The organism is Lawsonibacter sp. LCP25S3_E2 (assembly GCF_052117285.1).
Taxonomy (GTDB): Bacteria; Bacillota; Clostridia; order Oscillospirales; family Oscillospiraceae; genus Lawsonibacter.
This window is the reverse complement of sequence record NZ_JBQKJL010000003.1, coordinates 111308-226650: the sequence shown is the minus strand read 5'-3', so window position 1 is coordinate 226650 and position 115343 is coordinate 111308. Positions and strand designations below refer to the sequence as shown.

General features: G+C 54.4%; 107 protein-coding genes and 4 pseudogenes (1 of these 111 cut by a window edge). 32 read left to right on the top strand and 79 right to left on the bottom strand.

Going from position 1 to position 115343, the window contains the following annotated elements; translation table 11 throughout:
* Together ACTQ3R_RS04840 and ACTQ3R_RS04835 are read left to right on the top strand one after the other, a co-directional pair.
* Positions 1-310, top strand: partial view of a recombinase family protein gene (locus tag ACTQ3R_RS04840; protein ID WP_154473834.1) — the final stretch only. The gene continues 1385 nt to the left of window position 1, outside the view; only the last 310 of its 1695 coding nucleotides appear in the window; its start codon lies beyond the left edge, outside the window; its stop codon occupies positions 308-310.
* A pseudogene (locus tag ACTQ3R_RS04835) lies at positions 294-1526 on the top strand (recombinase family protein); the annotation flags it as partial. The gene ACTQ3R_RS04840 and the pseudogene ACTQ3R_RS04835, both read left to right, overlap by 17 nt.
* Positions 1527-1833: 307 nt before the next feature.
* On the opposite strand, the pseudogene ACTQ3R_RS04830 reads toward ACTQ3R_RS04835, so the two are convergent.
* Positions 1834-2322, bottom strand: a pseudogene (locus ACTQ3R_RS04830) (FRG domain-containing protein); the annotation flags it as partial.
* On the opposite strand from ACTQ3R_RS04830, the gene ACTQ3R_RS04825 reads away from it, so the two are divergent.
* From ACTQ3R_RS04825 to ACTQ3R_RS04790, 8 genes and pseudogenes are all read left to right on the top strand, one after another.
* The gene (locus ACTQ3R_RS04825) at positions 2252-2707 is read left to right on the top strand and encodes a DUF6892 domain-containing protein (protein ID WP_441778209.1); all 456 of its coding nucleotides are present in this window, start codon (positions 2252-2254) and stop codon (positions 2705-2707) included. The pseudogene ACTQ3R_RS04830 and the gene ACTQ3R_RS04825 overlap by 71 nt on opposite strands.
* An 11-nt stretch (positions 2708-2718) precedes the next feature.
* Positions 2719-5109, top strand: a complete 2391-nt coding sequence (locus ACTQ3R_RS04820) for a recombinase family protein (RefSeq protein WP_441778208.1) — start codon at positions 2719-2721, stop codon at positions 5107-5109.
* The gene (locus ACTQ3R_RS04815) at positions 5094-6620 is read left to right on the top strand and encodes a recombinase family protein (protein ID WP_441778207.1); all 1527 of its coding nucleotides are present in this window, start codon (positions 5094-5096) and stop codon (positions 6618-6620) included. Before ACTQ3R_RS04820 ends, ACTQ3R_RS04815 begins: the two co-directional genes overlap by 16 nt.
* A 212-nt stretch (positions 6621-6832) precedes the next feature.
* Positions 6833-7654: an ABC transporter ATP-binding protein gene (locus ACTQ3R_RS04810; protein WP_441778206.1), complete on the top strand. Its 822-nt coding sequence runs from the start codon at positions 6833-6835 to the stop codon at positions 7652-7654.
* Positions 7655-8656 carry an ABC transporter ATP-binding protein gene (locus tag ACTQ3R_RS04805; RefSeq protein ID WP_441778205.1) on the top strand — a complete coding sequence of 334 codons (1002 nt, stop codon included), beginning with the start codon at positions 7655-7657 and terminating at the stop codon, positions 8654-8656.
* A 37-nt stretch (positions 8657-8693) separates the two neighbouring features.
* Positions 8694-9764 (top strand): C45 family autoproteolytic acyltransferase/hydolase, encoded by a 1071-nt coding sequence (locus ACTQ3R_RS04800; RefSeq protein ID WP_441778204.1) that lies wholly within the window; start codon positions 8694-8696, stop codon positions 9762-9764.
* A gap of 17 nt (positions 9765-9781) precedes the next feature.
* Positions 9782-10894 carry a C45 family autoproteolytic acyltransferase/hydolase gene (locus tag ACTQ3R_RS04795; RefSeq protein ID WP_441778203.1) on the top strand — a complete coding sequence of 371 codons (1113 nt, stop codon included), beginning with the start codon at positions 9782-9784 and terminating at the stop codon, positions 10892-10894.
* Between the two features lie 318 nt (positions 10895-11212).
* Positions 11213-11772 (top strand): annotated as a pseudogene (locus ACTQ3R_RS04790) (flavin reductase family protein).
* Between the two features lie 71 nt (positions 11773-11843).
* On the opposite strand, the gene ACTQ3R_RS04785 reads toward ACTQ3R_RS04790, so the two are convergent.
* The 5 genes and pseudogenes from ACTQ3R_RS04785 to ACTQ3R_RS04765 all read right to left on the bottom strand — a co-directional run bounded on the left by ACTQ3R_RS04785 (position 11844) and on the right by ACTQ3R_RS04765 (position 15131).
* Positions 11844-12323: a hypothetical protein gene (locus tag ACTQ3R_RS04785; RefSeq protein WP_441778202.1), complete on the bottom strand. Its 480-nt coding sequence runs from the start codon at positions 12321-12323 to the stop codon at positions 11844-11846.
* A gap of 98 nt (positions 12324-12421) precedes the next feature.
* Positions 12422-12700: a hypothetical protein gene (locus ACTQ3R_RS04780; protein ID WP_441778201.1), complete on the bottom strand. Its 279-nt coding sequence runs from the start codon at positions 12698-12700 to the stop codon at positions 12422-12424.
* A 2-nt stretch (positions 12701-12702) separates the two neighbouring features.
* Positions 12703-13518, bottom strand: a pseudogene (locus tag ACTQ3R_RS04775) (macro domain-containing protein).
* 473 nt (positions 13519-13991) lie between these two features.
* On the bottom strand, positions 13992-14756 hold the full coding sequence (locus ACTQ3R_RS04770) for a hypothetical protein (RefSeq protein ID WP_441778200.1): 765 nt from the start codon (positions 14754-14756) through the stop codon (positions 13992-13994).
* A gap of 246 nt (positions 14757-15002) precedes the next feature.
* Complete coding sequence (locus ACTQ3R_RS04765) at positions 15003-15131, bottom strand: hypothetical protein (RefSeq protein ID WP_441778199.1); 129 nt, start codon at positions 15129-15131, stop codon at positions 15003-15005.
* Between the two features lie 69 nt (positions 15132-15200).
* Between ACTQ3R_RS04765 and ACTQ3R_RS04760 the strand changes: the two genes are divergently transcribed.
* The 3 genes from ACTQ3R_RS04760 (at position 15201) to ACTQ3R_RS04750 (ending at position 18561) form a co-directional block, all read left to right on the top strand.
* Positions 15201-16394 (top strand): helix-turn-helix transcriptional regulator, encoded by a 1194-nt coding sequence (locus ACTQ3R_RS04760; RefSeq protein WP_441778198.1) that lies wholly within the window; start codon positions 15201-15203, stop codon positions 16392-16394.
* A gap of 247 nt (positions 16395-16641) precedes the next feature.
* Positions 16642-17649, top strand: coding sequence for a leucine-rich repeat protein (locus ACTQ3R_RS04755; RefSeq protein WP_441778197.1), 1008 nt, complete (start codon positions 16642-16644; stop codon positions 17647-17649).
* Positions 17650-18561 (top strand): S-layer homology domain-containing protein, encoded by a 912-nt coding sequence (locus tag ACTQ3R_RS04750; protein ID WP_441778196.1) that lies wholly within the window; start codon positions 17650-17652, stop codon positions 18559-18561.
* A gap of 54 nt (positions 18562-18615) precedes the next feature.
* Here ACTQ3R_RS04750 and ACTQ3R_RS04745 read toward each other — a convergent pair whose 3' ends face one another.
* From ACTQ3R_RS04745 to ACTQ3R_RS04695, 11 genes are all read right to left on the bottom strand, one after another.
* Positions 18616-19617, bottom strand: coding sequence for an aldo/keto reductase (locus ACTQ3R_RS04745; RefSeq protein ID WP_441778195.1), 1002 nt, complete (start codon positions 19615-19617; stop codon positions 18616-18618).
* A gap of 311 nt (positions 19618-19928) precedes the next feature.
* Positions 19929-21638, bottom strand: coding sequence for a phosphoenolpyruvate--protein phosphotransferase (gene ptsP, locus ACTQ3R_RS04740; protein ID WP_441778194.1), 1710 nt, complete (start codon positions 21636-21638; stop codon positions 19929-19931).
* A 64-nt stretch (positions 21639-21702) separates the two neighbouring features.
* Complete coding sequence (locus ACTQ3R_RS04735; RefSeq protein ID WP_441778193.1) at positions 21703-21966, bottom strand: HPr family phosphocarrier protein; 264 nt, start codon at positions 21964-21966, stop codon at positions 21703-21705.
* Positions 21967-22013: 47 nt separating this feature from the next.
* Positions 22014-22841: a class II fructose-bisphosphate aldolase gene (locus tag ACTQ3R_RS04730; protein WP_441778192.1), complete on the bottom strand. Its 828-nt coding sequence runs from the start codon at positions 22839-22841 to the stop codon at positions 22014-22016.
* A gap of 128 nt (positions 22842-22969) precedes the next feature.
* On the bottom strand, positions 22970-23824 hold the full coding sequence (locus ACTQ3R_RS04725; protein ID WP_441778191.1) for a PTS system mannose/fructose/sorbose family transporter subunit IID: 855 nt from the start codon (positions 23822-23824) through the stop codon (positions 22970-22972).
* Positions 23802-24563 (bottom strand): PTS mannose/fructose/sorbose/N-acetylgalactosamine transporter subunit IIC, encoded by a 762-nt coding sequence (locus ACTQ3R_RS04720; protein WP_441778190.1) that lies wholly within the window; start codon positions 24561-24563, stop codon positions 23802-23804. Before ACTQ3R_RS04720 ends, ACTQ3R_RS04725 begins: the two co-directional genes overlap by 23 nt.
* Positions 24564-24641: 78 nt before the next feature.
* A complete protein-coding gene (locus tag ACTQ3R_RS04715; protein ID WP_441778189.1) occupies positions 24642-25121 on the bottom strand; it encodes a PTS system mannose/fructose/N-acetylgalactosamine-transporter subunit IIB in 480 nt (159 codons plus the stop codon).
* A gap of 38 nt (positions 25122-25159) precedes the next feature.
* Positions 25160-26191 carry a zinc-dependent alcohol dehydrogenase gene (locus ACTQ3R_RS04710; RefSeq protein ID WP_441778188.1) on the bottom strand — a complete coding sequence of 344 codons (1032 nt, stop codon included), beginning with the start codon at positions 26189-26191 and terminating at the stop codon, positions 25160-25162.
* 67 nt (positions 26192-26258) lie between these two features.
* Positions 26259-26669 carry a PTS sugar transporter subunit IIA gene (locus ACTQ3R_RS04705; RefSeq protein WP_441778187.1) on the bottom strand — a complete coding sequence of 137 codons (411 nt, stop codon included), beginning with the start codon at positions 26667-26669 and terminating at the stop codon, positions 26259-26261.
* 118 nt (positions 26670-26787) lie between these two features.
* Positions 26788-27969 carry a M20 family metallopeptidase gene (locus ACTQ3R_RS04700; protein WP_441778186.1) on the bottom strand — a complete coding sequence of 394 codons (1182 nt, stop codon included), beginning with the start codon at positions 27967-27969 and terminating at the stop codon, positions 26788-26790.
* A gap of 174 nt (positions 27970-28143) precedes the next feature.
* Positions 28144-31035 carry a sigma 54-interacting transcriptional regulator gene (locus ACTQ3R_RS04695; protein WP_441778185.1) on the bottom strand — a complete coding sequence of 964 codons (2892 nt, stop codon included), beginning with the start codon at positions 31033-31035 and terminating at the stop codon, positions 28144-28146.
* A gap of 272 nt (positions 31036-31307) precedes the next feature.
* Between ACTQ3R_RS04695 and ACTQ3R_RS04690 the strand changes: the two genes are divergently transcribed.
* The 7 genes from ACTQ3R_RS04690 to ACTQ3R_RS04660 all read left to right on the top strand — a co-directional run bounded on the left by ACTQ3R_RS04690 (position 31308) and on the right by ACTQ3R_RS04660 (position 35101).
* Positions 31308-32216: a helix-turn-helix transcriptional regulator gene (locus ACTQ3R_RS04690; RefSeq protein WP_441778184.1), complete on the top strand. Its 909-nt coding sequence runs from the start codon at positions 31308-31310 to the stop codon at positions 32214-32216.
* A gap of 1 nt (position 32217) precedes the next feature.
* On the top strand, positions 32218-32541 hold the full coding sequence (locus ACTQ3R_RS04685) for a TfoX/Sxy family protein (RefSeq protein WP_441778183.1): 324 nt from the start codon (positions 32218-32220) through the stop codon (positions 32539-32541).
* Positions 32542-32543: 2 nt separating this feature from the next.
* The gene (locus ACTQ3R_RS04680) at positions 32544-33185 is read left to right on the top strand and encodes a GyrI-like domain-containing protein (protein WP_441778182.1); all 642 of its coding nucleotides are present in this window, start codon (positions 32544-32546) and stop codon (positions 33183-33185) included.
* Positions 33186-33189: 4 nt separating this feature from the next.
* Entirely contained in the window at positions 33190-33591 is a 402-nt protein-coding gene (locus ACTQ3R_RS04675) for an SRPBCC family protein (protein ID WP_441778181.1), read from the top strand.
* A 112-nt stretch (positions 33592-33703) separates the two neighbouring features.
* Positions 33704-34063 (top strand): dihydropteridine reductase, encoded by a 360-nt coding sequence (locus ACTQ3R_RS04670; protein WP_441778180.1) that lies wholly within the window; start codon positions 33704-33706, stop codon positions 34061-34063.
* A gap of 17 nt (positions 34064-34080) precedes the next feature.
* The gene (locus ACTQ3R_RS04665; protein WP_441778179.1) at positions 34081-34680 is read left to right on the top strand and encodes a TetR/AcrR family transcriptional regulator; all 600 of its coding nucleotides are present in this window, start codon (positions 34081-34083) and stop codon (positions 34678-34680) included.
* 43 nt (positions 34681-34723) lie between these two features.
* Positions 34724-35101, top strand: coding sequence for a hypothetical protein (locus tag ACTQ3R_RS04660; RefSeq protein WP_441778178.1), 378 nt, complete (start codon positions 34724-34726; stop codon positions 35099-35101).
* A gap of 47 nt (positions 35102-35148) precedes the next feature.
* Here the strand turns inward: ACTQ3R_RS04660 and ACTQ3R_RS04655 are convergent, their stop codons facing one another.
* On the bottom strand, positions 35149-35766 hold the full coding sequence (locus ACTQ3R_RS04655; protein ID WP_441778177.1) for a CatA-like O-acetyltransferase, family 2: 618 nt from the start codon (positions 35764-35766) through the stop codon (positions 35149-35151).
* A 247-nt stretch (positions 35767-36013) separates the two neighbouring features.
* Here ACTQ3R_RS04655 and ACTQ3R_RS04650 point away from each other — a divergent pair, with 247 nt between their 5' ends.
* The 4 genes from ACTQ3R_RS04650 (at position 36014) to ACTQ3R_RS04635 (ending at position 41039) form a co-directional block, all read left to right on the top strand.
* Positions 36014-36697, top strand: coding sequence for a response regulator transcription factor (locus ACTQ3R_RS04650; RefSeq protein WP_441778176.1), 684 nt, complete (start codon positions 36014-36016; stop codon positions 36695-36697).
* A complete protein-coding gene (locus ACTQ3R_RS04645; RefSeq protein ID WP_441778175.1) occupies positions 36694-37593 on the top strand; it encodes a sensor histidine kinase in 900 nt (299 codons plus the stop codon). Before ACTQ3R_RS04650 ends, ACTQ3R_RS04645 begins: the two co-directional genes overlap by 4 nt.
* 109 nt (positions 37594-37702) lie before the next feature.
* Positions 37703-38371, top strand: coding sequence for an ABC transporter ATP-binding protein (locus ACTQ3R_RS04640; RefSeq protein WP_441778174.1), 669 nt, complete (start codon positions 37703-37705; stop codon positions 38369-38371).
* A gap of 13 nt (positions 38372-38384) precedes the next feature.
* Positions 38385-41039, top strand: a complete 2655-nt coding sequence (locus tag ACTQ3R_RS04635; RefSeq protein ID WP_441778173.1) for an ABC transporter permease — start codon at positions 38385-38387, stop codon at positions 41037-41039.
* A gap of 276 nt (positions 41040-41315) precedes the next feature.
* Here ACTQ3R_RS04635 and ACTQ3R_RS04630 read toward each other — a convergent pair whose 3' ends face one another.
* From ACTQ3R_RS04630 to ACTQ3R_RS04540, 19 genes are all read right to left on the bottom strand, one after another.
* A complete protein-coding gene (locus ACTQ3R_RS04630) occupies positions 41316-44210 on the bottom strand; it encodes an EAL domain-containing protein (protein ID WP_441778172.1) in 2895 nt (964 codons plus the stop codon).
* A gap of 91 nt (positions 44211-44301) precedes the next feature.
* Positions 44302-45270, bottom strand: coding sequence for a diguanylate cyclase (locus ACTQ3R_RS04625; RefSeq protein ID WP_441778218.1), 969 nt, complete (start codon positions 45268-45270; stop codon positions 44302-44304).
* Positions 45271-45632: 362 nt separating this feature from the next.
* Positions 45633-46904, bottom strand: coding sequence for a sensor domain-containing diguanylate cyclase (locus tag ACTQ3R_RS04620; protein ID WP_441778171.1), 1272 nt, complete (start codon positions 46902-46904; stop codon positions 45633-45635).
* Positions 46905-47169: 265 nt separating this feature from the next.
* Positions 47170-47313: an EAL domain-containing protein gene (locus ACTQ3R_RS04615; protein WP_441778217.1), complete on the bottom strand. Its 144-nt coding sequence runs from the start codon at positions 47311-47313 to the stop codon at positions 47170-47172.
* A 2-nt stretch (positions 47314-47315) separates the two neighbouring features.
* Entirely contained in the window at positions 47316-50030 is a 2715-nt protein-coding gene (locus ACTQ3R_RS04610; protein WP_441778170.1) for an EAL domain-containing protein, read from the bottom strand.
* Positions 50031-50123: 93 nt separating this feature from the next.
* Positions 50124-51467, bottom strand: a complete 1344-nt coding sequence (locus ACTQ3R_RS04605; protein WP_441778169.1) for a GGDEF domain-containing protein — start codon at positions 51465-51467, stop codon at positions 50124-50126.
* Positions 51468-51513: 46 nt separating this feature from the next.
* Positions 51514-53799 carry a bifunctional diguanylate cyclase/phosphodiesterase gene (locus tag ACTQ3R_RS04600; RefSeq protein ID WP_441778168.1) on the bottom strand — a complete coding sequence of 762 codons (2286 nt, stop codon included), beginning with the start codon at positions 53797-53799 and terminating at the stop codon, positions 51514-51516.
* A 707-nt stretch (positions 53800-54506) separates the two neighbouring features.
* The gene (locus ACTQ3R_RS04595) at positions 54507-55724 is read right to left on the bottom strand and encodes an aminopeptidase (protein WP_441778167.1); all 1218 of its coding nucleotides are present in this window, start codon (positions 55722-55724) and stop codon (positions 54507-54509) included.
* Between the two features lie 27 nt (positions 55725-55751).
* Complete coding sequence (locus ACTQ3R_RS04590; RefSeq protein ID WP_441778166.1) at positions 55752-56714, bottom strand: ABC transporter ATP-binding protein; 963 nt, start codon at positions 56712-56714, stop codon at positions 55752-55754.
* Positions 56715-56724: 10 nt separating this feature from the next.
* A complete protein-coding gene (locus ACTQ3R_RS04585; protein WP_441778165.1) occupies positions 56725-57711 on the bottom strand; it encodes an ABC transporter ATP-binding protein in 987 nt (328 codons plus the stop codon).
* A 25-nt stretch (positions 57712-57736) separates the two neighbouring features.
* On the bottom strand, positions 57737-58627 hold the full coding sequence (locus ACTQ3R_RS04580) for an ABC transporter permease (protein ID WP_441778164.1): 891 nt from the start codon (positions 58625-58627) through the stop codon (positions 57737-57739).
* A 17-nt stretch (positions 58628-58644) separates the two neighbouring features.
* Positions 58645-59568, bottom strand: coding sequence for a nickel ABC transporter permease (gene nikB / locus ACTQ3R_RS04575; RefSeq protein WP_441778163.1), 924 nt, complete (start codon positions 59566-59568; stop codon positions 58645-58647).
* Positions 59569-59582: 14 nt separating this feature from the next.
* Positions 59583-62219 carry an AAA family ATPase gene (locus tag ACTQ3R_RS04570; protein WP_441778162.1) on the bottom strand — a complete coding sequence of 879 codons (2637 nt, stop codon included), beginning with the start codon at positions 62217-62219 and terminating at the stop codon, positions 59583-59585.
* Between the two features lie 126 nt (positions 62220-62345).
* Positions 62346-63362, bottom strand: a complete 1017-nt coding sequence (locus tag ACTQ3R_RS04565; protein ID WP_340039124.1) for a PDDEXK nuclease domain-containing protein — start codon at positions 63360-63362, stop codon at positions 62346-62348.
* Entirely contained in the window at positions 63356-63823 is a 468-nt protein-coding gene (locus ACTQ3R_RS04560; RefSeq protein ID WP_209345212.1) for a low molecular weight protein-tyrosine-phosphatase, read from the bottom strand. The genes ACTQ3R_RS04565 and ACTQ3R_RS04560 overlap by 7 nt, the downstream gene beginning before the upstream one ends.
* 263 nt (positions 63824-64086) lie before the next feature.
* Positions 64087-64830: a metallophosphoesterase family protein gene (locus ACTQ3R_RS04555; protein ID WP_209345214.1), complete on the bottom strand. Its 744-nt coding sequence runs from the start codon at positions 64828-64830 to the stop codon at positions 64087-64089.
* Entirely contained in the window at positions 64827-66479 is a 1653-nt protein-coding gene (locus tag ACTQ3R_RS04550; RefSeq protein ID WP_209345216.1) for a recombinase family protein, read from the bottom strand. Before ACTQ3R_RS04550 ends, ACTQ3R_RS04555 begins: the two co-directional genes overlap by 4 nt.
* Complete coding sequence (locus ACTQ3R_RS04545) at positions 66476-67348, bottom strand: recombinase family protein (protein ID WP_209345218.1); 873 nt, start codon at positions 67346-67348, stop codon at positions 66476-66478. The genes ACTQ3R_RS04550 and ACTQ3R_RS04545 overlap by 4 nt, the downstream gene beginning before the upstream one ends.
* Entirely contained in the window at positions 67349-68215 is an 867-nt protein-coding gene (locus tag ACTQ3R_RS04540) for a recombinase zinc beta ribbon domain-containing protein (RefSeq protein ID WP_441778216.1), read from the bottom strand.
* Between the two features lie 36 nt (positions 68216-68251).
* Here ACTQ3R_RS04540 and ACTQ3R_RS04535 point away from each other — a divergent pair, with 36 nt between their 5' ends.
* The 4 genes from ACTQ3R_RS04535 to ACTQ3R_RS04520 all read left to right on the top strand — a co-directional run bounded on the left by ACTQ3R_RS04535 (position 68252) and on the right by ACTQ3R_RS04520 (position 70597).
* Entirely contained in the window at positions 68252-68797 is a 546-nt protein-coding gene (locus tag ACTQ3R_RS04535; RefSeq protein ID WP_209345247.1) for a phosphatase PAP2 family protein, read from the top strand.
* Positions 68798-68982: 185 nt separating this feature from the next.
* Entirely contained in the window at positions 68983-69375 is a 393-nt protein-coding gene (locus ACTQ3R_RS04530) for a hypothetical protein (protein WP_209345249.1), read from the top strand.
* An 80-nt stretch (positions 69376-69455) separates the two neighbouring features.
* Positions 69456-70031, top strand: a complete 576-nt coding sequence (locus ACTQ3R_RS04525) for a hypothetical protein (protein ID WP_441146688.1) — start codon at positions 69456-69458, stop codon at positions 70029-70031.
* Complete coding sequence (locus ACTQ3R_RS04520) at positions 69989-70597, top strand: metallophosphoesterase (RefSeq protein WP_441146690.1); 609 nt, start codon at positions 69989-69991, stop codon at positions 70595-70597. The genes ACTQ3R_RS04525 and ACTQ3R_RS04520 overlap by 43 nt, the downstream gene beginning before the upstream one ends.
* A gap of 9 nt (positions 70598-70606) precedes the next feature.
* Here ACTQ3R_RS04520 and ACTQ3R_RS04515 read toward each other — a convergent pair whose 3' ends face one another.
* The 3 genes from ACTQ3R_RS04515 to ACTQ3R_RS04505 form a co-directional block, all read right to left on the bottom strand.
* Positions 70607-70867: an ArsR/SmtB family transcription factor gene (locus ACTQ3R_RS04515; protein ID WP_368076372.1), complete on the bottom strand. Its 261-nt coding sequence runs from the start codon at positions 70865-70867 to the stop codon at positions 70607-70609.
* A gap of 112 nt (positions 70868-70979) precedes the next feature.
* Positions 70980-72863, bottom strand: a complete 1884-nt coding sequence (locus ACTQ3R_RS04510; protein ID WP_209345255.1) for a heavy metal translocating P-type ATPase — start codon at positions 72861-72863, stop codon at positions 70980-70982.
* Between the two features lie 96 nt (positions 72864-72959).
* Entirely contained in the window at positions 72960-73178 is a 219-nt protein-coding gene (locus ACTQ3R_RS04505) for a cation transporter (RefSeq protein WP_209345257.1), read from the bottom strand.
* Between the two features lie 168 nt (positions 73179-73346).
* Here ACTQ3R_RS04505 and ACTQ3R_RS04500 point away from each other — a divergent pair, with 168 nt between their 5' ends.
* Together ACTQ3R_RS04500 and ACTQ3R_RS04495 are read left to right on the top strand one after the other, a co-directional pair.
* Positions 73347-73712, top strand: a complete 366-nt coding sequence (locus tag ACTQ3R_RS04500) for an ArsR/SmtB family transcription factor (protein WP_209345259.1) — start codon at positions 73347-73349, stop codon at positions 73710-73712.
* Between the two features lie 25 nt (positions 73713-73737).
* Positions 73738-74751: a helix-turn-helix transcriptional regulator gene (locus ACTQ3R_RS04495; protein ID WP_209345261.1), complete on the top strand. Its 1014-nt coding sequence runs from the start codon at positions 73738-73740 to the stop codon at positions 74749-74751.
* 40 nt (positions 74752-74791) lie between these two features.
* On the opposite strand, the gene ACTQ3R_RS04490 is transcribed toward ACTQ3R_RS04495, so the two are convergent.
* From ACTQ3R_RS04490 to ACTQ3R_RS04480, 3 genes are all read right to left on the bottom strand, one after another.
* Positions 74792-76195 carry an ATP-binding protein gene (locus ACTQ3R_RS04490; protein WP_209345263.1) on the bottom strand — a complete coding sequence of 468 codons (1404 nt, stop codon included), beginning with the start codon at positions 76193-76195 and terminating at the stop codon, positions 74792-74794.
* Between the two features lie 15 nt (positions 76196-76210).
* Positions 76211-76903 carry a response regulator transcription factor gene (locus tag ACTQ3R_RS04485; RefSeq protein WP_441146694.1) on the bottom strand — a complete coding sequence of 231 codons (693 nt, stop codon included), beginning with the start codon at positions 76901-76903 and terminating at the stop codon, positions 76211-76213.
* 115 nt (positions 76904-77018) lie between these two features.
* Positions 77019-77573, bottom strand: a complete 555-nt coding sequence (locus tag ACTQ3R_RS04480) for an SLOG family protein (protein WP_209345267.1) — start codon at positions 77571-77573, stop codon at positions 77019-77021.
* A 144-nt stretch (positions 77574-77717) separates the two neighbouring features.
* Between ACTQ3R_RS04480 and ACTQ3R_RS04475 the strand changes: the two genes are divergently transcribed.
* On the top strand, positions 77718-78068 hold the full coding sequence (locus ACTQ3R_RS04475; protein WP_209345269.1) for a helix-turn-helix transcriptional regulator: 351 nt from the start codon (positions 77718-77720) through the stop codon (positions 78066-78068).
* Positions 78069-78208: 140 nt separating this feature from the next.
* Here the strand turns inward: ACTQ3R_RS04475 and ACTQ3R_RS04470 are convergent, their stop codons facing one another.
* The 21 genes from ACTQ3R_RS04470 to ACTQ3R_RS04370 form a co-directional block, all read right to left on the bottom strand.
* A complete protein-coding gene (locus ACTQ3R_RS04470) occupies positions 78209-78643 on the bottom strand; it encodes a hypothetical protein (protein WP_209345270.1) in 435 nt (144 codons plus the stop codon).
* Positions 78640-80163, bottom strand: a complete 1524-nt coding sequence (locus ACTQ3R_RS04465) for a Y-family DNA polymerase (protein WP_209345271.1) — start codon at positions 80161-80163, stop codon at positions 78640-78642. The genes ACTQ3R_RS04470 and ACTQ3R_RS04465 overlap by 4 nt, the downstream gene beginning before the upstream one ends.
* A 55-nt stretch (positions 80164-80218) precedes the next feature.
* The gene (locus ACTQ3R_RS04460; protein ID WP_302643296.1) at positions 80219-80941 is read right to left on the bottom strand and encodes an AlkZ-related protein; all 723 of its coding nucleotides are present in this window, start codon (positions 80939-80941) and stop codon (positions 80219-80221) included.
* 189 nt (positions 80942-81130) lie between these two features.
* Positions 81131-81385, bottom strand: a complete 255-nt coding sequence (locus tag ACTQ3R_RS04455) for a helix-turn-helix domain-containing protein (RefSeq protein ID WP_209345275.1) — start codon at positions 81383-81385, stop codon at positions 81131-81133.
* Positions 81386-81387: 2 nt separating this feature from the next.
* A complete protein-coding gene (locus ACTQ3R_RS04450) occupies positions 81388-83277 on the bottom strand; it encodes a type IV secretory system conjugative DNA transfer family protein (protein ID WP_209345277.1) in 1890 nt (629 codons plus the stop codon).
* A 4-nt stretch (positions 83278-83281) separates the two neighbouring features.
* A complete protein-coding gene (locus ACTQ3R_RS04445) occupies positions 83282-84205 on the bottom strand; it encodes a DUF3991 and toprim domain-containing protein (protein ID WP_209345279.1) in 924 nt (307 codons plus the stop codon).
* A 15-nt stretch (positions 84206-84220) separates the two neighbouring features.
* On the bottom strand, positions 84221-86065 hold the full coding sequence (mobP3, locus tag ACTQ3R_RS04440; RefSeq protein ID WP_209345281.1) for a MobP3 family relaxase: 1845 nt from the start codon (positions 86063-86065) through the stop codon (positions 84221-84223).
* A gap of 15 nt (positions 86066-86080) precedes the next feature.
* The gene (locus ACTQ3R_RS04435; protein ID WP_209345283.1) at positions 86081-86488 is read right to left on the bottom strand and encodes a hypothetical protein; all 408 of its coding nucleotides are present in this window, start codon (positions 86486-86488) and stop codon (positions 86081-86083) included.
* 444 nt (positions 86489-86932) lie between these two features.
* Positions 86933-87403, bottom strand: coding sequence for a hypothetical protein (locus ACTQ3R_RS04430; protein WP_209345285.1), 471 nt, complete (start codon positions 87401-87403; stop codon positions 86933-86935).
* 124 nt (positions 87404-87527) lie between these two features.
* Positions 87528-88565 carry a hypothetical protein gene (locus tag ACTQ3R_RS04425; RefSeq protein ID WP_209345287.1) on the bottom strand — a complete coding sequence of 346 codons (1038 nt, stop codon included), beginning with the start codon at positions 88563-88565 and terminating at the stop codon, positions 87528-87530.
* Positions 88555-88830 carry a DUF6103 family protein gene (locus tag ACTQ3R_RS04420; protein ID WP_209345288.1) on the bottom strand — a complete coding sequence of 92 codons (276 nt, stop codon included), beginning with the start codon at positions 88828-88830 and terminating at the stop codon, positions 88555-88557. The genes ACTQ3R_RS04425 and ACTQ3R_RS04420 overlap by 11 nt, the downstream gene beginning before the upstream one ends.
* A gap of 17 nt (positions 88831-88847) precedes the next feature.
* Positions 88848-89804 (bottom strand): hypothetical protein, encoded by a 957-nt coding sequence (locus ACTQ3R_RS04415; protein ID WP_441778161.1) that lies wholly within the window; start codon positions 89802-89804, stop codon positions 88848-88850.
* 16 nt (positions 89805-89820) lie between these two features.
* Positions 89821-90864: a DUF6329 domain-containing protein gene (locus tag ACTQ3R_RS04410; RefSeq protein WP_209345292.1), complete on the bottom strand. Its 1044-nt coding sequence runs from the start codon at positions 90862-90864 to the stop codon at positions 89821-89823.
* Positions 90865-90885: 21 nt separating this feature from the next.
* On the bottom strand, positions 90886-91953 hold the full coding sequence (locus ACTQ3R_RS04405; protein ID WP_209345294.1) for a M23 family metallopeptidase: 1068 nt from the start codon (positions 91951-91953) through the stop codon (positions 90886-90888).
* Entirely contained in the window at positions 91950-93344 is a 1395-nt protein-coding gene (locus ACTQ3R_RS04400; protein WP_209345296.1) for an ankyrin repeat domain-containing protein, read from the bottom strand. Before ACTQ3R_RS04400 ends, ACTQ3R_RS04405 begins: the two co-directional genes overlap by 4 nt.
* An 18-nt stretch (positions 93345-93362) precedes the next feature.
* Complete coding sequence (locus ACTQ3R_RS04395) at positions 93363-94151, bottom strand: phosphoadenosine phosphosulfate reductase domain-containing protein (protein ID WP_209345298.1); 789 nt, start codon at positions 94149-94151, stop codon at positions 93363-93365.
* Between the two features lie 10 nt (positions 94152-94161).
* Positions 94162-95262, bottom strand: coding sequence for an S-layer homology domain-containing protein (locus ACTQ3R_RS04390; protein WP_209345300.1), 1101 nt, complete (start codon positions 95260-95262; stop codon positions 94162-94164).
* An 89-nt stretch (positions 95263-95351) separates the two neighbouring features.
* Positions 95352-97196 carry a VirB4 family type IV secretion system protein gene (locus ACTQ3R_RS04385; RefSeq protein ID WP_209345302.1) on the bottom strand — a complete coding sequence of 615 codons (1845 nt, stop codon included), beginning with the start codon at positions 97194-97196 and terminating at the stop codon, positions 95352-95354.
* Entirely contained in the window at positions 97189-97794 is a 606-nt protein-coding gene (locus tag ACTQ3R_RS04380) for a hypothetical protein (RefSeq protein ID WP_245185207.1), read from the bottom strand. Before ACTQ3R_RS04380 ends, ACTQ3R_RS04385 begins: the two co-directional genes overlap by 8 nt.
* Complete coding sequence (locus ACTQ3R_RS04375) at positions 97769-98035, bottom strand: hypothetical protein (RefSeq protein WP_209345508.1); 267 nt, start codon at positions 98033-98035, stop codon at positions 97769-97771. Before ACTQ3R_RS04375 ends, ACTQ3R_RS04380 begins: the two co-directional genes overlap by 26 nt.
* 90 nt (positions 98036-98125) lie before the next feature.
* Complete coding sequence (locus ACTQ3R_RS04370; protein WP_209345304.1) at positions 98126-98683, bottom strand: hypothetical protein; 558 nt, start codon at positions 98681-98683, stop codon at positions 98126-98128.
* Positions 98684-98873: 190 nt separating this feature from the next.
* On the opposite strand from ACTQ3R_RS04370, the gene ACTQ3R_RS04365 reads away from it, so the two are divergent.
* Positions 98874-99428, top strand: coding sequence for a DNA-3-methyladenine glycosylase I (locus tag ACTQ3R_RS04365; protein ID WP_209345306.1), 555 nt, complete (start codon positions 98874-98876; stop codon positions 99426-99428).
* Here the strand turns inward: ACTQ3R_RS04365 and ACTQ3R_RS04360 are convergent.
* The 15 genes from ACTQ3R_RS04360 to ACTQ3R_RS04290 all read right to left on the bottom strand — a co-directional run bounded on the left by ACTQ3R_RS04360 (position 99422) and on the right by ACTQ3R_RS04290 (position 115318).
* Positions 99422-101155, bottom strand: coding sequence for a DNA cytosine methyltransferase (locus tag ACTQ3R_RS04360; RefSeq protein ID WP_209345308.1), 1734 nt, complete (start codon positions 101153-101155; stop codon positions 99422-99424). The two genes, ACTQ3R_RS04365 and ACTQ3R_RS04360, sit on opposite strands and share 7 nt — an antisense overlap.
* A gap of 2 nt (positions 101156-101157) precedes the next feature.
* Positions 101158-101826 carry a DNA cytosine methyltransferase gene (locus ACTQ3R_RS04355; protein ID WP_441778160.1) on the bottom strand — a complete coding sequence of 223 codons (669 nt, stop codon included), beginning with the start codon at positions 101824-101826 and terminating at the stop codon, positions 101158-101160.
* Positions 101823-102962 (bottom strand): DUF7768 domain-containing protein, encoded by a 1140-nt coding sequence (locus ACTQ3R_RS04350; RefSeq protein WP_235396115.1) that lies wholly within the window; start codon positions 102960-102962, stop codon positions 101823-101825. Before ACTQ3R_RS04350 ends, ACTQ3R_RS04355 begins: the two co-directional genes overlap by 4 nt.
* A gap of 15 nt (positions 102963-102977) precedes the next feature.
* Entirely contained in the window at positions 102978-103883 is a 906-nt protein-coding gene (locus ACTQ3R_RS04345) for a conjugal transfer protein TrbL family protein (protein WP_209345312.1), read from the bottom strand.
* Between the two features lie 87 nt (positions 103884-103970).
* Complete coding sequence (locus ACTQ3R_RS04340) at positions 103971-104387, bottom strand: hypothetical protein (protein WP_209345314.1); 417 nt, start codon at positions 104385-104387, stop codon at positions 103971-103973.
* Positions 104388-104396: 9 nt separating this feature from the next.
* The gene (locus ACTQ3R_RS04335) at positions 104397-104729 is read right to left on the bottom strand and encodes a DUF3852 domain-containing protein (protein WP_209345316.1); all 333 of its coding nucleotides are present in this window, start codon (positions 104727-104729) and stop codon (positions 104397-104399) included.
* Between the two features lie 80 nt (positions 104730-104809).
* Complete coding sequence (locus tag ACTQ3R_RS04330) at positions 104810-110017, bottom strand: SpaA isopeptide-forming pilin-related protein (RefSeq protein WP_235396111.1); 5208 nt, start codon at positions 110015-110017, stop codon at positions 104810-104812.
* A gap of 160 nt (positions 110018-110177) precedes the next feature.
* Positions 110178-110996: a hypothetical protein gene (locus tag ACTQ3R_RS04325; RefSeq protein ID WP_235396109.1), complete on the bottom strand. Its 819-nt coding sequence runs from the start codon at positions 110994-110996 to the stop codon at positions 110178-110180.
* A 150-nt stretch (positions 110997-111146) separates the two neighbouring features.
* Complete coding sequence (locus ACTQ3R_RS04320; protein ID WP_235396107.1) at positions 111147-111941, bottom strand: class D sortase; 795 nt, start codon at positions 111939-111941, stop codon at positions 111147-111149.
* Positions 111938-112852 carry a cell wall anchor protein gene (locus ACTQ3R_RS04315; protein WP_235396106.1) on the bottom strand — a complete coding sequence of 305 codons (915 nt, stop codon included), beginning with the start codon at positions 112850-112852 and terminating at the stop codon, positions 111938-111940. Before ACTQ3R_RS04315 ends, ACTQ3R_RS04320 begins: the two co-directional genes overlap by 4 nt.
* Positions 112853-112867: 15 nt before the next feature.
* Complete coding sequence (locus ACTQ3R_RS04310; protein ID WP_235396104.1) at positions 112868-113251, bottom strand: SpoVG family protein; 384 nt, start codon at positions 113249-113251, stop codon at positions 112868-112870.
* Positions 113252-113278: 27 nt separating this feature from the next.
* Positions 113279-113632: a hypothetical protein gene (locus tag ACTQ3R_RS04305; RefSeq protein WP_235396102.1), complete on the bottom strand. Its 354-nt coding sequence runs from the start codon at positions 113630-113632 to the stop codon at positions 113279-113281.
* Between the two features lie 12 nt (positions 113633-113644).
* Positions 113645-114148: a hypothetical protein gene (locus ACTQ3R_RS04300; RefSeq protein WP_235396100.1), complete on the bottom strand. Its 504-nt coding sequence runs from the start codon at positions 114146-114148 to the stop codon at positions 113645-113647.
* Positions 114123-114977, bottom strand: coding sequence for a DNA adenine methylase (locus ACTQ3R_RS04295; RefSeq protein WP_235396341.1), 855 nt, complete (start codon positions 114975-114977; stop codon positions 114123-114125). Before ACTQ3R_RS04295 ends, ACTQ3R_RS04300 begins: the two co-directional genes overlap by 26 nt.
* A gap of 8 nt (positions 114978-114985) precedes the next feature.
* On the bottom strand, positions 114986-115318 hold the full coding sequence (locus tag ACTQ3R_RS04290; RefSeq protein ID WP_235396098.1) for a hypothetical protein: 333 nt from the start codon (positions 115316-115318) through the stop codon (positions 114986-114988).
* Positions 115319-115343: the final 25 nt, after the last annotated feature.

Genomic DNA, 115343 nt, shown 5'->3' with positions numbered 1-115343 from the left:
AAAGTCCGAAGCAATCCCGGAACTGGAACGCAAGGTCAAAAGCTACCTGGAAAACCGCACGGATGCGAACCGCTGGCTGGCTATTATCCGCCGGTACACAGAGATTACCGAGCTGGATGAATCCATTCTCTTTGAACTGGTAGACCGCATTGAGGTTGGAGAAACCAAAAAAGTGGGCGGCCAGCGGGTTTGTGACCTCCGCGTTTACTACCGCTATGTTGGAAATGTGGACGCGGCGCTGGCAAGGGATATTGCCGCAAGCGAAAATATCCCGGAAGAAAGGAGGCTGCCACTTGAAGAAGCAATATAAGGTCGGCATCTACTGCCGCCTGAGTGTGGACGATGCTTCCAATTCCGCAAAGGCAAAGAACTATATCCCCGGCGATGAATCCACCAGCATTGAAAATCAGTATGAAATCCTCTCCAGATTTGTTATGCTGAATGGCTGGATGGAGGTCAAGACTTATCGGGACGATGGGTACAGCGGTGGAAATTTTCAGCGGCCCGGATTTTTGAAAATGCTGGAGGATGCCCGCCACGGCCTGATTAACCTGATCCTGGTCAAAGACCTGTCCCGTTTGGGGCGTGACTTTGTAGAGGTAGGCCGCTATACGGATGTGATTTTCCCGTCCCTTGGCTGCCGGTTCGTGTCTGTGCTGGACTGTCTGGACAGCGAGGGCGACAACACCGATATGCTGCACTTCCGCAGTCTGATGAACGACTACCATCTGAAAGACTTGTCGGGAAAAATCAAATCAGTGCTGTACTCCAAAAAGAAAAGCGGCCAATACCTGACCGCCTATGCTCCTTACGGATACCGCAAGAGTGATGAGGACAAACACCGGCTGGTGGTGGATGAAGAAGCCGCCGCTGTGGTGCGGGAGATCTACCGGATGCGCTATTCAGGCATGGCCTACGGCAAGATTGCGGCGGTGCTGAACAAGAAAGACATCCTTTCTCCCCGCTGGCACTGGGAACTGCACTACGGAAAAAAAGGCATCTGCAAATACTCCAAACTTTGGACCTATGCCACGGTGAAAAACATCCTGAATGACACCGTTTATCTCGGCATAGTCACACAGAACCGCACCGGCTCCCGTTCCTACAAGGACAAAACCATGATACAGAAGCCGGAAACGGAATGGATTTGCCACGAGGATGCCCATGAAGCAATCATTGACCGGAAACTGTGGGAGGCGGTTCAGGAAAAGAACCGGGTAGTCAAACAGCAGGTAGCAAACCGTGCCGACCCTCTGCCTGCCCTGTTCACCGGCAAACTGGTCTGTGCTGATTGCGGGCATCCCCTGGTAGCCACCCGCGAGACCCAGCGCAGAAAAAACGGGACATCCAAGCGGTATGTTTCCTATATCTGCTCACACTTTGCCACCACCGGACACAGCGCCTGTTCCTGGCACCGGATTTATGAAATCTCTCTGAAAACGCTGGTACTGAATGAAATCCGGGCGCACAGTCAAGCGGTGGCACAGGATGAAAACGAGGTGCTGGACAAGCTGAAACAGCAGATTCTTTATTAGGATACATATATTTTGCTGGAATGTTATCATAATTGCTCCAGATTTTAAGAAGCGGGCGTGGAATTATCAATGTAGCTACTTGGTACGCAGCCAGTTTTCCTAATTCTTTGCTTGGGTTGGTTGTCCTCATAGCAAATGCTTGTTGAGTGTGTGGCCTTAAAAATTGAGATGGTTTCTCGCGTAAATCAATTATTTTTACCTTTGCTTCATCGTCAGGTACTGCAATGATATAAATATATCCAACATCTTCGTCAAAACGCTGCTCCCGCATATCATCAACATAGGTGCGATCATAGGCAAACCACAATGCGGTTTGAATATGGTCAACTATATCTAACCACCGTGTATGTAGTCCATAATGCTGACAAAGAGCTTCTCGTTCATCATCGGTTCCCATTGGATCAAAATATGGCTTAATACAAGACAGTATATCAGACAGTTTTTGCTCTGCTATTATCGCATCGTCACCGTTTTTAGCTGAGCGATACAGACTTGGTACAAGAGGATAGTCACGCTCTTGCCCTCGATAGTACACTCTTGTATTGGTACCTTTCAATGAATAGCGGATAATTCCTGTAACAAGATTTAATGCTCTAAAGTCCGTAATATAAAAATGTTTTATGCTGTCCAACGAACCTGGAGCCAGCGCGCCCCATCGATTCTTATCTAATTCGTATCCAATGGTTTTATCTACTCTCTTACGAAGTGTTTGCCTAATGTCTGTATTATCCAAGCCGACTGAACCAGTGCTCACCTTTACCAGCTTCAACTTCAAGCTGGCGGTCATGGAAGTCCTGATGTACGAGAAAGGCTTACTGGCTCCTAAACTGGATGCCCATGAGTTTGCCAGAGAGTATAGCCGACGCAAGATTGACATTGACGCGGAAGGGTATGAACCCATCCCAGAGATTCGGAAGTGGCTGGAGAAATACCCTGTCCCGGAGCGGCTGGCCCCGGAGGTGACAGAGATCGAGATGGATGGCGGCAGCGAGATTTATACCCAGCTCTGTCCGTTCTGGGATGGCGAGGATGGAGCCTTTGATCTCAACACCATTACCGAGGCAGAACTGCGCCAGTTCCCCAATCTCAAACAGATTACCCTCATGTCCTCCAAGCCGGAACAGGTGCTGCCGGTTCTGGAACGGTGCGGTATCAAGGCAGACTTGCTGTGAGGTGCGTTGCTATGAACGAAAAACTATTTCGTCCACAATTTGACACCTTGAAACTGTCCGATAAGCTCTGGCTGATGCAGACGCTGGCGGCTCGTTATCATTTGACATTCAAGGAACTATACGCCTTTTCCCGCTGGGGACAAAGCTGCACCACCGGCCTGTTTGAAAAAGGCGGACGGGAGTTTGTCTTTGTCCCAGGCGATACTGTAACGCTTGGCTGGGAGGGCTTTGTCCACGGGATGGACAAGGCCAACCAAGAGGAACTGGCGGATATTTTTGCGGAAATCGAATATGAGGGCTCTGTGGAGGAATTTCTCCGGCAGGGCATGACCCCAGTACGCCGGGTGACCATCGGCCCCATGTTCGTAGGCAGAAAACTGGAGGAGATCGACTGGGAAAGCGTACCCATGAATGATCCACGCATCACCACCCACCCCGACTGGCTGGAAAACTTGCAGAAGTGGGCGGGCCAGAACAGCCAGAGTTTTGAGATACACGAAACTGTCCGCTTTGAACGCAATGGGGATAGCTGGCAGGCGTCGCTGTGCCATCCAATGACCTACCCGGAGTTTCAGCGGTCCCTGTTGTGGGAGCTGGCAGCCAGCCTTCCCACGCCGGATGAGTGGGCCTATCTGTGCGGCGGCGGATGCTGCACCCTGTTTCCCTGGGGGGATGGGCTGGACTACTCCATGCATCTGCACCACTTTGAAAGCGAGGAAGATCAGGGCAAGCCATACGACATGGAGCAGGCTAACTTCTTTGGCCTGTCTATTGCCTACGACCCCTATAAGCGAGAGTTGGTAGACGGGCAAACATTGACCACCTGCGGCGGTGACGGAGGCTACAATACCCACACCGCCTCTATCGAGACCCAGCAACTGATTATCGCCCGGTATCTGGAGCAGAACCCGGAGATTATTGTGGTACAGACCTACATTGACAATGGCGCAACGGGTACGAACTTCCACCGCCCCAGCTTCCAGCAGATGCTCTCCGATATTGAAGCGGATCTTATCAACTGTGTCATTGTAAAAGATTTGTCCCGGCTGGGGCGAAATGTCATAGACACCGGCTACTATATAGAGCGTTACTTTCCCGTGCAGAAAGTCCGCTTTATTGCCGTGAATGACCGCTACGATTCTTCTTCCCCGGATAATGCCCATGATGGTATCATCATCCCGCTGCGGAACATGATTAACGAAGCCTATGCGATGGATATTGCCAGAAAAATCAAAGCCCAGCAGCGGCAGGCCATGAAAGACGGCAAGTATGTTGGCGGGCGTACCCCCTATGGATATTTGAAGGCTCCTGATGACTGCCACCAGCTGATCGTTGACCCGGTGGCTGCCGAGGTAGTCAAAACCATGTTTCAATGGGCCGCCGAGGGCGCAGGATTAAATACCATCGCGGTACGCTTGAACGAGGCCGGGTATCTCTCTCCCAGCCACTACAAGAGAACCTTGGGAGAGATCACCCATGAGAATCTGGTGGGCAATGGGCATTGGCAAACCCGCACCGTTGCCAAAATTCTCCGCGCAGAGGTTTATACCGGAGATCTGGTGCAAGGGGTATCTAAAATCATCGACCACAAGCAGGTCAGAGCCAGCGCCGATGAATGGACAACGGTACGCGGCACCCATGAAGCCATCATCAGCCGGGAGCTGTTTGCCGCTGTTCAGAAAGCGTTGGACCAGGCTGCACAGCAGGCAAAAGATAGGGAGATACATTCCTGGTCTCCTAATCTTTTGAGAGGCAAAATCTTCTGCGCTCACTGCGGACGCAGCCTTCACCGACAGAAATGCGTCCGCAGAAAGTCACAGGAGGTATATGTCTACCACTGTATCAGTAACAACCGTATCAAAAAGGGCGTTTGTCCTGGTGCGTTTATCTTTGAAAAAGAGCTGCTGGACGTCCTGGCCGATATGATACAGGAGCAGCTTGATACCACGCTGGGGCAATACTCTCTTGGTCTGGAAAACCTCTCCAAAGAAGCCGAGGAGCAGAAAAACATAGAGGCTAAAATCTCCAGCCGGAAACAGGAAATCCAGCAGCTGCGAACCTATCAGCGCAGATTGTATGAGGGCCTGATCCAGAACCATCTGTCAAAAGACGAGTATTTTACCTTCAAAGAGAAGTATGAAGCCAAAATCGAGGCCATAAGCAAGGAAATTGAACAGCTGAAAGCAGGGCTTGCATTCATCGCCAAGCAGCTGGAACAGTACAAAATGCTGTCCCAGGATGCACAGCATATCAAGGAAGATCGCCAGCTGACGGCAGCTCTGATTGACCGGCTGATTGACCGTGTAGAGGTCTCAAGAGAAAAGCGGATTACGGTTCGTTTCCGCTTCCAGAGCGAATTTGAGCATTGTGAGGAGGTGCTGAGCCAGTGCAGAAATATGTGATTGCCCTTTATATCCGCCTTTCCCTGGAGGATTATAAATACGACAGTATGAGCATTGAAAACCAGCACCATGCGCTGAACGAATTTATTTCTTCCATGCCGGAGTCCACCAATGCGGAAGTCCTTGAATTTATCGACAACGGGTATAGCGGGACAAACTTTGAGCGCCCCAAAGTCCAGGAGCTGATTGAGATGGTACGGGCCAATAAGATCGACTGTATCATCGTAAAAGACTTTTCCCGATTTGGACGAAACAGCATTGAGACTGGCTATTTCATTGAGCGTGTGTTCCCGCTATTTCACACCCGGTTCATTTCCATCAATGACAATTTTGACAGCAATCAGCACAAGGGAGATACCGGCGGCATGGATGTGGCTTTCAAGTATCTAATCAGCGAGTATTACAGCCGGGATATGTCCATCAAGACCAAAAGCGCCAAGTACGCCAAAATGCAGCGCGGCGAATACCAGAGCAAAGTTTGCCCTTATGGGTATCGCAAAAGCGCCGATGGCAGAATGGAACCGAACCCGGAAACCGCTGCTGTGGTACAGCTCATTTTCCAACTTGCCGCAACCGGCATTGGAGCGGCAGCCGTTACCAGGGAACTCTTTAAGCGAGGTATCCCGACCCCCGGAGAATACAAAGCAGCTCATGGGCAGAAGTACCACGATGTCTCCCGCTCCCGTGGCCGCTGGAGCAGTTCTACGGTTCTCCGTATCCTGGAGGATGAACGCTATATCGGCTCCTATGTCATCGGGCGTCGTGCAGTCATTGAAGTAGGCGGCACACGGAGCCGCAGGAAGGACCGGGACAAATGGTTTATTATTCCCGACCATCATCCGGCAATCGTTGATAAAGAACTATTTGAAAAGGTGCAGGCTGTGCAGCGCCGATTCTCCTTGCCGACCAAGAAAACCAGAGAGTACCCACTAAAAGGCAAGGTATATTGCGGCTGCTGCGATCATGCACTCTCCCGCATCGCCCAAAAGAGACCGTTTTATATGTGCCGCCATTCTACTGCCGATGTGAACAGCCGCTGCCGCGATGTCCGGGCAGATGCTGCCGGTCTGGAAGAAGCAGTCCTCCTCACTTTGAAAAAGCAACTGGAAGTCCTGTTGCCCGTACATGAGGACGGCACCATTCACCTGGAAGCCACCGCTACCAAATGCTCCGAATATGAGAAGCAGCTGGAAGCTCTGAAGGACCAGAAGCAAGCTCTCTTTGAACGGTATCTCCTGGGGCAGATCGAGCTGGACACTTATAAATCGGAGAAAGCAGTTTATGACGCAGAAATACTGAAAGTCAAAAATGCCTATGCTACTGTCACCGCCCAGGCAAAGCTGAAGCGGGAAGAACAGGCCCGCCAAAGCAGCCGACAAGAGATTGTTCACTCGATTGCGGAAGCGGATGTGCTGACCTCGGAACTGACCGATCTGCTGATAGAAAAGGTGTATGTATTCCCCGACAACCGCATTGAGATTGTTTACAAAGTCCATGACCTCTTTGAATAATTGAAGGTACAAAAACGGAAAACCCAGGCTATCAAATCCATCTTGGTAGCTTGGGTTTTCTGCTTTTCAAAACTACGCAATCGAATTTAGACCGTGGCTTCTCTAAACGATCCAGTAAAAATAAATAATAAATTTCAAAAAGGTAGAAGCTGCCAAAAAATATATGGTATAATAAAAAATAATCATAATAGAGACAAACCATTTTCTCCAAAGTGCTCTTTACGCTACCCCAATACGCAAAGGTCTCAGGAGAAATCATCTATGGTGGGCAAAATCTGTTAACCCTTAGCAACAAGGAGATGTACGACATCCGGGGAAAAGAAATATCAATGATATTTCAAGAGCCTATGACCAGCCTGAATCCATTGTTTACCATTGGAGCCCAATTGATGGAGAGTGTGCTGCTCCACCAGGACTGCACCAAGAAGCAAGCGAAACAACAGGCTGTTGAGGCACTGCAACTTGTGAAAATTCCGGATCCTGAACAACGGATGCGGCAATATCCATTTGAGCTGTCTGGTGGTATGAGACAACGGGTGATGATTGCCATGGCCATGCTTTGTAGGCCTCATTTACTCATTGCTGACGAACCTACCACTGCCTTGGATGTCACGATTCAGGCGCAGATTTTGGATCTCATGAATGACCTAAACCGGAGATTTTCTTCTGCGTTGATTTTGATTACCCATGATCTTGGAGTCATTGCGGAAACTGTGGACCGAGTCATTGTGATGTATGCAGGGAATATGGTGGAGATGGCGTCGGTAGACGATATTTTCCATCACCCGCTTCACCCCTATACCTGTGGACTGCTAGGTTCGATTTTGACCATGGACCATAAAGGGAAAGAATTACAATCTATCCCAGGGACGGTACCAAGTTTGAATGAAATGCCCACCGGGTGCAGATTTTGCACCAGATGTGCAGAGAAGCGCACCATCTGTGAAAAGGAGTCCCCCCGCCTGGTGCAACATGGGAATTCATATGTAAAGTGTTGGAAATATACAGTGCGTTGGGATGAGGAGGTTGATTAGATGAACAAGATTGTCGCCCCCCCTCAAGCTGAGTCTGTATTATTACAGGTCCATGACCTGAAGAAGCATTTTCCTGTCAAAAGGGGTATATTTTCCAGAAAAGAAGTACAGTCAGTCAAGGCGGTTGATGGTGTTAGCTTTTCTCTGGCCACTGGCCAGACATTGGGGCTGGTGGGTGAGAGCGGTTGTGGGAAATCCACATTGGGCCGTGCAATAATCCGGCTTACAGATCCTACCTCTGGAGAAATTTTATTTAACGGAGAAGATATTACAAAACTGGATCAAAAGGAACTTCGTCGTAAAAGGCGTGAATTCCAAATTATTTTTCAGGACCCTTACTCTTCACTCAATCCCAGAATGACAGTGGGCGACATCCTGTGCGAGCCTTATCTGATTCAGAAATTAGCGACAAAGAGAGAAGGGATGGAACGGGCGGCTGAACTGCTGGAGACAGTGGGACTGAATCAGTCTATGTTGCGCCGGTATCCCCATGAATTTTCCGGCGGTCAGCGCCAGCGAATCAGTATTGCACGGGCTTTGGCAGTGGATCCACAGTTCATCATTTGTGATGAGTGTGTATCAGCACTGGATGTTTCGGTTCAAGCGCAGGTTATCAATCTAATGATGAGAATTCAACAGGAGATGAGAATTGCCTACTTGTTTATCTCTCATGATCTGCGAATTGTTAAGCATATCTCTTCCCACATCGCAGTGATGTATCTAGGGCGGATTGTAGAGTTGGGTAGTAGCGATGCGGTGGCAGGAGAACCTCTACATCCATATAGCCAGGCATTACTGTCGGCAATTCCTGCTTCTGACCCAAGTCAGAAAAAACAGAAAATATTTCTACCTGGTGATTTGCCTAGCCCCTTGCATCCCCCGGCCGGTTGCCGGTTCCATACCCGTTGCCCCCGTGCTACCGAGGTATGCAGTCAAGTGGACCCGCCCTTTGTAGATTATGGTGGCGGACATTTCTGTGCCTGTCATCACTGTGGTCAGTAACTAGGTAAAGTGATGGTAAAAGAAAGGAAGTACTGCTATGTTTATTGATTTGAAAGGTTCGCCGTATGAGATGGGCAAGACCCATGGGGAACTGATGAGAGACCAGATTATTGAAAATGTGGCGATTGTAAGAAATGTGGTGGAAAATGTCAAACACATGGAAATGTCCGCCTACATGAAACATGTCTATCGCAATATGGATTTTGTTAAAAAAGATCGCCCTGACACTGCAGAAGAGCTCCAGGGAATTGCTGATGGTGCGGGACTCCCTCTGGATGATATCTATCTGCTGAATGTGCAGCTGTTTATTCAGGCACAGTTACTCAGCGATGAGTGTATGACAATGATCGCGCGGGCACCGGCCACCCTGGATGGGAAGACTTACATGATTAAGACCCGAGATATTTTTACTCATATGCGTCACGTGGTGACCCGCCGTCACTACCCCAGTGGTGTGGAGGTGTGTGAGGTCAACCCCGTGGGAGCAGTCCTTTGGCCGGGAAATGGCTTTAACAGCTATGGATTAATGGTAGCCACAACTGGCGCCGCTACAGCAAATATGCCTGAGATGGATTTGTCGGTGGCTAACCGAGGCCATGTGACAGTGAATCCCAACTATGTGCTCCAGAGCTGTAAAAATGTGAGTGATGTTATTGATTACATTAAATATAAACATGGTCCCCGGATCTTTCGGGTGAACTTCTTTGCAGTGGACCACGAGCGTGCTGTGTGCATTGAAATGTCTGAGGACAAGTTGGTCATCTGCGAAGCGGATTCAGATGGACTGTTGTTCCGTAGCAATTATTGGCGCAGTGAGGAGTTAAGTGCATTCCGTCCCATTCGAAAGGAGAATCCCAACAATTACGGGCGGTATGAGGCGGCAGAAGCATTCTTGCGGCCGCGAGTGGGAAAGATTCGGTTCCAGGATATGCTACAGATTGCCCAACATCATGACCGAGATGGCCGGGAGGGCTCTAGCATTTGTCGCCATGGTACAGATGGTACGGCAGTATCGACGTACTCCAGCATAATTATTTTGGAAGATCGGGATATGTTCACCGCTCTACATAATCCGTGTGAAGCACTGATTCGTTGCGAATCTAAGTAAAGATAGGAGTGGAAAGTATGTATATCGAGGTAGAAGGCTCTGCTTATGATCAGGGAAAGGCGTACGGATTAAAGGCAAAGGAGCTGATCGCGAAAAATATTGAAGTCGTGAAATATATTGTCACGGATCAAAAGAATATGGATCTTGATTTTTATCGGACTTTTGTAAAAAAGAATGCCGATTTTATTGAGAAAGATCGCCCTGATACTGCGGAGGAGATGCATGGCCTGGCTGATGGATCTGGGATCCCATACGAGGATATTTTGCTGATGAATGTACAGCTCTTCCTGCATGCGGATTTACTTACCAGCGACTGTAGTGTGGTGGTGGCTCACGGCCCCGCCACTTTGGATGGGAAGACATATATGGGTAAAAACCGTGACATCAGTTATCCTATGGATCATGTGGTGATGCGGCGAAAGTACGACAGCGGTGTTATTGTCAGTGAAGTAAATCCTGCTGGAGCAGTGGTTTGGCCGGGAAGTGGGATCAACAGTGCTGGACTATCTGTAGCGACCAGTGGTGTGGTTTCACCTGTAGTAAAACAGGATCTGCGCCCTGCCGCATACTCCCATGTAACAGTCAACCCAAACTATGTGCTTCAGGCCTGCGAAACGGTAGAAGATGTCATTAAGTTCATCAAATATGAGACTTCACATGTATTTCATGTTAATTTCATCGCGGCGGACGAAAAACGCTGTGTTTGCATTGAACTGACTAAAAATGATATGGAGATTGTGGAGTCCATTGACGGCATGCTCATTCGTAGCAATCACTACCATCATCCCGCTATGCTACGATACAATCCAACGAGAAAGGAGTACCTTTCCACTTACAATCGCTATCGCCGAGCCATGTCTTATCTGTGGGGCAGGCATGGGGAAATCCGTTTCCAGGATATCCTCAGAATTATGTCCGACCATGTAGGTGATGGAGATGGTTCCCTCTGTCGGCATGGGTTACCTCATAAGGATGGTACCAAAGATGGATTTACTGCCTATGGTAGTATAGCTGTGGTGGAAGACCGTCAGCTTTGGACTGCCCTGGGATCTCCATGTCAGGCCATGGTTTATACAGGGCTGAACGGTAGCTGTGAGTCGGATCATGCCCCCATGATCAATGTGACTTGACCAGGAGTGCCTCCACCTGCTGTACGAGCATAGCTACTAAGGGATGACAGCCTATAGACGGATAAATACAGTATTCTGGGGTGGTATCCGAAGTCTGTGGGAGTATACCGCCATCTCTGTGATGGAGAGGAGTATAGTTCATGGAAAATATCTGGAACGCCTACACGAAGCAGGTGTCGTTCCGGTAGTAGTATAGACCGGGTTGAAGATGCCGTTCCTACCGCGAAGGCACTGTTAGCTAGTGGAATTGATGTCATGGAAATTACGTTCCGCCCTGCCGCCGCCCCTGCCGCCATCCGCGCATAAGGAGGCATTGCTATGCGCAAGAATTTTGGAGGCAAGCCCTGGACTTATCCCCAGCCGGTCTTTATCCTGGCGGCTTACGATGAAAACGGTACCTCCGATGCCATGAACGCGGTCTGGGGCGGCATCAGCGAGGATAAGGAGCTGAGCATGTGTATCAGCGAAGGCCATAAAACCACCGCCAACATCCTGGTCCGCAAGGCCTTCACCGTGAGCATGGCCACGGCGGAGCAGATGGCGGCCTGCGACTATGTGGGCATTGAGTCCGGCAACCAGGTGGCGGGCAAGGTGGCAAAGGCCGGATGGCACACCACTAAATCGGAGTTTGTGGATGCTCCTCTCATCGATGAGCTTCCCATGGCAGTGAAGTGCCGCCTGGTGAGCTATGACCCGGAGAGCTGCCGTCTGGTGGGCGAGATCGTCAATGTGAGCGCCGACGAGTCCGTACTGGACGAGAACGGCAAGATCGACCCGGACAAGCTGCGGCCCATTACCTTTGACCCATCCATAACGCATACCGGGTGCTGGGCGAGAAGGTGGGCAACGCCTTCCAGGACGGCGCAAAGCTGAAATAAAGACTGGGTTTTATTCCAAGCATAGATGCGGGACGGAGGTACAGACTCCGTCCCGCATCTGTTTTGACGGTTCACCGCCGCACCGTCTTCTGCCGCTTGCGGAAATCCTCCTCAATGGCGTCTTTCCAGTGTTCATCCAGAGGGACGCTGCACCGGACGGCTGCCACGGCCTGGCCCACCACCTCGTAGTTGAGGCGGGTGCCTTCGCTGTCGCAGTGGTAGTTCACCGCCCGGTCGGGGGCAATGCCAAGGTTGCCCGCCGTCTCTACCGCGTCGATGTTGGCCCCCAGGAAGAGAAACTCCCAGCCATACTTTTCCTTCTGTCGCTGGATCATCTCCTTTACTCGCCGAGCGGAGTAGCGGCGGCTGGCATTCTCCATGCCGTCGGTGGTGATAACAAAAAGAGTGTGTTCTGGCACATCCTCGGGGCGGGCGTATTTGTGGATGTTCCCGATGTGGTGAATGGCCCCGCCGATGGTGTCGCCCTCCAACCTCTGCATGGAGCCGCTACGGTCCAGGATGAACACCAGTTCCGTCAAATTTTTCTTCATAAAAAATCCCCCTATGCTGTGTTGTTTGGTTTACAAGCACAGTATAAGGGAATTTTGATTTGCACGGGTCGCCTGGTAGGCGACAAAACTTCTCACCATCAGAGCCTGCTCAGGAGCCTCCAGATAACGAGCAGGCCAAGTACAGCAATCACAGCCACAAAACGGTATTGCTTTCCTTTTACACCGTGATAGATTTCCAGGATCCAGCTGATAAATTGCAGAACTACGCTTACAAAAACAAACAGCAGTCCCAATGGCGCCCCAAATTGAAAAAAGGGATTGGGATATGCCGCTCCGGATACTATAACACCCAGCAATACAGCCAGCCCCAAAGCAGCCGATAGAATCGAAAACTTGTTTATCGTATGTTTGTTCACATTTATCCTCCCAGCAGGCTCTGGTTAAAGGCGAAGAGAGCCTCGTTGATATCAAAAATGTTATAGTTCCGGTGGGCAATAAAATACTCTACGATGATATCGAACTTGCTGGCATGAGAGAAGGCGAAACCTGCTTTCCCCAGCATCTCTCGGGCTTCCTCCAGCGGCAGTTCCAGGGCAATGGCAAAGGCCATGGCAGTGGGCTTGGAGGGCTTATAGTGGACATCCGAGCGGATCTTGGAAAACAGCTTGCGGTCGATGTTGGCCTTTTTGTAACACTGGGCATCGGTCATACCACATTCGTCGATCTTCCGCAACAGCATCTGAGAAAAGCTCTCATCCAGTTTGCTGAGGGCCTCATCCAAACCGGAGGGCGCCATAGCACAGGGGGCAGGCATGCATTCCGATTCCTCTATGGGCATGGAAACCATAGCCATCCGGCGGCGTTAGGTCTGTCGGCTGTCGGTGTGGGCATCCACATAGCGGTCATCGATGTAGGCGGCAATGTCGGCAAAGAACTTTCCGCCGATGATATAGGCGGTCCGGTCGAAGATGACCAGATACACCGTCATGTCGTGGGCCAGCAGGAAATCCCCGATGGTATCCACCGCCACCTTCAGGGCCTGATCCTTAGGATAGCCATACACCCCGGAGGAGATCAGGGGGAACGCCACGGTTGCACACTGATAGGCCAGAGCCACTTCCTGAGAGGAGCGGTAGGCAGAGACCAGCAGTTCCCGCTCCCTGTGGCTGCCGCCCCGCCAGATGGGACCCACGGTGTGGATGACAGACTTTGGGAGCATATCCCGCCCATCCATGAGGGAAAAAGCCCAACCCCACAACCCGCTGGGACACTACCAGAAGCGGGAGCTATTTCCACAAAGCCGCTGGTCAAAAAACGACCAAGACCACATGAAAGACCACAGATAAAACAATTCCATATCCGGGTGTAGCGCAGTTGGTAGCGCGCTTGCTTTGGGAACTTTTATGCAACAGAAACGAGCATATTCCAAAAGATTATCAAAAGCCCCCTCAAAACCCAAATACTGTGCATAACTGTCCAATAAAAGTTATAATTATTTATAGCTTAATAACTATTCTGCTCTCAAGTGACCACATTTGAATTTGCATAATTGTTGCAGTAAACAAGGCGTTTGATTAAAAATCAGAACAAAGGCCTTGTTTTGTACTTCAATTTCAATTTTAGCGCCTTAAAAATAAATTTAAAGGTATTCAAATTCCAAATTCAGAGGGGACCCTCCTGGCTATGGATTAGGTTTTGCGGCTAGGGCTATGCCCAGGTATCCATCGTTTCCACAACGGGCTGATCCGGAATCTGGACGGCAGCGTAGGCGGCACGCGCCCTGGCTTTGCGGACCTTTTGCTCTACCGAGGTTTCCAGGTCCAGTTCGGTGTGCTCTGTCTCCAGGGCGTCACGCTCCGGTTCTGCCTGGTCGGACACCTCCGGCTCGGGGGCAGGGACATCCAACGCGTCCTCGTTTGCTTGAAGTTCCTCGGATTGGGTGGGCAGCTCATCAAATTCACCGCTGGCTATAAATTCTCTGGTACTCTCTGCCACCCGGTCAACCCGATTTTTTTCCGCCATGGCGATCTCCAGCTTTTTGGAGAGCGGGATATGGGGGTCGTGTTCTACGGACTGTACACGGGCAAGAGAGGCATTGATCCGGCCTATCTGTAGCTGCTGCGCCTCTTCCTGAGTCTTGCAGCGGCGCAGTGCCTCCTCATAGGCTTTCTGCTCACGTTCTTGGTTTACCAGTTCCCGATAGGCCTCCGGGTCATGTTCCTGAAGATAATCCCGCTCTTTCTGGGTCAGTTTGCCTCCTACGTCCAACTTCTGGTGGATTTTGCGCAGAGTATCGTCTCCGTGATTCCCTGGAGCAGTTTCCTGCGTCTGGCGTTGAGAATCGCCCAGCCATTCCTCCAGTGTGGTACCCTTGGCATGGTATTGCCCTGTCTGCTGTTTGAGCGACCATTGGCTCTGAAGTTTCAGGTTTTTAATGTAGCTGTTCAGGTTTTGAATGGACATGAAATCCACTGTGACTGCCTCCTTTCCTGACTGCGTACCGAGCGCTCACCGGCTTTTCCAGAAATCTTCATCTATTTGTGCAAGAATAACCCCTTTATTATTGTTATCGGCATTATTTTGAAAAAATTTATAACTGGTTTTAGGAAAATAACCTAATCAGTGAAAGATACATGACACAACGGGGTATGACGGTACAGCGGCCCCTCTTGCGATGGTGTTCCCGGATGGGCGGGTAGTTTTATCTCATCTGGTCTCTCAGCTCCGGCGTTTTTTGGCCTGGAAGGTGGTCACGGTACACTCTGGCCGGGGCATAGCTGTATCCTCCTGTACATCCGTCTGTGCGGTGCCCCGGTCGATCTGCGCCGCCGCTTTACCGCATCTCATCCTTGACCCCTTGCCCTGCAATCTTCTATAATAATATCTACTGAATAAACTGCGATTGTGGAGGTATCTATGGACTACATCACCGTACGCCAGGCAGCGGAGAAGTGGAACATTTCCCTCCGTCTGGCCCAAAAATTCTGTACCGAGGGGCGCATTCCGGGTGCCCGGAAATTTGGCTCTACCTGGGCCATCCCTGCCGATGCGGACAGGCCGGGGGATTTGCGCCGAACAAAAAAGGAGCCGGCAGCCGCTCCACCGGTTCAGGCCCAGTCCTTTTCCATGATGCCCTTAATGAACACCTCGTTCATGCCGGGACAGTGCCGGGAGACGGTGGAGGCTATGGAAGATGGTCCTCAAAAGGACATGGCCTGGGCCGAATACTACTATTTCAGCGCTCAGGCGGAGCGGGCCGCCCAGGCGGCTGAGCTTTACCTCACCAGCCGGGATCTGGGCCTGCGGCTGTCTGCCTGCTGGATCTATGGCTACGCTAACCTCACCACCGGGCAGATCCGAAAGGCCCGCCATGCCCTGGAGACCGTGCAGCGTACTCTGACGGAGGGGGAGAACCTGTCTCCCAATCTCCGGGCGGCGGTGTCCTTTGTGGCCGCCGGAGCAGCCGTACTGCTCCATCTGCCTCTGCCGGAGGGCCTGCCCTCCACACGGGAGTTCCTGCCCCTGCTGCCTCCGGGTCTGCGGGCCTTTGCCCTGTATGTCCAGGCCCACTACCTCTATTTGCAGGAGGACTACGCCAAAAGTGCAGGCGTGGCGGAGGCCGCTCTCGCCATGGGGGCGGAGGCATACCCCATCCCTGCCATCTACCTCCACCTGGTGGCGGTGATGGACGATATGCGCCTTCGGCAGCTGCCCCAGGCTCAGGATCATCTGCTGGCCGCCTGGGCGCTGGCCCGGCCCGATGACCTTATTGAGGGCTTTGGAGAACACCACGGCCTCATGGGCGGGATGTTGGAGTCGGCGTTCAAGGAAAACTGGCCGGAGGACCTGCGGCGGATATTGGATGTGACCTACCGCTTCTCCTGGGGCTGGCGGCGCATCCATAATCCAGATACGGGGCATGATGTGGCGGACAACCTGACCACCACGGAATTTGCCGTGGCCATGCTCACCGCTCAGGGGTGGACCGGGCGGGAGATCGCTGCCCACATGAACATCTCCCCCAATACGGTAAAACGGCATTTAGCGGAGATCAAGAAAAAACTGGAAATCGCTAGCCGGAACGAATTGAAACAATATATGCTCCGGTAACCCCGTTTGCCGGCCTACTATGCGCGATCGCACATAGTAGAATGCAACAAAAAACGGTGGGATATGCCACAGAGTTGGTATATCCCGCCTATTTTTTTGCCAGATAGACCGTTTTAGGGCCACACCTGTTCGTAAAAATGAGCCATTTCAGGGGCCAAAAGGGAGAATGGCGGGGGCAGATTTTTTGTGGTAAAGTAATACATAAGAATAAAGCAGATGGCCGTACCCGAAAGAAGGAGGATATAACATGCGAACACGATTTTTAAGTCTGCTGTGCGTTTTGGCCCTGTGCTTCACCCTGCTGCCCGCCACGGCGGGAGCTGCGGGAGCTGGACCAGACTGGACCTATGATCCAGAGGCACAGACGCTGACCAGCGGCGATAACACCGTCACCCTGTACAATGTGACCGCCGGTGGCAGCAGCGGCACCGAACTGACCATTGGGAAGAATGGCAGCAACTCCTCAGGCCCAATGTTCAACGGCAGCACCCTGGACCTGTCCGGCACCATCACAGGCACCGACGGCACACACCAATATACCATCACCTCCATTGGGGACTCTGCCTTTTACAGATGCGAGTCCCTTACCTCCATCACCCTGCCCGAGGGCGTGACCTTCATCGGGGAATACGCCTTTTCCGGATGCGCGTCCCTCACCTCTGTGGACCTGTCCCGCTGCACAAATCTGACCTCCATTGGGGGATACGCCTTTTCCCACTGCAATGCCCTCACCTCCATCGCCCTGCCAGAGAGCGTGACCTCCATTGGGGAATGCGCCTTTCAGAATTGCAAGGAGCTCACCTCCATGAGTCTGCTGTCGAAGACTCCGCCCACTCTGGGACGCTATGCGCTGAAGTTCTTCGTTCGAGAACAGGACGGCACCTACCCGTCTTTTAACCTACCAAAGCTCACGATCCTGGTGCCGCTGGGAAGCGTGGAGGCGTACCAGGCTGCCAGCGGCTGGAGCGACTACACCGGCAAGATCCAAGCAATCCCCGGAACCGCAGCCATAGCATGTTCCCCCAGTTCCCTCACCATGACGGTGGGGGACACCCCCTCGGCCATCACGGTCACCCTTACTAACACTGACATGGTAGAGCTGACAAACCTCGCTGCCGCCCTGACCGGGAGCGGCGCAAACGCCTTTACCCTTGACACTTTATCCGTACCATCTCTGGCGGCAGGGACAAGCACCACCTTCCTCCTGCCCCCCCACGTCGGTCTGGCGGTGGGGACCTACCCGGTAACGGTCTAGGTGACGAGCGAGAACCTGACAGCTCCGGTCACGGCTTCCTTCACTCTGACGGTAACGGAGCCCTATGTGTCCCCTGAGGACAACAGCGACCCCAGCTATTCCGTTTCCCTGCCCGGCAAGGTGACCGGCGGCACGGTCACGGTGAAGAAGTCCTATGCGGAGGAGGACGAGACCTTCCGTTTCACCGTTACCCCCGATGAGGGTTACGAGCTGGCCTCCCTCGCCGTCACCGACAGCCGGGGCCGGGAGCTTGATCTGAAATATGAGGGCAGTGGCGAGTACAGCTTTAAAATGCCAGACAGACAGGTGGAGATTGAAGTTTCTTTCCGAGCGGTTGTTGTAGGGCCGGAGCCTTTGCCCTTTACGGATGTGGCTGATAATGCCTGGTATGCCGAGGCGGTGCGCTATGTCTATGAACACGGCCTGATGGCTGGCACCAGTGCCACCGCGTTCCGTCCCGACGCGACCACCAGCCGCTCCATGATCGCCGCCATCCTCTGGCGCATGGCGGGCAGCCCCGTGGTCAACTACGCTATGAACTTCTCCGATGTGCCCCAGGACCAGTGGTATTCCGAGGCTGTCCGCTGGGCTACCAGCGAGGGTATTGTGGGCGGCTACGGCAACGGTACCTTCGGCACTGACGACCCCATCACACGGGAGCAGTTTGCCGCGATGCTGTATCGCTTTGCCCAGGAGCAGGGCTATGATGTAAGCGTAGGTGAGAACACCAATATTTTGTCCTACACGGATGTGGCGGACCTGAGCGAGTATGCTATCCCCGCCATGCAGTGGGCTGTGGGGAGCGGGATTCTCACCGGCAACGCTTCCACCCTCACCCCCCAGGGCCAGGCCACCCGCGCCCAGGCGGCGGTGATGCTCATGCGGTTCTGCGAGAAATATGTGAACGGGTAAACTTAGAAAAAAGCCGGCACGCGTCAATCGCGTGCCGGCAACATATTGGACAGCTTACCATGCGTAAGCTTCGGGAGCCTGACCACCAGGGCCAGGGAAAATCCGATCCAGTTCCACTAGTACGTCATCGGGTAGCTTGATTTCGGCAGCATGAAGTGCGGATTCAAACTGCTTGGTGGTTCTGGGGCCGATGATCGGAGCGGTTACATATGGATTGCAGAGAAGCCAAGCCAAGGCCACGTCGGCTTCCGTTTCACCCAGGTCGGCGCAAAGCTTGCTGTAATCAGCTAACTGCTTCTTCTGAAATTCGGTCAGGCCGGCCGCAAACTCATCAGCGCCGCGGCTGTTGGCTTGATTTTTCAGCATGGTGCCGCTGAGATATCCGCCATGTAAGGGGCTCCAGGGCAGAAAAGCGATTCCCAAATCCTTTGCTGCAGGAAGGACTTCCAGCTCGGGCAGACGGTTAACAAGATTATATTTGTCTTGTTCACTGACCAGACCCAGGAAATGTCTCTTCTGGGCCTCATACTGAGCAGCTACCAGATGGCGGGCGGCAAAGTTGCAGGAGCCGGTATAAGTAATTTTGCCCTGATAGGTCAGGCGCTCAAAGGCGGCCCAAATTTCCTCCCAAGGAGCATGGCGCTCAATGTGGTGCATCTGATAGATGTCGATGTGATCTATCTGAAGGCGCTTCAAAGAGCCCTCGATGTGCCGCCGAATCTTGTACGCGGAGTTGCCGTCGCCGTTGGGACCTTCGCAAGGATCCTTCATGTTGCAGTAGACCTTGGTGGCCAAAATCACACGCTCCCTGCGCTGCCCGCCCTGCGCAAACCAACGCCCCAAAATTTCCTCGGTCCAGCCGGTGTGATTATTTTCGTGGGAACCATGCAGAGTTCCGTAGATGTTGGCGGTATCAACATAGTTGATGCCGGCATCCAATGCCATGTCGAGAATTCGGAAGGCATCTTTCTCTTCTGTTCTAGGACCAAAGTTCATAGTCCCCAAGCACAGACGGCTGACTTTCAAACCACTTCGGCCAAGATAGGTGTAATCCATGTTAGAACTTCCTCCTCCAAATTTTGGGTGTATTGCCTCCAAGGTGCCCTGAATGCCCTGCTTATTGGTGATTGCATCGAAAAGAAATGGAAAAAGCGATCCTGTTTCGATTGCCGAAATTTCAATTTATAGAAATGCAAAGTAATCCCATGATCAATGATAACGGTTGCTCTGCAAAGAAAACGAAGGATGTTGCACGGCAATGACACGGGACGCGGTCATTTGCCGTTTCATCAACGCCGAGGGCGGCTGTTTAAACACCTTTCCGGGGCAGTTGCATTTTAGTTCCGAACTAAGAACATATCGATTCCTCAGCCGCGGCGAATCCGCTCCCGAATTTCCTCAGGTGTGTCCAGCATAAGCACATCTGACGCCAGCTTTTCCGCCTGCGGAAGACTCAAAGAACGTATTACATCCTTGACCTGGCAAATGGAAGAAGCGCTCATTGAGAATTCATCCAGCCCCAATCCCAGCAAAACGGCTGCTGCTCCGGCATCGCCTGCCATTTCACCGCACATCCCGGTCCACTTTCCTGCAGCATGGGATGCGTCAATCACATGCTTAATCAGGCGAAGTACAGCCGGCTGAAGCGGTTCATACAAATAGGAGATTCTCTCATTCATACGGTCTACAGCTACGGTATACTGGATCAAATCATTGGTTCCAATGCTGAAAAAGTCCACATACTTAATCAGCAGATCCGCAGCTACAGCAGCTGCTGGAATTTCAACCATGATTCCAACCTCGATATGCTCATGAAACGGAACGTTCTCCGCCCGCAACTCATCCTTAGCCTGGCTCAAAACAGCATTGGCCTGCTGAATCTCTCTTACATTGGAAATCATGGGATACATAATACGGATCTTGCCGTAGTGACTGGCACGCAAAATTGCTCGAAGCTGCGTTTTGAACAACTCGGGCCGCTCGAGGCACAGCCGGATTGCTCTGCAGCCCAGAAATGGATTTTCTTCCGGAACCATTTTTAGGTAAGGCAGGTTTTTATCACCACCAATATCCAGTGTACGGATGGTGACCGGACGGGGAAACATATCCTCCACCGCAGCTTTATAAGCTTTGAACTGTTCTTCCTCTGTCGGCATGGTATCCCGGTTCATGTAAAGGAATTCACTCCTGAACAAGCCCACTCCCTCGGCACCGTTTGCCAGCGCTGCTTCTACGTCGGCCGGCGTACCAATATTTGCAAACAACTCAACCTTGCGTGCCTGATCTTTTGTTTCCGCGGGAAGATCTTTCAAAGCGTGTATCTGCTCGCGGTAGTTTTTATACTCCTGACGGGCAGCCTCATACTGTTCAATCAGCAGTTGATCCGGATTTAGAATCACTTCACCCTTGCAGCCATCTACAATAATCGTATCACCGTCAGACACCTGGCCGGAAAAATCTCTTAGTCCAACAACGGCGGGCAGCTCCAAAGAGCGTGCCATAATAGCAGTGTGTGAGGTTCTGCCCCCCATGTCAGTGACCAAAGCCAGCACATGATCACGGTCAAGCTGCGCGGTATCGGTGGGGGTCAAATCGTGTGTAACCACAACAACCGGCCGACCAATATTGGAAAGTGTCCGAATCGGAATATTCAGAACATTTTTAACGATCCTTTCTGTAACATCCCGTACATCAGCCGCTCTTTCCCGCATATACTCGTCATCAACGTGATCAAAAGCGGCCTGGAGCATCTGACCGACCTGGGAAACTGCCCACTCTGCCTTCACCTTTTCGGTACAGATCATGTTTTCGACTTCACTGATAAACGCCACATCTTCCAAAATCATCAAATGCGCGTCCATGATCCCGGCTTTCTCCAGTCCAAGGTTTTGCTCAATTTGCTGCTGCAATGCAAGCAGCTGCACTTTTGATTTCGCTATGGCATCCTTTACACGCTCTAGCTGTTCTGCAACCTCTTCATCGGAAATCGGTTCCAGTTGAAGATGAATGGCCGTTTGTTCAAATAAGTAGACCGTTCCAATGACGATTCCTGGTGACACCGCAATTCCTTTGGGCATAATAGACACCTCTATTCTACTGGGAACTGATATGACGAAGCTGTTCAACCATGTTCAAGCTCTATTACGCCGGCATTTCGGAGCTAATGATTTCTTCGATCGCCTTGGCAGCTTCGGCTTCATCTTCTCCTTCCGTGCAAATCCGTACACTGTCATCTCTCTTTGCGGCCAAGAACATAATCTGCAGAATACTGTTGGCCAAAGCCGTCTTACCGTTCAGTTCCAGAGTGATCTTACTCTTGAAGGTAGAGGCCGTTTTTGCAATGACTGCTGCCGGACGGGCATGGATACCCAACTTGTCCTTTACCACAACATTCAGTTCAGTCATGTCATGCTTCCTCCGTTCCGCTTCATGAAGTTATTGTGTTACTGAAATTACCAGCGGTCCTTCTCCCCAAACAGATCCAGGTAACGCATCAGCTCAGCCTTATAGCCCTCGATACCGAACCGCGCCACTGCGCCCAGACGGACACCATCACGCTTGAGCAGCTTGCGTACCGCATTGGTACCGGCAATTGCTAAGTCAGTACCCAGGTTGACCTTGGAAATACCATGGTGAATGGCATTTAGCAGTTTTTCCTCACCGGTCGAGGAACCGCCATGAAGCACCAGAGGCACAGAAACAGCCTCACGGATGGCATCCAGACGCTCGATGTCCAACTTGGGCACGCCGCTGTAGGGACCATGCGCAGTGCCGATGGCAACAGCCAAGCAATCAACGCCCGTTTGCTTTACAAAATCGACAGCCTCTTCAGGCAGAGTCAGATGACTCACGCCGTCCTTGGCATAGTTGTTGCCCAGACCCACATGGCCTAGCTCGGCTTCCACGGAAACGCCCACAGAGTGGGCAACCTTGACGACCTCCGCAGTAATTGCCACATTCTCCTCAAAGGGAGAGGTGGAGGCGTCAATCATAACCGAGCTGAATCCGGCGCGAATTGCCTCAACGACCTGCTTCAGGTCGTCACCGTGATCCAGGTTCAGGGCGACGGGCACTTCTGGATAGCGCTTGCAATAGAAACGAACGACATCACCAATGTACTCAAGGTCTACACCGCCGGCATCGATAATCATCGGGGCGTGCATCTCTTTGGCAGCTTCAAAGCAGGCGCGAACACTTTCCCCGTCAAATACGTTAGGAGCGGCTACGCCGTAACCATTTTTTTTTGCATCCTGCAGGATGGTAGCCATACTGATAAGCATATCTATGATCCTCCTAAAATTACAAAGCCAAAACAAATTTAACGAACATTTAGCGTGAAATGAGGTTGACATAGCGGGGCTTTAAATAGAAAGCCCCGCTATATCAAAGAGAAAAGAAGGAAAGAAATTTACAGGATCCCGAAGCCGCCCAAAACCATGCCAATCACGACCAAACCGAGCATTGCGCGGGTGTACTTGGGGCCGGCCTTCTGCAGGTAGAAGTATACACCCAGGATAGCCAGCAGAGAAAGGAAGCCGGGGAACAGGCCGTCAAAGATCAATTCCTGAACGGCAAAGGTCTGAGTGCTGGTGGTAATGACCAGGGGCGTGGTGATCTCTACGTAGCTGCCGGAAATGGCACCCATCATGAATAAGCCCAGCACGGAAGCGCCAGAAATCAGCTGCTTGACTTTGCCGCTGCCCAGCAGAGAAGCGATGGAGTTACGGCCTACACGGTAGCCCAGATGCCACAGATAGTAGCTGTTCAAAACAGTGGGGATGGTGAACAGGAACAGGGGGAGGACAGCACCCAGCCAGTTTCCCGTTTCGGCCAGAGGGATAAACAGAACCAACAGGATGGGGTCCAGAGTACACCAGTCGATGGTGTCACCGATGCCGGCCATGGGACCCATCAGGCCGGTCTTAAGACCGGTGATCATTTCGTCGGGGATGTCAGCGCCGCAAGCCCGCTGCTCCTCCATGGCAATCACAGTACCGTGGATGATGGAGCCCCAGATGGCCTGGGTGTTGAAAAATACCAGATGACGCTTCAGCGCTGCGCTCAGCTCTTCTTTAGTGGTGTACAGCTTCTCAAGGACATTACTCATGGCAGCGCAGCAGGACAAGGCCTGAAGACGTTCCATTGAGGTGGAGGCAGCTGCGAACAGCCACCAGGACAACCAGGAGCGGAAAATGTCACGTTTGGTCAGTTTAGAAGTGTTGCTCACTTCTTCCGTTGTCTTAGTTTGCAGATTCTGTTCCATTCTTAGCACCTCCCGAAAGCTGGATAAACACAACAGCAATGATCAGACCAAAGATAGCAGCACCGATAGTGGTCAGGTGAGCGTACTGCATCAGGAAGAAGCCCAGGAAGAAGAAAGGCAGCAGCTCGCGGCGGCCAATCTGACGCATGACCATGGCAAAGCCCAGAGCGGGCAGCACCTTACCGACTGCAGTCAGACCATTGGTGATAAACAAGGGCATATTTTCCAGAATAGCAGTTACCATGTCAGGACCGAAGAAGTTGATCACAGTAACAGGGATAATGCTCAGGGGCAGGTAGAGCAGAGGAGCACCAAAGGCCAAAACACGGATCATGCGGGCGTTGCCTTGCTCGGCATAGGTGTCAGCCTTATGGGTCAAAGCAGTGGTGAACATCTTAAAAGTATTGATGATCAAAGTGCCCAGCATACCGAAGGGGAACGCCACAGTGACGGCCATTTCGGAAGACAGGCCAGCAGCCAGAGCGATGGGAACAGCGATACAAGTAGCCAGAGATTTGTCTACCACCAGTACGCCGCCGAAGCCGCCCTGGATGCCCAGGTAGACGACCTGAAGGAAGGTGCCGATAATCATAGCCTGAGGTATGTTGCCCATAATGATACCGATGGGCAGCGCCAGAATCATGGGACAGCTGTTAAGTCGGATACAGAAGGAGTAGCCAATGCAGCTTCTACAATACCAGTAGAGTAGGCCAATCAACAATGCTTGCAAGAAAGTCACAATATCTCCCCCTTAATAATTATTTGGGCAGATTTTTATAAGGCCCGTCCGCCCTGCGGTCCATTCATACACAGAAAATCATTTGATAACGTCCTTCAGCTTCGTAGGGCTTTCAGCCGGAAGGGGCTGAATGTAGACATCCACACCCAACTCGGACAACTCGATCAGCGGGGGCAGATGACTTTTGCTCAGACGGCTGCTCTTATGCACCATCTCAGAATTGGAATCGGCGGGCACATTGCCAACTTGTAATTTCTCAAAGTGGAAGCCGGCCTTCCATGCTTCAAGAGCAGTGTTGGGATCCCGGAACAGGACCAGGTAGTGGCCCTCGCCGAACTGGTTTTCCTGCCAGCTTTTAGCAGCCTCTGCCAAAGAGAGCATCTTGACCTTGATGTTGCTGGGAACAGCCATCACGTAAATCTGCTTCATAAAATCATCTTTGGACAGAGGATCGTCAACACACATAATGTGATCGACCACATACTCCTTGCTCCACATAGTCATAACTTGGCCGTGAATCAATCTGTGGTCAATTCGAACCAAACTCAAAGTTGCCATATAGTTTTACCTCCTATGCTGTGCAATCAGACTCGAGCTTACGGCCACATGACCAGGGACACCCGGTAGTTGCCGGGAGTTGCAGCCAACTCAAAGGCACGCTGCGCTTCGTCCAGCGGCACACAGTGAGAAACCAGTTTTTCTACCTTTACCACGCCGTCAGACAAGAAACGGGCCGACAGCTCAAAGTCTACCAGGTTAGCACCACCAGTACCAATCAGCTCATAGCCGCCATAGTGGATGTCATTCACGTTGAGATTCAGGTCAGGAGAGGGATGGCCGGAAGCGAAGAACAGCACGCGGCCGTCGCGGCGAACCAGCTCCATGGCCTGCGCAGTGGCGGGCGTGTTGCCGACTGCAATGATGACGTTATCAACGCCGCGGCCGCGGGTGAACTGGTTGGTGCGGGCCTTAATATCCTCCTTGGTTGGGTTCATCACTTCAAAGCCCAAGCTGCGAGCGATCTCACAGCGTTGCTCGTTGACCTCGCTGACCATCACCTTACAGCCAAATGCACGGGCCACCTGAGCGTTCACCAGGCCCAGGTTTCCGGCACCGATCACAACGAGGCTCTCGCCGGGCTTCACGCTCAGCTTGCGCACGCCGTGGATGGAGGTTGCCAGAGGCTCCAGATAGCAAGCCTGTTCAAAGGGCAGGTTGGGGTCGATTTTAAACGTGCGGCGCACAGTGGCCAGAAAGTACTGGCACATGGCAAAGTTGCCGGGAACGTTGTCGCGAACCAAGTCCACGGTGTTCACACAGCTCTTGGTGTTGCCGACCTTGCACTGCTCGCAGTAGCCGCAGCCGGCATAGGCAAGAGCTACGTGGTCGCCAACCTCAAACTCCGTCACGCCGGGGCCCAGCTCAGCGATGATGCCGGACTCCTCGTGTCCGGGAGCCCAGGGAAACTCGCGCTTTCGGGCGCCGGTCCAGGTCTGCCAGTCAGTGGTGCAAATGTTGCAGTTCTGGATTTTAACCAGCACTTCGTTGGGGCCGGGACTGGGAACGTCGAATTCCATGACTTCCATCTGACGAACACCAGTCATAACTGCTGCCTTACCCTTCATCATAAAAACCTCCTAAACTGTGGCCTTGGCCACTTTGCATTTTATGTTTTGATTTTTGCATTTGGGGAGATTACTGCCGCTCCGACATGATCTTGCTCAGATCATTGATACCGGTCACACCAGCCTCGACCAAGTGCTGTCTCAATTCCTCGCCGGAATACATGCCTCTGATCTGGACCGCCTCGATCAACATAGGGATGTTGACGCCAGAAATCACCTCGACCGGGTACTTGCTGGACAAGGCGCCAGCGCAATTGGAAGGTGTGCCGCCGAACATATCTACCAACAGGAGGGAGGGATCCTCCTGCCCCTCCAACAGACTGGATACCTGGTCCATAAACTCCTCAACGGTCATTCCGGGAAGCAGAGGAACTGCATACACTTCGTCGGTGATACCGACGATCATTTTCAGGCCTTCGATCATATGTTCCCCCACTCTGCCGTGGGTCATCAGGATGATTTTTCTTTCCTTCGCTGACATCTATTTTTCTCACCTCGATGTTCTTGTTTTGGATGTTCTCGACAATATTTTTTTAAAAGACAACGACAATTTATACATAAGCAATAAGCGTGCCAACTTGTGTAGTGTAGTAAAACATTTACCCGCAAATACGCCTCGCGGCCTTGATTTCGTCCAACATGGATGGAGTCTCCAAAATTTCCACCCCGATTAAAGCCATGATCTTTGCTCCATTGATTGTAGCATCCTCCACCTCTTCGGAACCTGTCAGCTCGGTATAGGCCGGCGAATGGTGGGTGACAGAACCAGGCTTTTTGTTGACTCGCAGCAGGGGGTGGAGTGCGGGAATTACACTGCTGACCGTTCCCATATCGGTGGAAGCACTGGAAGTATCCTCTGTATATTCGGGGATATTGAGATAAGCTATCTCTCTCCGGAACAGCTCCACCAGTTTTTCATTACTTTCCAGACTGTCGCAGTTCCCTTCGAAGTGAGAAATCTTCAATTCCGTCCCGGTTGCAAGAGCAGCGCCCCTGGCACAGTTCTTGACTTTTTCCGCCAATTCATGGCAGTAGTCTGTTTTATTGGCACGGATGATCAAGGCGGCGCTGGCATGATCTGGTATCATGTTGGCGGCATCTCCTCCATCCGGAATGATGCCATGGATCCGTGCGTCCTCCCGTGTCTGCTGCCGCAGTGCATTAACACTGTTGAACAGCTGGATGACTGCATCCAGCGCATTGATTCCCATTTCAGGCGCGGAGGCTGCATGGCTGCTTTTTCCCCAAAAATCAAACTGCAGACTGGTGGAGGCCAAGGTTGTGGGCGCGGGTACTGTTACATTGCCGGGGTGGATCATCATGGCGAGATCTACGTGGTCAAATACGCCCTTCTCCAACAAAATACCTTTGCCCTGGGCTGTTTCTTCCGCGGGCGCACCAATCAGCCACACCTCGCCTGGATACTGCTCCAGGAAGGGGGCCAGACCCATTGCCGCGCCTACACCCATGGCGGCGATCAGGTTATGACCGCAGGCATGACCGATGTTTGGCAGCGCATCATATTCAGCCACCAGGCCGATCCTTGGACCATTTCCATTTTTTTTGCAGGCCACAACTGCGGTGGGGATCCCCTCTATTTCATTCCACACCTCAAAGCCTTCTGCTTTTAACATCTCACGGACCTTTGAGGCGGCAAGGTATTCCTCCATTGAGAGTTCCGGGTGTTGGTGAAGATACCGGGCCAGAGACAAAATTTTCTCCCGCCGTTCATCGATCTCTTTGATACATTTTTCTCTGCTGGATTCCAGCATCTGAATCATCGCCTTCCTTGTCGTGCTATGATGTTGTTATTTATGAGCAATTTATATGCCAAAATATGTAGTGTAGTGTCTAAAATAAACAAATTTTGCTTTACTCAAAAAAATACCGGAACATTTTTACAGAAAAATGTTCCGGTAAATGCCACATATCCAATTGTTTGATACCATTCAGCGCTAAGATGCAGTTTCACCGCGTTCCGGCAAGATGATCAGCAAGTAGCACACTTCTGATTCCAACATCCGGATCTTCAATTGGTAGGCTACTGATGTTGTGATGGAATACAACAAATTGAAATCCTCTCTTCTGTTGTTTTTCACCAGTTCTGTTGCCTCGGACAAGGGAAGGGCCTCTCCCGTTGCCAAACGTTCAAACATACAAATTATGTGCAGGTACACCCTGGTCAGTGCTGTCACTGACAGTTCCGTCTGGCAGATTCGACTTTCGATCTTCCTTAGAATATAACCGCACTGTGTGATCAGAAGGTCTGAATCTAAAGAAGGAGCAAAGGTCTGAATCCGGCTGTTGATCAGTGCGATCACCTCTTTCCGGGTAAGCTCCCGGCCAGACAATTCTGACGGCACCTGTCGGTTCGTCCAACCACGCAGGGTCAAATCGATTTCACTGAGCCCCTGGTTCGTCAGGACCTTGCTCATTTCGAGGAAAGGCACATTCTCCACTCCGGGATTCACACTTCCGATGATCAAACGCAGCCGGGGGCCCAGCCGTTTGGCGACATCAGCCACTTCCCCTATCACACCGACAGGAATCACATCCATAGTTCTGGTCAAGGGCAGGTGCTCCAGCAAAATCTCCCGCGCACGGGCTGCCGCACCGATCCCACTGTGGCACACAGTCAGCACCACATCCCGGTCTCCTTGACACAAATCTTCTCCTGGCGACTGTTTTGGAACCTCCTCGTCCAACTTCAGCATGGTTCTGCAAATAAAATCTGTGTAGTCTTTGTAGTTATCCGCCGCGATATTGGCGGCATCATCTAAATCTGCATCGCTGATCAGGACCAGTTTTCCAGCCTCCAGCACCAGAGAATTGCTGGCCCCAGGAATAATGCGGCACCGCACCCCGGTCTTTTCCTGAATATCCCGCTCCATCAACGGGAGGGAATCAATATCCCCCAGCACCAAAACGCCAGTCCCTTGGTCAGCCCGCTGGACCAGCTGGCACAAATTCTCAAAAATCGATTCCGGCGTCCATTCCAACGGCACATCAAGCGCCTGAATATGATTGGTTGAAAAAACCCGGTTTGCTACTTCCGCCATGCCGGATGCCACTCCGCGGCCATAGGCCGCCACCACGACGCCGATTCTCTTATACCGGGCCGGAGCCTGCTGCTGGGTCAAGAACATGGCCAAAAATCCAACCTCATCTTCTGGAATTTTCACAGACAACTGCCGTGAAAGTTCAGGAAGTATTTCTCTGACCACATCCATCTCCAGAGGATATTGGGTTCTGATATAGGACAGGTTGGGGTTATATACCAACTGTCCCGCTTTGAGCCGCCAAATGAATTGCTGCAAATGCATAGACAATGCAATACCCAAGCGATGGGGATAAGTTCGGTTCAAACTCCTTGAAGCAAAGTCGATCAGCTGCTTAGTCGCCTTCCAAATAGCCGGTGTCACAATATTGGGACCCCCTTGCTCGGTCCCGCCTTCCTGACCGGGAGCGGTTCTGATTACCTGATCGTAATACCGCTCCAATTCAAGGCTAATGGCATTTTCCAGGTCTCCCTGAGATTGCGATGAAGATTTGTAGCAGTCCAGGCGTTCCTCCACAAAATCATATAAATCCATTGTCGAGGTATCGCTCCGCGGCGGAAAGCTTTCCTGCTCCGCTTCATCCAAACTCAGCAGCAGTCCCTTTTTTTGTCCTTTGGATAGCACTTCCGGGTTAGGGAGTGCGAAATAGGCTTTTTGCGGCAAATCATGAATTCCAATCGTGAGCATACGGGAGCCGCCCTGATGGGCAGTACTGAGATATGCCAAATAGCTCTTGGCGCATGCCAGCTTGATATCGTTTTTCAAGCTTCCGACGTTTTCCTTGCATTCGTAGGAAATCAGCAGCTGCAAAGCTTCTTCGGACAGCCAGATGGGAATTCCAAGACGATTTGCCTCTAGCTTCAAAAAGTGCCGAACCAATTCCAGCCGTTCATTTGGCGGTCGCTCCGCCAAATTCGGCATCTGGATTACCACAGGAATCCGGCGCATGAAGGTATTCAGAAGTACCTCCGAGGGGCGCTCTGTGGTTGCGGCAATAATCATCACATTGCTCTTCCGCTCGATAGTCTCGCCCAAACGGCGATATTTATTTTTATCCAGTAGGGTAAACAATAGCTCCTGTCCTGTGGAGGCCAATCGATGGATCTCATCCAGAAAGAGTACGCCACCCTCCGCCTTTTCCACCATTCCGGGTTTATTTTCCGTAGCACCAGAAAAAGACCCCTTGGCATGTCCGAATAACTGAGAAAGCAGCAGCTGCGGGTTATCTGCATAATCAGCGCAGCTGAATAAAACAAAAGGGGGCTCCTTGGAGGAATTTCCAAACGCGCCTGTCTCTACCGCATAACGCCACATTTCCTCTGCCAGCATACTTTTGCCCACGCCGGACTCTCCGATAATCAACGTGTGCAGCCCGTTTGGAGGATAAGATACAGCTGCCTTTGCCAGTTGAATCTGTGCCTTGATGCTTCCTTCCACTCCAATAATGGATTGGAAGGCTTTTGGGGGATTCTCTTTCTTTCCCCTTGTGCCGGAAACCATAGATGGCTTCTTATTTTCCGGAATTTCAGGTGCCTGTACCGGGTATCTCAAGCGTTGCGCCCGTATCTCCTCAGCCATTCTTGGTAACAGGAACTTCACTGGTTTTTTACCTATTTTTTCCAGACTTCCGCTGCGGCACAGTTTATTTAAATCTGCAGATGCATCACTTCGTTGAATGCCCAGTGCCTTTGCAATGGTGGCTGCGTCGATCCCAGGCGATTCCCCAGGAGGTACCAAATCCCGAACATGCTCTTTTATGTATGCATAAATTCGCTCCTGCCGATTCATCATTTTCCTCCTAAGCATGCCAACACCATAGATAGACTACCAGTTCAGATGATTGCTAGTATAGCAGAACACTTCTTTTTTTTCAACCGGGCAGCCCGTCCGGCTGCCCAGCACCCACAGACAGCTGTTATGGAAAATCCTGCAAAAGTCCTCCGCAAGTGCTTTGATGATGAAATGATGGAACTTTTACTTCGATTCAGAACAAACATGACACACAGTTGTCGTGTTCCTGTGCTATAATGCAGACAGAATCAGAAAAGGCGGTGATTTCCATGAAGATGGAGCGGCTCATCGGTATTCTGTCTATCTTGCTCCAGCGGGAAAAAGTCACTGCCCCAGAGCTGGCGGAGCAGTTTGAGGTGTCCCGCCGGACCATCCAACGGGACATCGAGTCCCTGTGCCGGGCGGGCATCCCCATCGCCACCGCCCAGGGAGCGGGGGGCGGCATCTCCATCATGGAAGGCTACCGGGTGGACCGGACAGTGCTCACCCATCCGGAGATGCAGGCCATTCTGGCTGGCCTCAGGAGCCTGGACAGTGTCAGTGGCACCCGGCGCTATGCCCAGCTGATGGAGAAACTGTCTGCCGGAACGGGTGGGCTGGTACACGGCGGCGTCCACATGCTCATTGACCTCTCCTCCTGGTACAAGACCAGCTTGCCGCCGAAAATTGAGCTGATACAGGGGGCCATTGAGCAGCACCGCACCATCTGTTTCACCTATTTCTCCCCGAAGGGAGAGTCGGTGCGCACCGTGGAGCCCTGCGATCTGGTGTTCCACTGGTCTGCCTGGTATGTGTGGGGCTGGTGCCGGAGCCGCGAGGCTTTCCGCCTGTTCAAATTAAACCGCATGACGGAACTGGCTACCGGGGAACTTTTTGAGCCCCGGCCTGCGCCACTGCCCGATCTGGAACCGGAGCGGGTCTTTCCGGTAAACTATCAGGTCACCGTTCTCTTTGACCCCACCTGCCGCTGGCGGCTGGTGGAGGAGTACGGCGCGGACCGCTTCACTGAGGAACCAGACGGCAAACTCCGCTTTACCGGAGGGTTTCCAGATGCCGACAGCGTGCTCAGCTGGGTACTGACCTTCGGGGACAAGGCGGAGCTGCTAGAGCCGGAGGAGCTGCGGGAGCAGCTGCGGGAATTGATCGAAACATTGGCCTATCGTTACGGGAGGGATTAGTATGGCATCCCACAAGGACTTTGTGGACTATGTGGCTGAGCAGCTCCGGGAGGTGGGTGCCATCCGCAGCCGGAAGATGTTTGGCGAGTACGGCCTTTACTGCGACGAGGTGTTCTTTGCGGTCATCTGTGACGACCAGCTTTTTGTAAAGATCACTCCGGAAGGTGAGGAAGCATTCCCAAACCTGCCTAAGGCTCCACCCTATGAGGGGGCCAAGGCATCCTTCCTGGTGGAGGATGTGGAGGACCGGGATACTATGACCGCCCTTGCCCGTATCACCTGTCTGGCTCTTCAGGCCAAGCCCAAACAGACACGGAGGAAATGACGATGTCCTTTGACTACAAGAAAGAGTACAAGGAATTCTATTTGCCGCCCAGAACGCCGGGCATCGTCACGGTGCCCGCTATGAATTTCCTCGCTGTGCGTGGCCAAGGTGATCCCAACGAGGTGAGCGGCGCTTACAAGCAAGCCCTGGAACTGCTCTATGCCGTGGCCTTCACGATCAAAATGAGCAAGATGGGCAAGCACCAGTTGGAGGGCTACTTTGACTATGTGGTGCCGCCTCTGGAGGGCCTTTGGTGGCAAGAAGGCATCCATGGCGTGAATCATTCCCGAAAGGCGGATTTCCGGTGGATCTCCCTGATCCGCCTGCCGGAGTTTGTGACCACAGAAGCCTTTGACTGGGCCGTCCGGGAAGCCACGGAGAAAAAGCAGCGGGATTTCTCCAAGGTGGAGTTTTTTCCCTGGGAGGAGGGCCTGTGTGTCCAGTGCATGCACCTGGGCCCCTACGACAATGAACCAGCCACCGTGACCTCTATGGAGGAGTACGCCAGGGGGCAGGGCTATGAATTGGATTTCAGCCAGGGCCGGTTCCACCACGAGATCTATTTGAGCGATGTGCGCCGGTGCATGCCGGAAAAGCTGAAAACCGTCATCCGGCAGCCCGTCAAGCGGCAAGAACAGGAGTGAGACCATGGCAGTATCCAAAGTGACCGTCCACTTTCCGTGTCCGGTGGAGCAGGTGTGGCAGACCGTGACCGACCTTATGAATACCGCCTGGCGCAGTGATCTCAAACGGGTGGAGGTGCTGGACGAGGCCCACTTTGTTGAGTACACAAAAAGTGGCTATGCCACAAACTTCACCGTCACGGCCTACGAACCCCTCCGGCGCTGGGCCTTTACTATGGAGAACGGCAACATGTCCGGCTCCTGGGAAGGGATCTTTGAGACGGTGGAGGGCGGCACACGGCTCCATTGCACCGAAACTGTGGGCGCCAAGCGCTGGTGGATGCGTCCCTTTGTTCCCGGCTATCTCAAACGGCAGCAAAAATTATATCTGGAGGATTTGCGCAGAGAACTGCGGCACCGTTTCTGATCCATGTCTGAACTCATCACAAATCTCAAACCGTGTTGTTCGCTTTCGTTCTCAAATCGTTTATGATCACATTGTCAGCCGAAGCTGAACAATTCTTTGAGGAGATCGTAACATGAACACGGATAAAATTTTTGCAGAAGCCATTGCCAACGAATATGCCCCCAAGGACACCTCCAAGGTGGTCGCCCTGCGGAAGCTGGACCGCAAGGCCAAAGGTCCGGCCAATATCTTCGCCTACTCCTTCGGTGTTGGGATGACCATGGTCCTGGGTCTTGGGATGTGTCTTTCCATGCAGGTGATCGGCGGAGGCGGCGTTCTGATGACAGGGGCCGGGATCCTTCTGGGGATTCTGGGCATCGTGGGCGTGGGTTTGAACTATCCCATTTACAAAAAGCTCCTGCGGACCGGCAAGGAAAAGTATGCCTTTGAGATCATGCAGTTGGCCCGAGAGATCAGCGAATCGGCAGAGTAACACAAGGAGGGCGGCAGATGAACAAGTCCGAGAGCAAATACTTCAATACCGCCCTGCGCCTGGATGAGGCGCTGATTGCCCTGCTGGAGGAGAAGGACCTGGAGTATATCACGGTAAAAGAGATCTGTCGCCAGGCAGGTGTGAACCGCTCCACGTTTTACCTGCACTATGAGACCATTGCGGACCTGGTGGAGGAAGCCTTGGAGATGATCAACCGTCGCTTCCTCTCCTATTTTCCTCAGCGGCAGGACAGTGTTGTGAGCAATCTGGGCAGCCGGGACCGGGAAGAGCTGGTTCTGGTGACAAGGGAATATCTGGTGCCGTATCTCCGTTTCATCCGGGACAACAGGAAGGTCTACCGGGCTGCCTTCCGGAATCCGGGCAGCATGGGCGCCCACGCACGCTACCGGGAACTGAAGCAGCATATCCTGAGTCCTATCCTGGAGCGGTTTGAGATTCCAGCCGCCCACCGCCCCTACTACATCGCTTATTACATCGAGGGCATCGCTGCCATCGTCAAGGAGTGGCTGCGGCAGGACTGTGCCGACGAGGTGGAGATGATCGCCGACATCATCGAATCCTGTGTGCGCCACAGGGATGGAAGCGATGAGAAATAGGAACAGGGGTCCACGCCTGCTTCGGGCCTGGCGGGAGGATTACATGGGGCAGATCTTTCTGAGCGCCGCTTTGTCCTTGGGTGTCACAGGGTTCTTCGTTGTGTACCATGGGTACCTGGGGCTTTGCTATGCTTCGATGTGGCATGGGAGCAACGGAATTTTTTACCTCCTGCTCATGGTTATTTGGGGTACCATTCTTCTCACGGAGAAACGGAACCAAACCTGGCCCGCGTCCGAGCAAAACCGCTGCCTCCGCCGGGCATTTCTCATCAGTTCTCTACTTCTTTTGGGGATGGATGTGGCGCTGATTTGGCCCATCATCTATGGGATGATTGTGTCCATCACCCTACGGCTGCTGGGAAAGGGCGTACAGCAAGCAACAAGCCTCTCATACTGTGATTCTTTGAAAAACACAGTATGAGAGGCTTGTTGTGGTCTGCCTGCTTACCGGGCGCCATAGAAAGAATCTTAGATTTCCCGGATTTCCCGCTGCAGCCGCTCCAAAAATTCCGCCGCCGGAATGCCGTCCATCTGGGTGTGGTGGAACTGGAAGGATACCGGTAAGGTAGTGCGCAGCCACTGTTTCCGGTACTTGCCCCAGATAAGAAAGGGGTTGTTGTAGCACCCGGCATAGATGTTCACCGCGCCGTCAATCTCATACCCCGCCAGGGCAGAGGTGCCGATGACCATGTAATCTTCCCCCAGCTCAAAGCTTTTCCCGCTCTCATGGACCTGCCCGGTGAGTTTTCGGTAGTCCCGGTTAAATGGTTCCAAGTCAGGGGAAACAGGAATGTCACAGGTGGCAATGCCGCCGTCAAGGGTGGTCACCACGGTATTGATCGCCAAGCGGTCGTACTGCATGAGCTTCTTTCCCACCGGGAGCAGGTAGAAGTCCTCCATCCCGGCTGCCGCCTTTCCAATACACCAGCAAAGGAGCATATTGAATTTATAGCCCCGTTTCCGGCTCAGACGCACCAGCGGTGTCACATCCAGGGTCTTCATCAGAGTGACCATGGGCATGGGGGCCTGCATCCAAAGTTCAAAAGCCAGCGCACGGGAGGTGCTTTTTGGATCTACTTCTCTCATGTTGTTCTCCATTCTTTCTGTAAAGTCCGGTTGGGTTGGCCGCGGCAAGTGATTCATATCATACCATAGTGTCTGATGGCCGGCAACCGATTTCCGTGTTCCAAAGCCGGAACTTGTGGTATAATAGCGCAAAGCGGCTATTATACCTGGATTTTAAGTCCTTTTTCTCGCTTCTATTGGGACAACCGGAAAAGTTGACACATGATACCATACGCTAAATGAACGCAACGAACAACGAGGACCGAACATGAAACGTATTTTTCTTTTGGAGGACGACGAGACCCTGGGGCGGGGGATCGCCATGGCTCTGACCGGGCCGGAAACTTCCGTTATTTGCTGGCCCAGCCTGTCCAAGGCACGGGAAGCACTGGCGGAGGAGCGCTTTGACCTGCTGATTCTGGATGTCAATCTCCCCGACGGCAGCGGCCTGGACCTGCTGCGGCAGGTGCGCTCAGAGGGTGGCACCACTCCGGTGATTCTGCTCACCGCCAACGATTTGGAGCTGGACGAGGTGACGGGGCTGGAGGCTGGGGCGGATGACTATATTACAAAGCCCTTCTCTTTGGCGATACTCCGGGCCAGAGTGAACGCCCAGCTCCGGCGAAGTGTCCCCAAGGCCTCCCAGAGCCTGTCCGTTGGCCCCTTTGTCTTTGATTTTGAACAGATGGACTTTCGCCGGGATGGTAGGGGAGTGGAGCTGTCCAAGACAGAACAGAAGCTGCTGCGGGTATTGGTGGAGAATCGGGGGCATGCGGTGCCCCGTGCCACGCTGGTGGACCGGGTATGGACGGACGGTGCGGAATTTGTGGAGGAAAACGCCCTGTCCGTCACAGTCAAGCGGCTGCGGAGCAAGCTGGAGGCCGACCCCTCCAAACCGGAATACCTGAAAACGGTGTATGGCATCGGCTACACCTGGGCGGTGAAGCCATGACGGGATATGTGATCGCGGGAGTAGCCCTGCTGCTGGCCCTGGCTGTGGTCGCCTATGGCCGCTGGCGGACTGTCCGCACTATGAGGCGGCTGGACGAGATGCTCACCTCCGCCATGAACGGCAGTTTTTCGGAAAAGGACTTTGACGAGAGCCGTCTTTCTGCCCTGGAGAGCCGGCTGGCCCGGTATCTGGCGGCCAGCGCCCTGTCTGAGCGGAATGTGCGGGAACAAAAGGACCAGATCAGCGCCCTCATTTCCGACATCTCCCACCAGACCAAGACCCCGGTGGCCAATCTCCAGCTCTATGCCCAGCTGCTCTTGGAGCAGCCCCTCACGCCCCAGGGGAGGGAATGTGCCGCCGCCATCTCCGCCCAAGCGGAAAAGCTCCAGACCCTCATCGAGGCCCTGGTCAAGACCTCCCGTTTGGAGACGGGAATTCTGCTTCTCCACCCCCAGTCTGGAGAGATTTCCCCGGTGGTGGAGCGTGCCGCTGCCCAGTATGCCCCAAAGGCGGCGGAAAAGGGCATTGCCCTGACCCTTGGACCGCATTCAGGCTGCGCTGTCTTTGATCCCAAGTGGACGGAGGAGGCAGTGTGCAATCTGCTGGACAACGCCGTCAAATACACGCCGGCCGGCGGGAGTGTGACGGTGGAGGTGAAAAACTATGAGCTGTTTTCCGCCATCCGGATCACTGACACCGGGCCGGGTGTTTCTGAGGGGGAGCAGGCCAAAATTTTTGGCCGCTTTTACCGTGCTCCCAGTGCTTATCAGGCAGAGGGCGTGGGCATTGGCCTCTATCTTACCCGGCAGATCGCGGAAAAGCAGGGCGGCTATGTAAAGGTGGAGAGTACACCTAGAAGGGGAAGCGTGTTCTCCCTTTTTCTGCCACGCCCGTAAAGGACTTCTTTCAAAACTGTCACATTCTTGAAAGTACCAGGACAGATTTCTATGCTAAAGTCTGTATTGTCAAAAGACGGTACAGACTTTTTCTTTGGAGGAGAACAGTATGATAATTTTACAGACCCGTGATCTGAAAAAATACTACGGCTCTGGGGACACCCAGGTGAAGGCACTGGACGGCGTGGATCTGAGCATTGAGCAGGGAGAGTTTGTGGCCATTGTGGGCACCTCCGGTTCCGGCAAATCCACTCTGCTCCATATGCTGGGCGGGCTGGACCGGCCCACCTCGGGCACTGTCACTGTGGACGGCAAGGACATCTTCGCCCTGAAGGACGAGGCCCTGACCATTTTCCGCCGCCGGAAGATCGGCTTTGTGTTCCAGTCCTACAATCTGGTGCCGGTGCTCAGTGTGTGGGAAAACATTGTCCTGCCGGTGGAATTGGACGGGAGCAAGGTGGATGAGGCCTATGTTCGGGAGGTGATTGCCACTTTGGGCTTGGAGAAGAAACTTTCAAACCTGCCCAACCAGCTCTCCGGCGGACAGCAGCAGCGCGTGGCCATTGCACGGGCCCTGGCTACCAAGCCCGCCATTCTTCTGGCCGACGAGCCCACCGGCAACCTGGATAGCCGTACCAGCCAGGATGTGCTCAGCCTGATGAAGGTGACGGGACAGAAGTTTGCCCAAACTATGGTGATGATCACCCATAACGAGGAGATCGCCCAGATGGCCGACCGCATCGTCCGTATTGAGGACGGGCACCTTGTGACGCGGTAAGGGGGCGATGGATATGAACGTCTCCAACCGCGGCTGTATCCGCCGCCTGAGCCTGCGTGCTCTTTTTGCCAACCGAACCCGGAACATCGTGGCAGTGCTGGCCATCACCCTGACAGCGATGCTCTTTACCTCACTTTTTACCATTGCCCTCTCCATCAATGAGGGCATCCAGCAAAACAACTTCCGCCAGGCGGGGGGCTGGTCCCACGGCACCTTTAAGTATCTCACCGAGGAACAGTTTGAGGAACTGAAGGACGATCCTTTCATTGACCAGTGGGGCCTGCGCCGCTTTGTGGGGATGCCCAGGTCGGTCCCCTTCAACAAATCCCATGTGGAGATCAGCTACTGCGATGCCAACCGGGCCCACTGGATGTACTGCGACCCGGTGGAGGGCGGACTGCCTCAGGAGGGAACCAACGAGGCTGCTACCGACACCCATGTGCTGGCGCTGCTGGGCGTGGAGCCGGAAATCGGCGCTCAATTCACGGTCACCTTCCCGGTGGACGGACACGAGACGACCCAGACCTTTACCCTGTGCGGCTGGTGGGAGTACGACGAGGCTATCGTGGCCAATCACATCCTCATTCCCGAAAGCCGGGTGGATGCCATCCTGGCAGAAGTAGGTGTGACCCCGCCGGGCAGTGACGGCATGACAGGGGAGTGGAACCTGGATGTGATGTTAAGAAACGGTGCCCGCTCCATTGCCTCTGATCTGAAGGAGATTCTGGCCAACCACGGCTATCAGTCAGATATTCCAGGAGAAAATTATATTTCCATCGGTGTCAACTGGGGCTATACCGGGGCGCAGCTGTCCGATAAGCTGGACCCCACTGTGGCAGCCATTATCGTGGGTGTACTGGCCCTCATTTTGCTTACCGGGTATCTCATCATCTACAATGTGTTCCAGATCTCTGTGGCGGGGGACATCCGCTTCTACGGCCTGCTGAAAACCATCGGCACCACGCCCCGTCAGCTCCGGCGGATCATCCGCATCCAGGCACTGATCCTCTCCTTCATTGGTATTCCCATCGGTCTGCTGCTGGGCTGGCTGCTGGGCGGTGTGCTCACCCCTATCATTGTCGCACGGCTGGATGGGGTGACCAGTTTGGTCTCGGTGAACCCCCTTCTCTTTGTGGGCTCGGCCCTCTTTGCTCTGGGAACGGTGCTCATTTCCTGCCGCCGTCCCGGCCACCTGGCGGGCAAAGTTTCTCCGGTGGAAGCGGTGCGCTACACCGAAGGCAAGGTGCTGAAACGCAACGGAAAAAGCAGGGGCAAAGGCGTGTCCCTGCTGTCCATGGCCTGGGCCAATCTGGGCCGCAGCCGGGGCAAAACCTTTCTTACGGTACTGTCCCTGACCCTTGCCGTGGTACTACTGAACCTGACGGTAACGTTTACCAGCGGCTTTGATATGGACAAGTATGTGTCCAACTTCACCGCCAGTGACTTTATCCTGGCGGATGCGGGCCAGTTTCAGACGGGTGGGGAGGCCTTCAACAATGAGATGGGAGTGCCGGAGGAAGTGATTGCCGCCGTGGACGCCCAGGGCGGCATCACCGGCAGCGGCCGGGTGTACGGCAAGACGGCTCCGGCACTGGAATTCGTCACCGAGGAATACTACCGCTCCATGTGGGGGCGCTGGTACCCTCAAGAGGTGCTGGACAGCATGGTGGCCACCAAGGACCGCACCGAGGACGGATTGCTGGCGGACCGGGTACAGCTCTACGGCATGGAGCCCTTTGCGCTGGGTTATCTGTCGGTGCTGGAAGGGGACCTGGCAAAGCTCAACGACCCCAATGGCAATTTTGTTGCCGCTGTGTACAGTACCGATGACTATGACAATCCGGATATGAGCAGCCATTGGGCCCGACTGGGCGATACGGTGACTGTCCGCTATGTGGAAGAGACGGAGTACTATAACCCCGACACCGGCGAGGTCTATGGACCATGGGAGAACGTGCCGGAGGGGGTCAACTATGTGGACCGGGCGGTGAAGTACCGGGACGTGGAGTACACTGTGGCCGCCCTGGTGACAGTGCCGTCCGCTCTGAGTTACCGCTACTATGGAGCTGACGAGTTTGTTATGGGAGCGGAGACATTTCTCCGGGATACGGAAACCGACTGCGTCATGTACTATGCCTTCGACACCACGGAAGAGGCCAACGCCGCTATGGAGGCCTTCCTCAAGGACTACACAGAGAACGGAAATCCCCAGTTTGACTACGAGAGCAAGGCCACCTATGCCGGGGAATTTGAGAGCACCCGGAACATGTTCCTTCTGCTGGGGGGAGCTCTGAGCTTCATTGTGGGTCTGGTGGGAGTGCTGAACTTCTTCAATGCCATCCTCACTGGCATCACCGCCCGCCGCCGGGAGTTGGCGGTGCTCCAGTCCATTGGCATGACGGAGCGGCAGCTGCGGACCATGCTGGCGTTGGAGGGACTGTTCTATACGGTAGGCGCAGCACTTCTGGCCCTGGCATTGGTTGTAGTCACCGCGCCCTTTGTGGGGCCCGGCCTAAACGGGCTGATCTGGTTTTTTACCTATCACTTCACCATCTGGCCCATTGCTGTGGTGCTGCCCCTGTTCGGGGCGCTGGGCATCCTCATACCGGTCTTGAGCTGCCGCGCCGCCCAGCACTATTCCGTGGTGGAGCGCCTGCGGCAGGAATGAGACACAAAATCAAACCGATTAGCCATCCGTGAGCAGCGGCTGCCTGCAGATGGCGTGTTTCCGTCCGCACGGCTCAGACTTCGCAGCGGTAAAATTCCCAAAACAAGTTGCAGGATACGGTCAGAAAAAGCCACCAGCCAAAGGGCTGGTGGCTTCTCTTATGGTTGCCGAACAAGAGTTAGAGGTCAGCAGGACGACACGCAATACCAAAGCGAAACCCAGCGTCTGTACAGCTGCCATCACCATAGGGTTCCTAACCGATATGTTCCGTACCGATCATGTTTTAACTCTACCTATCATGTGCGTGGAGTAAGGGATCAGAAAATCACGTTCAAAATCAGCCGTGGTCAAAGGACGGCTATAATAGTACCCTTGACCGTAGTTGCAGGCAAGCTGAGCCATCATCTGTTCATTTTCCTGCGTCTCCACTCCCTCAGCCACAGTGCTGATATTCAGTTGCTTGGCCAGCTCCAGAATACACGCCATGATCTTTCGCTGTGTTCCATCTGTATCCTTGGCCACGCCCATCAAAAACAGCCGATCCAGCTTTAACTCGTCAATTTTCAGCCGCCCCAAGGTATTAAGCGAGGAGTAGCCGCTTCCGAAGTCATCCATGGAAATGCGGAATCCGGCGGCCCGCAGCTGGGTAATACAGGCGTTGACCTTATCCATCTGCTCCAAAGCCAGGCTCTCTAAGATCTCCAGGGTAATATACTTGGGGGATATGTCATATTTCCCAGTAATAGCCAAGAGCTTCTCCACATATCCCTCACTGGCGAACAGAAGTCTGGTCTGATTGACGGAGATATTCATTGGTACGATTCCCTCATCCAGCCATTGCCGCAGCTGTTTGCAAACCTGCTCTACCATATAGAGATCCAGCTGTACGCAAAAGCCGTTTTCCTCAAACAAAGGAATGAACTGATTGGGATAGATCATGCCTTTGTCCTTACTCTGCCAGCGCACCAATGCTTCGGCACCGGTCAGCAGACCCGTATTCAAATCCATTTTGGGCTGCAAATACATGCAGAATTCTTCCTGCTCCAGGGCACGCTGCATATGGCTCTCCACATAAAGCCGCATCTGTTCCGTATCGTGGAGATTTTCGTCATAGATACAGATGGACTGCTTTTTATTCTTTTTTGCCTGTGCCAATGCAGACATCATGTAGTTATGCTTGGCGGGAGCGGAGAATGGCTCGGGGGCTGCCGCAGTCAGCACACAGCCGCAATAGATTGAGACAGAATATTCCCCCAGCAGAGGGGAGGCCTCATCCTGGATTAGCTTCAGGAGGGATTGAACACGCTCGATTGCGGGCTCCTCCTGGTCTTCCCGCAAAGCAAGATAAAATATATCCGCTGACTGTCGGCAGAAAAATTCTCCTGGCTGACAAATCATGTCCAGACAATTCTTGATGCGGCACAGGAACTGGTCGGCAGTGGAAAGACCATAGGTCTCGTTGATGTACTTGAAGTTCCTGATATTCAGAGCTACCAGCATTAGGGGGATTTTTTGGCTGCATGCCTGGGTAAGCAGTGAGCGGAATTCCCCGCCGTTATATGCGCCCGTCAGATTGTCATACCGGGACAGCTGATCCAGCTGCTGCCGGGTGAGGCTTGCCTCCTGGCGGGTTTTTTTAATGCTATGATATAAGAAGTACAGGCAGATGCACAGCAGCAGAACGACAAGTGCAGACAACAGTTGATAGCGATGTACATACAACCACTCGGAGGGAGTGTAGGCCGCTTTTACAGACATGGCCTTATAGAGCATATTTTGGCTTTCTATTTCGGAGACAGAGCGAATGTAACGATTTAAGATAGCCAATAAATTGCCTGACACATGACCGGTCACGCCCATACAGTAGGATACGTTTTTGTCGCTGGACCAATCAACAGAAAGGTTTTCATAGAGCCCTTGCTTTTGGAGGTAATAGTTTATGGAATATGCATCCAGACGGCCATGGCCCATTTCGCCGGATCTCAGCTTATTAAATACAAACTGTGTGTTTGTATAAAAACGCTGGGTACTCTCAGTGTCCGAGGAGATAGTGTCAGCTGGCCCGGATACCAGCAGACTATTTCCGTCCAAATAAGGCAAGGTAAACTGGATGCCATCCACTGTGATATAAGTTGAAGTGCTGGCAGCACAGGCGATCAGGTCCACTTGTCCTTGCTGGATACGCTGAATGCCATCCTCACAGGACTGTACAATAACAGGTTCATACTGAAGCCCGGTTGCTTCTGCAAAGGCTGCAAAGTAGCGGGCGGCCATTCCATCTACTTGTCCATCCCGGACATATTGCAGCGGTGCATTTCCATCGCAGAAGGCAACCTTCAGTGTCCCTAAACTCTGAATATATTTTTTGTCCTGCTCCGATATGACAAAGCGGTTGTTGGAGTAGAAATACTCGTCATAAAGTTCCGTTTGCAAATAAGGATAGGCCCGGCTTATCTGGTACAGGGCATTGTTGAGGGGCTGGAGCAAAGACTGGTTCCCTTTATACAGCGCAAAGTAGTAGGGGGTGGGAGAGAATCGGGCAATGCTGCGGAAGTTATCCATAATTGCCATGTCAACCTGTAAAACAGCATCGGCCTTTCCCGTCTGTACGGCCTGGAGCGCCTCTGAAATGGAAGGGTACTCCTTCACTTCGTAAGTAAACCGATTCAAGTTTGCATACTGTTCCAGCTCTTCCATGCGCAGGGATAGCTGTGGAGCTGAGGCAACGATCATCCCATCCCAGGAGGAAAAGTCCTCCTCTGCCCACTGGGTGGAGTCCTCCAAAACGGTCAGAGAGGTATATGTGGTTCCATAGCTGTAGCTCGGATAAAGAAAATATTCTTCAAGCTCCGGGAGATAGTTCATGGTTCCCATCATGTCAATCTCGCCGGTCATCAGCATTTGCATCAAGGTGTTGATTTGTGTATTGGTATCCCCCGTGGCTGTTACAAACTCATAATCCCAGTTCGTATACAGACTGAGGTATTCCAAATATTCTGTCATATACCCGGCGTATTCCCCATCTTCATCCAGATAGGAAATGCCATGCTGGATAGGGAACCCCACACGCACCACAGTGTTCCCGGTTGAAGCACCCAATGCCGTTGGAATCATAGATCCCACGATGCATGCCGTTAATATTAGCCCTGCCAACTGTCTTATCCGTTTCACGATAACACAGATCCTCTCTTGAATAGCTATGTAGCTATGACGATCCTTTTGTAACAATGCAAATATGTTTTGCGATGGTATACGATCATACTTATCTTTCAACTAAATCTGCTGAGACAGGGGGCTGGCGGTTATTTTTCTTGTCGTGATACAGATCGGCATCTGCCGCCTCAATGATATCTTCCAACTTGTCGGCAGCAGAAAGTCTTGCCTTTCCAATGGAAATGCTTGTCCAGGCTTTCTCGCCTTTTCCGGCGTCTGCCATGGCCTTTTTTATTCTCTGCGTAAAGGTGTGTGCCTGCTCCTCGTTTGCAATGCCGCTGCAAAGAAGGACAAACTCATCACCCCCCATTCGGCATACTATGTCAGAAGAGCGGACCATATTGTTTAGTGTCATGGCCATTTTTTTGAGTACACGGTTTCCAGACATATGGCCGAAGGTATCGTTGATCTCTTTGAATTTGTCTACGTCAATGATAAAGAGCCAGCAAGAGGGATTTGCATCCACATAGTGCTTACAGCGTTCCTGAAAGGTGCGGTAGTTGACTAAGCCGGTCAGACCATCCCGCTCAGCCAATGTGCGCAGGTATTCCATCTTTACCATTTCTTCATTAAATTGGTTCAGAAGGGTTTTGGGATAGTACTCTCCGTCTGTCTGCTCAATGTTGGGCAGCGAGTGGTGAATGTGAATGATTTTCCATTCATCCTCTCTGCGGCGGTAGACTATAGAGAAACGGCTGTCCATATCAATGGTAGTTTCTTTATCTTCGCTTTCCCAGTAAATATAGATTTCTCCATATACCAGACAAAGGTCTTCCGACAGAAAAACCGAGTCGCACCAAAAATCCCGAAACTGAAATTGAATATTGTTACGCTCGGAAAATTCTTCGTACATAGCGGTTTGAAATTCTCGCGCAGTTTGGTAGATTTCATGCTTGCCCGTTCCGATAATTGTGCAGGTCGGATCGATAAAGTTTTGAATGGGATGACTTCCATCTTCGTTCAGATCCGCAAAATAGGTTTGCCACATCTGTTGGGTAAATAGATTAAAATCCATCATATCCACTCATAGCTCCTTTAAGCAAAATAACTGCAATGCATGTTCTTGGGCCATTACCGATGTAACTATGGCACTGATCCTTGCTTGCATGTCTGCACCGCCGCTTTGTTTGGAGGGAGCCCTACTAAGACTGCTGTATATATTCTACCATCTGTTCCCAATTTCTACAATATATTATTCTTTATTCTTCCATTTTTGAAAGAAAAATTTCATGCCAAATGGAAGCAGCAAAAGCAGACGGCATCCGCTGATACGCGGCGCGGGCAATCCCGTTGCGGAGAGAAGCTTCAGGTATAAAATAACCCTGCCTCATCCAAACAAATATCAGCCATTTGTTCCGGTTGGGCAGGGTTATTCTACACTTATGTATTAAGTTTTATGGCAAAACCGCATTTTCCGCTGTTTTTGACTTCGTATAACGCTTCATCCGCACGCTTGAACACTTCATTATACTTATCGCCCTTTTTACAGCGGCAGCCGCCAATACTAATGGTCAGGCCGCTCAGGGGATATTGATTTGACAGCACAGCCACCCGGCGGAGCACATCCTGTACCTTGTCATTCAGAACAGTGTCTGTGAGAAATTCGTCTACATAGATGATAAATTCGTCACCGCCAAATCTGCCGATGCAGTCCGTTTTCCGGAAACAAGACTGCAGCACCTCTGCAATCTGCACGAGAACCAGATCGCCGTGGTCATGGCCGTAGTTGTCATTGACCTGTTTAAAGTTGTCCACATCAACGATCAGCAGTGTGCCGCCGGATCGTTTGAGCCGCCTGCGGATTTGCTTGATCAGATAGGATTTGTTCAAAAGGCCGGTCAAAGCATCCTGGCGAATGTATCTGCTGTTGTGAAAATGCCGTATGATGAGCGTTGTTGCGATGACCATGTTCAGAACATTCAGACCAAGTCCGAGATTCATCAGGAGCATGTGTTTCGGGGAAATCAGATTCTCTCTTGGAATTGCCATGACTACGCTCCAGCCGCTGCTCAGGTTACATGCATAGAGATTGTAGTCCTCCTTAATAGACCCCGCATAATGGGAGACTTCGTTGGAGGTATCGGCCAGTACATCCGCCTGAACTGTGCCGAGGTCTATGTGCCCGATGGAATACGCCAGTGTTTGATTGGGATCATAGACCAGTAGACCGTAGCCGTCTGCCAGCTCGGAAAAGCCCATCCAGTTCTCACTGGTGAGATACACATCTATGGCAACCACATTGTGAGCGTCGGCAAGTGCAAGGGACATTGTGAATACATCCTGCCCGGTAACGGCATCCTGATACAGATCAGAAAACACAATGGTACCCGGCGCTGCCTCCACCGCATCCGTATACCAGGATTTGGACAAAAAGTCGTAGTCCTCGTCCCCCTCCCACGGGTTTGCGGCGACGATACCGCCATCCAGAACGGCATAGATGTCCAGAACATTGTTGCCAAACCGCTCGGTGATCTTCTCGCAATAAGATTTCATCCACTGCTGGATCTGCGCCTCAGGTGTGTGCAGTTCAACCATATCGTCCAGATACTTTCCGGCCAGTTCCACGGAGAAGGCATATCCCTGCATCTGCGTTTCGATTTTTTCCATCTGCGCTTGGGCCAGGTAGCCGCCATGCTTTATGGAGTTCTCCAAAATAAATCTTCTGGATTCCAGAATGAAACAGCCAAATATCACTTCTACGACCAAAAAGACCGTAACGTATAAGATAATCCCCAATCTCTTTTTCAATCCGGCGTTTGACTCCATCGATAATATCACCTCTCAGGGAATGAAATTTTGTTTGGTAGACCCTGAATTGCCCAAAAGCTCACAGCAGCGGCAGGCTTCTTTATGGCACGGCTCCTGTAAATGGAACGTGCGCTGCTTTTGGGAAAATCATTGGAAGTATTGAGTGATATCAAGTCTTCTTTAGGAAAATGTTGTAGAAATCTTTCACAGGGATGGGCATGCTGTAATAATACCCCTGGCCGTAGTTGCATCCCATAGATTGGATCAGCGCCTCGTCCTCACGGGTCTCTACGCCCTCTGTGACGGTCTCAATGCCTAGTTTCTTAGCCAGCGCAAAATCAGAAGCATCACGTCATTTTGAGAGGACTTTTGATCATCTCTTAAATCCATCAAAAACATACGGTCCAATTTGATCTGATCTATGTGCAGCTTTCCTAGGGTGTTCAGCGATGAATATCCGGAACCAAAATCATCCATTGACACCCGGAATCCAGCTTTATGGAGACGCGCGATGGTGTTGTTCAGCTCCTCGATGTTTTCAAACGCCAAGCCTTCCAGGATTTCCAGCACGATATACTGGGGCGAGATCTGATAACGGGAGGTGATTTCCAGCAGCTTATCCAAGTAGTCATCGCTGACAAACAGGGACTTTGTCTGATTGATGGAGATGGAAATAGGAGGGTTTCCCTCATCCATCCACTCTCTCAGCAGCTGACATGACTTTTCCAGCATGTAGAGGTCCAGCTGCTTACAGAACCCGTTTTGCTCAAACAGAGGAATAAATTGATTTGGAAACAGAAGTCCGCGTTCCTTTGTTTGCCAGCGGACCAGAGCTTCGGCACTTTCCACTTTACCGGTGTGCAAATTCATTTTGGGCTGGAGATAAACTTGATACTCCCCCTCTTCAAGCGCACGGTACATGTTGGCTTCGATATATTGGCGCAGCTGTTCCTGCTGGTGGATGGAATCATCATACACACAAACATTGCTGTCGCCGGATTGCTTTGCATGGGCCAACGCCACCATGAGACAATTCAGATTTGCCTGGGTGCTGGACAGATCCAGAACGGTTCCGGAGGAAATGGCGCCGCAGTAAATCGACAGCCGATAGCCGTCCAAGAGATCGTCCGCCATCGCTTTCAGCAGGGGTTCCAACCGGTTTATGCGCCGCCGGATGTCCTCAGACTGGCACTCTGAGGTGGCAAGGTAAAAGGAATCGGCGGTGGGACGGCAGAGCAATTCACCAGCTTTCAGATCATCCTGCAAAATATCCTTCATTTTGCACAGAAGCTGGTCTGCCCGGTATGTGCCGTAAGTATCATTGATATACTTAAAGTTGTGAATATTCAAGCCGATCAGGGACCATGGTTCATGATTTTTGATTTTCTGATCTGTAAGCTTGCAGAAATAATTCCGGTTATAGGCGCCTGTTAATTCATCGTGGCTGGAAAGCTGGAGCAGCTTGTTTTCATTGACCAGCGCGTTATATGCCACTTTTTTGTGATAGCCGTAGAAAGCCAGCACAATAACACAGAATAGGAAGAGCAAAGAACCCAGCACAATGGGGATTATGTTTGCCAGGACCCATTCCAGCGGGGTATATTCAATGTCATCCAAAAGATAGCTGGACAGGCGGGCTTGTGTATCCTGGTTGCTGATGGAGCTGGAAAATTGGTTTAAGAGCGAGACCATCATGTCAGCATTGGGCAGGGAATTTGTCACAGCTACAGCATAAGAGAATTCCTTCGTATCTGCCCAATCTGTCACAACATCATCATAAACCACCTTTTTGCGCATGTAATAATTCAAAGAATATTCGTCCATCCAGGTACAGCTGTCCGGGTTGGACAGGATATTTTTCAGGGCTTGCTCTGTGTTCAGGTCAAATTGCAGCACTTCTCCATCTGTGTGGTTGTGCTCTACAGAGTAAGTGCGGCTGGCACAGCTATGGAAGTAGGGAAGAGTCAGACGGATTCCTTTTTCATAAGAAAGGGCAGAATCCGTTGCGATACAGGCGACTAAATCAACCTGGTTATCCTTGATCAATTGGAGTGCGTCCTCAGGGTCATCTTCCAGCACGACTTCGTATTGCAGCCCAACGCTCTTGGCAAAATCGTTAAAATACTCTACAGAAAAGCCTGTCAGCGCACCATCTTTTATATATTGGAACGGTGCGTTTCCCTCAAAAAACAAAACGCGAAGGGTCCCCAATGACCGGATATATTCCAGCTCCTCTTTCGAGGCGCGGAAATGATCGGAATCCAGGAAGTAGCGCTCGTACAACTCCTGCTCCAGGCTCTCATATGAAAGGGACATAATCTCCAGGGCAGAATTGAGCTCAGGAAGCAGATCCTGACGGGTGGGGGCCAGCGCAAAATAATATGGTGTGGGAGAAAAATACCCGATGCTTCTCAAACCGTCCGGCATCGCAATATCTACCTGAAGTGCGGCATCTGTTTCGCCGCTATAAATGGCATTGATTACTTCATCAAAGCTATCGTAGTTTACGACCTCATAGGTAAATCCGTTGACCTTGGCATACTGGTCAAATAGCTCCATTCTGGCAGCCAATCCAGGGTAGGCGGCAATGGTAATTCCATCCCAGTTGGAAAAATTCTCCTTCATATAAGTGGAATCATCCCTGACAGCCAGAACAGTATAGGTAGATCCATAGCTGTAGCTGGGATACAGGAACAGTTCCTCCAGAGCTGCATTGCGGTTCATAGTGCCCATCATGTCGATCTCACCGTTTTGCAGCTGCTTGAGCAGGGTGGAAAGCTGGGTGTTGATGTCTCCTTCCGCCTGGACATACTCGATCTCCCAGTCGGTAAATAAGGTCAACTGGTTCAAGTAGTCCACCAGGTATCCGGCATAATTTCCGTTTTCATCAATGTAGGATATATTGCCTTGTATGGGAAAGGCCACACGCACAACGTGGTCAGACGCCGCCTGCGTCTGAACCGGAAGAAGATTGAAAATCAGCGTGATACCGACGATCCATAAAACTATGTTATTCTTTAAATGCTTCACATCATAACATCTCGCAGTCTGTCATAGTGTTCCAAAAATCTCTCTTCCCTGTCCCTCATTTCCCAGCGTTCAGGGAATCGAGCTGAAAGCTTCTCACAAAACTGTATTCTGATAGCGCGAATAACAATTTTTTCCTTTTCGTTTTGCATTGTAAAGCGCAAGGTCTGCACAGTGATAAAGCTCAGCAAAAGAGCGGCCGTCCTCAGGATAATGCGCAATACCGATAGAAGCCGTTACCTCAAAAGCAACGTCTGCCTTGTGGTACTCCTTGCGTATGCCATTGATGATTCGGGATACCAGAGAGGTAATATATTGTTCCTTCACATTGGGCATAAAAATCATGAACTCATCGCCGCCGAGCCTGCTGATGATATCGGTACTGCGGCAAAATTGTCTCAGCTTTTCCGCCAATTCGATGAGAAAATTGTCGCCTTCAATATGACCAAACACATCATTGATCTGTTTGAAGTTGTCCAGATCCAACAGCAGCACAAGTCCCGGCTCATCTGGATGACCCGTAATGTACTTACTCATTTTTTTCTCAATGGCAGCACGGTTGAAGACGTTGGTGAGACTGTCTATTTCGGACATATGCTTCAGGGTACTGACAGCATTTCTGTTGTTTTCAAGTTCGGAAACATCCCGAATGGCAAGAATCATATCGTTTTTGCTGACGTTGGGATCTAAACTAAGCAGGATATTATAGCAGCCGTCTTTTTTCAGAGCATCACTTTTGAAGTCCCATGAATACTTGGTGACACAATTCCCGCCATTATCAAACACTTTTCGTTCGATAATACATTTTCGGATCAGCTCACAGTCCTTCGGCGGGATGAACTGCCGCATAAGCTCAAGATAGCGCGTAATGTCCAATTCACGCGCGTTCCAAAATAACGGCAGGATGGCGCGCACGGGCATAACAGCGCCCTGGTCAAACTGGATCACATGCACCGCCTCAAAGGTATCTGCCAGGATCTGCAATAAATAATCAGATTTCAGATAGGTCCGTCTGCTGATTTGTTCACTGCAGATGACGTTGGTCACATCCTGAAAGGTTCCCACCAGACGAATGCCGTTTTGATAACGATTATCCCGTATACCGATGCTGCGCAGATACAGGGTATTACCCGCTGGATTTTTCCATGGATATGTAATGTCGCCACGTGCCCCCATAATAATTTCATTGACATGACGCTGCATCTCTGCAATGTGAGAAGAAAAAATATTATCCTGCCACAGGGCATAGCACATTTCCGGCGTGTCGTTGGCAGAAATGCCAAAGCATCTCCGGGCGACCGCATCGCAGTACAAGCGCGCCGGTTTGCCCTGCTCAATTTCAATGATCCAATGACCGGACACGACCTCTTTGTCCGTTTGTTCCCAGTATTCCCAATCACCTTCATGCTGCCCTAATTGTAAAAATTCATCGGAGAGCATATAACTTCCCCCTCAGCGTATTTGTCATTATAGCCGCTGCTTGCCTTCAGCAAGCCCCATTGTTCTGCAGAAACGTATCTGTAAATTCCGCGGCCGGGATCGGCCGGCTGTAATAATATCCCTGACCATAATCACAGTGCAATTCCCACATCAGATGTGCGTGATCTTCTGTTTCGATCCCCTCGGCCACGGTGGAAATATGCAGGCGCTGCGCCACTTCAATGACAATCTCCAGGATCTTGCGGCGGTTATGCTCCGTGCTCTGGTCGGCCTGAATGAGAAAAGAGCGATCCAGTTTGAGCTCGTCAATGGGAAGCTGGCTGAGCGCAGTCAGGGAAGAATACCCACTTCCGAAATCATCCATAGAAATGCGGAAGCCATAGCTGTGCAGCTGGTCAATGCGGGCAGATACCCGCTCAGGATTTTCCAGCGCCAGGCTTTCCAGAATTTCCAGCGTGATATACCGGCTGGGCACTTTATAGCGCTGGGTAATGGCGCAGATCCGCTCCACATAGTCCTCTTCATAGAGCAGCAGCTTGGTCTGGTTGACCGAGATGGGAACCGGGGAGAGGCCGGCGTCCATCCAGGCCCGGATCTGTTTGCAGGCTTGTTCTACCATGTAGTAATCCAGCTGGATGCAGAAGCCATTTTGTTCAAAGATGGGGATGAACTGGTCGGGGAAAATCATTTGTTTCCCATCCGTAATCCACCGTACCAGTGCCTCCGCTCCGCTGAGGCGCTTTTGGCGCAGGTCCATTTGGGGCTGGAGGAACATCTGAAATTCACCATGTTCAAGCGCCCACTCCATACGGTTTTCAATGTAGTTCTGCAGCATCTCTTTTTCGTGTATCTTTGTATCATAAAAAGAGATGGTGGATTGCTGGGATTGCTTTGCATAATTAAGAGCCAACATTACATGGCTCATCAGTTCCTCGTTATTGTTTTTGTCAGCACAATCTTCTGTCGTGGCACAGCCCCCATAGTAGGAGACTGGGTATGCGTGATGGACGCTTTTTCCGCAGGCTTTCAGGGCTGTGAAGATGACCTCCAGCCGCTTTCGTATCGTGTCTCGATCTGAGGTGTTCAGGCACAGGGCAAAGGTATCCGCCGTATCCCGGCAAAAGAACTCCCCCTGCTCCATATACTGCTTCAGAACCGCACAAGTGTCTTTGAGCAGCTGATTTGAGCGGTCGGAGCCAAACAGTTCATTGATATATTTAAATTTCCGTATATTGATGACCGCCACAGCATATTCTGTGGATTTTTTGCGCCTTTGGTCCAGAAGTTGGAAAAATTTATAGCGGTTATAGGCTCCGGTCAACCGGTCATGGTATGCCACCTGGCGCAGCTGCAAGTTATGACGGCGGTTAATGTAAAGTACTGCCAGCACAAACAAGATTGCTGTGACAGCAAACAGGATCCCAGTCAGATGTGCATAGCTTACAACACCCGACACCGCATCACTGACGCCCTTATCCGTGTCTACGATCACGATTTTGTCCGAACATATATCCAAGGGCATAATGCAGGCATAGGCAGGTATCCCGTTAAAATCAAATTCAAAAAACTGGGTCTCATCCGCAGACAAGGCCTGCATAAATTTATGAGACAATTCCTCGTCCAGATAGTCAGACTCGTCCAGTTGGTAGAAGCCCTGATCCTGGTGTGTCCTTGTGGAGGCCAGTATATCTCCGCTGCTGCTCAGTACGGCGACCGCTCCAACATCGCTGACGAAGCTAATGGAGGAAAGGATGTCTGCATAGGATTCTGTGCTCACAGAGCAGACCAAAGCGCCGCTGATTTGTTTGTCGGTGTAAACCGGGGTGGCATAGCTAATGGTATTGTATCCCAGATTTGAGTCGTAAAAAGCCTGGGAAGTTAGAGACTCCCCTTGTAGTGCCTGTTCAATAATGGACTGCATTTCAGTAGCCTCGTCTTCGGTTTGCAGTTCGATTACCTCGCCCTGAGAGGACAGCTGCATCCCTTTCCCAGAGAGGTTAAAGTAACACAGGCGGACAAAGCCAGCGGTCCGGCTGGCATCCCACAGGTATGCCAGCCGCTCGCCTGCCGCCTTCGCAGAGGCACTTTCCGCAATGGTATCCTCCAGCATGCAGGCCATAGCGCGCAGGGTCTGCAGGTCGGAGTTCGTTTTAAATAAAAAAGAATTCTTATACTGATGGGCCCGTTCTTCCAGCCGCCCCTGCACAGATTCTATGTACAGATCTGAGACAGAGCGAAATAAATATTGAGCGACACCTCCGATCAGCAAACAGATTGCAAGAAACACGATGAGAAGCTTGTTCAAATTTGATTGGATCTTTTGCTCATCCACCCAAAATACCTTCTTTGTTAGATGTATATGTAATTTGTTTCTCCGGACACCGCAGCATTATAGTATGTGTGGCCGTTGTCTTCAATCATTGAAATAGTAGTTTAATATATTAAAAACGGGCACTAACTTATTATACGTTTACCCACCAGAGACAAAATACAAATTACATTGTAAAAAAATGGTAAAATATGCAAATTTTGTGTATGGACTACATGCATTCATATTTCGACAGGATCCAATCAAAAATTAAGCCAGTATGCAAGAATCTGGAAGATTTTTTTAAAAAATTTTGCTTTTTTAGGTTTTATTTGCTCTGCCGCATTATTGGATGAAATTCGCCGCTGAGGGCAAACGAATCAATCGTCAAAGGAGCTGGCCTGAATTATGCAGACGGCATAAAAAAGTACCCTTAGCGGGGGGATTTTTGTCTATTGTATATTTTTGCTGCACGGAGAACCAGTCCCGCTATTGCGCGGCGGTCTATTGTCCGGTACTTCTGGCGGGATTGATGAGAAATCTCTTTATCCCGTAGAAATATAATATTGCGGAGAAACCAGGATGGAAATTAAGGGGACATACAACCAAACCATGATTTTCACCGATTGTGAAAGAAAAGGGCCGTGCATATTCTTGTCAATGATTTTTAAAGGCAGAGATGGAAAAGAGAGAAGCAGATCGCAATCAAACGGTCTGCTTCTCTTATAATCTTATATTAAAATATTTCCATGTTCCATGAGCAAATAGTTCTTATGTGATTTGGATATTCCGATACATTTCATATCTCTTGTACCGATCATAAAGTCCAAATGGATTTTGGCCTGGTTAAGTCCACAAGTCTGTGTATCCTCGTCAGGAGAGGTTTTCAGTGCAGCGCGGATCCCATTGCCCATGGCTAAGTGGCACGCAGCATTTTCGTCAAACAGAGTCGAATAGAACATTCGCTTCGATTTGCCGATTGGGTTGTCGTAGTCCACCAAAGCCACTTCTCCCAGACGGCGGGCACCTGGGTCGTTTTGAAAAATATCCTCCAAAATGGCCTGATCGTGCTGATCTTTGGCAAGGACTTCGGTGACGCACCCGTTTCGATAGATTAACTGGAACCCTGCTTTTAGCACAGTGCCGGAAACGGACAACGGCCTGGTGGATACAACGATTCCATTGGTCCTGTCTTTGTGGGGAACCGTATATAATTCCTCTGTAGGCAGGTTGGGGGAGAAGCGAACGCCATTTGGAGTGACGGAATCTCCGCCGTTCCACTGATGATGTTCGCAAAGTCCGATCGTAAGGTTGGTCCCGTTTTCGGATACAAACCACAGACGATCCAGGTCCATGCTATTTAACTTTTCCAGCCTGTGTTTCATGCGCCGAATATGTTTGTCCCAGCGTAATAACGGAGCTTGGTCACAGTAGCAGCAGGCGGCAATGCAGCGCCACAGTGCTTCGACCGGCTGGGCCTCCTCGGGATAAACTAATTTGGCCCAGGCTGCTCCGGGAACTGCCGCAATACACCAAGGGATCGTATGGTTCATAACCAGGTCTTGCTTTTCCTGAAAGGCCTGCTGGGAGGCCTGAAGCCCGGCGCTGCGTTTGTCTGCCTCAACTTTTTCCAGATTAAATGGGTTTTGAGATACCAGTCGGATGTAAGAGGCGTCCTGCCGCAAATAGTGCAGTAAATGTTCCACCTTGCACGCTGGAATCGACGTCAGCTGGTCCAGCGTTTCATAGGAATACTGGAGATATTCTAACTGCTCGTCGCTCCACAGGATTTCAACATGACTGGCTCCAGCGCGATAAGCTTCGGCAGCCAGCATGCAAGCAAATGCTGATTCAGAGGTATCTACCTGAATCACCACTGGTTTCCCTGGCCTGACAGTAGCTCCGCGGCGAACGATCAGCGTTGCGTAATTCTGTAATATCTGCTCCATGTTTAACCGATTCCCCTGTCACAAAAATTATTGAAATTCGGGGGCCTTAAGTTTACACGCCACGAAATGACCGGGTGAGACCTCGGTCAAAGTATTGTCCTGGCAATGACAAGACTCTTGGGCATAGGGACAGCGGTTGGCGAACCGGCAGCCCGGCTTTGGATTGACCGGCGAAGTAATTTCTCCGCTTAACAGGAGGCGCTCTCTGCGCTTTTTTAAACTGGGAATTGGTATAGCGGAAAGAAGGGCTTGTGTATAGGGGTGAATGGGGTTTGCGAACAGTTCTTTGGAAGGAGCCAATTCCACCATCTGCCCCAGATACATGACGGCGATGTTGTCAGATATGTGCTTTACCACAGATAGGTCATGGGTAATAAACATGTACGTCAGACCCAATTCTTCCTGCAAGTCTTGCATAAGGTTCAAAATTTGCGCCTGAATAGACACGTCCAGTGCAGATACCGGCTCGTCACAGACAATAAATTTGGGATTTACCGAAAGAGCTCGGGCAATGCCGATTCTTTGCCGCCGTCCTCCGTCTAACTCGTGGGGATATGCATTATAGAGCCGCTCAGCCAGTCCCACGGTATCCATTAACTGCGAGACCCGCTGGTCCAGTTCTTCCTTGCTTTTGGTAAGCTTGTGTATCCTGAGCGGTTCGGCAATGATTTCGCTTACGGTCATTCTGGGATTGATAGAGGCATAGGGATCCTGGAAAATGATTTGCATCTGCCGTCTCATGTCCTGCATCTGCGCTTTGCTGAATACGCTGATATCCTGCCCATCAAAGTAAATTTTTCCGCTGGTCGGCTCCAGAAGCCGCAAGACCAGTCGGCCGGTGGTGGATTTGCCGCAGCCGGATTCGCCCACCACGCCCAGGGTTTCCCCGGCCTTAATAGAAAAGCTCACGTCATCCACTGCGTGGAGCAGGCCATTTTTCACTTTAAAATATTTCTTTAAGCCATTTACTTCCAACAATTTTTCGGACATACTTACACCTCTACTGCTCGCTTACGTCTTCACACAGAAAGCATCGGACTTGGTGATCTTCCGACAGGTTCACCATCGGGGGGGCCATGGATGTGCATTTTTCACACCGCTGGCTGCACCTGGGATGAAACGCACATCCTGTGGGAAGATTGGTGGGATCTGGCATCATGCCGCTGATAGGCTTTAAGCGGTCGGTATCCACATCCAGGCTTGGAAGCGACTGGAACAAACCAATGGTATATGGGTGTTTGGGATTTTCAAAGATTTCTTGGATCGAACCATATTCCACAATTTCACCGGCGTACATAATCGCGACGGTATCGCAGACTTCCGCAACGACGCCCAGATCGTGAGTGATCAGGATCATAGATGTGTTGAGTTCTTTTTTCAGCTGGTTCATCATATCCAGCACTTGAGCCTGAATGGTCACATCCAGCGCGGTGGTGGGTTCGTCTGCGATCAGCAGCTGAGGATCACAGGCCAGAGCCATAGCAATTACGACCCGCTGCTTCATTCCTCCTGAGAACTGGTGGGGATAATCGCTGTGACGGCTTCCTGGAATTCCCACCATCTCCAGCATTTTTTTTGCTTTTTCCAGAGATTCTTTTTTGCCCAGGGCTTCGTGAATTTCAATGACCTCGGCAATCTGTTCCCCTACGGTCATAACCGGGTTCAAGGATGTCATGGGATCCTGAAAGATCATGGAAATTTGGCTGCCGCGGATCAGCCGCATCATACCGTCTGGCTTTTGCAGTAGATTTTCTCCGTTAAAATAGATCTTACCGCCCACAATTTTTCCCGGCGGATCGGGGATAAGGCGTAGGATACCAAGAGCGGTGGTCGTTTTTCCCGCGCCGGTTTCGCCTACCAGACCCATGGTCTGGCCCTTACAAAGAGAAAAGGAGACACCGTTTACCGCACGAACAATACCCTCGCCGGTTTTATATTGAATGCTGAGATCTTCAATTTGCAAAAGATTATCATGTTTACATTCCATGGTTGCCGAAAGCTCCTCTTTTCCATTATTGTTTTAATTTCGGATCCAAAGCGTCTCTTAAGCCATCGCCCAACAAGTTAAGGGAAAGTATGGTAACCATGATGAAGATTCCGGGGAAGGTGGCAACATGCCAGGCGCTTCTGAGGTATGTTCTCCCGTTTGAGAGCATTGCACCCCATTCCGGAGCGGGAGGCTGAATGCCCAGACCGATAAAGCTCAAGGAGGCGGTGGAGAGTATGGCACCCGCCACACCCAAGGTCGCCTGTACAATGACAGGGGCCAATGTGTTGGGAAGAATGTGCCGCATAATGATTCGGAAATCGTTGCCCCCGATTGCGCGTGCTGCTTCGATAAACTCCTGATCCTTTATGGTCAATACAGAGGCGCGGACAATACGGGCATAAGACGGAATGTTCGATATTCCTACGGCGATCATAAGATTGAGCAGCGAAGAGCCCAGTGCGGTTACGATGGCCATGGCCAATAGAATACTGGGGATGGCCAGAAAGATATCCATACACCGCATGATAATATTATCAAACCTACCGCCGTAATATCCTGCAAGGGCACCTAGGATGCCGCCTACAACCAGCGAAAAACACACGGAAACCAAGCCGACAGCCAGAGAGATTCTGCCTCCGTGAATGATTCTCGCAAAGATATCCCGCCCGAATTCATCGGTACCTAAGATGTGCTCCAGGCTGGGCCCCTGATTCATATTGGCCAGGTCCTGCTGAATGACCACAGTATCATAATCGGCAATAACATCCGCAAACAGGGCCAGCAGAATCAAAACTGCCAAAATTACAAAACCGACCATTGCAGCCTTGTTTTTAATCACTCTGATGCCGATATCCAGCCAAAGACTTCTTTTTTTGGCTCTGCCGGTATGTAATTCAGATGTAATACCTTGCATTTTTCTCACCTCGACGGTCACTTGTATTGTGATTTGATTCTGGGATCTACGTATGAGTATAGAATATCAATGCACAAATTGACGATGCTGAACGTAACAGCAATAAATACCACCAATCCCTGCACCATGGGAGTATCTTTCTGCTTGATGGAGTCCACCAGCAGTCTTCCGATTCCCGGCCAGGAGAAAACAGTTTCTGTCAGCACAGCTCCGCCCAAAAGATATCCAAACTGCAGGCCCACGACGGTAATAATTGGAATCAGTGCATTTTTTAAGGCGTGCTTATATACCACGTTTTTCTCAAGAACGCCTTTTGCACGGGCCGTCCGGATGTAATCTTGCCGGATGACTTCCAGCATAGACGATCTGGTCATACGGGCAATAGATCCAGCCGAGCTGGTTCCTAATGTGATAGCGGGCAAAATAAAATAGGTCCAATCACCATATCCGCCGGACGGTAAGATTCCCAGCCAAACGGAAAACAGCATGATGAGCATCAGGCCCTGCCAAAAGTTAGGCATAGATACACCGATGAGAGCAAAAACCATGCTGGTATTGTCAAAAAAAGAATATTGTTTGGTAGCAGAAATAACACCAACGGGAATACCGATTAGCACAGACAAAAGAACACCGATTCCCGCTAACTGAAGGGTGGCGGGGAAGCGTGAGAAAATCTCGTCAAATACCACCCGGTTGCTTTGATAGGAGCGTCCGAAGTCACCCTGGACCGCGTTAATGATAAAGCGAGAATACTGGACGAAAAAGCTGTCATTAAGCCCCATTTCTTCCCGCAGGTTCGCCAATGCTTCTTCTGTTGCATTTTCCCCTAAGATAATTTGTGCTGGATCTCCTGGTGTATGGATAAAAAAAGCTTGCATCGAATTGTGGATCAGACAATTCGATGCAAGCTTTTTTAGAAATGGAAAATGGATGCACGGCAAGGCAGTTTGACCTGTTATTCGGAAAGGACCTTTTCCATTTGATTTAAATAGATTTCATCAATGGGAGAGTATACACAGTCCAACAAAGCTCTTGCACGCTGAATATATACCTGTGGTGCTTGGGTGATAACCGCTGAAAGAAGGGATGGAACATCCCGGTCTTTCTGAAGCTGTATCGCGATCCAGGCGTATATTCGATTGAGGACGCCCTGCTCATAGCGGCTGCCCAACCGCTGGGAACAGGTTTCGGCAATTTCCAGATTTTTGACCGCATCAGCGTACCGCTTTCGGAGAAAACATAGCAGGCCATAATAGGCAAATGCAATACTGCGCTCCCACAAAAGCTCAATTTTGCTGAAACATTCCACGGCCTGAGTCAAATATTCCTCGGCCCGGTCCAGGTCTTGACTGTCGAGAGCTGCCTGCCCGGCGTAGGTGTAGAAGGAAGCTGCACCGCCGCCCAGGTAATAATCTTTGCAAACAGTGATGGCCTGCTCATAGCAGACAAAGGCCCCAGGATAATCCAGCGACAACCGTTTTGCCTCGCCGAGACCGGCGTAGGAGGCGGCTAAGTTATAACGGTACTGTTCCTTTTCCAGCGATTTCTCAAATAGCTCAATGGCTCGGCTGAACTGTACTTGGGCGGAGGAGAGGTCGCCGGACATGATGTCACTCATTCCGGACAGGCGCATCCAGATGGCCTGCTCCTCTGGCTTGCTATGTCCGGCTAAAAGTGTGATGGATTCCTCCACAAGTGTGCGCATGGGCTCGGGTTCATAGCGGTTCATATAGACGCAGACCTTTTGACGATTTGCTTTGATGATGTTTTTCAGAGCTTGATCGGAGTTGATTGGTTCGTTTAGCTCGACTAATCTTTGAATGTAAGATAGTCCTTGTGTATAGTCTGCACTGCGGATATAATACCGCCCCATCATGTGGCAGTAATCGGACAGATAGTCCTGCTGATCGGACACTTCAAAGGTGCCCTCGTTGGCTTTTATCAAATCTCCAATGCGCTGGAGACTGCGGATGATGCCGTTGTCGTCATATGTTTTGCTCTCTAGGTCTTTGGAGGTGACGGACCATTGGCCGTCACTGATTACGGGGTAGTATTCATGGGCGCGGTTTAGCTGGACATAAATGTATTTGATGTAATATTTCAGATACTTTTTCTGATTCTTGGCCCGTTCGAAATGATACATCAATTTATGGTAGAGGGGAAAATCCCTGCCCGTTCCGGACAGCTTTCCTTCCAAAAGGTTGGCGATCCGTTCGTGCAGGACACGCCGTTTGGTCAGAGATAATTCGCTATATACATATTCCAAAATCTTTTGGTGGGTAAATTGAAAACGAACACCAGTGTCGGAGGCCTTTTCGCAAATCAGCTGTTGATCGATCAAGGTTTCAAGAATATCGACTAGCTCGTATTCCTGTTTTTGAGAAAGCTCCGCAAGAAAAGGGAGAGAAACGCCGTCAAAAAACAAAGACAAGAGATCTAAAATATTACGGCAGTCGGATGGAAGGTGAATGGTCCTCTGGCGAATGGTGTCTCTCATATTTTGGGTGATGTCCGCCAGATCTCCGTTATACTTAAAATTATTGACGGTTTCGATGATGAAAAACGGGTTTCCCTCTGTCTCGTGGTAAAGCTGCTTGCGGAGATCGGCTGAGTCGAACCGGCGAGGCAGCAGAGAATCCGCCAGACCAACGGTATCGGCGAAACTGAAACGTTCCAAAACGATTTTCTGCAAAAAGTGGGCCAGGTGCATGTCTTCCAGGAAGCGGGAGATATGTTCGTTGTGCGCGCTTCGGCACCCCAGAAGAAACATGATGTTGTGATTTTGGTTGGTGGTGAGGATGTCCTGAATCAAGGATACGGTTAAAATATCAGCCCATTGCAGGTCGTCGATGCAGATGATGATTTTTCGGTTTTTGGCAAAGTGAAGCAGAGCGTGGGTAATGGTTCTTTCATTGCCGTCGTATGTTTGGATGCTGATGGAGTCCTGATCGATAAGCTCTGCGTCGCCATCTTTTAAGTGAGGGAAAAAGAGCCCGGTCATTGTATGAAAATAGGCATTTCGTTTGTCCGATGGGCATTTTTTGATCAAGTGTAAGATCTGCTCAAAAATAGCCTGCCATGGCTTTAAGGCAAAGGTTTCTTCTGCGTGGTAACAGGAAGCATGAAACAAAAAGGTCTCCTCACCGGTCTGAAGACCGCTGCACAGATGATTTAACAGCGTACTTTTTCCGATGCCGGCCTCCCCGATGACTGCTTGGCTGATGCAGGTTCCTCCGTTGAAAAACTGAAGGGCATTTTTGACCAGCAGCTCTTGTTCCAAGGCGCGCCCGTATATGGGAGTCTTATGGGTCATTCCGGAATTCTGAGTGGGAAAGGCAGCTTGCGTTGAAGCGGAGGCCTTGATGAGTTTTTGGCTGCGCTCCTGCTTGACCAGTTCCGTCAGCTGTGAAATGCGTTCTCCGGGAAATTGGAACAGATCTTCTGCCAAGAGCAGTTTCAGCCGGTCGTAAAGAGCAATGGCCTTGTGATATTCCCCTCTGATGCGGTAGATTTCCATGAGATAGTAGTAGCCTGTCTCATCGTACTCATCCAGCGAGATGAGCTGCTTGGCCTGTGCCTCGCATTGTACCAATGCGTGAGAATTACTATTTTCTCCTAAAGCCTTGTACCACAATAGATTGGGCTTTTATAGATATATTATGTCAGACTTGCTGGTACAATGATAGAGCCGTGGGATAAATTCTGACTTATAATGCTGTCATTCTTTCGCCCCTTTGATCCGCTTCTGGATATCCTCCACGGACGGCAGTTGGTGCTCCAATTCTTCCGGCAGATTGCTGGTAATCTGATAGGCGCTGACACCGATGGGCTTGCTCATATCCTTCAGAGAATACTCTGCCACAAGGTCGTTTTTGCTCTTGCAGAGCAGCAAGCCGATTGAGGGATTATCCTGTTCTTTCTTCAGAATTCCATCTACCGCAGAGAGATAGAAGTTGAGCTGCCCAGCGTACTCCGGCTTGAACTCACCAGTCTTCAGTTCAATCACCACATAGCAGCGGAGATTCAGATTATAGAACAGCAAGTCAATGTAGAAATCATCTCCGCCCACATTGAGGTGGTACTGATTGCCGAGGAACGCAAAGCCGGTCCCCAGCTCCAGCAGTAGTTTCGTCACATCCTTGACCAGTGCCCGCTCAATGTCGCGCTCTACCATATCCTCTTTGAACGGAATGAAGTCGAAGATATACGGATCTTTCATTGTTTGCGTGGCGAGTTCGCTCTGCGGGGACGGAAGGCGGTTTTCGAAGTTAGACACTTTTTCTGCCAGCACCTGCCGTTGATATAGACCGCTCTCAATTTGATGAATCAGCACATTGCGGGACCACCCGTTCTCTGCGATTTTTCTCGCATACCAGAGGCGTTCTTCCATATCCGAGAGTTTGTCCAGCAGAGCAACATTGTGTCCCCACGGGATTTGTGCAACAGGCTGTTGCACAAATCCATCACCCGGATAAGCTGCCGCGAACTTTGCCATATATTTTAGGTTTCTCACAGAGTAGCCAGTGGCATCCGGAAAAGAAATCTTGATGTCGGCGGCAAGGTTTTCTATGAACTTGCTCCCCCATGTCTTGTGCGCGTTGATGACTTCACCGATGGAGTGGTAGAGGAGCAGCAATTCCCGATTGACGCTGACTGTCGCACGGTATTGCGCTGTGCGGATCTCCTGCTTGATCGATTCGACGATATTCAGATATTCGTTGGAATTCATCAACATTGTGTTTTCGCCTCCGTCAATTTATGCAGCAACCCCTGACACCCTTCCAGCACATCCCGCCATGTGGCCTCGAAATCGCCGGTGTACCACGGGTCGGCCACATCGCCGGGGCGCTCGGTGTATTCCATCAAGAGGTGCATCTTGTCCTCGAAGTCCCCGCCACAGATGCGATGCATATTGCGGAGATTGGCCTGATCCATGCCGATCAGGAGGTCGTATTCCTCGTAATCATCGTTCTGGAGCTGCCGGGCGGTCTTGCCGGAGCAGTCGATCCCATGCTCCGTCAGCTTGCGCCGTGCCGGGGGATAGACCGGATTGCCGATCTCCTCGGTGCTGGTCGCCGCGGACTCAATGTGGAACCAGGCTTCCAGCCCCGCCTTTTTCACCAGATCTTTCATCACGAATTCAGCCATTGGGCTGCGGCAGATATTGCCGTGGCAGATAAAAAGTATCCTCGTCATTTGTGCGCTCCTATATTGTTTCGGTAGGCTCAGTATAGCATACAGGCTCCGGATAGTCGAGGGGCATCTCAAATGTGCCATAAGGAGGCGCTGTTCCATTGACTCTGTTATCAATGCTTCCGCATAGGCTGTGGGCTTCTTGATATTCATGGGATCCTCCCTCCCGGCGCTGCCGCCTGCTTATAAAGAGAAGGCACGGCATCTGCCGTGTCTTCCCCTGCGTCAGAACCTTGATATCGTCTGGCAATCTCTCCGGTATATACTCAAAGCAGTTGGACGATTTGTTCCCAGAGCAGGATATGCCTATCATCGACAGCCTGGTTGTCATGATAGTGTCCGAAGAACCAATATTGAAACTCCAGCCGCTGGTCGACCATGTCCAGGAAGTCGTTCAGGCGGTCCGTCGTATAATCGGGGTTCAGCCTTCTGACGATCCTCGACGGGGCGCAGTGCGTGATCACACAGTCCGCCCGCCAGCCGATCCGTTCCAGAGTTGCCAGCGCGGTGAGATATTCCTCATCGGAGGGCAGCTCATCCGGCCACCAGCTATGTCCCAGGACGCGGAACCGCTGTCGGGTCCTTCGTTTCCACCAGTATTCCCGCTCAAAGTCCGGGGCGCTGGGATCAAGGATGCCGTCCTGAATGTCGTGGGAGGACGCGCCGCCCATGGTGAAGAAGGTCAGGCCGTCTATTTCATAAGCCTGCCCGCGCAGCAGCCGCAGGATATGGGGCCGTATCCGCTGCACCCGGCCATTTTTCCATTCCTCCACGGGGAGTCGCTTCAGCATATCAAAGTTTTCGTGGTTCCCATCCACCCACAGGGTCGTCCAGGGCTTGTCCTCCAGCCAGTTCAGCCAGTAGTTCTCCTCAGCCGAGCCATCCCATAAGCCGCCGAAGTCGCCTGAAATAATCATGTAGTCATCCCGGCTCATCTCCCGCTGCTGGGGGAAGTATTTGTTTCCAAACCGCTGGAATCCTCCATGGGTATCTCCCGTGATACAGATCATGACGCCCTGGCCCCTTTCTCATTCTCTATGCGCTGTTCGATCTCCGTCCCATCCTTAAACAGAATGAGCAGCTTGTCCCGTCCCAGCACCTTGATGCTGCTGATGAGTTGGCGTACCGTGACCTCGTCGAAATCCGTGAGGGCGGCGCTGGTCTGCTCCAGTTCGTGTTCGATCTGCTCCATGCGCCGGTCAAATTCGGCGGCGGTCTGCCCCTGGCGCTCCAGTTCCGCCTTCTTTGCCATGAGACGGGTCTTGGCCATGTTGATCTGCCGGATCTCCTCGTCGTATTCCACACAGTCCGCTCCGGCTCCCACCGCCAGCTGGAACAGCTCCAGCTGGCGCTCCTGCAAGGCCCGGATCTGGTTCTCCACAGCAGGGAGCGTCAATGGATCACTGCTGCCCGCCAGAGCCGCCTGGATGCTGTCTCTGAGCGTCTGCTTGGCCGTGCGCATCTGGAACATCTCGTTCATGGCGGAGAGGATGGCGGCGTGCAGGGCAGGCTCCTCCAGCGTGGGCGAGTCCTTACAGACCCGCCTGCCCTTTTCCAGCCGGTTCAGGCACCGCCACACATACCGCTTTTCGCCGTTGGGCATCCAGAGCCGCCTGCGGTACGGGCTGCCGCACTCCCCGCAGACCAATATCTCGTTCAGCGCGTATCTGCCGCTGTATTTGCCAAGCTCCGTCCTGGTCTTGGAAGAAGTCTTTTTCAGGCCGGCCCGCCGCGCCAGTTCCTCCTGCACCTTTTGAAATGTCTCCCGGTCAATGATGGCGGGGTGGCATTCGTGGACATAGTATTTGGGCAGCTCTCCAATGTTCTTCTTTTGCTGGTGGGTGAACAGGTCCGCCATGTAGGTCTTCTGGAGCAGGGCGTCCCCAATGTATTTTTCGTTCCGCAGCATACTCTGGATCACGCTGTCGTGCCAGGTCGTTTTGCCCCGTGCCGTTTTGACGCCGTCCGCCATCAGATCCTTGCAGATCCGGCAGGTGCTGTGGCCCATCAGATAGCGGGCAAAGATCCTGCGCACCACAGCGGCCTGCTCCTCATCAATTTCCGGCTGGCCGTCCGGACCTTTGCGGTATCCAAGGAAGCTGTCAAATTGATAGTACACCTTTCCATCCTTGAAATTCTTGCGGTGGCCCCACTTGACGCTGCCGCTGAGAGACTCGCTCTCCGCCTGGGCCTGTGAGAAGAAGAATGTCAGGATCATCTCATTGTCCATGTAGAGGGTGTTGACATTCTCTTTTTCAAAGTAGACGCCCACACCCAGCCGCTTCAGACGGCGGACATAGTTGAGGCCGTCCAGCGTGTTGCGTCCGAACCGGGAGACGGATTTGGTAATGACCAGATCGATCTTTCCCTTTTCACAGTCCCGAATCATTTGCAGGAACTCCTTGCGTTTCTTGGTGGAGGTGCCGGTCTTGCCCTCATCGGCGTACAGGCGGACCATGGTCCAGTCCTGGTTGCTGTCGATCTTCTCGGTATAGTATTCGATCTGCGCCTCATAGCTGGAGAGCTGCTCGTCCTTGTCCGTGGAGACACGGCAATAGGGAGCCACACGCAGATGCTGTTTCCGAAAGTCCCGGTTGACCATCTGCGGGTCAGCGGGGATGACTGTTATTTTCTTGGGTGTTTTTGGCGTGGTACTCATGCCGTTCTCTCCTCTCTGTCAGATGTGAAGATGGTCCCGTTGATCAGCTCCAGTTCCAACGCGCCGCCGTTTCCCAGGCGGATTGCTTTGACGGCTGTATCCATCAGTTCCTGAAGGACACCTTCATCTGCCGGTCCCGCATCCAGGCGCTTACGCAGACAATCCAGCCTGCAGCCGGGAGTGGGGTCCGGGATGGCGCTGTAGCTCTCCGCGGCGGCGGCAAAGATAAGCGCGCGGATCAGCTCGGCGCTTTCCGCGCCGCGGTTAAAGGCCAGATTCAGTTCATTCTGGATGCGGATGGCGTCCATGGACGGGCCGTCCTGCCGCCTGGTATCCGGCGGTATCAGCAGGGAGGGTTTCTCAGCCAGCGCCTGGAGCCGCTGCGTCAGGCTGTCCCGCAGGACAGGATCCTCCACACGGACGGTTTGAGCGCAGTCGGGATTTTCACACCGCCAACGGGGAACTCCGTAGGACTTGGTGTCTCGCGCCATCGCTGCTCCGCAGCGGGCGCATACGGCTTTCCTGCGGATGGGAGCTATATGATCCGGACAGGGGGTACCGGAGGCTTTACCAGCCCGCTGGAGACAAACCTTCATAAAAACCTCGCTGGTGATCAGGCGGGGATACATCCCCGTGCCGAGATATGTTTCATTTTCCAGCATCCGCTTGACCATGTGCTTATTCCAGCGGTCCGTGTGCTGGTGGTATTTGACGCCCTGGCGCTCCATTTCATTGGCGATCTGCTGGTAGGAGAGGCCGTCGAGATACATCTGGTAGATGCGCTTTACTGCGTCGGCCTCTACCGGGTGAAGACCGGCCTTTCCGTTCCGGATCATATAGCCGAAAGGGATCTTTCTCTGCCACGCCATTTACCGCACCGCCCTTTCCATCGTCTCCGCCAACTCCAGCCCGTTGTACAGGCGGAATTTGACTGTCTCCGCTGAGTAAACGGTGAGGCGCTGGATCAGGAACTCGAACAGCTCCTCGTCTACCGTTTCCCGCTGGAACGGTCTGCCGCTGTCCTCCAGATATTCCAGGATCGCTTCTGTGTTCTGGAGCTGCTGGTCCTCTCCGGATGCTTCCAGCGCCCGCCGGCGGAGCTTTTTCAACTCCTTCAGCTTGTGCGTGATCTCATCCTGCTGGGATAAGTAAAGAGCAGGATCCACATACCCTTTCGACTTCAGCCGAACCAGTACGAGATTCTGCTCTGATAAACGCGCAATCTCTTTGTCGATATCGGTGATCTTCCGGTTGGAGCGCAGCTCCAGTTCCCGAAGCTCCCGGAGCCGCTCCGCCATGGGGCGGAATATCCTGGCGGGATCCTGTGCCAGCTTGTGGTACAGGCGGAGTACCGCTGATGTGATCTCCGCCTCCGGCACCTGGGGCACGGGGCAGCGGCTTTTCTCCTGATCGTGCCGGTGGCATACCCAGTAGACCTTGCCGCGGATATCCTTCCTGCGGCACATGGAGCCGCACACCCCGCAGAAGACGCGCCTGCTGTATACAGACGGCCGGCGCTGCGCGTGGGAGAGGAATTGCTCCCTGCGCCGTGCCATCAGCTCCCGCACGCGCTGAAAGTCCTCCTGGCTGACAATGGCCGGATGGGAATCCTCCACGAAGTATTGGGGCTTCTGGCCCGTGTTCCTGATCTGACGGAAGGGGAAGGTATCGGTGGCGCAGGTCTTCTGCCAGATCATGTTCCCGGTATAGGAGATGTTGGTCAGAATGTAATGAATGGTGCTGGGATATCTCTGAATGTGAGATGAACAAAAATGGTTTCCTTTGAACTGTCCATTTTGGACTGGATACAGACATCCCTGCGCTCCGGCTTTGGCGATGTGTTTTTCCCAATCATCACAACTTTTGCGGATGAGGGGATCGGCTGGGTGCTTTTGTGCGGTATCCTGATATTGATCCCGAAAACGAAAAAGCTGGGCGGTGTCATGTTTCTTGCCATTATCATAGAGGTGCTGGCCTGCAATATCATTCTCAAGCCTCTGGTGGCAAGGCCCCGCCCCTTTATGTTGAACTCGGCTGTTCAGCTGCTCATTCCCGCTCCAGAGGACTATTCTTTCCCCTCCGGACATACGGCGGTTTCCTTTGCTGCGGCATCTGTGCTGCTGTTTCAAAAAAGCAAGGGGTGGCTGCCTGCGCTTCTGATGGCCGGACTGATCGCCTTCTCCCGGCTGTACCTCTATGTCCATTTTCCCACAGATGTCATTGCCGGTGCGGTGATCGGGATCGCGGCCGGGGCGCTGGCCTGCCGGCTGTGGGCATTCTGTGAAAAGCGATTGTCGAAAAAAGTGCAGAGGCGGTGATTTTTTGTAATGATGAAGATGCTGTAAGCTGGACATTGACATACCGATCCCTACACATCATCTGTTTTGGAAATACTTTTTTCCCTTTTGGAAAGAAGGCATCGTGAAGGATTGACTTCTTTCCATAAATCCATCATACTGAAAAGGGTTTTAGCCTTTTCAAGAATAATTAGGAGGTCCTTTCCATGAAACATAACATCCGGAAGCTTGTGGTGGTTCCCGCAGCATTGCTTATGACGGCGGCACTTTCTGTCGGTGCTTTTGCAGCAGACGCATCTGCCGGCTACTGCACACAGGATCACGACCACAGTATCCACAGCAGCTGTACCTTGGATCACGACCATGCGGCCGATGCCATCTGTACGCTGGAGCATGACCACGCTGTTGACGCCGCCTGCACCTTAAATCATGATCATGCGGTGGACGCAAGCTGCTCTGCGGTCCATGACCACGCCACCCATGCGACCTGCACCAAGACACATGACCACAGCGGAGATGGAACGACATCCGGGCATCATGGCTCCTCTCACGGAACGAAAACCGGTGGAAGCAGCAGACACGGTGGTTCCCACCACTAAGGGAAAACAAACAGGCGGGCAGCACTGCCCGCCTGTTTTCGTATCAATTATGTTTCATCCAACGAATGTGAGGAGTTTCCATGAAGTGTTTTAGACGGCTGTTGTCATGGGACAGTTTCTTTGCGGTCTATTTTCTGGGCTATCTGGCCGCACTATTTTATGTGAGTATTCGCATGGAAAGAGTTTTGGAAGGCTTGTGGGATCTGGGAAGCGTCTGGCCCATATTTGGCGCACAGCTTATATTTACCGCCTTTTATGCCTCTCAGATGAAACGAGTGGACACAAGCCGGATTGCCAGAGCCGTATCAATGGCTGGATACCTTTATTTCTGCTTCTTGCTGTATTCCGTTTGCCTGCTGCTCTGCGCTGATCTTTTGAACTTGCTTGCCGGAGCGTTACTCTCCTGCCTTATCGACATCCATGTGTTCCTATGGAGCATAGCTTTTATAATTGCCGCAGGCGTAACGCTCTATGGCAGCCTCCACGCTCGGCAGTTCCGCCATGTGTCCTACACAATACCTTGTGGAGCCCGCTTAGACAACTCTTGCAGGATCGTGCTGTTGAGCGACCTCCCCACATCGGACTATTTGTGGGAACCCGGCATATTGCAAAAATGGTGGATGAAGTCAATGGATTGCACCCGGAGCTGGTCGTGATCGCCGGGGACATTTTCAATAATGGCTCTGTCGGGGAGTGCTGGGAACTGGAGAGCATCTGCGGCAGTCTTCAAAACCTCCGGACAACACAGGGCGTATTTGCCGTTCTGGGAAATCATGATCCATCTCCAGCGGACAAGCAGCTTCAAGCATTTTTCAAAAACGCCGGGATCCATTTACTTCTGGATGACAGCGTGGAATTACCGGAGATCTGTCTCGTTGGGCGGGATGATCTCTTGCGGAGCGGCGGGAAGCGTTTGCCGCTGGCTGAACTGCTGGCCTCTGTCACAGGAGATAAACCGGTGGTCGTTATGGATCACAGTCCAGACGGCTTTGAGGAAGCGGCTCAGTGTGGAGCCAGCATGGTTTTGAGTGGCCACACCCACCGGGGCCAGTTTTTCCCCGTGACCTTGCTCACAAAGCTGTTTCATCCGCCAGGGCATTTCTATGGGCATACCCAGTTGAGAAACACACATGGCATTATCTCAGCCGGAACTGGTTATTTTCAACTGCCCATCCGTGTCGGAACAGACAGTGAAATCGTCACAATAGAACTAATACCATAATTCTATCCACTATTTCTCCGCAAGATGGGACAACCCTGTTTCAATGATCGGCCATATATTCTGCTCAGGCAGAGAATAGAATATCTGTCTGCCAACCCTGCGCTGTGCCACTATTTTGTGGGCCTTCAAAATGTTCAGCTGGTGGGAAACCGCCGATTGCGTCATCCGTAACCGCTCTGCAAGCTCCGTCACGCAAGTTTCCTGCTCATGGAGGATAGCAATCAGTCGGATGCGGGTGGGGTCGCCCAACACACGGAAAAAATCTGCCATCGCCGGCACAAACTTAGGATCGCAAGGGCAGTGATGTTCCTTCTGATGATTCATTTGATGGTTGATGGAAAGGGCGCGGCCAAAGTAGTGGCCCGCGCCCTTTCTCTCCTTTTTACAGATTATGAACCCGCAGGGCTCTAATCGCATTCAAGACCGCGATCACGGTGACGCCCACATCGGCAAAAATCGCCATCCACATATTGGCCCGGCCTATCGCACCCAGAGCAAGGCAGATAAACTTGACCACCAGAGCCAGAGTGATGTTCTGATAGACGATGGAGATGCACTTCCGGGAGATCTTGATGCCCTTTGCGATTTTCATGGGGTCATCATCCATCAGAACCACATCCGCCGCCTCAATAGCCGCATCAGAGCCCATAGCGCCCATGGCGATGCCGATGTCCGCCCGCCCCAGCACGGGGGCGTCGTTGATGCCGTCGCCCACAAAGGCCAGCTTCGCCTTCGGCGGCTTTGCGGCCAGCAGCTTCTCCACTTGGGTCACCTTGTCGCCGGGGAGCAACTCGCTGTGAACCTCGTCCACGCCCAAATCGGCTGCCACACGGTCCGCCACCCGCTTGGCATCGCCGGTGAGCATGACGGTCTTTTCCACTCCGGCCTTTTTCAGTGCGGAGATAGCTGCCTTGGAGTTGGGCTTCTCGATGTCGGAGATCAGGATGTGTCCGGCGTATTCGCCGTTGATGGCCACATGGATGATGGTGCCAACCGAGCTGCAATCCGCATAGGGGATGGCCAGACGCTGCATCAGCTTCGCATTGCCGGCGGCAACCTCAACGCCGTCCACCTTGGCGATCAGTCCATGACCGCTGATCTCCTCGATATCGGTCACACGGCTGCGGTCGATTTCTTTCCCGTAGGCTCTCTGCAGGCTCTTGCTGATGGGATGGGAGGAGGAACACTCGGCCAACGCCGCGTATTCCAGCAGCTTTTCTTCCTCCATGGTGTTGTGGTGGATGCCGTTGACCTCAAACACGCCCTGAGTCAGAGTGCCGGTCTTGTCAAACACCACCACCTTGGTCTGGGACAGGGTCTCCATATAGTTGGAGCCCTTGATCAGAACGCCCTCCTTGCTGGCGCCGCCAATACCGGCGAAGAAGCTGAGGGGAACGCTGACCACCAGAGCGCAGGGGCAGCTGATGACCAGGAAGGTCAGGGCGCTATAGATCCAGTTAGCCCAGTTAGCGGGATTGCCCATCAGCATATTTCCGATGGGGGGCAGCACCGCCAACAGCAACGCGGCGATACAGACCAACGGCGTGTAGACCTTGGCGAACTTGGAGATAAAGTCCTCCGACTTGGATTTCCGGGAGCTGGATTCCTCTACCAGTTCCAGAATCTTGGATACAGTAGACTCACCAAACTCCTTGGTGGTTCGGATCTTCAGAACACCGGTCATATTGATGCAGCCGCTGATGACCTCGTCATCCACAGCGGCCTCACGGGGCAGACTTTCACCAGTCAGTGCGGAGGTGTTCAAGGCGGAATTACCCTCAATGATGATGCCGTCAATGGGGACTTTTTCGCCGGGCTGCACCACGATCACAGTGCCGATCTCCACTTCGTCCGGATCTACCTTTTCCAGCTGTCCGTTCCGCTCAATATTGGCGTAGTCCGGTCGAATGTCCATGAGAGCGGTAATGTTTCTACGGCTCTTTCCTACGGCATAGCTCTGGAACAGCTCACCCACCTGATAGAACAGCATGACGGCGATGGCCTCGTTGTAGTCGCCGCTCTTTTCATAGATGGCCAGTGCGATGGCGCCGATGGTGGCCACCGCCATCAGAAAGTTTTCGTCAAACACCTGGCCGTTCAGGATGCCCTTCACGGCCTTCCTCAAAATGTCATAGCCGATAATTAGGTAAGCGGCCATATAAAGCGCCGTTGAGAGTCCCATGGGCAGCGCCAGGAAATTCAACGCAATCATCATTGCCGCCGCAATCAAGATGCGTACCAGCATGATCGTTTGCTTTTTTGTCACGGTATAACCCCCTTTAATTTATTGATTGCTCAATCATTTAATACTTTCTGTGAAAGACGCGCCCCTTTCGCCTGATGCGTCCGGGGCGCTTGCGGGTCAAAGTTCAATCTCGCAGTCAGGCTCCACCTTCTTGCAGGCTTTCAGGACTGCCTGCATGACCTCCTTCGGCTCCTGGCCATCCTGAAACTCCACGATCATCTTCTGGGTCATGAAGTTAACGGTGGCGGCGGCGACGCCGGGGGTCTTTCTGGCGGCGTCCTCCATCAGATTGGCGCAGTTGGCGCAGTCAACTTCGATCTTATAGGTCTTTTTCATCGGAATAGCTCCTCTCGAAATTGTTGGATTTATCAATCAAGCACTTGTTTAATTGATGTGATTGTAGTATGATGGATTCGCGGCGGGAAGTCAATGCCTTACGCTGCCTTTCTTCCAAACCGGCAAAAAGCATTTCCAAAACGGACAATTTTCAAGGAGGGATATGTGATGTCTGACTTGCAGCTCCCCCATCACCACGGCGAGGGACAGAATACGGAGTTTTTGAAGGCGCAGTTGGCAAAGCCGGAAACATTCCAGACCGTTGCCGGGACATTCAAGCTTTTGGATGATTCCAGCCGGCTGCGGATCTTCTGGCTGCTGTGTCACTGCGAGGAGTGCGTCATCAACATCTCCGCTATGGTGGAGATGACAAGCCCTGCTGTGTCCCACCATCTGCGGCAGTTAAAAGACCGTGGATTGATTGTCAGTCGCCGTGAGGGGAAAGAGGTCTACTATAAAGCGGCGGAGACGGAGCAGAGCGTTTTGCTCCATCAGGTCATCGAGAAGATCATGAAGATATCCTGCCCGGATTAGGCAGGAGGAAAACGGAGGGATCGGCTTGTATCATCAGCATCTTCCAAAAATTCAAACTGCATTGGCTGATGTTCCGGACGGCCTGCTTCTGGAGGAGCATCATCCCGTTGCAGACGGGAAAGGTGGTGTGAGGCACACGGAGGCCATTCCAGGAGGAAAAGGACAAAAAACCTCTTGGGAAGTATTCCCCGGCTGTACCCTTGTTTTTCAGGACTTTCTGGCGGGGCAGGTTTCCTGCCAGCATGGAGCGGAGCGCGACCTTCTGGAGATCAACTACTGCCGCTACGGGCGTGTTGGCTGGAACATGAAAGACGGCAGTTCGATTTACCTTGGCCCCGGCGATTTTTCCCTGCACACCAGACAGCTCTGCGCCGGTTCGGTCATGACATTCCCAGTGGGGCACTATGAGGGGCTGGCCATCTGGCTGGATCTGTCCAAATTTGATATGGCTCTGCCTGACTTCCTTGGCGGAACAGGCGTGACCGCACAGGCATTGGCAGAAAAGTTCTGTGCCGGAGGGACATCTGCGACGCTTACGGGAAACGAGAAAACAGAGCCTATTTTCGGCGGTTTCTATGGGCAGCCGGAACCGCTTCAGCAGGCGTATTTCCGTTTGAAGGTCATGGAACTGCTGCTCCATCTCAGTGCGGTTTCTTTATCACCCAAACGGGAAGCGGACAAATACCAGACGGAGCAGGTGGAGATCGCCCGCAGCGTCCACGATTATATTTTGCAGCACATGGAGCAGCGGGTCACCATTCAGGAGCTGTCTCAGCGGTATCTGATCAACCCCACCACATTGAAAGCTGTGTTCAAGGCGGTTTATGGCGATTCCCTTGCCGCCCACATGAATGAACACCGAATGGAGAAAGCGGCCCTGCTGCTGACGCAGACCAAGGATAGTATCGCCCAAATTGCCCAAGCTGTGGGCTACGAGAGCCAGAGCCGCTTTTCCGTGGTATTCCGGGAAACCTATGAGATGTCACCCCTGGAATATCGGAAATTGCATGGGAAAAGCCGAATCGATGGGAACAAATAAAGAAGCGGCGGGCCAGTTCAAAACCGGCCTGCCGCTCTCGTTATACGCTTTGCAGCGGAATGCAAATGGTAAACTTTGAGCCTTTCCCGATGACGCTCTCTGCCGTGATGGTTCCCCCATGTGCCTCAACGATGGACTTTGTAATAGCCAGCCCGATCCCCATGCCGCCGGTCTGCTGGCTTCTGGATGGGTCTACCCGGTAAAACCGCTCGAACAGCTGAGAAAGGTGCTCCTCTGGAATGCCTTCGCCCGTATCCGACACAGATAACTGGATCAAGTCTTTTTCCTGCCGGCCTTCCAGCCGGACGATCCCGCTCTCCGGCGTGGCCCGCAGCGCATTGGAGACAAGGTTGGTCAAACATTGCTTGATGCGATCCTGATCGCATACCATGGCAAGTCCTTCTGGAGTGGTATCTAACTCAAAGGCGACCCCTTTGTTCTGAAATCTGGCAAGAAAATCAAGGCGAATGTCCTCTAACAATTCCGCAACAGACATTGGTTCCAGATGTAGTATGATCTGTCCGCTTTCCAGATTGGACAATTCCTGAAGCTGCTCCACCAGCCGTGTCAGCCGCAAAATCTCCTCCCGATAGCCCTGAAACAGCTCCGGGGACGGCTCCCATATCCCGTCGATGACCGCCTCCACATGGCTTTGCAGATTGGTTAGTGGTGTTCTCAGCTCATGGGCCACATCCGCAGTCATCCGGCGCTTTTGCTGTTCCCTCAGTTTTAGCGTTTCAGACATCTCGTTGACCGACTGCATGAGGGACGCCAGCTCTTTGGTTTTCGTCTTTGTTTCAATTTTTCGCCCATAGTCCCCCTCCGCGATACTGCGGGTCACCTCGACTGTCGCCGAGATCGGTCGGGCGATGCGTCTGGCCGCAAAGAAGGCAAGCACCATGGCCACAAGCAGAAAAGCAATACCCAGCCCCAGCGTTACTCGATTGAGCGTATTCAGTAATATCAATGCGTCATCGTCCAACGCATAGGGACCGTAATATCCAACCGTCAGATAGCCCGTCAGCGTTCCATCGCTGGAGAGATCGTATGTGGTTTCTGAATAAGCACCGTTAAAAGAGGGATAGCGGCTGTGCATATTCTCCTCTGCATGCTGCAGTGCGATTTGGCACTCTTGTGCTTTATGTATGGAGATATCCCAGTCCACCTCTCCGTTGCGCGTCTGCACATGGACAATCAGGCCGTTTTGCAGCGCCGCATTACCGATCACCTCTACTGCGTCAATGTTATAGCTTTGGCTTTCTGGCAGGTACTGCTCCTCGACCTGCTCAATGATCTGCTGTATCTGGCGCTGGCGTTGGTCGTTGGCATAGTGCGCAAACAGGTTGTCCAGAGTCAGGTTAAACAGGAGCGTCATTGCGCCAAGAGAGAATATTAGCAGGGCGGAGAAGTAAACAGTCAACTTCGCCTTCAGGGAATGTACCATTTGCTCTCCCTCCCATCAGCCTTGGAACTGATAGCCCACACCATGCACAGTGACAATAAACTCCGGGTCATGTCTGTCTGGTTCGATTTTGCTGCGGAGGCTTTTAATGTAGGTATCAACACTTCGGTTATAGCCGTCGTAATCATCTCCCAGCGCATAGGAGATCAGCTGTTCTCTGGTAAAGATCCGTTTCGGCGCTTTGGCAAGTGTCCGCAGTATTTGATACTCCGATGGCGTCAGGTGGATGGGCGCCCCTTCCTTCAAAACGGTTTTGTTCTGAAAGTCGATCACCAGATATCCGTCCCGATAGGAGACTGGAACGCTCAACAACTTGTCGCTCTCCGTCCTCCGCAATACCGCTCCCACTTTGGCTACCACAACACGGGGGCTGAATGGCTTTGTCAGATAATCGTCCGCACCGACCTCTAAACCATCCAGAATGTCCTGCTCCTGGCTCTTGGCTGTAAGCATGATGATGGGGATGCGGTACTGTGCGCGGATCTGCCCGCATAATGTCTCTCCCGGTATATCCGGCAGCATTAAGTCCAGCAGGATCAGATTGACCGGATGAAGCCGCAGCAACTCCAGCGCGGTTTCCCCGTCATGGGCCGACATGGTTCGATATCCCGCCTTTTCCAGATAGGCGGCCAGGACTTGTGTGATCTTGACTTCATCATCCACAAGGAGAATCAGTTTCTGTGTTTGCATGGCAGTTTTGTTCCAATCTACGAGTTGTAAATGCAAAGGCTTTCTTGCTTTTGACCACGATCATTATACTACATGGATGGCAGTGCTTCAACTACGAGAAGTAAAGCCAAGGACACTATGACTCAGCAGAGGCATCCATAGAAACCCTTGCGTTGTCTGGATGGATCAATATGACAGACACCCCCTTTTTTCTGGCATAGTTGACCGTCATGCCTGTTCCGCTGCGGATTGAGCGGTCATTGTCATACACGGCCAGAAGTATATCGGCGTGATCCACCATGTAGTAATTACGCCGCTTATAGCAGACCGCAAGCACCTCTGCCTTTGTCCCAATTACCACGGTTTCCGTGCTGTGTTGAATTAAGACCTTTAGACGGCCCCGGCTGCGGCTGTCCCAGTCAGCATCATGCCCCTCAAAGGGCAGGGCGATAAACAACTCAATATCGTTGTACTCTGGTTGTTCCTTCAGTTGGAGCAGTATTTCCCCGGCCCACATATCCACACCTAATGCACCGCCAACATAAAAGCGGCGGACTCCCTGCTCATAGAGCGCCACGATCTGATCCCGCAGCCGTTTTTTCAACCGCTTGCAGCCGGTGTTATTCTCCTTGTATTTCCACTTGAACCGGGCAGGGCGATGGCCAGTGATGGCACATGATTTTATACTCATGATGAACTCCATTTCATTGGGTGAATTGAATTTATCCGGTTTTTGTAATATGCCTATAAGGTCTATTGCGCTTTTAGATTATTATAACATGGCCAGATTGCACATACAATACAAGTATCAAGGCTGGCGGAGGATACTTGCAGTATGGTCGATTATAAAACGCTCGGCTCCCGGATCAGGGCAGTTCGTTTGGAAAAGAAAATGACACAAGAGCAGTTGGCAGAGGCGGTCGGAGTGGGCGTTACCCACATCAGCCACATCGAGACCGGCAACAGTATCCCAAGCCTTCAGGTCATGCTGGATATTATCAATGCTTTGGGGTGTTCAGCGGATGAGCTTTTCTGTATGGAGATCGATCAAGCCCGTCCGCTGATGAACAGCTGGCTGAGTGAGCTTGTGGCGGATTGCAGCAATATGGAGATCAAGCTGATCACCGATATGGTGCTTTCCCTGAAGAGTTCACTGCGCCGTTTGCGGCTTGACGATCCAACCTGACAGCTATCCTGACAAACAAAAACGAGACGCAGCCCATCCTGTATGTGGTGCGTCTCGCTTTTTGATATGTATAATACGATTTTTTATGTACGGCGCTGTGGTTATATCCACGGCGCCGTATTCCGTTCCCAGAGCGATTTTCAGAATTCATCCCGAAACGCACCTGGGAGCTGTTTGCTTTCGATACCGACGATGTCATCCAGCGGGATCCTTGTGCCGTCCGTCAGGAGCATAACACGCTCAACGCCGTCCGTCCTTTTCAATTTTCCCGTAACAGTAACATAGCTGCCGCCATCCTTGCGCTCATCCGGTTGGAACCATGTGACCGTGACCTCCGGCTGCTGGCCGATGATCTCCTCTAGATACCGTTGTTTCTCGTCCAGGACGGCCCTGCTGTCCTCGTCCAGTTCGATCTTCCGGTCAGTCAGCCGGGCCGTCTCCACGATGGCCGCTCCGTGGCCTGTCAGTGCGGCGAAGGGGCTGAAAATGGCGGCCCGATCACTGAGAGGCATCCTGGGATGCTTGGCCGAGGTCGGATGGGGCAGGCCAATGATGTCGTTATATCTGTTCGTCATTCATGGTGGCCCCCAATCGTCTTATTCCGCTCCCTGGCGGTAGCGCCCTCCTCCAGATTCATGCCTTTGAGGATGGCGTTTTTGCCGAATTTCTTCTTGATGCCCAGCATGGCCTCCTGCACCTTCCGCTCACGGACCAGGGCAGCGTCCTCCTTTTTCCGGCGTTCCTCCTGGGCGGCGTAGTCAGTGAACAAGTCCAACTGCTCCGCCGCAGGCTCTTTGGGCGCGTCTGCCTCGCAAATCAGACGGTTGGCGGAAATGCTCAGCCGCCGCACCAGCAGGTTTTTGTCCACGATGCGGTCAAACAGCTCCAGCACCGCCCGAATGATCTCGTTGGTGGAGGAGCTGTACCTGTCCAGATTGATGGTGCCGGTGGCGTGCTTGGGAACCTTTCGGCCATAGCGGTCTGTGGTGACCGGGCCTTTGTAGCTTTTGCTCCGCTGGGGATCGTCCAGATTCTCCCGGTCATAGCCAACTGTCAGTACAAGCTGGTTGGTCACCAGCCCCTTATCCACCAGATCAAGGGCCAGTGCGTCCGCCATTTCCCGCATTACCAGCTTTGCCTTTTCAAACTGATATGGGCATTGCAGGACCTGCCCGGAAACGATGCTCTTATTTTCTGGCTTGTACGCTTTCACGTCCGCGATAGTGCAAGGTTCCCAGCCCCAGGCGTGATCCACTAAGATTTCCGCATTGACGCCGAACAGCTTGTAGAGCAGCTCCTCGTTATAATAATCGGTTTCCTTGCCGATGGAGCAGCGGGCGATGTCGCCCATGGTGTAGAGCCCATTGGCCTCCAGCTTCCGGGCATAGCCGGGGCCTACCCGCCAGAAATCCGTCAGCGGACGGTGATCCCACAGCAGACGGCGGTAGGTCATCTCGTCCAGCTTGGCGATCCGCACGCCGTCCTTGTCCGGATGGATATGCTTGGACACAATATCCATGGCGATCTTGGCAAGGTACAAATTGCTACCCATCCCCGCCGTGGCGGTGATGCCAGTAGTCTCCAGCACATCCAGAATGATCTTTCGAGCCAGCTCACGGGCCGTCAGATGATAGGTGTCCAGATAGTTCGTCACATCCATGAACACCTCGTCGATGCTGTACGGAAATATATCCTCCGGGGCCAGATACTTCAAATAGACGCTGTATATCCGGGTGCTCCACTCAATATAATGGGCCATCCGGGGCGGGGCCACAATGTAGTCCAGCTCCATCTCAGGATGATTTTTCAGTTCCGGATCGTTCCATGAGGAACCGGTAAACTGCCCACTGGGGGCATTGCGCCGCCGCTGGGCGTTGACTTCCTTCACCCTCTGGACAACTTCAAACAGTCTTGCCCGACCGGAGATGCCATGGGCTTTGAGGGAAGGAGACACGGCGAGGCAGATGGTCTTTTCCGTGCGGCTCTCGTCCGCCACCACCAGATTGGTGGTCATGGGGTCAAGCCCCCGCTCCACGCACTCCACCGAGGCGTAAAACGATTTCAGATCCACGCAGAGATAAGTCCTGTTTTTCATACCCCGGTCGCCTCCTTGCCTTAGTATGCCTGGTACCAGTGGAAATTATGGGTGGTCAGCCCAGCACTACATCCAGCTCTATTTTCCCCGTCTCCGGGAAGTTCTTCTGTACCTGCTGGCGAATCAGTTCCCTTGACTCTGCTGGTTCAGCAGAATAGGCGGAGGCGATGTGCTCATAGCCCCACAGGGCCTCCGGCGTGGAGTAGACGGAGATGGGCCAGCCATACTCCAAGCCCTTCTTATTGATGCGCCTGCGGAAGTCCCGGATCAGCAGATAGCTCTGCATCTGGAGGTCTGTCACCGTCCCCTCAAAGTTCTTCTCTCCATCCTTGCCGAAACCGGCTAACCGTTTCAGCTCGAAGGAAAACAGCTCGTCCTTGCTTTCAAACTGGTCCATGATCCGTTTGCAGCGCATACTGGCCAGTTCTTCATCCCAACGGCTGTCGAAGTCATAGCCGTCCCGCCGGTAGTTGGCAAAGTGGGGAAACCACTCTCTGGAGATAAAGCCCGCCTTTTTGCCGAAGAATTTGCCATAGGCCACCTGGCCGCTCCGGGCGATCAGTTCCCGCCACTCCCACGGGTCCTGCTCCTCGTCCCCAGTCCACCAGTACAGGTCGGAGGTATGTTCCTCCACTGAGAAACCGGGAATCTCATTTTTGAACAGCGGGAGAAAGCCGACCTCATTGATCCAGCCAATTAACTCCTCCCAGCTTCGGATGCGGCTGGGATCGTCCCAGTCCAGTCCCCGCATGATCCATTCGCCGTTCTCGATCGCCATACTGACACCTCCCGCCTATGGCTTTGTGTTATTATAACACAGTGGATCCCAAGATTCTATCAGGATGAATGTTCTTTCTCTGCTCTAAACTTTCTTGGAGTGGGTCCTTCTGGATGGTTCATCATGGACCGAGGCTCGGTTCACAAAATGCGCGGACTCTCCCCTTGGCGGGAGAGTCCGTTTCTATGCTCAGAGGAGCCGGTACAGATTGGAACTGAGGCTTCCGTTCTCCCGCCAGCGCGGGCTTTTGGCAATCAGTCCCGCTTTGCATAGATCGTCCAGCGCCCGTTTGACAGTGCTTCTGGAGAGTTTCAGTTCGGCGGCAATAGTCCTGATTCCCGGCCAGCACTGGCCGTCCTTGTCAGCATGGTCCTTCAGGTACATATAGACCGCCCGCGCCCGGTGAGAAAGCTCGGAGCGGTAGATCATCTCAAAATATCCCACGGCTATTTTCCCTCCATGCCGGTACGTAAATCTGGGTTTCGCTGCGGCCTGCCGTGGGGCCGTCTGTCCCGCGCCTGTGCCATGCCGCCAGCGGGTGGCGTGTTCTGCGGGACCGGGGGCGGCGCATCCTCGACGATCTGTGTGTAGTGGTGTTCCAGGATGGCCCGCTCCAACTCCTGCTTGCTGGCATAGGCCACAGAACGGGCGGCCTTCTCCGGGATGGTATATGGCTCCTCAAAGGTGATGCCCCAATCCAGAAACAGCCGCAGCCGGGTCTGCATGGGATGGGAGCCGGTCTTCATGACGATAAACTGCCCCTTGGGGATAGACTTCAGCTCGTCGGCGGTCATGAGGGGCCGCTCGATCATCTGCAAGCTCTGGCTGGGGTCGTTCTTTCCTTTGCTGATGGAGCCAGATAGGACGGTGCGGCTGCCCAGGGCCTTGGAGAGTACCTCGGCAGTCTGGCTGTTGGGGGCAAAGCCGCCGAAGATCGTGTCCTGCACATTGTCCTGGATGATCTCCGCGCCCTCTTTGCCGTAGTTCTTTTCAAGCTGCGCCAGCGACTGGATAATCGGCACCAGCGTCAGTTTGCGGGAGCGCCCCGCGCTGAACAGGGGCAGGATGTCAAAGGCGGGCATGGTGCCCAACTCATCACAGAACAGCACCACCCGGTTCTTCAGCTTGCCGCCGTTCTCGTCGGCCACGGCAAACAGCTCGCGGGAGAGGGTCTGGATCATGAGTCCAGCCATGAAGTTCTTGCTGGGATCTTCTTCCGGGAGGATCAGGAAGATGGCGGACTTCCGGGAGGCGAAGGTCTCCGCGTCGATGGCGCTGTCGAAGCACAGCACCTGCTCCAGTTCTGAGTCCAGGAAAGCGTTGAGCCGGGAGAGTACGGTGGACATGACGGAGGCCATGGCCTGATCCGCGCTGTTGAGGGCAGCGCCGGCAAACCACCGGGCCTTGTGCGTTTCCGGCAGGCGGTTCATCAACATCTGAAACCCATTCTTGCCCTTGACGGTCTTGCTGGGGGCCAGCAGATCCTGCACCAGCTTGAACACGCTGACGATGTGCCGCTTCTCCCGCTTGTCCCGGTCATTCGGCGGCAGATACTCCGCCAGCAGGAGGATGACGGCGGTGAGCAGTCCCTCCGCGGCGTCGTAAAAAAACGCGTTCTGCCCGTAGTTGGAGGCGTCCCCCTCCGGGTTGACGATGGTCTTGGAGAGGATCTTGGCATACTTCTCCGCCTTGGCGCGGGCAGCGAGGTTTTTCTCATCCTCCCGGCAGATATCCATGTAGTGGTTGATGAGGGTCAGCAGATTGTAGCCGTCCGAGCGGGTGGGGTTACGCAGGTCGATGACCGCCACCTGATAGCCGTAGTACCTGGACGCTATCGTGCCGTAATTCCGCGCCAGATCCCCCTTGGTATCCAGCGCCAGGAAGCTCATGCCGCTGGCACAGGCATATTCCAAGTTTGGGTAAAGGAAGAAGGCGGTCTTGCCCACACCGGACGCGCCGATCATGAGGCAATGGATATCGTCTGTGTCCACGATGGCCTTGAGGGGGTGGCGCTCCTTCTTCGATTTCGATTTGGGCGGCTTCTTGTTTTTCCTGGGCTTTTTCGGAAAGCTGCCGCCCTCGCAGCCCAGCACCAGCCCCTGGGCCTGGGGCAGCTCTTTGCCAGAGCGCCACTGGGAAGGCTGGAACGGGATATGCCGGTAGGTCTGCTCGATCTCCTTTTTGGTTGCCCACCGGGCCGTTCCGTGCTGGCCATCGCCCACGGTCTTGGACTTGATGTTGTTCAGGGAGCCCTGACCGGAGAAGTGTGTGGCGGCGGCCACGATCAGGAGCATCCCGCCCGCCAGCGCAAGAAGTAAAATCGTTTGGATCGGCATAGGCTCACCCCATCTGCTGTGTGACCGGAGCAAGTGCCTGTGCCTCTGTGATCTCGGCCAGATCATCGTTCCAGTCCTTGTTCTGTGGGATCAGCCGGTCTGAGGCGATCCCGAACTGTTCCGCAACTCTCTCCGCGATCCGCAGGCAGGCGGTGTGTCCGGCCTTGTCGTTGTCCAGACACAGGAACACCTCGCGCAGTGCGGGATTCTGCTCCATCATCTGGAGCACAGGCTGGCTGGATGTTCCGCAGCAGGCCACATAGCTGTGCTCCTGCCAGCCCTCCGGGTACAGTGTTACAAAAGACAGCAGGTCAATAGGGGCCTCGAACACATACAGCCGGTTGCTGGTACCGGTCCAGTGGAAGCTGTACCGAGGGTCGCTGCCCGCCACATTGATGCGGAAGGTCTTGCCCAGATCGTTGGTGCTTCGCTTATGGGCATGACGGACAACGCCGTGTTCGTCTTTTCCGACAAACACGGCGTTGTGATATTCTGCGTCCTCATAGATGAGTCCTGCTCGGACGAAGGTATTCAGCACCTCCCGGTCGATGTGCCGTTTCTTCAGCAGGTATGCATAGAGACGGCGCATCGAATGGTTGGCGGGCGGCTGGATGAATTCTCTTATGGGTTCTTCCTTCGGCTTTTGCGCCGGTGCATACGGCTGCCCCTGTTCGCCATCCAGCAGGCGGGTGACCGCCTCCGGGTAACTGAGATGATAGAAATTCTGAACGAAGGAGACGGGGCCACCGCCTTCCCCGGTGGCGTGGTCGTACCACTCATTGCCCCGGACAGTGACGCTGTGGTCGCTGGTCATGCGATACTCCGGGCCGGAGCGGATGAGTTTCTCTCCCTGGCGGCGCAGGAACTCAACGAGGTCAACAGAGCCAGCCCGGAGCTTCTGCTCCTCGGTAAAATGAATATAGGGCATTTTATCTCACCTCCACTAAATTTGCTGCATTCGTTCTTCGTAATCGTCCGCCTTATGGCCCATGGCAATCTTCTTTTCCCTAATCCGCTGGCGCAGCTTTTTATCCGTAAACGAGATCGTTCTGGCAGGTCCCTTTGGCGTCTGCTCCTGAAAGATCCGGCTCATGTGGCGCAGGAGCCGGGTGGCACAGGAGAACAGGGATGGCCCCCGAAAGTCATCCATGTGGTCAAGGAAATATTGAGCATACTCGCTGCCCTGCGCCGCCGCCAGCGTGAACCAGCGGACGGCGGCGTCCCCGTCCTTCGGAATCTCCTTGCCCAGCAGATAGAGCTTGCCCAGGGCATACTGGGCGTATTGGTTCCCCCGTTCAGCGGAGGCGGTCAGCCAGCGGACGCCCTCGGCGGTATCCTTTGAGACATTCTCTCCTTGGAGCAGGAGTTTACCCAGCCGATACTGAGAAAATTGGTTTCCAGCTTCCGCAGACTGTTTGAGCCACTCCACAGCGGCAGGAATATCCCGCCGCAGACCGTCGCCGCCGTTGAGGAGCAGCTTGGCCAGAGCGTATGCGGCGGAGTCATTTCCCCGCGCAGCGGCCTTTTGAAACAATGCCGCAGCCATCAGTGCGTCCTGCTCCACGCCATGGCCGTCCCGGTAGGCTTTGCCGAGGGCGTATTGCTTGTCGGAATCCAACTCAGGTTCATCTGTTTCTTCCGGCTCGGGCGGCGCGAACACAGCGGACAGCTCGCCCAGCCGCACCGCCTCCTGGATGACCAGATTCTTGATCCGCTTGAACTCTTTCTGCTGGGATAGCGGAAGGCGTGGCGGCAGATCGTCCTTGTAGGTGTGGAGTACTTCTTCCCGTAACTCATACCATAGGTCATACGCCTGCGCGACGCGCCCGTCCTTTGCCAGCTCGTCCACGATCTCGTCCACCACCGACTTCAGCGGCGCTTTCAGATAGCCGTACTGCTTTTTGCCGGAGATGGTTTGCAGTTTCCCGGCCAGCTGCTCCATGAGCTGCTCGATACGCGGGTTGTCCAGCGTACTATCTTTCATCTGCTCCGTAAGCTGGCGCATGACCTCGCTGGCCTCCTGAGTGAGCGCGTCCCGCCGCTGGGTCTGCCGCTCATAGAGCGACACAAGGTCCTGCTGGAAGATCCGCTTGGCCAGCCCGGACTTGATCTGGGCGATGCCCGTTTTGGTCAGGTAGCCGGACTTGCCGTCCGCGCTGTAGCAGACCATGTGCAGATGCGGGTGGTGGGCCTCATCGTGAAAGGCGGCGTACCAGCGAAACTGCTCCCACGGGATCTTCATGGCCGCCGCCATCTCCACCGCATAGCTGTTGAGCAGTTCCCTCCACCGTGCCGCGTCCTCATAGCCCAGCCGGGCGGCGTCCTCCCGCCGCAGGGAGATGATGGGCAGCCACACATTGCCGGGATGGTGCGCCACCTCGTCCGCGATCTGGGACAGCGTCAGCGGATCGTCCGAGCCGGTGAACAGAGCGTGCGCCCCGGTGCGCTGGGCACGGGGACGGCTGGCGATGTAGCTGATGTAGTTTTCCTTTTTCGCCAGCGAGTCGTAGTTGTCCTCCAGCGCACGGGTGATGAACTCCGAGGCGTTGCCGCGGGTGGGCGAGGCCAGATAGTCCTCGTACTCGAACAGTCCCCGGCTCAGCGGGAAGTCTCGGATGAGCTGCTCCACCATCTCCCGCTGTTTTTTCGTGGCGGGCAGTCCCGCCGCGTCAGGGGCGATGCGCTGCGCACCCTTGCGGGTGGCCATGTAGCGGACGTAGTTTCCCAGGTGTGCGGCCTGCGCCGCGCCGCCCTTGAGATAGGGGCACTTGAAGATGACGCGAGGCATGAAGCGTCACCGCCGTCAGTCCGCGCCGCGCTGATACGCCACCGCGTTCTCCAGCGTGATGCCGCCGTTGGTCTTTTTCACATTTTGGACGCACCGGCCCCGCAGTTCCCGCAGCTGCTCCTCCGGAATTTCCATGCCCGCGGCCAGGATGTTCATCATCATGTCCATCTCCACCGCCAGCTTGAACAGGATGCGGCAGATATGTGTCTCGCTGCTCTGCACGGTGGCACGGATGGCGGACACCAGCATGGGCGGCAGTACGGAGAAGCAATCCTGGGAGGCCAGGTAGTCGCAGTAGAACCGTAAGGCGTTCTCCACGAACTCGTTTTGACTGCGGACATTTGCCAGCGGCATGGCTGTTTTAATCTTGCGGTCAGTATCAGAATCGATCCGCATCAGAAATTTTACTTTTTCTTCTGTCATTCAGAATACCTCCGATATAAACTGAAAATAGCTGTGATAGCATTTTTGAAACTGCAAACACCGCTGGAACTGTCGGGATTTTTGGCAGGTTCATATCAGATTTGATAGCATCGGCAAAGAAGTGATAACACTGGGTTTAGCAAAAAGGTACCGAAAAACTGTCGTGACCAGCCTAAAAAGCGTATCTCCGACCCGCATTGCGGGGCGGTGTGATACAGGGTGATTGCACCCTTTTATCCAGCACTTTTTTCGTCCCCCCGCAAAGCGGCCATTTGTGCCTTCCCGTTTCCCGCCACACGCTGGCAACACGGCGCTTTGCCGCGCCAGTGGGCTGGGACGCTGCCCACCCCCGCAAAGCGGCACACAGGGCGGGACAGGGGCAACGGCGGGGAGAACAGTAGGGGCGCTCCATCGCAATGGAGCGCCCCCTGTTTGGGCTGCCAATCAGCCGGCTGTGATCTCAGGTAACTCCCGCTCCGCGGGCGTCTTCTCGATCCAGTCCAGCAGGTTCTGGCACTCCGCCAGTTCATCGGCCAGCTTGAACATCGCTGCGCGCTGCTCCCAGTTGTCCAGCCGGACGGCGGTTTCGAACAGGTCCCACACGTTGTCCAGTGTTTCCATCCCGCTGGCGTTCATGGGCAGTTCTTCTTCCGGCAGGATATGGTTGACATTCTCGCCGGCCGCGATCCTGCGGAGGACATCCTTCTCCCTCTGGATGAGGCCGAGGTTCTCAGCGGTGGCCTCAGCGGGGAGGCCCCACGCCTTACCAATCAGGGTGACGGCCTCCTCGTAGTGGGCCAGGCTGATGTCCTCCTCACTGGGGGCGTCGCTGACGCTCTCACCGTGGATGATCATCAAAGCCAGAGCCTCCTCGGTGATCCTCATTTGAAATTCCTGCGCTCTCTCAGTTGTCATATCGTTGTTCCTCCTGTTGTTATTTTGTGCCGCTCCTGGCGGCTTGCAAACACAATGGCACACCTTCGCCGGAAAAGCTATTCAGCAAAGCCAACGAAAAATAGCACCAGCAGATTGACATAGATCACATTGCAGGGCCGATGGGCGGCGCCATATCCTCCGCCATGCACTGTGCGCTGTAGTCAGCAAGGCTCATGCCCGTCTGCTGCTGGCAGTAGTCCTCCATCTTCGGAAGGAGGAGCGCCTGCTCCTCCTCGCTGAGACAGTACTTGTAGTCCTGCTCGCTGCCATCGCCATGCACCAGGAACACTTCCAGCGTGTCGCAGACGCGGCGGTGCTCCATATCGTAGTTGGCATAGATGTTCAGCCAGTCATCATTCTCATCGGTGCAGACGTGTGTGCCGAATACTTTGTCGACGTCGAAAGCGGTATCCAGATAGAACTCCAGCAGGTTTTCGTTCTGCTCGATGTCCCCGCTGAAGGAGATGTCCCCGGTTCGGAGCATCCGGCTGCCGGTGAGATATCCAGGCTCAATTTCCTGGGTGAGCTGTTTTCCATCGAGATGGTTGAGGAACACCTTCCACCGCTCCTCCAACGACGTATAGGCTCTCTTATTTGCATAGTAGGCGGCGCTGCTGACATCCCTGATTCGGAAACACTGCCAGCCGTCCATGATATGGAGCGCGTTGAAGCGGCCGGAGTCCAGGTCGATGTCGAATGCCCCGGTCACCCGTCCGGTGTTCTCCAGCCGCTCCGACACATAGTCATTGAACTGCTCACGGGAGATCTTCTCCCCGCGGGAAAACATTCCGGTGAACCGTGCGGGAGAGTTCTCAGGGGGCTTGCGGAGATAGCTGCGCAGCCGGGCGGCCACCTGGAGCATCTCCAGATTCTCCTCGGCCACGAAGTAGGTATCGCCGCCGTCCTCCGTCACATGGAACACGGCGAAGCGGCGGGCGGCTTCCTGCGCCTGCTTGTTCTCCTGCTCCTCCTGCCAGATCTCCTGGCTGATGCGGCTGTACTCCGTGTCCGGGATCAGGGCGTTGATGAGCTCGTCCAGGTGCTCATTGAGCTTGTCCTCCACTGTCTCACCTTTCAGCTGGCGGCTCAGCGCGTCGTACCATCGCCCGTCGAGCCATAGGGTGATTTCTCTACTGTTCATTGCGTGCATCCTCCTTCTGCGCAAGTGGTGCAACAGGACGCGGTTCCTGCTTCGGCTGGCTTGGCCGCGTCGGACGCTTGGGACGAACTGGCGCGGCTTTTCTGTCCAGAAACTCCCGCACCGGTTCAGGTACAGCCTGTTCATAGAGCTGCCGCAGGGCCTCCTCCATGCGTTTCTGGACGCTGGAATGCTCCTTCCCCAAATAGAACTCCAGCGCCTCCAGCCGCTCACAGTCGAAGCTGATTGTGATTTCACTTTTTTCCATGGTGACAGCCTCCAATCTTATTGCATCGTCATTGTCATGGCGGGGCTGTCCGCGACCCGCATTTCGTAGGGACCTCCAGCCCAGCGGATCCCAGGCAAATTCAGAAAGCAGTCGCCGGCCTCGTTCATGATCGCCAGATCGAACTCTGACGCGTCCACCACACCCATGGGGTTATCCAGCCCAGCGCCGTTGTAGACCACGCAGAGCGCGGGCCAATCGGTTACCTCTGGATACCGCTCAGAGAGTTTCCTGAACAGCAGTGTATCCGTGACTTCTTCCGGCGTGGTCACCGCGCCGGATACATAGGCGCTCTCGCAGGGGCCGGTCTCCCAGCCCAGAAGGATACGGGTGAACCGAATGGGCATCCGGGCGGTCATGTGGCGGAGCATGGACGCCGACTGGTCATAGGCGTCGTGCAGCCCATTTGACACGCCGGCCCACGGCAGATGGGAGGCCATGTCCTCCAGCAAATCCCGGACAACGGCAATCTGCCGCCTGCGGTCATCGCCGGCTGCTTCCACCGCAGAGAGGTAGCATTGCAGTTCCCGGATCGTCTCTTTCTGCGATTGAACTGTGGCAGGCTCTGCGGCAAAGCTGCCGCGGGCCTGTGCCAGCCGCTGGTCGAACCGTTCCATCTGCTTTGGGTCAGGCCGCACTCCATCCAGCCGGGCCATGCCCTGAAGGATCGCGTCGATCCAGAACCGGCGTGTTTCCGACCAGGGCGGTTCGTCCTGCCGTTGGTGACGCTCGATTCCATTCTGCCGTTCTATGGCATAGGCGGTGAGGCCCTCTTCTGCAAGAGCAATATTAAAACTTGACATGGTCATCTCTCCTTCATCGTTATCTGGGGAGCATCTGTCTGCGCCTCCGCCTGCTGGGTGTTCCAGCTTGCCTCGACCTCCCGCAGATAGGCCGGCCAAGTCCTGGTTCTCACCAAACAGGGGGCGCACATGGGGGAAGCCATAACTGTCCATGAGTCTGCCGCCCCCTTTATTGAATGAATTTCATGCTCTGAGCCTCCGGCTTATAGGCATCGAGGACAGAGCGGAACTGCTCCAGCCGTTCCGGCTTCACGCCGTCAATCACGATCTCCGTGCCGTCCTCCCCGGCGCGGGTCTCCAGAACGCGGGCGTCCAGCACATCGGAGAAGCGTTTTCGCTCCGCACGGGTCAGTTCCTCCTCCTGTTCAAGGAATATCGGTTCTCCACCCTGGGTGTGGACGAGAGACAGATCCTCGGCCAGCTCGTACTGGAGAATGTCCCGCAGAGAGATATCAGAGTTTTCCGGCAGGGCTATGACGGCACCCGCGGCCAGCATGGCCTCGACGGTGAGGTATCCGCGTGCCAGGATCTCCTCATTCGGCATTTGCAGGCCGTCGTGAAGAGTGGAGTAGATACCTTCACTTTCAAAAAGCTCACAGAACACCTCTACCGCGTCATAGAAAAGCCGGGTCTTCTGTTCCTCCGGAAGTTTGGCGAAGTAGCACGGTTTCTGGCCTTGAATCCTGGGACAGAAACTGGGGTGGTACGCTATGTCGAGCCCTGTATCGGTCAGTACCGCCGAGGCTATCTCTCTGCGGCGTGTGAGCACATCCAGCAGCATCCCGTCCAGGCCGTTTCCTCTGCGGATCGTGATCCCGGTCCGCTTCTCCAGCTCCTCGAAACTGACGCCCCAGTTCCCGTTCTCTGTGGCCTCCGTACCCTGCCGGACGATGAAGTCCGCCGCCCGCTCCAGTCTGGCGTTGAGGATATCCCGCATCCCCGGCAGATAGGCGGCGAGGCGTGGGTAATCATAGCCGTCGGAATAGACCAGCACACCGTCCTCGCTGCCCTGGCCCAGCGCCAGCAGGCAGTGGATGGCTCTGTTGTCGACGAACATCCGGCTTTTGTTCTCCGCAATGAACGGCTGATTTGTGAGCGGTGTGATCACCAGCGCGGAAAACTCCGCCGTTGATAACTCCACCACCTTCTCGATTTGACAATCATCCATCTGAAAATTGTTGGGTCTGTTCAAGAGATTTGCTTTGATTTTCATCACATTTTCCTTTCCTCTGCCCTATGGCAGATAGCTGCGCGGGTTCGTCCGCTCCCCGTTGACCCGCACCTCGAAGTGGAGGTGCGGACCGGTGGACCGTCCGGTGGAGCCGGACAGGGCGACCACATCCCCTGCCTCCACCGTCCGGCCCGCCGAGGCCAGCAGTTGGGAACAGTGGCCGTATAGAGTGGACAGGCCATCGCCGTGGTCGATGATGATATAGTAGCCGTACCCGCCCTGGTTGTAGGCGGAGACTGTCACCGTCCCCGGCAGGGCGGCGCGGATCGGCGTGCCGGTGGGTACCGCCAGGTCCATGCCGGTATGTCCCCGGCGCTCTCCCGTGATGGGGTCGATACGATTGCCGAACTCCGAGGTGACCACGCTCCGCCAGTTCTCCCCGATGGGAGAGCAGAAGCCGTCCGCCCCGATGAACGGCACATCCGAACCGGAAAAGCCGCTGCCGCTCCCGGTGTAGCCATAGCGGATCAGACTGTAGACGCTGTCCGCATTGGCTTGTTGATCATCGGTGGACTCTGTGCCCAGCACGGCGTAGATGTTCTTGTAGACCTGTGCCAGATCCTCGATAGGTACTGCCACGGTATAGGTTTCTTCTTCCTCTGTGGTAGTTCCATCTTCATTCGCTATGATTACGGTGCGGGTGCGCTCCTCATAGGTGACGAAGCAGTCCGCAAACGCCCGGCAGTCCTGGCGGCTGGGACTTTCCGCGCCGAAGTACAGAGCATAAAAGATGGCCTTGACACGGATACCGTCAAGGCCATTTTCATCCTCTGCCTGTGCGTTGATTTCAGCGATGGCTCCATCCAGCAAAGCGAAACAGGTCTGCATCTCTCCGATATAGGCACGGTACTCGTCCGGGAGTTCCGCAGGAATCGTCCCGCCGTAGAAGCACAGCTCCACCACAGAGAGGTTGTGGGAGGCGGAGCCCGAACCCAGAGAGCATAAAAAGGCGATGAGCAGGATCACCGGAGAGAGGATGGCCACCAGCACCCAGCCCAGCTTCTTCCGGGTATTTTCATCCGAGAGGGCGGCGATGGCCGCTTTGACTACCGCGGCGGCTGTGGCGCTCATAGACTCATGCCGCCCATGGCTGGGCCGTCCTGCTGTGGGCCGCTTTGCAGTTCTGACCAGTATTCGGACAGCGCATCCATGGTTTCCGCATGGCCGTCGCTCCTGCCGTAGGCCGCATCCCACAGGCGGTACTGCTCCAGATCCATGCCGCGATCCAGCAGCAGCTTGGCCGTATCCACCGCGTCATTTTGAATGCAGGCAGAGAGGGCGGCATAATCATCCAGTTCCACCGGCATCCCTGCTTTCAAAAGCCGCTCTGCCATCCATTCCAGATGACCAGAGAGCAAAGGACGGAGCACCTGGGAAATGTGACGGTCCGGCTGCGCCCCCTTTTCCACCAGCACCATGGCAGTTTGGAAATCCTGCCGCATGGCGGCCATGGGCAGCAGGCTTGGCGGTGCGGCGGCAATCTGCTCCGGGGTGCATCGCCGGAGCAGGTCTTTGGCGATCTCCTGATGATCGTGTCCATAGGCGTACTGGATGACCTCGCCGGGGAGCGTGGGACGCGGCTCTGAGAGCCGGCTTTTCATCTGCTCCACCAGAGTCTGCACCCGCTGGCTGTCTCCCGTATCCACCGCCCGCTTGCAGGCGGTGAGGTAGGCTTCCGGCGAAATACTCCTTGCGTCGGCCAGCAATGTCAGAACCATCTTCCGTCCAACTATCCCCGGCCGTCCAGCCGCCTCCGCCAGCAGACTGTCCGCCTGATTCGGCACCTTGGGGTAAAACTGCTTGAATGTTTCCAACTCGCCGTCCCGGATGGCCAGTACTGTTTTGTCATAGTCGCTCATGCGCAGGGGCCGCTGACCAGCCGTGTCCATATAGGCGGTGATGCTCCCGGTCATGCGCCGTAGAAGCTGCTCGGTCTGGGACATGGCAGCCTCCTGTCGTTCCCGCTGCTCTGCCAGCGCCTGGATGATGGTACGCTGTTCCGCGGGATCCAGGTGGACGATCATGTCCTCTGGCTCCGGTCGTTCCCCCAACCGCATATACCGGGCATAGGTGCCGCCATCCCCGTGGAACGCCTTGGTGATGGCGGAGGAGATGAGAAACATCCGGTCAAGGTCCGCGCCGGTATCGCCCAGGGTCTTGCCGGTGATGAAGCTCCTGGTGACCGGCTGGCCGTTTTCATACCACTTCAGGTACACATCCAGATAGACGCCCTCGCTGCCGCCATAGTCGGTGGTACAGAAGATGTCTGCGTCCTGGGGGATCTCCCGGCCATTTTCCCACTCCTGAGCCAGCAGAAAATACTCGTCCGGCAGATAGCCCATGCCCTCCAGCCGGTATTTCAGTTCCTCGAAAACCTCCTGGGCTGTGCGCTGTCCGGCACACTTCAGCTTGCGGGGGTCTTCCTCGGAAGGCTCCCATTTGTCCAATTCAATGGTTTTCATCTGATCAATACTCCTTTCCTATCCTCCGTCATAGCAGCCGCAGGGCATATCATGTTCCGGGAACATCCAGCACATGGCCATCTGATTTTTATCCGCCTCCACAAAGTCCCGCCAGGACCAGTTCCGCCCCAGGCCCTTGACACTGATGAGGTTGGGCTGGGCGTTGTCCTCGATGGCGATGGCCCGGTCAAAGAGATCCCGGTGGTTGTGGTAGAGGGTGCGGATCTCATGGTGCTTCATCGCGGGGCAGAAAAAGCAGGAGGACTTGCCGGGCAGCGGCAGGCCCTCCTGCTGGATGGCGGCAACGCAGTCCTCCCGCCCCCAGCCCCAGTCGATCAGGGGATATTCCATCTGGTATTTCTTATCCTGTATATCATAGACATAGGCGTGGGTCCTGCGCTGCTCCTCGTCGGCGTCATAGCCAATGAACTTGACTACCTTCTCGCCTCTGGCCCACACCTCCCGGCAGGGCGGATAGTTGTTGCAGAATTTTTCTTGCGGACCGGCCTTGTGCTTCAGGGAACACCTCTTGTAGCCATAGGCCAGAGCGGGGAGGGTGCCGGAACGGAGGCACTCCTGCTCCAGTGTCAGGCGGTCCCCATTCATGTCCATGTATTCTACCACTGTGATCTTCGGCATCCCGTGATTTATCAGCCACTGGTCCATGACGGACAGGTACTCATAGGTGTGGGGCTGCTCGCAGCCTGTATCCGCAAAGAGAATGAGGTCGGCGGGGATATTTTTGTGGTACATTCCAATCAGCATAGCGGTACTGTTTGTGCCGCCGCCATAAGAGATGACATTCATAGCTGGCTCCCTATTGCGCATTTGCGTTCTCAGGCCAGCCGAGTTCTTCGAGCTTCAGAAAGTATGCAAAGGTTTCCGGCGCGGCATCTGCCAGAGGGCGCATCCTATCCTCGTTTTCACTCCAATCGATCCAATACTCAAAAAACTCCGCAAAATACTCCCGCGAATTGACTGTTGAGTAGTCTCCCAGTACAGCACGCGCGGATCCCGACTCCTTCTCATAGAGCTTTTCCGTGGTGGATGGAAAGCCAATTACCTGATGATAGAAGTGCCCGAACTCATGAACGGTACAAGACGGCTCACGGGCATAGATCGTTTTTTGACGATAACTGGTCGCACCGGCGCACTGCATATTCAACTGCTCACTTAAATCGTCCAGATACTGACTGTCCAGATCAAACGACCAGCCGTGCGCTGTATATTCATCCAGAATAGCCGCGGGAATCTTTTTCATCTCGACAAGATAGGAGCCGAGATATACCTGATCAACATTATTGATGTTCAACCGCTCCACCATCTCGGGGGGATCGACGTGCAGCCCTTTGGTACGGACCAGATAGATGATCTGTGCCGCTTCGCCGCGTGTGATACGTTCCAGTGGATCGGCATTTTCCGCGCACAATCCATTTTCACAGGCGATACGAACATAATTATCAGCGTCGCTCATGTATTCTCCGTCTTCATACAGCTCATAACAGTAAACGGGAATCCCCTCTGCCGCAAAAGCACTGGCATAAATTGCGCTGCGGCACATCTCCGTGTCTGGTTCCAGTACCGCACTCATATTGAGCCATCCCTCTTTGTACGCAAGCTCGAGCTGGGCCTGCCCGAAGGGAATACCAGGAGTTTCGGGAACCTCCTTATCATAGGCACGGCAGATCATGACTGCCCACTGGCGGGTGGTGATGACAGCGTCGGGCGAAAAGTTATTGTCCCCGGTCCCACAGGTGATCCCGTTTTCAGCCGCAAAGGAAATGCCCTCATACCAAGGGGATTCCGCGCTGACATCCCGGAATCCCGGATCATTGGCCGCAGATGCTGGGGCGGTCAGCTGCATACACAGGGCTGCGGTCAGCATGAAAAAAGATAATATGGTATAGATTCGTTTCATTGATGTTCCTTTCCAAAAAGAAAACAGCCTGGAAGCCGCTTGGCAATTTCCAGGCCATTGGTTCGGAATGAGCTCACTAACTTACGGGTTCACCGTCCGCCCGCCTTTCCAAACAGCTTTTCCTTATAGGGCGGTGCATGGACCTCCAGCAGATACCGCTCGTTACCGCACTTGTAGAGGCAGACGCCCCTCTGGGGATAGCGGATGAGTTCGAACTCAGCAGGCTCCAGTTGGAGGTTGTCCATATAGAACTTCTTGTTCACGCTGCCTGCGTTGAACAGGAACTGGTGGGTGGGGATGGCGAACAGGGGCCGGGTCAGCTCCCGAATACCGTCCACATCAAAGTCCTCCAGATTCTGGCTGGCCAGGATCATGGAGGACTCCTTCTTCCGCACCCGCTTGAGGCTGTTACGGATATATTCGATGGTGGTCAGGTTGCTCAGCCAGATGTACAGCTCGTCCAGCGTGGCCACGGTATTTCCCTCGGTGAGCAGCTTGTCGCTGAGATAGGAGAGGATATTGAACAGCATGGCGTTCTTCACATTCCGGCTGGCCTGGAGGAGCCCCTTGACGCCGAAGACCAGGAAGCGGGAACTGGTGATGTTGGTGTGGCCGTTGAAAAACTTGCTCTCCGCGCCGCGGCACATGGAGTGGAGGCCCAGCAGGACCTCCCGCAGCAATTCCCTGGTGTAGAGGGGGAATTCCTCCTGGTCATAATTCTGATACGCATCCTCAATGATACGGTAGAGGTCGGAGAGAACGGGGTAATCCGTGGGGGTCAGGGACAAAAAGTCCGTGTTGTCATCCATGCCCCACTGGGCGTACAGCCGCTCCAGCATCAGCTCGATGGTGTCGATGTGCTTGTCCGCGAAGTCCTCCTTGTAGGAGCGGAAGAAGTCCTTCAGGAAGGAGATATGCTGGCTCAGCCGGGTCTTCTGGCGAAAGGCCGCGGGAGCGTCCGGGTCATCTTCGCCGCTGACATCCCACAGCTTGGGCTGGAGGGGGTTGATCCGGTATATACCGCTCATGAGGTCAAGAAAGCAGCCGCCCAGGTTGACGCACAGGTCAGTCAGCTCATGCTCCGGGTCCAGGCAGATGGCGCGTTGCCCGCTCTCCAGGATGTTGCACAACAGGAGCTTGAGCAGATAGCTCTTGCCCTGGCCGCTGTTGCCCAGGATGAGGACGCTGGCGGTGGTCTTGTCGTCGGCACGGCGGTTCAGATCCACGATGATATTGGAGCCGTAGCGGTCCCGTCCGATGTAAAAGCCCTTGGGGTCGGTCTTGCCGGAGTAGTTGAAGGGATACAGGTTGGCCACCGAGCTGGCAGGCAGGACGCGCTCAAACTGGGAGCCAAAGGCGTTGCGGCCAGCGGGGTTCACGGAGAGAAAGCCCTCCCGTTGGCGCAGGAGGATTGGGTCGGCGCCCAGCTTGCTCCGCACCAGCTCCGCCGTCACCTCGTCCCGCAGGGTGCGCAGGCTCTCCGCGTCCCGTGCGGACAGCTCGATGAACACGGCGCAGTGGAGGAGCGGCTCGCTGTTCTTCCGCATGGAGGCGATGAGCGCCGCCACATCCTGGAGGTTGGCCTCGGCGGTGACGGCTTGCTTCATGCTGTTGCTGCTGCCCCGGTCCATGCGGTTCTTGTTCTCCGCATTGTGGATGATCTTATCCTCCTCGGCGGCAGTCACCTGCCGGTTGTAAATGGTCAGGGTCACGCCGCTCTTTTCGCCTAAATGCCGCAGCAGGGCCAGCTCCTCCGTGGTGGTGGGATAGCTCCGCAGGGCCAGGGTACAGCGGTATGCCCCGCCGCAGATGGCGTGGTCGGTGTTGAACTTCACCGCCGTGGGCGCGATGAGGTCCAGGAAGTCCTTGACGCGGGGTTCGGCAGGCTTGGCCGGAGCCTTTGCTTTCTTTTTCTTCTGCGCTTTTTTAGGCATCCTGTGTCACCCACCTCCCGCCGTCACAGTCTTCGAAGTGTTCTGTGGTCACATCCTGCTGGTAGTAGACCGCCAGCAGGCGCTTGATGTCCTGCTCACCGGCCAGACGGACATGGAAGCCCTGGTCCCGGATGCGCTTTTCCGTCTGGCGCAGGCGGCTCTCGGCGGTCTCGCCGTTTTGCTGCTCCGGGCGGCAGACGAAGGCAAATTCCCGTGCCGAAGCGGTGGCGGACTGGATCTCGTCCAGGTGGGCGCTGTCCTGCCGCAGCAGTTCCCGCAGGGCGGGCAGCTCCTCGTCCTCCAATCGCTGGCGGTACCAGTCCTTGTTGTGCCGGAAGGACTCACGGGAGTCCAGAGCCAGCATCCGCAGCTCCGGCATGGCGCACAGCAGGCGGGTCAGGGCCAGCATCCGGCCTCGGATGCCCTCGTCCGAGAGGACGGACAGGTTGTCCGGCTTGATAAGAAAAAAGGCCAGTTCTCCATCGGCGGTCTTGAGGCCGTGATCGGTGAGCTGGCTGATGCCCATGAGCTGCCGGGTGGTCTGCCGCTGGCGCAGCTCCTTTTTCTGTTTCCTATTCAGTATTCTCACTCCATTCATAGTACTGCTGTTTCAAAAATAAAAAGCAAACGGCATAGCGCAGGAAGTCCAGAATGCTGGCGTCCTCCACGCGGATGCTCAGGAAGGCGAAGAGGACGGTAACCACCAGCGGGGGCAGGAAGCCGCTCTGTGCCAAGGCCAGGACAGAGAGCAAAAGCCCGATCCCGATGATGGCCACATCCCGCAGCGTCCACAGCCAGAGCATCGCCTTGGCTTTCAGATTATCAGGGTAGATATATATGGTCAGATTCCTCCTAACGAAAAGGACGGGAAGTAACGCCTCCCGTCCTTGGCCTATTTCTGGATAGTGGTGATATAGGGCGCGGTTCCCTCATGCAACAGAGTCCTTCGCTGCGGGCTTTTCCTCCTCACTCAACTCGGGCAGGACTTCCACGACAGGGATCCCGTCCTTCTCCTGGCAAGTCTCCCAGCCGGAGACGGCATTTTCGATCAGGGTGACCACGAATTCCTTTTGGGAGAGCTTCTTGTGGGCGGACAGGTAGGCTTTGATCTGCTGGAACAGCTCCTCCGTGACGGTGAACGCCAGTGTCCGCTCTCCTTTCTGGGATTTGTACCCCTCCAGGGGCTTAAGGGTCTTACCCTGTTTCCACAGGGCGAGGCCCTGCTCCACCAGACCAACCACGAAGTCCCGCTGGGACTGGTCTCCATGGGCCGCCAGATACTGCTTGACCCGCTGGAACAGCTCCTCCGATACCGAGAACGCCATCGTCCTGCCGCCCTCTGCCCTGGGGCGCGGTTTGGGCCTTTCGTAATGCTCCCGGAGGATCCGTTCCATAAGGATGCCGGTGGTCAGAGCCTCGTCCGCCGCCACATCCTCCCGGATCTTCTGGTGGAGTTCCTCACATAAATTGATGGTCAGTTTGCCCATTTTGTGCGCTCCTTTCCTTTTGGTAGGGCAAGTATGTCCCAAGCCATGGCCAAAAGCTATTCACCAAACCCAACGAAGAACAGGGCATGAAACGAAGCACAAGCGACAAGCCCTTTCGCGGAACTTTTGGTGGCCATTTGGTGCAATGGCGTGTATAATCAAGACAGCTTGATTGTGGGAGGGTCTTGAGATGAAACGGTGCCGCTGGGCGGATCCAAGCTCGGAATTATACACCGCCTATCATGATAATGAATGGGGGCGGCCGGAGCATGACGACCGCAAACTCTTTGAGATGCTTATTCTGGAAGGGTTTCAGGCTGGTCTCTCCTGGCTGACGATCCTGAAAAAGCGGGAGGCGTTTCGGGCCGCGTTTGACAACTTTGAGCCAGCCGTGGTCGCCCAATACGGCCCGGAGAAGGTGGAGGCTCTGATGTCGGATGCGGGAATTGTGCGCAACCGGCGCAAGATCATGGCCGCAACTCAAAACGCCAGGGTGTTTCTCACCATTCAGGCGGAGTTCGGCTCCTTTGACCGCTACCTTTGGGGCTTTACCGGGGGCAAGGTCATCTTGAACACAGATGATGAAATGCGCGCCCGCACGGAGCTGTCCGACCGCATCTCCAAAGACCTGAAGCGCCGGGGGATGAGCTTTGTAGGCAGCACGATTATCTATTCCTTTCTTCAGGCCACAGGAGTGGTGAATGACCACGAAACCTGCTGCTTCTGCTATCCGGGAAATCAATAGCCTGCGGCCATGGCAATGCCGCGCATGATGAACTCCACACAGGGGATTGCCACGCTGTTGCCCAGCGCCTTATAGCGGGCCGAGTCCGACGCGCCGGGCAGGTCCGTCCAACCGTCCGGGAAGCCCTGGAGCCGTTCACATTCCAGGGGCGTCAGGCGGCGGATGAGCAGGGGGCCGTCTACGACCAGCTTATCCTGCCCTACATACTGGCTGTTGGGTCCTTTCCGGTCGCTGCTGGTCAGGGCACCCACCGTCTCCTGATACACCAGATCGGTGGCGTCCTTGTGCTGGCGGGCGCTTTCAGTGGAAGCTACTGCGTCATCTTTGAATACATCCACCCGCTGACGGGAGAAGACCGCATGGTGATCCGTGGCGGTCAGGGTATAGGCGATGTTCTCCTGATACCCGATCCCGTTGCCGCCGTTTTGGGGCTGGCGGTCGATGGCATTGCCCGTAATGCAGAAACAGGGAGCGTCCGTCACCAAGGGCAGGTTGTTTCCGCCGGTCCCCGCTCTTGCGGATAGTGTGGGAGATATAGGGTGCGGGCCGGTATAACGGGCATCAACGCCGTGATTCTCATAGACCAGCGGCTGGTGTCCATGCTCCTGTGCCCGCAGGGTGCCGGAGACATCCTTGCTGCACCCCATGGCCGCGCCGCCCTGGTCATTCAGGCAGAGGACGGACGGCACCATGTTCGTTCCACTCTCAGCGGCTTTCAATGTGGGCGCGATCTCCTCCTGATATCCGATCCCGCCCGCTGTAGGCGCGGCTCCGGCACAGAAACCTGCGGTCAGTACACAGGGATAGCCCTGGCCGGGCATACCGCCCCCGCCGCTTATGGACGTATGCCGTTCCGGGCTGAGATAGCACTCGCCGTTTCCCTTGGTCACCACGCCTGCGGCAAACAGCAGCCCGCCGGGAATCCGCCCGCCTCCGCCGTCCGCGCCGGCCAGGGTTGGAGCTTTTCCCTCTGGGGTAAACACACGGGCCTGCTGCGTATCCCATGGGTTGAGACAATTTTCAGCAATAAAAGCCTGCTGTTTCATTCCCGGCTGTGCGCCCAAAGCCCCCGCTACATCGTGGATATCCCGCACCTCGCGCCCCAGGGCGGCTTCTCTTGCCGCTTTGCGGCAATTCACCTTCTCCCGCTGATTGGCCGCAAAAGCTGTTGGTGCGATCACTCCGTTACGCCCGGTAGACATGCCGCAATTGGTGCCAAGTGTTGCGGAGACCTGATCGGTGATATCTCCATTGTAGCCATCGAAGCCGACAGGCTCTGTTGCGGTATGATATGGTTGTCCCGGCCTGAGAATCAGTCCCGCCTGCGCCATCAGCGCCGCCTTGAGCTGTGCCGGCAGCTCTTTGCCCCGTTCCTCCGCCCGCCGCAGGATACCCAGGCAGGCCGTCCTGCTCAGATAGTATTTTCTCCGGGGGCTGGTTTCCAGGATATCGGACAAAGCACACTTGACAGGCTCCCGCGGAGCCGGTCCGGTGTTGAGCGGCGGACCATTTTCCCGCCACGGGGAGCGGAGTTCCCAATAATGGCACCCAAACAGATCCACATGGCCCCTGGACAGGTCCAGGTGGAAATAGGGGATGGAGATCAGCACGGACAGGGACACGGCTTTGCTTTTTTGTTTTGGCTGGCTCTCGAATATATCATCTACATCATCAGGCTCATCCAGAGAGAACAGCATCATCTGGCCGTTGCTGTCGTAGTTCTGCATGGTCAAACCTCCGTGTTTAAACTATCAAACAGGAGCAGGGGCGCGAGAGGGCCGGCGAAGTCCGCCACCAGAAAAATGCGCTTTCTCCGCTGAGCGACGCCCCAGAACTGTGCGTCCAGACAGCGCCACGCCAGTGAGAAGCCGGTCTCTATCGCGATATCTCCCGCGTCCGGCCACGAATAGGGATAGGACCGTGGAACCTCCGCGCCGGCGTCATGGATCCGAATGATCTCCTCCAGCACGATGCGAAAGTCCTCACCCTTGGGCGATCCGCTGCTGAACGCGCCAGGCACATTCTCCCAGCATAGCCAGCGGGGACGGATGTCGGCTGCCGTGCGGCCCCGTTCTCTCTCCGCCGTCCGCATCTCCTTGACGATGCGGATCTGCTCCATAAAAAGACCGGAGCGGGCGCCAGACAATCCGGCGCGCGCCCCGGCCACTGAGAGATCCTGACACGGGCTGCCCCCGCAGATGATGTCCACAGGGAACAGCAGCCTGCCGCTCAACTTTGTAATGTCGCCCTTATGGGCCATGCTCGGGAACCGCTGTTCTGTGACCTTCATGGGGAACGGCTCGATCTCGCTGGCCCAAAGCGTTCTGATACCATGCCGCTCCGCCGCAAGGGGAAATCCGCCGATGCCGTCGAAGAGACTCCCCATCGTCAGGGTCACCCCATGGCCATCCCCATCCCCTCTGTATGCGAGAGCTCCGTGGACTGGATCTCCTCCGTGCTGACGCTCCGCACGGGGATGCCGAAACGCTCCGCCAGTTCTTTTTCTCCCGTCATGCCGGGGCTGATCCGGTCCCCGCACAGCCAAAGCTCGTCGCACCGTTTCAGCATCCGGTTTCCCATGGCAATGCCGAGCTGCCGTTCCTCCGGGGCGCTGTCATCCAGCATCTGGGTGTAGAGCAAACGTGGCGCAAAGGGCGTTACGCCTTGGGAGATGGCATACCGGCACGCCTGCCGGGCAAACTGGAGGTTCTGTTCCACATCCCCGGACAAGGGGGAAGCGATGTAGACCACCGCGCCAGGGGCATTTTCCTGTGTCTCTGAGCGGAAGAGATAGGCCGGGTCGTTGACCACCACACCCTCTCTGCCGAATTCCACCGCGTGTTCATTTGCCGCGGCCCAGTCCAGATATTCCGGATCGGCGGCCTGGCGGTACACCTCCGGCAGCCATTTTGCCGGGATCCTGAGCAGTCCGGAGGTGTGTTCCAGCTCCTTGTCCATGGTGTAGGCGACAGCTTCCCGAACAGCGGGGAGCAGAGGGCCCAAGTCCTCCGGGGTGTGATCCCAGAAGCTGATCTCCCGCAGGACCACATCCTCATACCGCTCCCAGCTCCCGCTGTCATCCTCGTTCCACACATAGTCGGCTGAGGTGATGGTCACACCCTCATCATTGCAGTTGATCCAAATAGTCTTATCCAGTTCCGGGAGCCGCACGGCCAGCGTCCCCACCATGCATCCGCCTCCGGTGTTGCCATAGATACGGTCTATGACTGCATACCGCATGACTCCGGGGTCTGGCGTTGTATCAAGAGCCTTGATCAATTCAGCCTGAACACTCCGCTCTATATCATGGCCGCCTGGATACTCCACACATTGGTACTTTACAGCGGGATGACGGTTGAGACGGAGCGCCTCCATATCCCAAAGCTTCTGTTTCGCGCTCCCACACTCAGTAAAGAACAGGCGCTGGCCGTTCTCAGATAAAAAGCCGGAGAGCCCCGCCATGGGACTCTCCGGCCTCGCTTCCACCCAGATCGCGTAGATTTTAGGTGGACGGTTTTCTTTTCCTTCTGTCATATACAACGCTCCTCCTTATTTCGGCGCCACCGCCTGCACAACGGTGCGGGTGGTGTTGACGGCGGCCTGTGCGGTGTAGACTGCGCTCATGATATTGGCCCTTGTCGTGGTGTCCAGCCCGAAGGTCCCGGCAATCCGGGGCACTTCTCCCGCGGAGAGCATGAGGCCCAGCCCCAGCAGGGCGTGGTCCTTGAAGACCATAAGCCCAGCCACAAGGATGGTGGATTGCAGGAAGGCCGTCAGGCACAGGCCGATGACCTGCTTGATCCACTGGGTGAACCCGTCCACATATCCGCGGGGGATGCTGAACATATAGAGACTCCCCACGGCGATCTGGATGAGCAGGATGCCGCCCCGCTTCAGATTGGCGAAGAACACCTTGATCACCGCGTAGGCCATGAGGATGATGCAGAACAGGAGCATGATGGGGCTGGTGATCAGGCCGATGCCGAAGTCCAGCGTCACCTGCGTCATATCCGCGATGCTCTCCACGCTGTTCAGGTCCGTGATGATCTGCTGCCCCACATCCCCGATGCTGGTCCCATAGCCGGTGATCCCGGCGCTGAGCCGCCCTTGCAGCGATACGGAAAGGGCATAGAGCCGGATGGGTACCGTCGTGAACAGGCTGACCGCCAGGAAGCCCTTGATGGCGTTGAGGGCGGTGTGCTGGAGATTGGCCCGGCCGGTGGTGTACTCGATGCCGAACTCAAAGGCGCATACCACCAGGCTCACGCCAAACAGCGCCCAGCCAAGCTGGGAAAAGAACAGCACGATGGCCTGCACCCACTCCAGCTCGAACAGCTCCACGCCCATGTTGCCCATGGCCGAGAAGAAGTTGCCGAGAAAACCCACCACCTGGCCATAGAACCAGTCGATGAGGTTGTCCATGATGGTGGCGGCTACAAAGTCCCAGATGAACAATGAATGACTCACCTCGTTTCAAAGGCCGTATCATCCGTTTCTGGGACAGTCAAGGGGCCGCACAGATGGTACGGCCCCTTCGTTTGTTTACATGGTCTGCTGCCACTGCTGGGCGGCGGTCTGCTCCTGGAATACTTCCAGATAGCTGGAGACTGCGTTGGTCAGCGTTTCATAGTCCGCCGCTGTAGGGCGGTAGGCGTACCAGTCGGTCTGCCCATTATCCGTCCATGCGTAGGGACCGCTCCGCCGAATGTAGGGGTTATCCGTCTGCCCCTTGCCCCAGAGGTCCGCAAAGCGCAGGCGCAGGGCGTCCACCTGCCCGTCGTTGCGGTTCAGGATGGTCATCTGGATCGCCTCATAGCGATCCGCCATGCCGCAGGTGACGAACTGCAGCTTGGCCCGGTTCATCTCGCTCAGGCGGACATAGCAGGCCCGGCCCACAAATACCGCGTCGGGATAGATGGGCTGCACGATCTTTCGCAGCTCCCGTTCAAAAAAGGTCATATGCATGCCTCAGATCCCGATGATGCCCCAGATGTAGAGGGGCGCGGTGAGGGTAAAGACCAGACAGGCGAACAGGATCACCGGGCCGGTCCACTCGAACTGGCCATGCTTTCTATAGTCGAAGTACGCCATGGCCAGTTTGGTGAAGAACGCAATGGCGAGGATCATATCCAGCGCCGGGAAGACCACATTGTCCACCACGGTCTTGATCTGCGCCGCCGCGTCCTTCCAGGTGCTCTCCACGGCGGAGGCCACATCCCCCGCGGCAAAGGCGGGGACGCAGCAGACCAGCGTCAGGGCAAGAACAAGGGTCAGGGCGCGGATGATTTTCTTGTGCTTCATCTTGAAAACCTCCTGTGCGTTTATAAAGTGGGAGCGCCGCCTTGTTAGGACGGCGCTCCTGGTGAAATGAGATGGAACGATCAATAGCCGGTGCGGGGCAGGGGCTTGGAGGGCTTATAGACCCTGGTCACCCAGCGGGTGGTTGCCATGATCCACTGGCCGTCGTAAACGCCGCCCGCGTCCGCCTGGTTGGTGAACTGGGTACCGCCGGTGAGCCAGGAAACCACATTGCAGTACACCTTGGGTGCCTCCACCTGCCGGAAGTTGGCGGGGACAACGCCGAAGGAGACCATGAACTCCGTCACATACTCGTTGGAGGCCAGCCCCAGCGCGGCGGGAGAGGCGTCCAGCATATAGTTCTGCATGGTGCTCAGGTTGTCGTACATGGTGCGGTACTCGCCGTTCAGGTTGGTCTTGAAGACTACCTTGTAATTGCCCTGCACATTGTAGGTGCCGGTGACGATCTTATCCAGCCGCACTGCCTGCACGGGCAGGGTATCCCTCCAATAAAAACTGGTCAGGCTGGTGGTGGAGTTGTTGGCGATGCCGGAAAAGTCATAGCGGATGGACTGGCCGGGCATGACCTCGGTGTAGCCTGTTTTCTTGATGCTGACATTGGTATACAGGCTCTTGTTGGTCATGGCCGCCTTAACGATCTGGCCGGCGAACTCGATCTCCACATCAATGGGCGTCTGATCCAGGCCATAGAAGTCCGCACTCTGGGATTCGATCACCTGGTAGCGGCCCAAGGGGAGGGGCTTGCTGACGGCAACGCCGTTTTTCCCTGTTTTGATCGTGTCCACCAGCTTGCCCGTCCTGTAGTTATAGATTTCAAAGATGGTGTTGGGGATGGGCGTCCCAGCAGGCCAGCCGTTCATACTGTTGTAGTCCGCGGAGGTCTTGGTCACTTGGATTTGGCCGGTGATAGGTGTATTCTCCCATTCGATTTCCGTGGTCGTCCCCGCGGTGACATAGACGGTCTTGAGCTGCGTATCCGGGACATATCCCTCATTTTCCAGCTCCCGCAGGTAAAACCGCCCGGAGCCGGGGAGATCATCGATATAGACATAGCCGTCCTGGTCACTGGTGTACTGGCCGATGGGGTTCTTGTTCGCATCGTAGAGCAGGAAGGTCACGCCATAGATCCCGGAGCCGTCCGCCGTTGAGACCTTGTGGATCAAAATACCGGAAATAGGCGCGTTGGTCACGGTCAGCGGTGGACAGCTCCCGTCCTTCACGGTGAAATAGTGGGGTGTGGAATCCAGTTTGAAGCCCTCGGCGCTCTCGGTCTCTACCGCATAGTAGCTGTCATCCGGTAGTGTCACAAAGACGCTGCCGGTTTTCCCGGTGGTCACGGTGTCCACCAGAGCGTCATCCGATACCCTGCGAATTTCAAAGGTGGTGTTGGGGATGCGCTCGGTCTTGTCCGCTGAACTGATCTTGATGATCTCCACGCCGCCCACTGCGTTGTTGTAAAAACGGATAGTCTGGGTGTCGTTGGGATTCACGGTAACGGTTTGGCTGCGGCTGTTCTCGTCAATGGTATAGCCAGACACACTTTCCAGTTCAGTCACGACCACCGTGCCTGTAATTCCGGGGAGGATGATCTGCCCGCTGGCATTGGTATAGTAGATGCCTTTGGAGGAAAGAGTGCCGCCGGCGGCGTCCACATAGCGGCCATCCGCGTATTTGATCTCGAACTTCACGCCCTCCAGGGGAACGGTCTTTGTGCTATTCCGCCCCAGTTTCTCAATGATTAGATTTCCCAGAGGCTGGTTGCGGAACTCCACGGTGACGGTCTGGCCCGCCTTGACCTGAACGGTCTGGGGGGTGTCATCCAGCAGGAACCCCGATTTTCCTCTGGTCTCCTTGATGACCATCGTGGTGCCGGGATCGACATTCTCCACCAGAAAAGTCCCGGCGCTGTCGGTCACGAACTTGCCGTTGGCGTCGCCCACCACGGCCCCGTCCGAGGTCGTTACCAAGAACTCCACATCGCTCAAAGGCGTATTGTCGGCGCTGGACACCTTTTTTACCAGAACGGCCCCCTTGGGACTGTTGCCGAAGTAGACGGGAACGACCTCCTGCTCCTGGCCGGAGAGGTACACTGTCTGGGGCGGGGTGTCGATCACATGGGAGCCATCGCTGGAGAGCTCCTCGATGATATAAGTGCCAGCCTTGCAATTTGTGACCGTGAAAGAGCCGTTGGCCGAGGTGCGGTAGGTGCCGATGACAGTGCCCCCTGTGCCGCTGGTATTGCCGCTCAAATAACGGACTTGGAACCAGCAGTCAGATAAGGCGGCCCCGGTCTTGGAGTCATATTTCCATACACAGATAGCGGAGAGAGGTGTGTTCTCAAACAAGAAGGTGTGGCCCTTGCCCGCCTGAACAAATGCCTCCTGGGTATCGCTGTCCTTGATGGAGAACCCGGTGGGCGGTGCCAACTCCTTCACCCGGAACCACCCGTCCCGCAGGCCATTAGCCGGGCCGGTCAGCTCAATGCGGCCATTCTCGTCCGTTGTGAAGATGCCCAGGTCGTTGAACTCCCCGGTGCTGGTGTTGTTGCTGGCATACCAAACCTGGAACCGCACATTAGAGAGTCGGTCATGGGTGACGGAATTTTCCTTGATGATCTCGATAGACGGACGCTTGAAATTCTCGAAATAGACGTCACGGTCCCGGTTGGGGTACATCGTTACAAGCTGCGACTCCTCTGCCAGCAGGTAAGGCTCCGGGACGGATTTCTCGATGACCTCCACCACCGAGGGCAGGAGGTTGGGCACCACGGCAACGCCGTTCTCGTCCGTCTCCACCTCCGCGATGGAGTGGCCGTCCGCGCCTCTGACCAAATAGACCGTTCCGGGGATCGGTTCGCTGGTATCGCCGTCCCGTTTATGGATATACAAATTGGAGCGGCGGTCATTGGTCAGCACCTTGGTGCTGGTCTTGCCAGGAAACAGCTCGATGTGGTATTCTCTGAGGTCGAGGATGTGATCCGATCTTGTGGAAATTTCAGACAGGGAATAGACGCCGGGTTCCAGGCCCTCCCAGAGAATTTCTCCTGTCGGGCCAGAGGTGCGGTCCAGATAATAGCTGCCGTCCTCGATCTTAGCCAGCCGGAAGGAAACGCCCTCCAGCGGTGTGCCGTCAGAGCTCTGCTTGATGAGCAGCAGCGAGGGCAGCCTGGAGTTGGTGAACACATACTCGGCGTCCACATTGGGGCCAAGGTAGACGATGCGCTGGGCGTCGTCCACCACATAGCCGGCACAGGACTTCTCCGTGACCACATAAGAGCCCGCGGGGAGGTTCTCGTTGGTCAGGTCGATCTCGCCCTTGGCGTTGGTTCGGAACTCCTCCGGGCCGTAGCTGCCGTCCACGGCCTTGATCTCGAAGACCGCGTTGGGAATGACTTTAGAGGGATCGGCGGAATCCACCTTGGTGAGCCGCAAGCCGGGTGTCCGGTCATTGAAGAACAGCAGCTCCCGGATACCGTCCCCGGCTTGGAGCTCCACCTCCTGGGGCGTGGCGTCCAGGATCAGGCCGGGATCCCCTGTGTCCACCTCCACGGCCCGGTAAGTGCCCGGTTCCTGATCGGTGAGTAGGATCTCCCCAAATTCATCGGTGCGGAACCTGCCCAGGGATACGCCGTCCCGGAAAATCTCGAAGGTGACGTCGGGCATAGCCACCTTGTTTTTTCGATCATACTTGATGATCCGGATCCCCGGCAGCTCTCGGTTGATCAGCAGGAAATCGGAGACCTCCCCGGCCACAACGGTGGTATTGTAGGTGGCATCGTCCTTCAGCCAGCCCACCGGGGCGGTCCGCTCCAAAATTTCGTATGCACCCGGCTTGATCCGGTCGAAGAAAGCGCAGCCCGCGAAGTTCGTTTCCTGTACATAGGTGGTGCCGCTCTCGATGTGCCTGATCTGCACCACCGCGCCGGGCAGCAGGTCGCCGGTATCGCTGCGCTTCTCCACCCGGAGGGAGCCGTAGGCGTCGTTGTAAAAGGTGACCTCAGCCACCTTCCCGTACTCCACGTTGACATTCTGCACATCCGGGGTGCTGATCAGGTGATCCGGGGCAGGTTCCCGTTCAATGACCGTATAATTTCCACAGAGGGTCAGGTCGAGGAGCACCTCGCCGGAGCTGTTGGAGGAGAAGGTGCCCACGCTGGCGCCGTTGGGGTCGATGACCTCGAACAGGGCCCCGCTGAGCCGCTTTTCGCTCCCCGTCTCCTTTTTGATGATGCGCAGCCCGGTGTCCGGGGTGTCCTCCGGTTCATCGCTGTAATTGCTCTGGGCAGACAGACGGATGGGGGTGGTGGGGTCGGTGTCGCAGATGTAGTTCTGGAGCTCCCCGTACTTGCCCTGCTCCGCGCAGACCGCGTAATAGATGGCGTACTGGTACACATTGCAGGAGAAGGCCAGCTGGACGCTGCCGCTCTTGCCCTCCACGCTGCCGGCCGGGTACAGCACCTTTACCTGCCCGGCATAGCCGTCCCCGGTGCCGCTGGTGGTGATGGCGGTAATGTCATTGTTGTTCGTATCCACCAGCCGGGTACCCTCCGGCACCTCGTCGGGGTTGGCGAAGGACACATTGATATCGTAATCGCAGACCCAGGTATCGCTTTTGATGGTGAATACCTGCTGGAGATACTTCGTCCCGTTGATGGTGACGGGATAGGCTGTGTCCTGATCCACCGTGCTGGTCAGCCTGGGGGACTGGGTGCGGCTCCACGCGGTGCCGCGGACATAGATGTTCTTGGCGGCAGCCAGGATCGCCTGCGCCCGCTGCAGCTCCACGCCCGTCAGGTTGGGATTGACCTTGAGGTTGTTAATGTCCCAATTGGGGAGCAGATAGCACCAGAGGGCCATCTTGGTGGCGTAGTAGGCGTGATATTTGTTCTCCAGCTTGAGCTCACTAAGCCCTCTGGTGGGGTAGCCGTTAGCCACGATGCCCATGACCTTGGGGTCACTGGTCTTCTCCTCGGCCAGATACTCGATGCTCTCGCCGGGGGCCACCGTCTGAGGGACGCCCTTGGTGTTGGGATTGACGCAGTAAGCCGGGATCTCTTTCACCTGCCCGGTGCTGGAAACATAATTATAATAGGTATAGATCTGCTCCCTGATCCGCCCGTTGATGGACAGATAGGACATTGCCGTGCCGCCGTTGAAGATGTTCACCTCACCGAGCGCCTCCTCCTCGGAGCTGGCGGCGGAGGCGAAGCCGGTGCAGAGGCTCAGGAGCGTCACGAGGCAGAGGAGCAGGGATAGGAATCGTTTTTTCATGATTACCTCCTGTAGGGGCCGTGACAGGAGGGTCATTCAAATCATGTATTTTAGGTCGTGACTACACCTGGCACGGCCTGATGATCGGTTGTTTTTGAAAAATGGGCGCAAAAAAAGAGGCGGCAGTATGGGTGTCATACTGCCGCCGTCCCGCTGGGGGTCAGATGGCGTGGAGCTTGTACTCGGTGTACATGTACACGCCGTTGCGGAACACATCCCAGGCTTCCATGGAGTAGGTCCCCGGAGGACAGGAATTGAAGAGGTCCTCCAGCTCGCTTTCCCGCCAGGGCCAGAAGGAGTGCGCCGTCAGGCTGGGGTCTATGGTCAGCCGGATACGGACGGCGGGGGTACCCTTGGCGCCGTATTTCAGCTGACCGTTCTGGCTGGTGTCTGGATGGTTCCCCGCCAGGTTTTGGAGGGTGTACTGCATCCTGCGGGTCTCATAGAGGTTGCGGATAAAGAGGTAGTCGCCTGCTTCCAGATTGAAGTGGCGGGCCTCCGGCTCCGGCAGCTCCACCTCCGGGAAACTGCTCCAGTCGCAGGTGGGCGCGGGCAGTTCCCCCAGCGGGCCGCTGGCGAACAGGCTCTTGTCGTACCGGCTGACGTCGGTGATGGTGTAGTCCGTGCCGTCGTTGCAGCGGATCACATCGCCCGCCTGGGGGATGTAGCGGGAGCCATCCGCGGGGAGCTGGACGGTCCCATCCGCCTGGGCCTGTCCGGTGGAGATATGGACGGAGTTGTCGCTGGCCCGGTAGGTCACCGTGACGCCCAGCAGTTCGCCCAGCTCCACAAGCTGGATGTAGTTACGCCCGTTGATGGCATACGCCTCCAGCGCCACCTGCGCTCCGTCCAGATAGAAGCTCTGGGCGCTGGGCAGAGCTTTGAGGTACTCCGCCGCGGCATGGGCGGCGGGGCCGGTCATGGTGACGCCGGCCAGGATACCCGCCGTGACCAGCAGCATATTTTTCTTTCTGCTCATATCGTTGTCCTCCTCATTTTCAGATATTGTGGGGCTTTTGCAAGCAACACAATACCGTAAGGATGGCACAAAGTCGAGCGGAAAGAAGCGGGAAAGATGGAGAAATCAAAGGGTGTAAACGAAGCAGAATGGACAAGCCGGGGCTTGTGCTTATTTCTCCACGGCCTGGACGCACCAGCGGTACTCCCGCTGGTCACGGACGCAGGTATACAGGGTGAGCATATTCTCCGTGGAGGAGGCGAGGGCGCTGCGGTCTGTCTCAGACACCTTGGACACAGAGATCACCTTGTAGGTGCGGGTACCCAGCTTGGTGGTCAGGGTGATAGTATCACCCACCTCCAGCGTATGGATCTGACCGAAGTAGGCGTTGACGCCCCGGTTGTGGGCCGCCAAGGCCACATTTCCATCCCAGATGGAAGTTTCCTCAAAGTGGCCCGCGCCCTTTTTCAGCGTGGAACTTCCGGTACCCTCATAGATCTTGACGGTCAGGTCGATGGCCGGGATCTTCAGGGTGCCAAGATGCCCGCCGCTGTAGTAGAGGTCGTCCGTCACCTCGGTGTAGCCCGTGGAGGTGACTGTGCCGGAAGAAGTGCCGGGCATCGTGCTGCCGGGGACCACCACAGGAGAGCCGGTCCCGTTGATTACCGTACCAGTGGCGGCCATACCGCTGGGGGCCAGGTTGGGCGTCAGGTAAGTTCCCGTCCCCTTGGTGTCCGCACTGGGGCTGCCGAAGGCAGGCGGGATGAGGGCGGCGTTCTTGCTGACATCCTCATTCTTCCTGGCCCCGCCGTCCACCGTATGCACCACTTCGACAGAGGTGGGCGTGCCATAGTCCGGGCCGTCCGGCGCGTCGATGGTATATTCCAGCGGCTCCGCCGCGCTGGCGCCCACCGTGAGGGAGGCGGTCAGGCACAGGAGCAGGACAGCCGTTCTCAGCTTTTTCATTCAGCGTCACCTCCGCTTTCATCAGACTCACGGCGGCGTTTGAGGAACAGGGCGATGCCGACGCCGCCGCCAGCCGCCGCGACAACGCCCAGCGGGACCAGCACATAGGCCCAGTTGAACTGCTTCGGAGCTTCCAATACATCGGGCAGTTCCACGGCAGGCTCCACCGGGACGATGGCAGTCCCCTCAAAGATGGCCACATACCGGGTCTTGTTCAGGGCGATGCGGCTGACGGTGCCGGTGTAGTCGGCGGTAACGGTGTAGCCCTTCACATAGCTGCTGGTGGCGCTGCCCGTATAGGTGGCGACAGCGGTAAAGCGGTCCCCCAGGGCATAGCCGTCCGTGCTGGCGGTGTTGTCCGTCTGCCAGTCGATGCTCTGGAGCGTCAGGGTGCGGCCATTGTCCTCAATGGTCTTGGGGATGTACTGGGTGTCCTGTCCGGCCAGGTTGGGATAGCTCCGGGTGGCCTGGACTTCCTTTGTGGAACTGCCGTACCCGGCCACCTCCACCTGCACGGTATCCAGCTGGAGCGTCAGGGTCCCTGTCAGGCCATCATCGGTGATGAACTCCCGTTCCTGGGGCAGCAGGGCCAGCACCGAGGCCATGTCCTTGCTCTTGCTTTCCAGGGACACCGTCTCCGTGTGCTGCCGCTCCTCATATTCGGGGAGCTCCTGCTTGAGCAGGTCCGTCAGGGTGTAACGGAACCCGTCCTGCTCGAAGTCCGACCGGGGGATGCCCGCGGGATCGTCCGTGGGAGACAGGTCATAGATCTTCCTAATCTCACCCCCATCCTCGCTGCGGGTGATGGAGGTGGGATAGCACACCGCCACCGTTTCCGCGGCGGCAGCCTGGACGGGAAGGGCCATGGCCAGCGTCAGCGCCATGGCGCAAAGGGCAAATACTCGTTTCATGGGGTCTTCCTCCTCTTACATCGTCATGCCCATGTCCTGGGCGGGGGTAGCCTGCGCGGTCTGCTGCCGCTGGGGGAGCTGGGTCAGGGCCTGCTGGTAGGCGTCCAGCACCGCCTGATGGAACTGCTGGTGGAACTCCTGGGTGCAAGGGAAACAGATATCCCTGTACTCACCGCCTGACTTGTAGCTGGGCATGGAGACGAAGGGCCCTTTCTCGCTGTCTATCACCTTCACGCCCCGGATGGCGAAGCAGCCGTTGAGATTGACCGAGGCGTTGGCCAGGACCGGGCCGTCCGTGCGCAGGGTGTTGATCTTCACATCCACCTTCATGGGGAGCTGCTCCCGCTGGGCAGGCTGGCCCTGCGCGGAAACAGGGGCGGGTGCGCTTGCTTTTTTCATGCTGGGTTCCTCCTCATCATATAGAATTCAACGCGGATAAGCCGCCATGGGAACGGGGCGGTCATGGATGTGCAGAACCGAGACACAGGCGCTGGCGGCTTCCGCTGCCGCCCTGACCTCCCTCCAGAGTGGAAACGCCCGGTAGTCCGATGCCAGCACATCCATTCCCGCTTTTTCGTCCTGCGGAGGGATATGCCGCACCAGCTCCAGCACATGAACGCCGTCTGTCAGGCCAAAGGCTTTGACCCCGGAATCCGGCAAGGAGCGGTAGTGCTCCAATGCGTCGGCCAGGGATAAGAACCGGGACAGCCGCCAGCCGGTCACGCCTCTGGGGTCGCGGCCCAGCCGGAGATCGTCGATGGTATAATAGGAACACCTCATTTTTTGTCACCCTTACCCGCCATAGACGGTATCCCCCACGATCAGCCGCTCCTCCAGCTCCCCGACACAGATTCCGGTCGCTCTGAACATTTCCAGCACCTCCTCGGGCACATCCCGCAGGTCATGGTCATAGTCCGCCTCGGAGATGGTCACCGTGTGCTCCTCATCGTCTACCCAGGCGCACAGCTTGGCGTCCGCGGGGATACCGGCTTCCTCCCGCAGGTACTCCGGCAGGCCGATCTCGTCCTCATCCCGCGTCTCAAAGGGGCATTCCCCCTCGCAGCCGTCACAGGGGCCGCAGACCTTTGCCAGATGGGTGTGCAGTTCCACGGCCATCTGCTGGAGGGACTGGGCGGCGCGGAGCAGTTCCATAGCGGTCATCCGGCCCTTCAGCGCCACCAGCGCGTTCTCAGCCGTGTGGAGCTCCACCTTTTCTCCCGCCTCAAAGCCGCAGAGGTTCAGGGCCGCTCTGGGGATGTGGAGGCCCTTGTCAGTAGGTTCCTTCAAAAATTTCATCGTCATCTTCCTCCTTTTCATAGTCAAACAGGTTTAACTGGACCGAGGCCCGCTCACGCTCATGCATATCGTAGTTGGCAATGAGCAGCTCGGAAAATTGACAGTTGGGATCGTACCGCTGCCGGATATTGTTCAGCCGGGTCACCGGCTCGATCCGGATGCCGGGCGCGTCGTACAGCTCCCGGATGAATTCGTCATCGTTGTAGGACAGCAGGAACTTCCCCTGCATGGACAGCAGCGTGTCCCGCAGGCGGATGTGGTCTTTCTCTGTAAAGCCGTCCTCTCCAATGTTCTGGTAATACCCCTCCGTGGCGTGGTAGGGCGGGTCGCAGTAGAACAGGCTCACAGGCCGGTCATACTGGCGGACGAGCTTTTCAAAGTCTTTGTTCTCCACCACCACTCTGGCAAGCCGCCGGTGGGCCTGCTCGATCAGCGGGAAGTTGGCCCGCATATCGTGGGGCTGGCTGCCATAGCTGGTGAGGGCCGAGGCGTAGCTGTACCGGATGATCTGATAGAACAAGGCCGCTTTCCGCACGGCGTCCATGGGACTGTCGCGGGCGAGGGCGGTCCTGGCCCGCTCAAAGTCCTCACGGGAATTGAGGACATACCGCAGGGCGGCGATCAGCTCCTCCGGCTTGTCCCGGACGCAGCGGTACAGATTGACGAGCAGGCTGTTGAAATCGTTGTAGACCTCAAAATCGTTGCCGGGATCTTTATGGAACAGCACCCAGCCGCCACCGCCGAACACCTCGATGTACCGCTCATAGTAGATGGGGAACCGCCGCACCACCTCCTCCCGCAGCGCCTTCTTGCCGCCCACCCAGCTCATGAAGCTGTTCACGGGCCGCCGCCTCCCTCCAGTGGGAGCCTGGTCTGGGCAGTGTCGAACCGCTCCAGCGACCGGGACAGGCCCCGGATCGCCGCGGCGATGCCGCTGATGCGGTGGGTCATGTGGGCGATGGTGGCCCGCACCTCCTGCTCCGTGGCGGCGTAGAAGTAGCCGTTTCCGTTGCTGGCAATGGGGACGCCCTGCCGCCGCAGGCCGTTCACCGCGTCCCGCAGGTCCTTGCCCCGGACGCCGAAGGCACACTCCAGCTCCCAGCTGGTGGCGGCGTTAGCGGCGCCCAGGTGATACCGTTCCAGGTACTCCGCCAGCCGTTCTTTCTCCATTTGCGCTCCTTTCCGGGGCCATTTT

What these genes read in the sequence shown, in the direction of transcription:
- ACTQ3R_RS04825 (WP_441778209.1), top strand. Translation starts at nt 2,252, where the DNA reads ATGTCTGTATTATCCAAGCCGACTGAACCAGTGCTCACCTTTACCAGC.
- ACTQ3R_RS04820 (WP_441778208.1), top strand. Translation starts at nt 2,719, where the DNA reads ATGAACGAAAAACTATTTCGTCCACAATTTGACACCTTGAAACTGTCC.
- ACTQ3R_RS04805 (WP_441778205.1), top strand. Translation starts at nt 7,655, where the DNA reads ATGAACAAGATTGTCGCCCCCCCTCAAGCTGAGTCTGTATTATTACAG.
- ACTQ3R_RS04800 (WP_441778204.1), top strand. Translation starts at nt 8,694, where the DNA reads ATGTTTATTGATTTGAAAGGTTCGCCGTATGAGATGGGCAAGACCCAT.
- ACTQ3R_RS04795 (WP_441778203.1), top strand. Translation starts at nt 9,782, where the DNA reads ATGTATATCGAGGTAGAAGGCTCTGCTTATGATCAGGGAAAGGCGTAC.
- ACTQ3R_RS04785 (WP_441778202.1), bottom strand. Translation starts at nt 12,323, where the DNA reads ATGAAGAAAAATTTGACGGAACTGGTGTTCATCCTGGACCGTAGCGGC.
- ACTQ3R_RS04765 (WP_441778199.1), bottom strand. Translation starts at nt 15,131, where the DNA reads ATGAGATGCGGTAAAGCGGCGGCGCAGATCGACCGGGGCACCGCACAG.
- ACTQ3R_RS04760 (WP_441778198.1), top strand. Translation starts at nt 15,201, where the DNA reads ATGGACTACATCACCGTACGCCAGGCAGCGGAGAAGTGGAACATTTCC.
- ACTQ3R_RS04755 (WP_441778197.1), top strand. Translation starts at nt 16,642, where the DNA reads ATGCGAACACGATTTTTAAGTCTGCTGTGCGTTTTGGCCCTGTGCTTC.
- ACTQ3R_RS04745 (WP_441778195.1), bottom strand. Translation starts at nt 19,617, where the DNA reads ATGGATTACACCTATCTTGGCCGAAGTGGTTTGAAAGTCAGCCGTCTG.
- ptsP (WP_441778194.1), bottom strand. Translation starts at nt 21,638, where the DNA reads ATGCCCAAAGGAATTGCGGTGTCACCAGGAATCGTCATTGGAACGGTC.
- ACTQ3R_RS04735 (WP_441778193.1), bottom strand. Translation starts at nt 21,966, where the DNA reads ATGACTGAACTGAATGTTGTGGTAAAGGACAAGTTGGGTATCCATGCC.
- ACTQ3R_RS04730 (WP_441778192.1), bottom strand. Translation starts at nt 22,841, where the DNA reads ATGCTTATCAGTATGGCTACCATCCTGCAGGATGCAAAAAAAAATGGT.
- ACTQ3R_RS04725 (WP_441778191.1), bottom strand. Translation starts at nt 23,824, where the DNA reads ATGGAACAGAATCTGCAAACTAAGACAACGGAAGAAGTGAGCAACACT.
- ACTQ3R_RS04715 (WP_441778189.1), bottom strand. Translation starts at nt 25,121, where the DNA reads ATGGCAACTTTGAGTTTGGTTCGAATTGACCACAGATTGATTCACGGC.
- ACTQ3R_RS04710 (WP_441778188.1), bottom strand. Translation starts at nt 26,191, where the DNA reads ATGATGAAGGGTAAGGCAGCAGTTATGACTGGTGTTCGTCAGATGGAA.
- ACTQ3R_RS04705 (WP_441778187.1), bottom strand. Translation starts at nt 26,669, where the DNA reads ATGTCAGCGAAGGAAAGAAAAATCATCCTGATGACCCACGGCAGAGTG.
- ACTQ3R_RS04700 (WP_441778186.1), bottom strand. Translation starts at nt 27,969, where the DNA reads ATGATTCAGATGCTGGAATCCAGCAGAGAAAAATGTATCAAAGAGATC.
- ACTQ3R_RS04695 (WP_441778185.1), bottom strand. Translation starts at nt 31,035, where the DNA reads ATGAATCGGCAGGAGCGAATTTATGCATACATAAAAGAGCATGTTCGG.
- ACTQ3R_RS04690 (WP_441778184.1), top strand. Translation starts at nt 31,308, where the DNA reads ATGAAGATGGAGCGGCTCATCGGTATTCTGTCTATCTTGCTCCAGCGG.
- ACTQ3R_RS04685 (WP_441778183.1), top strand. Translation starts at nt 32,218, where the DNA reads ATGGCATCCCACAAGGACTTTGTGGACTATGTGGCTGAGCAGCTCCGG.
- ACTQ3R_RS04680 (WP_441778182.1), top strand. Translation starts at nt 32,544, where the DNA reads ATGTCCTTTGACTACAAGAAAGAGTACAAGGAATTCTATTTGCCGCCC.
- ACTQ3R_RS04675 (WP_441778181.1), top strand. Translation starts at nt 33,190, where the DNA reads ATGGCAGTATCCAAAGTGACCGTCCACTTTCCGTGTCCGGTGGAGCAG.
- ACTQ3R_RS04670 (WP_441778180.1), top strand. Translation starts at nt 33,704, where the DNA reads ATGAACACGGATAAAATTTTTGCAGAAGCCATTGCCAACGAATATGCC.
- ACTQ3R_RS04665 (WP_441778179.1), top strand. Translation starts at nt 34,081, where the DNA reads ATGAACAAGTCCGAGAGCAAATACTTCAATACCGCCCTGCGCCTGGAT.
- ACTQ3R_RS04660 (WP_441778178.1), top strand. Translation starts at nt 34,724, where the DNA reads ATGGGGCAGATCTTTCTGAGCGCCGCTTTGTCCTTGGGTGTCACAGGG.
- ACTQ3R_RS04655 (WP_441778177.1), bottom strand. Translation starts at nt 35,766, where the DNA reads ATGAGAGAAGTAGATCCAAAAAGCACCTCCCGTGCGCTGGCTTTTGAA.
- ACTQ3R_RS04650 (WP_441778176.1), top strand. Translation starts at nt 36,014, where the DNA reads ATGAAACGTATTTTTCTTTTGGAGGACGACGAGACCCTGGGGCGGGGG.
- ACTQ3R_RS04645 (WP_441778175.1), top strand. Translation starts at nt 36,694, where the DNA reads ATGACGGGATATGTGATCGCGGGAGTAGCCCTGCTGCTGGCCCTGGCT.
- ACTQ3R_RS04640 (WP_441778174.1), top strand. Translation starts at nt 37,703, where the DNA reads ATGATAATTTTACAGACCCGTGATCTGAAAAAATACTACGGCTCTGGG.
- ACTQ3R_RS04635 (WP_441778173.1), top strand. Translation starts at nt 38,385, where the DNA reads ATGAACGTCTCCAACCGCGGCTGTATCCGCCGCCTGAGCCTGCGTGCT.
- ACTQ3R_RS04625 (WP_441778218.1), bottom strand. Translation starts at nt 45,270, where the DNA reads ATGATGGATTTTAATCTATTTACCCAACAGATGTGGCAAACCTATTTT.
- ACTQ3R_RS04605 (WP_441778169.1), bottom strand. Translation starts at nt 51,467, where the DNA reads ATGCTCTCCGATGAATTTTTACAATTAGGGCAGCATGAAGGTGATTGG.
- ACTQ3R_RS04595 (WP_441778167.1), bottom strand. Translation starts at nt 55,724, where the DNA reads ATGGAGCAGATATTACAGAATTACGCAACGCTGATCGTTCGCCGCGGA.
- ACTQ3R_RS04590 (WP_441778166.1), bottom strand. Translation starts at nt 56,714, where the DNA reads ATGTCCGAAAAATTGTTGGAAGTAAATGGCTTAAAGAAATATTTTAAA.
- ACTQ3R_RS04585 (WP_441778165.1), bottom strand. Translation starts at nt 57,711, where the DNA reads ATGGAATGTAAACATGATAATCTTTTGCAAATTGAAGATCTCAGCATT.
- ACTQ3R_RS04580 (WP_441778164.1), bottom strand. Translation starts at nt 58,627, where the DNA reads ATGCAAGGTATTACATCTGAATTACATACCGGCAGAGCCAAAAAAAGA.
- ACTQ3R_RS04565 (WP_340039124.1), bottom strand. Translation starts at nt 63,362, where the DNA reads ATGTTGATGAATTCCAACGAATATCTGAATATCGTCGAATCGATCAAG.
- ACTQ3R_RS04560 (WP_209345212.1), bottom strand. Translation starts at nt 63,823, where the DNA reads ATGACGAGGATACTTTTTATCTGCCACGGCAATATCTGCCGCAGCCCA.
- ACTQ3R_RS04555 (WP_209345214.1), bottom strand. Translation starts at nt 64,830, where the DNA reads ATGATCTGTATCACGGGAGATACCCATGGAGGATTCCAGCGGTTTGGA.
- ACTQ3R_RS04550 (WP_209345216.1), bottom strand. Translation starts at nt 66,479, where the DNA reads ATGAGTACCACGCCAAAAACACCCAAGAAAATAACAGTCATCCCCGCT.
- ACTQ3R_RS04545 (WP_209345218.1), bottom strand. Translation starts at nt 67,348, where the DNA reads ATGGCGTGGCAGAGAAAGATCCCTTTCGGCTATATGATCCGGAACGGA.
- ACTQ3R_RS04535 (WP_209345247.1), top strand. Translation starts at nt 68,252, where the DNA reads ATGGTTTCCTTTGAACTGTCCATTTTGGACTGGATACAGACATCCCTG.
- ACTQ3R_RS04530 (WP_209345249.1), top strand. Translation starts at nt 68,983, where the DNA reads ATGAAACATAACATCCGGAAGCTTGTGGTGGTTCCCGCAGCATTGCTT.
- ACTQ3R_RS04525 (WP_441146688.1), top strand. Translation starts at nt 69,456, where the DNA reads ATGAAGTGTTTTAGACGGCTGTTGTCATGGGACAGTTTCTTTGCGGTC.
- ACTQ3R_RS04520 (WP_441146690.1), top strand. Translation starts at nt 69,989, where the DNA reads ATGGTGGATGAAGTCAATGGATTGCACCCGGAGCTGGTCGTGATCGCC.
- ACTQ3R_RS04515 (WP_368076372.1), bottom strand. Translation starts at nt 70,867, where the DNA reads ATGGCAGATTTTTTCCGTGTGTTGGGCGACCCCACCCGCATCCGACTG.
- ACTQ3R_RS04505 (WP_209345257.1), bottom strand. Translation starts at nt 73,178, where the DNA reads ATGAAAAAGACCTATAAGATCGAAGTTGACTGCGCCAACTGCGCCAAT.
- ACTQ3R_RS04500 (WP_209345259.1), top strand. Translation starts at nt 73,347, where the DNA reads ATGTCTGACTTGCAGCTCCCCCATCACCACGGCGAGGGACAGAATACG.
- ACTQ3R_RS04490 (WP_209345263.1), bottom strand. Translation starts at nt 76,195, where the DNA reads ATGGTACATTCCCTGAAGGCGAAGTTGACTGTTTACTTCTCCGCCCTG.
- ACTQ3R_RS04485 (WP_441146694.1), bottom strand. Translation starts at nt 76,903, where the DNA reads ATGCAAACACAGAAACTGATTCTCCTTGTGGATGATGAAGTCAAGATC.
- ACTQ3R_RS04480 (WP_209345267.1), bottom strand. Translation starts at nt 77,573, where the DNA reads ATGAGTATAAAATCATGTGCCATCACTGGCCATCGCCCTGCCCGGTTC.
- ACTQ3R_RS04475 (WP_209345269.1), top strand. Translation starts at nt 77,718, where the DNA reads ATGGTCGATTATAAAACGCTCGGCTCCCGGATCAGGGCAGTTCGTTTG.
- ACTQ3R_RS04470 (WP_209345270.1), bottom strand. Translation starts at nt 78,643, where the DNA reads ATGACGAACAGATATAACGACATCATTGGCCTGCCCCATCCGACCTCG.
- ACTQ3R_RS04465 (WP_209345271.1), bottom strand. Translation starts at nt 80,163, where the DNA reads ATGAAAAACAGGACTTATCTCTGCGTGGATCTGAAATCGTTTTACGCC.
- ACTQ3R_RS04460 (WP_302643296.1), bottom strand. Translation starts at nt 80,941, where the DNA reads ATGGCGATCGAGAACGGCGAATGGATCATGCGGGGACTGGACTGGGAC.
- ACTQ3R_RS04450 (WP_209345277.1), bottom strand. Translation starts at nt 83,277, where the DNA reads ATGCCGATCCAAACGATTTTACTTCTTGCGCTGGCGGGCGGGATGCTC.
- ACTQ3R_RS04445 (WP_209345279.1), bottom strand. Translation starts at nt 84,205, where the DNA reads ATGCCCTATATTCATTTTACCGAGGAGCAGAAGCTCCGGGCTGGCTCT.
- mobP3 (WP_209345281.1), bottom strand. Translation starts at nt 86,065, where the DNA reads ATGCCTCGCGTCATCTTCAAGTGCCCCTATCTCAAGGGCGGCGCGGCG.
- ACTQ3R_RS04435 (WP_209345283.1), bottom strand. Translation starts at nt 86,488, where the DNA reads ATGACAGAAGAAAAAGTAAAATTTCTGATGCGGATCGATTCTGATACT.
- ACTQ3R_RS04430 (WP_209345285.1), bottom strand. Translation starts at nt 87,403, where the DNA reads ATGACAACTGAGAGAGCGCAGGAATTTCAAATGAGGATCACCGAGGAG.
- ACTQ3R_RS04425 (WP_209345287.1), bottom strand. Translation starts at nt 88,565, where the DNA reads ATGAACAGTAGAGAAATCACCCTATGGCTCGACGGGCGATGGTACGAC.
- ACTQ3R_RS04420 (WP_209345288.1), bottom strand. Translation starts at nt 88,830, where the DNA reads ATGGAAAAAAGTGAAATCACAATCAGCTTCGACTGTGAGCGGCTGGAG.
- ACTQ3R_RS04415 (WP_441778161.1), bottom strand. Translation starts at nt 89,804, where the DNA reads ATGGACAGTTATGGCTTCCCCCATGTGCGCCCCCTGTTTGGTGAGAAC.
- ACTQ3R_RS04410 (WP_209345292.1), bottom strand. Translation starts at nt 90,864, where the DNA reads ATGAAAATCAAAGCAAATCTCTTGAACAGACCCAACAATTTTCAGATG.
- ACTQ3R_RS04405 (WP_209345294.1), bottom strand. Translation starts at nt 91,953, where the DNA reads ATGAGCGCCACAGCCGCCGCGGTAGTCAAAGCGGCCATCGCCGCCCTC.
- ACTQ3R_RS04400 (WP_209345296.1), bottom strand. Translation starts at nt 93,344, where the DNA reads ATGAAAACCATTGAATTGGACAAATGGGAGCCTTCCGAGGAAGACCCC.
- ACTQ3R_RS04395 (WP_209345298.1), bottom strand. Translation starts at nt 94,151, where the DNA reads ATGAATGTCATCTCTTATGGCGGCGGCACAAACAGTACCGCTATGCTG.
- ACTQ3R_RS04390 (WP_209345300.1), bottom strand. Translation starts at nt 95,262, where the DNA reads ATGAAACGAATCTATACCATATTATCTTTTTTCATGCTGACCGCAGCC.
- ACTQ3R_RS04385 (WP_209345302.1), bottom strand. Translation starts at nt 97,196, where the DNA reads ATGCCTAAAAAAGCGCAGAAGAAAAAGAAAGCAAAGGCTCCGGCCAAG.
- ACTQ3R_RS04380 (WP_245185207.1), bottom strand. Translation starts at nt 97,794, where the DNA reads ATGAATGGAGTGAGAATACTGAATAGGAAACAGAAAAAGGAGCTGCGC.
- ACTQ3R_RS04370 (WP_209345304.1), bottom strand. Translation starts at nt 98,683, where the DNA reads ATGGGCAAACTGACCATCAATTTATGTGAGGAACTCCACCAGAAGATC.
- ACTQ3R_RS04365 (WP_209345306.1), top strand. Translation starts at nt 98,874, where the DNA reads ATGAAACGGTGCCGCTGGGCGGATCCAAGCTCGGAATTATACACCGCC.
- ACTQ3R_RS04360 (WP_209345308.1), bottom strand. Translation starts at nt 101,155, where the DNA reads ATGCAGAACTACGACAGCAACGGCCAGATGATGCTGTTCTCTCTGGAT.
- ACTQ3R_RS04350 (WP_235396115.1), bottom strand. Translation starts at nt 102,962, where the DNA reads ATGACAGAAGGAAAAGAAAACCGTCCACCTAAAATCTACGCGATCTGG.
- ACTQ3R_RS04340 (WP_209345314.1), bottom strand. Translation starts at nt 104,387, where the DNA reads ATGACCTTTTTTGAACGGGAGCTGCGAAAGATCGTGCAGCCCATCTAT.
- ACTQ3R_RS04335 (WP_209345316.1), bottom strand. Translation starts at nt 104,729, where the DNA reads ATGAAGCACAAGAAAATCATCCGCGCCCTGACCCTTGTTCTTGCCCTG.
- ACTQ3R_RS04330 (WP_235396111.1), bottom strand. Translation starts at nt 110,017, where the DNA reads ATGAAAAAACGATTCCTATCCCTGCTCCTCTGCCTCGTGACGCTCCTG.
- ACTQ3R_RS04325 (WP_235396109.1), bottom strand. Translation starts at nt 110,996, where the DNA reads ATGAGCAGAAAGAAAAATATGCTGCTGGTCACGGCGGGTATCCTGGCC.
- ACTQ3R_RS04320 (WP_235396107.1), bottom strand. Translation starts at nt 111,941, where the DNA reads ATGAAAAAGCTGAGAACGGCTGTCCTGCTCCTGTGCCTGACCGCCTCC.
- ACTQ3R_RS04315 (WP_235396106.1), bottom strand. Translation starts at nt 112,852, where the DNA reads ATGAAACGAGTATTTGCCCTTTGCGCCATGGCGCTGACGCTGGCCATG.
- ACTQ3R_RS04310 (WP_235396104.1), bottom strand. Translation starts at nt 113,251, where the DNA reads ATGAAAAAAGCAAGCGCACCCGCCCCTGTTTCCGCGCAGGGCCAGCCT.
- ACTQ3R_RS04305 (WP_235396102.1), bottom strand. Translation starts at nt 113,632, where the DNA reads ATGAGGTGTTCCTATTATACCATCGACGATCTCCGGCTGGGCCGCGAC.
- ACTQ3R_RS04300 (WP_235396100.1), bottom strand. Translation starts at nt 114,148, where the DNA reads ATGAAATTTTTGAAGGAACCTACTGACAAGGGCCTCCACATCCCCAGA.
- ACTQ3R_RS04295 (WP_235396341.1), bottom strand. Translation starts at nt 114,977, where the DNA reads ATGAGCTGGGTGGGCGGCAAGAAGGCGCTGCGGGAGGAGGTGGTGCGG.
- ACTQ3R_RS04290 (WP_235396098.1), bottom strand. Translation starts at nt 115,318, where the DNA reads ATGGAGAAAGAACGGCTGGCGGAGTACCTGGAACGGTATCACCTGGGC.